Below are 103,437 nucleotides of genomic sequence, written 5' to 3'. Positions count from 1 at the left end.
TCTTGTGCCCCTCGCTGTCCCACAGGTGCACGCCACGGGCCTCGGTGATGATGCGCGGGCCGTTCTCGGCCAGCTGCTTGTAGTCACTGAACGGCGCCAGATGGTGGGCCTGGCTCAGGGCCTGCCAGTGTGCGGTTTTCGAGTTGTTCATGTCGCCTCCTTCGATCCGGGACATCACAGGTACCAGCGGTATTCACGCGGGCTGATGTCGTGCATGAAGGCCAGGTGATCCTGGCGTTTGTTCTCGCAATAGACCATAACGAACTCGCTGCCGAGGCCAGCCGCGACGCGCTCGCTGGCTTGCATGCGGCGCACGGCGTCGAGCATGTCCTTGGGGAAATCGACGCCGCTGCTGCGGTCATCGTTGAGCGGTGCGATGGGCTCGACCCTGGCGTCGAGCCCCTGCTCGATACTGGTCAGCAGCGCCGCCAGGACCAGATAGGGATTGGCGTCGGCACCAGGCAGACGGAATTCCAGGCGCAGGTTGCGGGTGTCCGACTCGGGGATGCGCACGCAGGCGTCGCGGTCCTCGAAACCCCAGCTGGCCTGGCTCGCCGAGTTCACCTGGGCGCCAAAACGGCGGTAGCTGTTGTGGTTCGGCGCGTAGATCGGCATCAGCTCCGGCAGCAGGCTCAGGCAGCCGGCCACGGCATGGCGCAGCGGACGCTGGTCGTCGCGCGCCAGCAGGTTGTCGCCCGCTTCGTCATACAGGCTGACATGCACATGCATGCCACTGCCGGGGTACTGCAGGTAGGGCTTGGCCATGAAGCTGGCGCGGTGGCCGTGCTGCAGGGCCACGCCCCGCGTGACCCGGCAGAACAGCGCGGACCAGTCGGCGGCCTGCATCGGGTCGGCGTTGTGGCTGAAGTTGATCTCGAACTGCCCCGGACCGATCTCGGCGGTGATCACCGTGGTGTCGATGCCCTGCAGGCGCGCGGTCTCGCTGATGTCGTCGAGCACCTCGGCGAAGCGCGACAGGCGCTCGATGTGCATGTTCGGCTGGTCGTCGGCGTCGCCACTGAGGTCATCACGCGGGTATTGCGGCAGGCCTTCCTTGAGCGCCTTGTCGAACAGGTAGAACTCCAGTTCGAACGCCACCACCGGACGGATGCCACGCGCCGCCAGGCGCTGCACCACCCGCGCCAGCACCTCGCGCGGCTCGAACTCGATGGGAGCGTCGGTGCCGTCGGAGCTGATCAGCATCTGCCCCAGCGGCTGGCGCTCCCAGGTCACCGGCTTGAGCGTGCCGGGAATCAGGCGGCGCGGCGCATCCGGGTCACCATCATGGAAGCAGTAGTCGCCGATCTCGTGGAGCCCGCCCTGGGCACCAAGCAGCACGCAGTTCTGCGGCAGCTTCAGGGCACTGCCGGCTGCGACCTTCTCCAGCATCTCGATGGGATAGCGCTTGCCGTAGAAGTGCCCGGGAATGTCCAGGCAGATCAGGTCGACGAAGCGCACCTCGGGGTGGGCCTGGCGAAATTGGCGGACTTCGTCGAGCAGCTCGACTCGGGTGGCGTTCATGATGGTCATTTCCGGTCAACGGGAAGGTTTCAGGTGTAGATCCACAGCACGCGCGCAGGCGTATCGCCCTGGTTGGCGTAACGCAAACGCGCGTAGCTCGGGACCTGGAAGGCATCGCCCGGGTACAGGGTGGCGCTCTCTTCGTCCTCGCCCAGCCACAGCGTCAGCTGGCCCTCGAGCACGTAGCCGGCCTGCTCCGAGCGGTCGCTCATCTGCCGCTCGCCACTGCTGGCGCCGGGCTCGAGCAGGCTGTCGACGACCATGAAGGCGCCCTGCAGGGTCGGTGATGCCATGATGTCGGTGATGCCGCCCGCCAGGTACAGGGTGCGACGCTCGTCCGGCCGGGTGACCCAGTCCAGTGCCTTGGGTTTGGGCAGGCTGTAGAAATAGGTCGTCGGCACATCGAGGGCTTCGCTGATCGCGGTCAGGTCTGCGACCGTCGGGCGCGACAGGCCGCGTTCGACCTGGGAAAGAAAGCCCACGGAACGCCCGATACGCTCGGCCAGCTCATTGAGGGTGACCTTCTTGTGCTTGCGCAGGTCGTGGATGAGAACCGCCAGCGCGGCCATCTCCAGGTTCTTGTCCATGTCAGGGCTGTCCATTTCAGAAGCTGTCTCTCAGTCGATACCAGGCCTTGCCGATGGCCTCGAGCGGCGCAGCCAGGCGTTCGCCAAAGGGAAAGTCGGGATTGCGCAGTTGCCGGTACAGCGCCAGCTCATCCTCGTTGCCGAGGATGGCGTCGCTCACCGCACGTGCCGCTGCCAGGGTCGGCAGCACGCCATGCCCGGAGAAGCCCTGCAGCCAGTAACGCCCGTTCTCCCCGCCGATGTCCGGCGTGCGCGCGCGGGTCACGTCGATATGGCCGCCCCAGGCGAAGTCGATGGCCACGCCTGACAGCTGCGGGAAGACACGCTCGAGAATGGGCCGGGTCGCCGCCGCCATGTCCTGCGGCAAGCCACCCAGGTAGGTGCAGCCACCGCCGAACAGCAGCCGGTGATCCGGCGTGCGGCGGAAGTAGTCGAGGACGAACTGATTGTCGGTGACGCAGGCATTGCGCGGCAGCAGCGCCTCGGCACGCTCCGCCCCCAGCGGCTCGGTAGCGATCTGGTAGGTGCCCACGGGCAGTATGCGTCGCGCCAGGCGCGGCTCCAGATGGTCGATGTAGGTGTTGCAGGCCAGCACCAGGTTGCTGGCCTGCACGCTGCCTTGCTCGGTGCGTACGCGGTAGCCTGCAGCATGCGCTTCCTGGCTCAGCGCACGACTCTGCTCGAAGATGCGACCGCCGGCCGCGACGAATGCCTCGGCCAGGCCAAGCGCCAGCTTGAGCGGATTGACGTGCCCGGCCTGCGGGTCGTAGAGCCCGGCACGGTAACGCTCGCTGGCCACCCACTCCGGCATCTGCTCGCGCGAGACGAACTGCAGGGTGCGGTGCCCCCACTTGCTCGCGGCCTCTTCCTGCCATTCGTGCAGCTGTGCCACGCGCCGGGGCAGCACGGCCGTCCACAGATGGCCACGGCGGTAGTCGCAGTCGAACGCATGGCGCTGCGGCAGCTCGCGCAGCTCGTTCGCCGCCCAGGCCATGCTGTCCCACAGACGCCGGGCACCCTCGATGCCAAGGGCCTTTTCCAGTGGCGGCATGTCGCACGACCAGCCCAGGATCGCCTGGCCGCCATTGCGCCCCGAGGCCGCCCAGGCCACGCGACTGGCTTCCAGCACGATGACCTGCAGGCCCGCCTCGGCCAGGCGCAGCGCCGTGTGCAGCCCACTGAAGCCCGCACCGACCACCAGCACATCGCACTGCACCTCACCTTGCAGGCGCGGATGATGGCTCAGCCGGTCCTTGCAGCTATGGGCGTAGTAACTGTCGACGTGCTCATGGGCGTGGCGGAACATAGACGACTCATGAAATTTAAAATAATTAATTTCATGAAAATCTATAGAGATAAATTCACAAAGGCAAGTCAGGCGACTTGTTGCTGCAGCTCCATCGCGCATTCGAGATGGGTGAAAAGCCCCTCCTCTATGGCCTGCGCCAGTACCCGGCGCAGGCACTCGCTACCGAGAAAGGCGTCTCGTGCTGCGGCCGAGCGCCACTGCCCTTCGACTTCCCAGGTCAGCGGGTCGCCACGCAGCGGCAAGACCCGCAGTCCCTGGCAGCCGGGAATGTCCCGGCCGATCTGATCTAGCCGGGCCAGGCACTGCCTCAACCGGACGGCGCGGTCGTGGCGAGCGCGAATGGTCATACGGTGAACGATGCTCATGGCAACCTCCTGGAATGGATCAATGCAGATCGGCAGCCTGTCGCTGCAGAACATGGGGCGCGGCTTGCGGATCGGCGAAAACCGCTTCGCCACCCGCTCGAGAATCGAGCCAGGCAGTGGCGAGCAACAAGAGTGTCAGTGGTGCGATCAGCCATTTGCTGGACATGTGGCGGGCTCCTTCGGACACGTGGGGCACCGCTTAGCGGGTGGCGTAGCTACTTCAAGCGTTCGCGCGACGCAGGGACACGGCGCGATGACTACAGAGATTAACCGCCAGGTCACGGCAGCGTTAGCCGGATACTGGCCGATCATTGCCTAAAACTGCACGATCCACCGCAACTCCACATCGCAGGCCAGGACTGGCGGCATTCCTGAAACACTCTGTTTCAGGGGGCGTTTGCCCATTACTGGCAAATATTTGCCTAATCCTGCAGGCGCCCATGACTTGCCTGAAAAACCTGGCTAGTCTTCGCAGACCTTCTGGAGGAGCGCCATGCAGTCACTCACCCATACCGCCACCAATCTCGACACTCCTCTTGCCGACCTCAGCCATGAAATGGCGCGCCTCGTCGAACGCTTCGTCCCGGAGGATGGCCTGCACCTCACCGCCATCCCTGGCCTCAAGCTGGCGCGAGCCACCACCCCGAGCCTGCCGATGCAGACGGTCTACGACCCCTGCCTGTGCATCATCGCGCAGGGGCGCAAGGAGATACGCCTGGGCGACGAGCTCTATGTCTACGATCCGCTGAACTACCTGGTGGCCTCGGTGGTGCTGCCGGTCACCGGCCGGGTGATCGAGGCCAGCCCGGAAGCCCCCTACCTGAGCCTGGCACTGGAGATCGACCCGGCGCTGATCAGCAGCCTGCTGACCGAGATGCCACCCATCCCGGCACCCGACGCGGCCTCGCAACGGGCGCTGTTTCTCGATCGCCTCGACCCGCGCCTGCTGGATGCGGTGATTCGCCTGCTGCGCCTGCTGGAGACCCCACGCGACATCGCCATGCTGGCCCCGCTGGCCCTGCGTGAGATTTTCTACCGCATGCTGCTCAGCCCACAGGGGCATCGCTTGCATGAGGTGGTGGTGGCCGACAGCCAGAGCCAGCGCATTTCGCGCGCCATCGAGTGGTTGCGCAAGAACTTCGATCAGCCGCTGCGCATCGAGGAGCTGGCCCGCGAGGTCAACCTCAGCCCCTCGACCCTGCACCATCGCTTCAAGGCCGTCACGGCCTTCAGCCCGCTGCAGTACCAGAAGCAGCTGCGTCTGCAGGAGGCACGCCGGCTGATGCTCTGCGACAACCTGGAAGCGGCGGCGGCCAGCTATCGCGTGGGCTACGAGAGCCCCTCGCAGTTCAGCCGCGAGTACAGCCGCCTGTTCGGCGACCCGCCACAGCGCGACATCGCACGCCTGCGCCAGGCGGCGCAGAACCAGGTCGCGTCCTGATCAGAGGCCCATCTGCTTGGCGATGATCTCGTTCATGATCTCTCGCGTGCCACCGCCGATGGAAAGGATGCGATTGTCGCGATACAGCCGTTCGACCAGCGATTCACGCATGTAGCCCATGCCGCCGAGGATCTGTACCGCATCGTAGGTCAGGCGATCGGCAATATCGGTGGCGAAGTTCTTGGCCATGGAGATTTCCTTGACCACGCTCCTGCCCGCCGCCATCTGCGCCGCCTGGCGGTAGGTGAACTCGCGGGAGACCTCCAGCTGGGTGGCCATCTCGGCCAGGCGATGCTTGAGCACCTGGAACTTGCCCACCGGCTTGCCGAACGCCTGGCGCTCGCGGGCCCACTTCATCGATTCGTCCAGGGCCAGTTGCGCCGTCATGTTGGCCATGATCGCCAGGCTCAGGCGCTCGCTCTGGAAGTTGGCCATGATGCAGGCGAAACCGGCGTTCTCGACGCCAATCAGGTTGTCCACCGGCACCTTGCAGTCGTCGAAGAACAGCTCGGCGGTATCCGACGCCCACCAGCCCATCTTCTTCAGCTTGCGCCCCACGCTGAACCCCGGCGTACCCTTTTCCACCAGCAGCAGGCTGACACCGCCGAAACCTTCGCCACCGGTGCGCACCGCCACCGTGTAGTAGTCGGCACGCACGCCACTGGTGATGAAGGTCTTGCTGCCGTTGATGCGGTAGTGGTCGCCTTCGCGCACGGCACGGGTCTTCAGGTTGGCCACATCGGAACCACCGGACGGTTCGGTGACCGCGAGCGCCATGATCTTCTCGCCGGCCAGCACCTGTGGCACCACGCGCTCGCGAATGGCCGGCCTGGCCCATTTGACTACCGGCGGCAAGCCGATATCCAGGGAGCCGAGCCCCGCCACCAGGCCACCCGAGCCACAGCGCATCAGTTCTTCGCTGGCGGCGACTTTGGCGAACACGTCACCTTCGTGGCTGCCGCCGTACTGCTCCGGATAGCCGATGCCGAGAATGCCTGCCGCCCCTGCCTTGAGGTACAGCTCGCGGGGAAACTCCTCGGCCTCTTCCCAGTCGTCGATGTGCGGAAGGATCTCGCGCTCGACGAAACGCCGAACGGAGTCGCGAACCAGTTGGTGGGATTCATCGAAATACGACTGAGGGGCGGCCATGCGGGTACTCCCGTTATTGTTTTGGCCACCCTAACCTAGCGCTTGCTTGGTTTTCAAGCGAGCGTTTCATTTCTGCTCGCGCAGCGCGCGCCTGATCCGTACCTGCATGGCATAGGCTGGCGCCTCGACAGCCTCGAAATCACGGGTGTAGCGCTGGGCGAATCCGCGGCTGCCCCACTCGCGATACTGTCGTACGTGCCAGAGTTCGTGCGCCCAGAGGGCAGCATCCTGGCCGGCGGCATCAGCGCTGCGAAACACCACTACATCGATCAGGGTCACGGCCTGCACGTCCGGGTTGCGCAGCATGACGCTGGCAGCGTCCATCGCGTCGGTGCTGCCCACGCGAAAGCGCACCTCGTCGAGCAATGCGTCATCGTAGAACGGCGCAAGCTGCGCGCGAATCATCAGGGGTATCGGCTCGGTGCCTGCACTCAGGGCCGCCTGGCGTGACTGCTGCAGCCAGGCTTCTAGGTGTGTGGCGGCCAGGTTCAGGCCATCTTCACGCACGCGGGCCGGATTGGGCACACACAGACAGCTCTGCCCCAGGCAAACCGGGATCTGGCCGAGCGCGCACTGCGCGCTGGCCGCAACCGGCACCCCGAGCAGGAGCGCCAGCGCGACACAGTGCAGGACATCGCGGCCCATGGGCAGCGCGCAGCGTGGGTGCGAAGGGTCAGAGCGTGATCGGACGTCGGCCGGCCAGTGCGTGCGCCAGCGTGCCGCCGTCGACCAGCTCCAGCTCGCCCCCCAATGGCATGCCATGGGCGATGCGCGAAGCGACCAGGCCCTTGCCGGTAAGGATCTGCGCGATGTAGTGCGCCGTGGCCTCGCCTTCCACGGTCGGGTTGGTAGCGAGGATGACCTCGCTGAAGGCACCGGCGTCGATCCGCTCCAGCAGCTCGGGAATACCGATGGCTTCCGGCCCCAGGCCATCGAGCGGCGACAGGTGCCCCTTGAGCACGAAGTAGCGCCCGCGATAGCCGGTGTGTTCGACGGCGTAGACATCCATTGGGCCTTCCACCACACACAGCAGGCTGTCGTCGCGACGCTCGTCGGCGCACAGGTGGCAGATGTCGTCCTCGCTCAGGCTGCGGCAACGCTTGCAGTGCCCCACCCCTTCCATCGCCGCATTGAGTGCCTGTGCCAGGCGCTGGCCGCCACTGCGATCACGCTCGAGCAACTGCAGCGCCATGCGTTGCGCAGTCTTCTGCCCCACACCAGGCAGGATGCGCAGGGAGTCGATCAGCTGGCGAATCAGAGGACTGAAGCTCATGGTGTTCCTACAGGTTGATAGCCCGGATGCGCTCCGGGGAAACGGGCCAGGCAACAGGCCCGGATGGCCTCAGGCCAGGCACTGAGGCCAGCTACCACCCTGCGCGCACGAGCGTCATGTCAGGCGTGGTGATCAGACGACGCGCGGGGCAAGGCGCAGGTGGGCGAGGAAGCGCCGCATGCTGGAGCGCATGCGAGTTCCGCGTCCGCCTGCAACGCCGCCATGTGCGTCGGCTGGACGGCACGAGGCCGGTCAGAAAGGCATCTTGAAGCCTGGCGGGAGCTGCATGCCGGCCGTCATGCCGGACATCTTCTCCTGGCTGTTCTGCTCGACCTTGCGCACCGCATCGTTGACGGCCGCGGCGATGAGGTCCTCGAGCACTTCCTTGTCTTCCTGCATCAGGCTGTCATCCAGGGTGATGCGCTTGACGTCATGGCGACCGGTCATCACCACGCTGACCAGGCCGGCACCGGACTGGCCGGTGACCTCGGCATTGGCCAGCTCTTCCTGCATCTTCTGCATCTTTTCCTGCATCTGCTGGGCCTGCTTCATCAGGCCTGCCATGCCACCTTTCATCATGTCGGTATCCTCGGGTGTTCGTGTTAACGGGAGGTGTCGAGTGGTTCGATACTGTCGTCGCGCACCTTGGCGGCGAACTGCTGGATCATCTGCTGCACCAGTGGATCGGCCTGTATCGAGGCCTCGGCACTGCGCTGGCGCTCGGCACGGCGACGGGCCGCCGCCTGGGCCGGTGTCTCTTGCTCGGGCTTGCACAGCTCGATACGCAACTTGATGCTGCGTCCCTGCTGCTGATTCAAGGCATCGTTGAGACGCCGCTGCTGGGTCGGATTGAACAACGCACTGTGCGCCGGGTCCAGGTGCAGCAGCCAGTCATCGCCGTTGGCCTCGATCAGCGTACAGTTGGCCGCGATGCTGCCGGTCATGCCGCCCAGACCCAGTTGCGGGAACAGGGACAGCCACTCGGCGGCCAGGCCCGTGGCGGGTTTGGCCGCGGGCAAAGGCTCTTCGACCTGCGGCGCCGCGGCTTCGCTCTGACCGAAATCGTAGTCGAGCGTTTCGGCGTCCATCTCGACGTAGTCGTAGTCACCGGGCGGCGGTTCATCGTCGCCAGCGTCAGCGTCGGCCTCTGCCTGCACGATCGCATTGGCGACCGGGACCACGACCTCGGCCTCCAGCGGCGCCACGACAGGCGCCGACGGCGCTGCCACGACTTCGGGCTGGGCAACGGCAACAGCTTCTGGCGCCTTGGCGGTGTCCCAGGGCAGATCGACGACGGCGGCAGGCGCGACGGGTGCTTCTGGCTCTGGCTCTGGCTCTGGCTCTGGCTCTGGCTCTGGCTCTGGCGGCAGGCTGGCGGCGGCTTCGGGCGTGTCAACGACCGCTACCGGCGCATCCGCAACCGGCACGTCCGCAACCGGCACGTCCGCAACCGGCGCAGCTTCACTCACGGCCGGCACAACGCTCGTGTCCGGTGCCACGGCAGCAGGCTCGGCGGCCACCGGCATGGCAGGCGCAGGCGCTACCGGGGCAGCGGCAGGCGCCGGGGCAGAAACGACAGGAGCCGGCATAGCGGTGCCGGCCACTGGGTTCGTCCGGGAATCAGCAGTGGCCTGGCTGATCCCCAACGGCTTTAGCGTGACCCTGGGAGCATCGTCGGCTCCCGCAGGGCGGAAGGCCAGCATGCGCAGCAGGACCATCTCGAAACCACCGCGCGGCTCAGGCGCCAGGGGTAGATCGCGACGGCCGATCAAGCCCATCTGGTAGTAGAACTGCACATCCTCGGCAGGCAAGGCCTGGGCCAGCTGCAGCACGCGCTCGCGGTCACCCTGACCGTTGTCCACCGCGTCCGGCAGCGCCTGGGCGATGGCCACGCGGTGCAGCACGTTGAGCATCTCCGCCAGCACGCCATTCCAGTCCGGGCCCTGCTCCGCCAGATGGCGCACGGCTTCGATCAGTGCGCGCGCATCGCCTTCGATCAGCGCGTGCAGCACGCCATAGACCTGGCCGTGATCCAGCGTGCCGAGCATGGCACGCACATCGGCGGCCAGCACCTTGCCTTCACCGAAGGCGATGGCCTGGTCAGTCAGGCTCATGGCATCGCGCATCGAACCATCGGCGGCGCGCCCCAGCAGCCACAGGGCGTCGTCTTCGAACGGCACGTTCTCGGCGCTGAGGACATGGCTCAGGTGCTCGACCACCCGCTCCGGCGGCATGTTCTTCAGGGAGAACTGCAGGCAGCGCGACAGCACGGTGACCGGCAGCTTCTGCGGGTCGGTGGTGGCGAGCAGGAACTTGACGTGAGGTGGCGGCTCTTCCAGGGTCTTCAACAAGGCGTTGAACGAGCTGGTGGAGAGCATGTGCACTTCGTCGATCAGGTAGACCTTGAAGCGCCCACGGGTCGGCGAATACTGCACGTTGTCGAGCAGCTCGCGGGTGTCCTCGACCTTGGTACGACTGGCGGCGTCTACTTCGATCAGGTCGACGAAGCGCCCCTCGTCGATCTCCCGGCACACCGAGCAGGTCCCGCAGGGCGTGGAGCTGATGCCGGTCTCGCAGTTCAGGCACTTGGCGATGATCCGCGCAATGGTGGTCTTGCCCACCCCACGGGTACCGGTGAACAGGTAGGCGTGGTGCAGGCGCTGGCTGTCCAGGGCATTGATCAGGGCTTTGAGCACATGGGTCTGGCCGACCATTTCGCGGAACGAGCGCGGACGCCATTTACGTGCAAGAACCTGATAACTCATGGAAAACCGTCATGTGAGGAAAGCAAAAGTGGGCTAATCCTAGCGGAGCGACCGGCAAATTGCATCCGCCAACCGAGCCACTGAAAAGGCCCCTTGTCGAGTTGCGAAACAGTACTGTTCATTTATTGCGCAATACAGTATGATTCGCGCCGTTCGTACCAAGCTGCAAGTCATCCAGGCCCTCGCGCCTCCCCGCTGGTTTCCCGGTTCAACGTCTAGCGCATTCCTGCGCAGCCGCCCTCCCCGATCCCACCTGCTGACTGATCAGGCCGACTCGCCACTCACGTTAACTGGCGCAGTTCCTCCGCCTGCCTCCGACGTACTGACCACGCCGAAGAACCGTAACAATGGAACTTTATCGTGCTAATACAGCTCCGATCGGTTGACTGCTATGGCCGCTTTTCGGCCAACCCCATGGAGCGACACCACGCGCAACGAAGCGCACATGCTTTAAAGGAAACACTTAGAAAAATGCATACTCAACATCAGATTCAGAAAGCCATCAGCACGCTGACCCACGCCTTCGCCCCGTTCGACTGCCGTATCCAGGCAGCGCGCAAAGGCAGCTTCAGCTTTACCCTGGTCGACAAAACCGGCATTGCCCAGTACAGCCAGCGCCTGTACCCGGGCCAGTACGGCGACGACTCGCTGCAACAGGTGATCGAGCGCACCCGCCAGTCGCTCATCGCCTGAACCTATCGCTCATCCTGAGGTCCAAACTGGCCAATCTCAGGATGGAGTAGGTCATGGAATTCACCAACCAGCAACTCGTCGATCACCTGTTCACCCCGCTGCGTGCCAACTTCAGCTCCCCACGGCCGGACGGCAGCGTCATCCTCGCCCTGCTCGACGAGAGCGACAGTACCGTCTACAGCCGCGTGCTGGCCAAGCCACAGCTCGACGACCAGAACGCCTTCGCCCAGAGCCTGGAAGACATCCGCCTCGAACTGGCCGTACGCGCTGGCAACATTCCTGCCGAACTGCGCAAGACGCTCAAGGAACAGGACAGCGTACTGAGCTATCGCACGGCCTGAAGCAGAGCGCCGTCAACAGAGCGCCCGATGCCATTGGCATCGGGCGTTTTCGTTCATGGCGCAACGATCGCCGCATGCCGCACGAATGCGCATGGACGGCGACGAAAACGGCGGTGACGAGCAGGCGGCAGCCCTGGCGGCGATGCACATGCAAGCCAAGGAAAAGATGATCGAGATGGGGAATCGCAGATTGGAGGCGAGCCCTGCCAGCCACACCCCGGCACACGATGTTCCCGCTGTGGCTGCTCCCTTCCGGGCCTGACCAGGTTCACAGGTAATCGTTGCGAGGGGACCGACAGGACCCACCATCACGCAGCCCGTCATTGCGACGGGCCGCGCCATTGTAACGACTAAACGCAAAGTTACAACCGGTTCAAACACTTAGATGCGTTGCAGCACCCTCTCACACGCGAAAACGCCCCACCAGCTGCGCCAGACCGTGGGACAGCTCGGACAGGTGCTGGCTGGCCCGCGTGCTCTGCTCGGAGGTCTGCGCCGCCTCGTTGGAGAGGTCACGAATGTCGCTGATGTTGCGGGCGATCTCCTCGGTCACGCTGCTCTGCTCCTCGCAAGCCGTGGCGATCTGCGCGGCCATGTCGTTGATGCGCTGCACCGACTCACCAGTGACGTTCAACGCCTGGTCGACGCCGGCAGCCTGATCGACGCTCTGCCGTGCCCGTTCGCTCCCCGTATGGGTCGCCTTGACCGCGTTCTGCACCCCGACCTGCAGACGCTCGATCATGCCCTGAATGTCCTTGGTGGACTCCTGAGTACGCGCCGCCAATGCCCTGACCTCGTCGGCCACCACCGCGAAGCCCCGCCCCTGCTCTCCGGCACGTGCCGCCTCGATGGCGGCGTTGAGCGCCAGCAGGTTGGTTTGCTCGGCGATGCCCTTGATCACGGCCAGCACCGCGCCGATGTTGGCGGCTTCCTGCTCCAGGGTCTGGATGGTCGAGGAGGCGCTCTCCACTTCCTGCGCCAGCTGACGGATCGAGGCGATGGTCGCCCCCACCACCTCGGCTCCTTCGCGTGACTGTTGCTCGGCACTGCGCGCTGCATCCGCCGCATTCTGCGCATTGCGCGCCACCTCATGCACGGCCGTGCTCATTTCCGTCGCGGCGGTGCTGACCTGGTCGACCGCCGCATGTTCACTGCTGATCAACTGGTCATTGGCCGCCGCCAGACCGGCAAGGTTCTTCGCCGAGTCGGCCACCTCGTCGGTGACCCGCCCCACTTCCTTGATCAACGGCTGCAGCTTGTCGAGGAAGCGGTTGAAGGCATGGCTGAGCTGGCCCAGCTCGTCCCTGGACAACACGTCGAGGCGCACGCGCAGGTCGCCATCGCCATCGGCGATCTGCTCGATGCGATGCAACAGGCTGTGCAGGGGACGGGTCACCAGCAACGGGAAGCCGATGACCAGCAGCAGGCAGACGGCCAACCCCACGGCAATGACGATGCCCTGCTGCCAGGCCAGTTCTTCACCACGGGCGATCGCCGCAGTGCCCACGGCGTTGGCGGAGCTGTCCTCCAGTTCGCCGAGCTTGTTGATGGCGCCACGCATCACCTCGAACTGCGCCTCGCTGTCACCGAAGCTGAGGTGGCTGGCCTCCTCGGGGTTGCTGGCGGCCAGCTGCAATACTTTCAGGGAGGTGGCTTTCCACAGTTCGAAGCCGCGATCGAACTCGGCGACCAGCGCCATCGCTTCGCCGCCGGGCTGCATGTCCGCGAACTTGTGCACGCGGTCATAGGCCTGCTGCAGGTTCTCGGTGTGCGCGGCGCGCAGTTCCTCGAGATGGCTCCCCGAATCCTCGTCGAGCATGCTGCGCTCGGCGATGAACGCCTGGTAGAGATCCCGGTCGGCATTGAGCAACAGGCTGATGCCTGGCAGGAAACGGTTGGTCAGGGTCGTCGAGGAATCGGCCACCTGCGTGATGCCACGCATGCCGAGCACGCCCATGGCCACCAACAGGGCCGCCAGAAGGAGAATGGGCAGGGCAATTTTCCAGCGAAAACCAAGGTCAGTGAAGGCACGCAGCATGATTGCACTCCAGTATCAATCAGGTAAGAGCAAGCATAGTCGAGGCTGGCAAAATTGATTCGTCAGCCTTCCTGGCCGTGAGCCTAGGCACGAAGGCTTAACACTTCGTTAAGCCCGATCAGGGTGCGTAATGCGGTTGCACAGGCTTGGCTCCCCTCTCCCATTTATGGGAGAGGGGCTGGGGGAGAGGGCTGAAAATGCCGCAAAGCTGCCAGTGCCCCCTCTCCGAACGCGGCCCGCCCTAACCCTCTCCCCAACGGGGCGAGGGGACTCGCGTCCGACCACCTTTTATGTGGACAGCATTCCGACCAGGGTCCCGGCTTTTTTATCCGCCACCCGGAACCACCCGCCCCGCTGCGACACTAAGCCCTATCGGAAGTGTCTGCCACGGCACTCCCGGGCTGTACCTTTTGTGCTAGCTTTCCCTCGTTTTCGGCTGCCCGGGCACGACCCAGCGCACCGAACCTCTCACCTGCAAACGGAGTTACATCATGGCAATCACCAAAGACCAACTGATCAGCGACCTGGCCGAGGCCGTTTCCCTGCCGAAAGCCACTGTCCGCACCCTGATCGATCAGCTGGGCGAAATTGTCGGCGACGCGCTGGAAAACGACGGTGAGATCACCCTTCCTGGCATCGGCAAACTGAAGGTGAGCGAGCGCCCGGCCCGCACCGGCCGCAACCCGCAGACCGGCAAGAGCATCGAGATCGCGGCCAAGAAAGTGGTCAAGCTGGTACCTGCCAAGGCGCTGAGCGATGCGCTGAACTGATTGTCTGCCGGCCCGGACGTAATGCCGGGCCGGCCTGTTTCAGCTTACTGCAGCACATGCAACTCGGTGACGACGTAGCGGCTCCCCCGCTGCTCCACCTGAAAGCTCACCTTCTCCCCGCCTGAAACGCCTTCCAGCAATTTCGGCTCGCCCACCTCGAACACCATGGTCATCGGCGGCATGCCGACGCTGGCGATGGGGCCGTGACGCAGGGTGATCTTCTGCGCTGCAAGATCCACCTTGCGCACCTCGCCCTGGCTCAGCGGCGCGGGTTCGGCAGCCTGCAGCGGCAGGCTGAACAGGGTGGCCAGGGCCGTGATCATCAATGTGCTCTTCATACGTGCATTCCTCCAGCAGGTCATTCGGCCAGCACCTGGATGCGGCCAGTCATGCCGGCCTGGTAGTGGCCGGCGATCAGGCAGGCGAAGTCGAACTCGCCTGCACGGTTGAACGTCCAGATCATCTCGCCGGTCTGCCCGGGCGCGACATGCGCCATGTAGGGCTCGTCGTGCTCCATGCCGGGAAACCTGGCCATCATCGCGGCATGCTGATCCAGCTCGGCCCGGGTGCCGATGACGAACTCATGCAGCAACTGACCGTCGTTGTGATGAACGAAACGGATGGTCTCGCCCTGCCTGACCTGCAGGCGATCCGGTGTGAAACGCATCTGGTCGCCCATGCGGATGTCGATGCTGCGGTCGACCTGTGCAGCGCTGCCAGCGATGCCCCAGGGCTTTTGCTCCATCGGCATCGCCGCGGCATCGTGAGTGCCATGGGCTTCGCCGTGGGCAAGTGCCAACGGGCTATTCAGGACGCCACCCAGCGTCAGGGTCAGGGCAAGAAGCGATAGGGTTTTCATTCAGGATGTTCCTCGATTGGTCTGCTGATCGGGCCGCGCGTGGCAGCCCGGCGTGTTTTCAATGCCCGGCATGGCCACCGGGTTTGCGTACCTGCACGTCCACCGGCGCCTCGACCGGCCGCTCGAGCGGCATCGACTGGCCGCCGCCGTCATGCGTGCGGCTCGGCTCGGCCAGGGCGCCTGTCCACTCGTAGGCCTGCGAACCAGGCGGATGCCTGAACCAGCCCGGATTGCGGTAATCACCAGCGGCCTGTTCCTTGCGCACCTTGAGCAAGGTGAACATGCCGCCCATCTCCACCGAGCCGAAGGGCCCGTCACCGGTCATCATCGGCACGGTGTTGTCCGGCAGCGGCATCGGCATCTCCGCCATGTCGGCCATGCCGCGCTCGCCCATCACCATGTAGTCGGGCACCAGCCTGGCGATCTTGCCGGTCATGTCGCGGTGATCGACGCCAACCAGCGTCGGCACGTCGTGGCCCATGGCATTCATGGTGTGGTGGCTCTTGTGGCAATGCAGTGCCCAGTCGCCCTCCTCGTTGGCGATGAACTCCACCTGGCGCATCTGCCCCACCGCCACGTCGGCGGTCACTTCCGGCCAGCGCGAAGCCAGTGGCGTCGGCCCGCCGTCGGTGCCGGTCACCTCGAATTCGTGGCCGTGCAGATGGATCGGGTGGTTGGTCATGGTCAGGTTGCCGACACGCAGGCGCACCCGCTCGCCCTGACGCGCCACTATCGGATCGATGCCGGGAAACACGCGACTGTTGAAGGTCCACAGGTTGAAGTCGAGCATCTGCATGATCTTCGGCGTGTAGGCGCCGGGCTCGATGTCGTAGGCGTTGAGCAGGAAGCAATAGTCGCGGTCCACCTCACTGATCAGCGGATGGTGCTCCCTGGGATGGGTGACCCAGACCCCCATCATGCCCATGGCCATCTGCACCATCTCATCGGCATGCGGGTGGTACATGAAGGTGCCGGGCCGGCGCGCGACGAACTCGTAGACGTACGTCTTGCCCACCGGGATCGCCGGCTGGGTCAGGCCCGAAACGCCGTCCATGCCGTTGGGCAGGCGCTGGCCATGCCAATGGATGCTGGTGTGCTCGGGCAGCTTGTTGGTGACGAAGATGCGTACCCGGTCGCCCTCCACCACCTCGATGGTCGGCCCCGGTGACTGGCCGTTGTAGCCCCACAGGTGAGCCTTGTAGCCGGGCGCCAGCTCGCGCACCACCGGTTCGGCGACCAGGTGGAACTCCTTGACGCCGTTGTTCATGCGCCACGGCAGCGTCCAGCCGTTGAGCGTCACCACCGGGTTGTAGGGGCGCCCGCTGTCCGGCTGCAAGGGCGGCTGGGTATCGGCGCTGGCCTGCAGCACCGGCTCGGGCAACGCGGCCAGGGACACCCGGCTGACCGCCGAGGTGGCGACCGCCGCACCGATGGCACTGGCGCCGAGAAAGAAATCACGTCGTGAAACCATGTCAGGAGATCCTTGTTCAGTGGCCGCCAGCGGCCGGCTCGGCACTGGCGACTGGCGCCGCGGCGAGCGAGGGATTGGGTGTGCCCAGCAGGGCCATGTCGAGGTCGACGCGGGCCAGCCAGAAATCGCGCTGCGCCTGCAGATAGCCATCCACCGCCTGCACCTGGCGACGGGCGTCGGCAAGCAGCTCGAAGGTGCTGATGAACATGCCGTTGTAGCGCAGCAGGTTTTCCTCGGCCATGCGCTGGCGCAGCGGCAGGACCTCGACGCGATAGTGGCGCGCCAGTTCGAAGGCGTTGCGATAGACCTGGTAGGCCTCGCGCACCTGCGAACGGGCATTGATCGCCGTCTCGGCAGCCCGGTTGAGCGCCTGGCGATACTGCGCTTCGGCCCTCGCCACCTTGGCGCCACTCCAGTCGAACAGCGGCAGTTCGACGCTGATCTCGTAACCGCGCTGGGTCGGTTCCTCGTTGGAGCGGTTGTTGACCACGCCCAGCTCCAGCACGTTGACGAAGCGCGTGGTGCGCGTCAGCCCAAGGTTCTGCGCCAGCCGTTCGACGTCCAGGCGCATCGCCTGAATGTCCTGGCGCTGGCTCATGGCCAGACGCTCCACCTCCGGCAGCTCATCCGCCGCATCCGGCAACGGCGGCAAGCGCTCGGGCAGGCGGTAGGCAATCTGCTCGCCCCACAGCCCGAGCAGCCGGGTCAGCCGCTCGCGGCTGGCTACCCGCGCCTGTTCGGCACGCAGTACGGCGATCCCCGCCTCGGCATAGAAACCCTGCTGCTCGGCCTGCTGCAACTTGCTGAAGTTGCCGACCGCCGCCAGCCGCCTGGCCAGTTCGGCGCCAGCTTCGGCGGCCCCCAGTACCTGCCGCGCGTAGACCAGCCCCTCCTCCGCCGCGACCGCCTGGTACCAGGCCTTGCGCGTCTCGCTGGCCAGCTCGACCACCGCCAGGCTGGTGCGGCGCTGCAACTGCTCGAAGCGCCTGCCTTCGAGACGCGAGGTCATCGGCAAGGCGATCAACCGCGCCAGGTTCAGATGCAGACCGCGCTCGTATTCCACCTCGCGGCCTTTCTCCAGGCGCCCGTAGGAGAAACCGGGATTGGGCAGGCGCCCGGCCTGTACCCGCTCGGCTTCGCCAATGCCCAGCTCGTCGAATGCAGCCTGCAGGCCGCGATTGTTGAGCAGGGCCAACTGCACCGCCGCGTCGAGGTCCAACGGCGCGGCCAGCAGTTCACCGACGCGCGCCTTGATCTGGCTGCGCCCGGCGTCGTCGCGCGCCCAGAGCACCTGCTTGTCCAGCTGACGTTCGGCGCCTTGCTGCACCGCGTCGAATCCGCCGTCCTCGCTGAAGCTGGCGCAACCGGCCAGCAGCGACAGGGCACAGAGCAGCGCCAGAGGTTTAATGATGGTCATGACCACCTCCCGTAGCAGGCTCGGCAGATGACTCGGCCGGCTGCGCCCAACCCTCCATGCTGTAGGTACGCCAGCCGCCGATACGACCGACCTGGTCGTTGGCCTCGCGCCAGTCCTGCAAGGGTTCGTCGGTGTGCGTGCGGTAGTCGCTCAACGGCGACTGGTAGGCCTGTGCCGGCACTGCGGCAGCGGCATCCAGCGGGTCGGGCTGGACGGCCAGCAGCACGCCGGGCAGCGCCAGGGCACAGGCACCCAGCGACCATCCGGCAATCGGATGAAACTTCATGATGTGTTCTCGCGTAGGGCGGCCAACCGGCCGCATGAGCTACAAGCACCGGTCTACGGCGCTAACCTCGGGGGCTCAGGCGAGAAAAGGACGCGGGGGGCGTTCAGGCGTGTCGGCGACGCCGATGACGAGGCGATCGGGCCAGGCCATGGGCGGCTCGGCGCTTCGCGCGATGCTGTGATTCAGGAACGGCTCGCCGGGCGCGGCGACACCGACGCAGAAGGCGCACAGGGTGCAGACACCGCCATCAGCGGCGGGCGCGGCATTCTGCTGCAGGTCAGACGCATCGGCCGTGACCATGCCATGAGCCATGCCGGACACGCCATGCTCCGTCATGCTCATCGACATGACGCTGCTGCGGTGAACCTGCTGGCAAAGTTGCATGCCGAGCGCCGCCATGGCCTGTGTCGGCAAGGCCAACATCAGCATCCAGATCAGGGCGGTACGCAGGGTCTTGCGCATAGAGGTCGTGCAGCCGGTTCAGCAAGCGATGTTCGGATTATCCTCACGCCGGGCGCTTTGTCCAGCGCTATAGGGTCAAATGCCCGGCGTACAGGCCATAGCCGGCCACCACGGCGGTCAGCAGCACCGCGCTGAAGATCAGCCACTCATGGGGCCGGAACAAGGCCTGGCCCAGTTCGCGCTTGGCCCGCCGGAACAGCAGCACGCCCGGCGCGTAGAGCAGCGCCGACAGCAGCAGGTACTTCACCCCGCCGGCATACAGCAACCAGGCGGCATACAGAATCGCCAGCAGACCGACCAGCAGATCCTTGCGCCGTACTGCGGCTTGCGCCCCGTAGGTCTCGCCACGCACCACCAGCAGCAGCGCATAGACCGACGACCACAGATAGGGCACCAGGATCATCGACGAGGCTAGGTAGATCAGCGACAGGTAGGTGCCCTGAGCGAACAGGATGATCAGCAGGAACAACTGGATCATCGCGTTGGTCAGCCAGAGTGCGTTGGCAGGTACCTTGTTGGCGCTCTCCCGGCGCAGGAAGGCCGGCATGGTACCGTCCTTCGCCGCGACGAAGAGGATCTCCGCACAGAGCAGCGCCCAGGACAGCAATGCACCGAGCAGCGAGACGGCCAGGCCGACGCTGATCAGCACCGCGCCCCAGCGCCCCACCACATGCTCCAGCACCCCGGCCATCGACGGGTTCTGCAACGCGGCCAGCTCGGGCTGGCTCATCACCCCCAGCGACAGCAGGTTGACCAGCATCAGCAACGCCAGCACCCCGAGAAAGCCGATCACCGTGGCCGTGCCGACATCCCTGCGCCGTTCGGCACGCGAGGAATACACGCTGGCCCCCTCGATACCGATGAACACGAACACGGTGACCAGCATCATGTTGCGCACCTGCTCCAGCACGCTACCGAACTGCGGGTTGCTGCGCCCCCAGATATCCCGCGTGAAGACGTCGCGATCGAACGCCAGGCCGACGATGACGATGAACAGCAGGATCGGCACCAGCTTGGCCACGGTGGTGACCAGGTTGATCAGCGCAGCCTCCCTGATCCCGCGCAGCACCAGGGCATGCACGCACCACAGCAACACCGAGGCGCAGCCGATGGCCAGGGGCGTATTGCCCTCGCCGAAGGCCGGGAAGAAATAGCCCAGCGTCGAGAACAGCAGCACGAAGTAACCGACGTTGCCCAGCCAGGCGCTGATCCAGTAGCCCCAGGCCGAGGAGAACCCCATGTAATCGCCCAGACCGGCTTTGGCATAGACGTATACGCCACCGTCCAGCTCCGGCTTGCGATTGGCCAGGCCCTGGAACACGAACGCGAGCGCCAGCATGCCCACCGCCGTGATTCCCCAGCCGATCAGCACCGCACCGACATCCGCCCGGGCGGCGATGTTCTGCGGCAGCGAGAAGATCCCGCCACCCACCATCGAGCCCACCACCAGCGCGGTGAGCGCACCCAGGCTCAGTTTTCGACTTCCGTCCGACATGGCGGTCCCTCTGCGAGCTACCGCCAAACTCTAGCAGGCCGTTGAAAAACGTAGGCGAGGCAGCCAGTGCAAGACGGAAACAGGCGAAAAAGCGGAGTTTACGAGCTGTAAATGAGCATTTTGAGCCTGTTTTTAACGCTGCAATGGCAACGCAGGTAGTTTTTCAACAGTCTGCTAGACCAGAGCGGTGAACCTACCAGCATACTTCCCCGCTCAGCCCAGCATCGTCACGTGATGCGGGTGGCTGGCCACGCGATCGAGCCAGGCACGCACCGCCGGGAAGGCTTCGAGGCTGAAGCCGCCTTCGTCCGCGACATGGGTATAGGCATAGAGCGCGATATCGGCGATGGAGTAGTGCTCACCGACCAGGTAGGGCGTGCGTTCGAGCTGCCTCTCCATGACCTTGAGCGCCTTGTAGCCGAGCTTCAGGCAGCGCGCGTGCTCCTCGCGCCGTTCCTCGGGCATCCCCTGGTAGAGCTGGATGAAGCGCGCCACCGCGACATAAGGCTCATGGCTGTACTGCTCGAAGAACTGCCACTGCAGCACCTGAGTACGCAGGCGCGGCTCGCTGGGCAGAAACTCGCTGCTGTCGGCAAGGAAGTTGAGAATGGCATTGGACTCCCACAGGCAGGTGCCGTCGTCCAGCTCCAGCACCGGAATCTTGCCGTTGGGGTTCTTCGCCAGGAAGGCTTCGCTCTGCGTCTCGCCCTTGAGGATATCGATGGGAATCCACTGGTACGGCTTGCCCAGCAGATGCAGCATCAGCTTGACCTTGTAGCAGTTGCCCGAACGGTAGTCGCCATAGACCTTGAACATCGCGTTGCCCTCCCTATCAATCCTCGCGGCAAGCTCGCCGCCAATCACCCTGCCTGCCGGAGCTGCCGTGTCCGGAGCACTCGCGGCTCACGCCGCGCCTGCAGGCAAACAACCCTCACGCACCCTGCGCACCACGGATCACCGCAGCCAACCGGCGCAAGCCCTCGCCCAGGCGCTCCGGCGCCACATGGCTGAAGTTCAGTCGCAGATGCCCGGGGTTGGCGTCCGGGTCGATGAAGAACGGCTCGCCCGGCATGAAGGCGACATTCTGCGCCAACGCCGCATCGAGCAGCGTACGGGTATCGAGCGGCTGCTTCAGGGTCAGCCAGAAGAACAGGCCGCCCTGCGGAACCTCCCACTCGGCGAGATCGCCGAAATGCTCCAGCAGCGCACCCTGCATGGCGTCGCGACGGATACGGTAGAAGTCGCGCAGCTCGGCCAGGTGACCACGGTACTGCTCGCTGCCCAGCCACTGCAGCGCCTGCCACTGACCGATGCGGTTGGTGTGCAGATCGGCCGACTGCTTCAGGCGCAGCAGGTGCGGGTACAGGTCCCTGGTGGCGATCAGATAGCCCACACGCAGGCCCGGCAGCAGCGTCTTGGACACAGTACCGGTGTAGATCCAGCTGGCTTTGCGCAGGCGGCTGACGATGGGCGTGGCGCTCCCGGCATCGAACACCAGCTCACGGTATGGCTCGTCCTCGATCAGGGTCACGCCGAATTCGTCGAGCAGCGCCGCCACGGCCTCGCGCTTGGCTTCGCTGTAGCGCGTGGCGGACGGATTCTGGAACGTCGGGATCAGGTAGGCGAAAGCCGGCTTGTGCTGTTCCAGGCGCTGACGCAACACGGCCAGCTCGGGGCCGTCGGCCTCCTGCGGCACGCTGATGCAGTCGGCACCGAACAGCTGGAACGCCTGCAGCGCCGCCAGGTAGGTCGGCGCCTCGAGCAGCACTTCGGTGCCCGGATCGATGAACAGCTTGGCGGCCAGGTCCAGCGTCTGCTGCGAGCCACTGACGATCAGCACCTGGCTGGCATCGCACGGCACCCCCAGGGCACGCGCCTCGGCAGCGATGGCTTCGCGCAGCGCCGGCTCGCCTTCGCTCATGCCGTACTGGCCCATGCTCGCCGGCATCTCGGCCCAGTCCACCTTCGGCAGCATCGGTTCGGCCGGCAGGCCACCGGCGAAGGACATCACCTCCGGACGCTGCGCCGCGGCAAGAATTTCACGGATCAGGGAGCTTTTCAGGCGGGCGATGCGTTCGGAGAAGGCCATGGTGTGTCCTGGGGTGCCAAAGTCGTTTAATTAAGTCAAACTGCTTGACCGAAACTACGCCGCCACCCAGAGATACGTCAATATGACTGACCTAAAAAATTTCTCCGAGAAATTTTTAACGTCGCCCGGCGACAGCCCCCAGGGTGGCCTCAATGGTGCGCAGGTCATGCGCAATTCCGCCGCCCAGCAGGCCGCCATGGAGGCCTTCTTCTTCGGCTATCAGGCCTTCACCGCCAAGCCCGACGAGATGCTGGCCAAGCGCGGGCTGTCGCGCGTGCACCACCGCATCCTGTTCTTCATCGCCAAGTACCCGGGCCTGAACATGACCGAACTACTCGGTTACCTGGGCGTCAGCAAGCAGGCATTGAACATGCCGCTGCGCCAGTTGATGGAGATGCACCTGGTGCAGAGCGAGGCGGCAGCGGACGACAAGCGCAAGCGCCTGCTGGTGTTCACGCCGGAAGGCGCCAAGCTGGAACAGGCCCTGCGCCGGGAACAGGCCCGCCTGCTGCAGCGCGCGTTCGCCGAAGTGGGCGAAGACGCCGTGCAGGGCTGGCTCCAGGTCAACCTGGCCCTGGCCTCCAGCCACAGCAACTAGTCCGGGCCATGGCCCATGCAGCTGGCCTTCTGCAACCATCCATCGCCGATTTGACGCAGCGATTGCGTCATGGCCGCCTCCTCTGCGAACATATGCGAATCATTATCAACTCAACTTAGATCTCGCGAGGGGCGTGTGTCGGTTCAGGACTCCAGCAATCAGCAGTTGGTCGGCCTGCTCTACCGCGATCACCGCGACTGGCTGTTCGGCTGGCTGCGCAAGAGCCTGAACTGCGCGCAACGCGCGGAAGACCTGAGCCAGGACACCTTCGTCCGCCTGCTGGGGCGCACCGAGCTGCACAGCCCACGCGAACCCCGCGCCCTGCTCACCACCATCGCCAAAGGTCTGCTGGTCGACCAGTTCCGGCGCAGTGCCCTGGAGCGCGCCTACCTGGATGAACTGGCGCTGGCCCCCGAGGCCGTGCAACCCAGCCCGGAAGAACAGGCGCTGGCCCTGGAGCAACTGGCGGAGATCGATCGCCTGCTCGGTCAGCTGTCGAGCAAGGCGCGCGCGGCATTCCTCTACAACCGCCTGGACGGTCTCGGCCATGCCGAGATCGCCGAGCGCCTGGGGGTCTCCCCTTCCCGCGTACGCCAGTACCTCGCCCAGGGCCTTCGCCAGTGCTATGTCGCGCTGTATGGGGCACCGCAATGAGCCAGGTTTCGGCTCGCGCCCTGGATGAGGCGATCGCCTGGCAGCTGTGTCTGGGTTCGGGCAATGCCAGCGAGCAACAGCACCTCGAGTTCGCCAGGTGGCTGGCCGCCCATCCCGAGCACGGCCTGGTCTGGCGCCGCCTCGGCGGGATCGATCAGCAACTCGCGGCGGCCAACACGCCCCTGGCGCGCCGTGCGCTGCTGCAAGGCGGCATCAACCGCCGACGCAGCTTGCGTCGCCTGGGCGGTGGCACCCTCGGCCTGCTGCTTGCCACCGGCGTCGCCCTGACCCTGCTGGCCCAACAGCGCCCGCTGGACGACTACCTGGCCGACTATCACACCGCCAGCGGCGAGCAGCGCGACCTGTTGCTCGCCGACCGCAGCCAGGTGCGCCTCAACAGCCGCAGTGCGCTGGACGTGGAGTTTGATGCCAAAGAGCGTCGCCTGCGCCTGCGCAGTGGCGAGATCCTGATCCAGACGGCCAAGGGTGATACGCGCCCGTTCATCGTCGAGACCGAGCAGGGCCGCCTGCACGCGCTGGGCACGCGCTTCCTGGTGCGCCGCGAAGGTGCGGCGACCGAGCTGATCGTCCTGCAGTCGGCCGTCGCCGCCAGGCCGCAGGCGGCCACCCAGGAACGCATCATCCACAGCGGCGAGCAGGTGCGCATGGACCGCCACCACCTGAGCGACAGCTCGCCCGCGCCGGTCGGCGCCGACGCCTGGAGCCGCGGCATGCTGGTGGCGGACAACCTGCCGCTGCAACAGCTGATCGACCAGCTGGGCGAATACCGCAGCGGCTACCTGGGCCTCGATCCGAGCCTGAGCGGCCTGCGCATCAGCGGCAGCTTCCCGCTGCACGACAGCGACAAGGCACTGGCCGCCATCGCCCTCAGCCTGCCCGTGCAAACCGAGCGACTGGGCCCCTGGTGGACTCGCGTGGTGCCCCGGGAAAAATAGTTTTCCCTCCCCCCTGTCACTTTTTCGTTCTGCTTCGGCAAGAAGGCATTGAGATACATTAACTCTTAGGAGACGTTCGCAATGTCCTTCCGCCCTGCTCCGTTCCGCCACACACTGCTGGCCCTGACCGTCGCCTGCGCCGGCCATGCCGGCCTGGCCCACGCCGAAGCCTATCAGTTGCCGGCAGGCCCACTGGCGCCGACGCTCAATCAGATCGCCAGCCAGGCCGGCGTGACCCTGAGCATCGACCCGGCCCTGACCGAGGGCAAACGTTCGGCGCCGGTCAGCGGCGACTACGAAGCCATCGACGCGCTGAACCAGGCGCTGCGCGGCACCGGCCTGCAGCTGCAGGGACGCGGCGGCGCCTACAGCCTGGCCCCCGCAGCGGAAGCGGCGATGGCCCTGCCGGACGTGACCGTCACCGCCAGCGAGCAGGCGGCCGAGCACGCCCTGGGCCCGACCCGCGGCTACCTGGCCAATCGCACGGCCACCGGCACCAAGACCGATACGCCAATGCTGGAAACCCCACGCTCGATCTCCGTGGCCACCCGCGCGCAGATGCAGGATCGCAAGGTGCAGAACCTCGACGATGCCGTGCGCTACATGCCCGGCGTGATCGCCAGCAGCTACGGCAGCGACAGCCGCGCCGACTGGATGAAGATCCGCGGCTTCGAACCGATCCAGATGCTCGATGGCCTGCCGCTGCCCAAGGGCAGCTACACCATGGCCAAGCTGGAAACCTGGAACCTGGAGCGCGTCGCCGTGCTGCGCGGGCCGGCCTCATCGGTCTATGGCCAGACCCCGCCCGGTGGCCTGGTCGATGCCGTCAGCCGCCGGCCGCAGGCCGAGAGCAGCCATGAGGTGCAGGTGCAGATCGGCAACTACCAGCACAAGCAGATCAGCTTCGACAGCACCGGCAAGATCGACGACGACGGTCGTTTCCTCTACCGCTTCAGCGGTGTCGGCCGTGACAGCGGCACGACCGTCGAGCATATCGACGATCAGCGCTTCAACCTGGCGCCGAGCCTGACCTGGAACATCGCCGACGAAACCAGGCTGACCCTGCTCGGCCAGTTCAACCGCGACGATACCGGTGGCACCAGCCAGTTCCTGCCGTTGCAGGGCACCAAGCTCGATACGCCGGCTGGCAAGGTCGACTACAACAAGAACCTCGGCGACCCCGACTGGGAGTTCTACGACAAGACCTTCTATGCCCTGGGCTATGCCTTCGAGCACCGTCTCGACGACATCTGGCAGTTCCGCCAGAACCTGCGCTACAGCAAGCTCGAACTGGACAACCAGATCATCACCGCAGGTGGCTGGTCCGGTGCGGTCAGCGACGACGGCAGCGTCAGCCGCGGGGCCAACGTGTACGACGAGAACATCAGCCATTTCGCCGTGGACAACAACTTCCAGGCCGACTTCAGCACCGGCGCGCTGGATCACACCCTGCTGCTCGGCCTGGATTACCTGCGGGTGAACACCGACTACCGCTGGCTCTACGGCAGCGCGCCGAGCAGCAACATCATCACCCCGATCTACGGCCGAGACTTCAGTGGCGTCACCTACGGCGCCTTACAGGACTACAACCAGAAGCGCCGCAACACCGGCCTCTACCTGCAGGATCAGATCGCCCTGGACGCCTGGCGCCTGACCCTCGGAGGGCGCTGGGACCGACTGGAAACCGACTCGGTGTTCCACAACGCCAGCGACGCCAAAGACAGCCGCCGCGACAGCCAGTTCAGCGGCAACGCGGCGCTCAGCTACGTCTTCGACAGCGGCTTCACCCCGTACCTCTCCTATGCCGAGTCCTTCCAGGCCGAAGCGGGCGGCAGTGGTGGCGAAGCGTTCAAGCCCAGCACCGGCAAGCAGTACGAACTGGGGGTCAAGTACCAGCCACCCGGCAGCGACCTGCTGCTGACCGCTGCGGTCTATGACCTGAAACGGCAGAACATCGTCACCACCAACGTCGCCGGGGCTACCGAGCCGGTCAGTGAAGTCCAGGTACGCGGCCTGGAACTGGAGGCCACCGGTAACGTCACGGAAAACCTCAGCCTGACCGCGTCCTACACCTACACCAACAGCAAGATGACCGAGGTGGGCGACTCGCGTGACAAGAACCGCGCGCTGCCACTGATCCCCGAGCATCAGGCGTCCGTCTGGGCCGACTACGACTGGCATCAGGGCGCGCTGGCAGGCTTCGGGGTGGGCTTCGGCGCTCGCTTCGTCGGCTCCACAGACAACATCGCGGTCGGCAGCATGGGCTTCGTGCGCGACGCCTCCGACGGCCACAGCAGCGCCTACACTGTCTACGATGCCGTCGTACGCTACGACCTGGGCCAGCTCGATAGCAGCCTGCGCGGCGCCAGCCTGTCGCTCAATGCCAGCAACCTGTTCGACAAGGAGTACCTGGCCACCTGCGACGGCTTCTACTGCTATGCCGGCGACCCGCGCCGGGTCACTGCCAGCCTCGACTACAAGTGGTAGGCAGGCAGCACACCGGGGTCGCCCAGCGGGCGGCTCCGGCCCTATGCAACACCCTCAGTCAACCTGCTCCGGCAACTCGGCCGCCGCACTGAAGAACACCCGCATCAGCGCCACTCCGGCACCGAGCAGGGGCAGCACGGCCAGCAGCGCCAGTATCACGCTGGCCAGCATCACCCCGCCGGCGATGTCGAGCCAGGCCATCACCTTCAGCGCCGGATAGGGGCATGCCACCTTCAGCAGGCGAATCCCCAGCCAGGCGGTGCAAGCCCCCGTCAGCGCCAGCAGCAGCATGTAGCCCAGCGTCGGCCAATCCAGGGCGGTGAACAGCTGCTCGCCGAATGCGCGGTCCGCCAGTTCCAGCGACACCGTCACCAGCAGCAGGCTCCAGATCGGAGCCGCCAGCTGCCGGGCGGCGAAGCGTGCCTCGGCGAACGCCTTGAAGCGCAGCAGCAGGTAGCAGCCAAGCAGCACCAGCATCAGGCTCAACCAGCCGATGTAGCTCTGCAGCCGCTGCGCCTCGCGCTCATCCAGCCATGCGCCGGCCAGGGTCAGGCCGACCACCAGGGCATTGGCCAGCACCGCCACCAGCGCCAGCCAGCCAAGCACGCGCAGTTGGCGGGCGCTCCAGCCCGGCAGTGGCGGAACCACACGACGGTCGAGCAATTCCACCTGCGGTGCGCTGTAGGGATTGTCCGGCTGCATCACCCTGCCCCTGTTCGACGATGGCTGCAGGCTAACCAGCCAGGTCCCGCTTGAACAGACTGTACGGTTCAACCCAGGCGTGGCTGTATCGCGACTTCATGCCGGCAGCGCAATAGGCTTTGCCAGTCACCGGAGAACAACAATGACGCCCGAACTCCTGCTCGCCTTCATCACCTTCGCCTTCGTCACCTCGGTGACGCCGGGGCCCAACAACATGATGCTGCTGGCCTCGGGCGTGAACTTCGGCTTGCGCCGCAGCATTCCGCACATGCTCGGTATCAGCCTGGGTTTCATGCTCCTGGTGACGGCGACAGGGCTGGGCCTTGGCCAGCTGTTCGAGCGCGTGCCCGTGCTGCACGAGGTGCTGCGCTATGTCGGCGCCGCCTACCTGCTCTACCTGGCCTGGAAGATCGCCCAGGCCGGCGCGCCGCAGAGCCGCGAGAACCCGACCGCGAAGCCCTTCACCTTCCTCCAGGCTGCCGCCTTTCAGTGGGTCAACCCCAAGGCGTGGATCATGGCCATCGGTGCTATCACTACCTATACGCCGCAGGACGGTTTCTTCAGCAACGTGCTGCTGATCGCGGCGCTGTTCGCCCTCGTCAACTGCCCCAGCGTGGGCCTGTGGACGGTGGCTGGCAGCCTGCTGCGCAACTGGCTGGACAATCCGCGCCTGCTGCGCGCGTTCAACATCGGCATGGCCCTGCTGCTGGTCGCCTCGCTGTATCCCATCCTCGTCGACACTGGAATGTTCTGATGCAAGATGTCGCCCCTACCCGCCTGCGCCCGCTGGCGGACACCTCCACGTCGGCCGTGGTCGCCGGCTTCATCGCCATGCTCACCGGCTACACCAGCTCCCTGGTGCTGATGTTCCAGGCCGGCCAGGCGGCAGGCCTGAGCGCTGGCCAGATATCCTCGTGGATCTGGGCCCTGTCGATCGGCATGGCGCTGTGCTGCATCGTCCTCTCGCTGCGCTACCGCGCGCCGGTGATGATCGCCTGGTCCACCCCGGGCGCCGCGCTGCTGATCACCAGCCTGCCGCAGGTGTCCTACGGCGAAGCCATCGGCGCCTACATCCTCGCTTCGGGCCTGATCCTGCTGATCGGACTGACTGGCACCTTCGATCGCCTGATGCGCCGCATCCCTGCCTCCATCGCCGCCGCCCTGCTGGCCGGGGTGCTGTTCAAGATCGGCCTGGAAATCTGCGTGGCAGCCGAGCAGCAGCCGACCCTGGTGGTCGCCATGCTGCTCGCCTACCTGTTCGGCAAACGCCTGTGGCCGCGCTACGCGGTACTCGCCGCGCTGATCGTCGGCAGCCTGCTGGCCGGCCTCTTCGGCCTGCTCGATTTCAGCGGTTTCGAACTGCAGCTGGCCACGCCGCAATGGACCACGCCGAGCTTCTCCCTGGCTGCGGCGATCAGCATCGGCATCCCGCTGTTCATCGTCGCCATGGCCTCGCAGAACCTGCCGGGCATGGCCGTGCTGCGCGCCAATGGCTACGACGTACCCGCCTCGCCGCTGCTGACCAGCACCGGCCTGGTGTCGATCCTGATGGCGCCGTTCGGCAGTCACGGCATCCACATGGCCGCCATCAGTGCCGCCATCTGCGCCGGCCCGGAGGCCCACGAAGACCCGCACAAGCGCTACACGGCGGCGGTCTGGTGCGGTGTGTTCTACGCCATCGCCGGCCTCTTCGGCGCAACGCTGGCCTCGCTCTTCGCCGCCCTGCCGGCCGCGCTGATCCTGTCCATCGCCGCGCTGGCGCTGTTCGCCTCGATCATCGGCGGCCTGACCCAGGCCATGAGCGAGCCGAACGAGCGTGAAGCGGCGCTGATCACCTTCCTGGTCACCGCCTCGGGCATGACCCTGGCGGGCGTCGGCTCGGCATTCTGGGGCATTGTCGCCGGCCTGCTGACCCTGGCGATCCTCAACGCCGGCAAACGCTGAGCGGGTTCAGAGGGGCTCCTGCGGAGCCTCTCGCTTTGCTGCGGCTACGCCCCGTCGCCCTGAGCCACCGGCTCGACCAGCTCAGCGCCGTGTACGCGGTTGACCCACAGGCCGAACAGCGCCGCCGTGACGAACATGATCAGGCTGTAGATCGCCGCCGGAATGGCCATGGTCGGGTTGTTCAGCAACGCCGGGCTCAGCGCCAGCGCGATGGCCAGGGTGCCGTTGTGGATACCGATCTCCATGGCGATGGCGATGGCCTGGCGCAGATCGAGCTTGAGCAGGCGCGGCACGCAGTAGCCCACCGCCATGCTCAGCAGGTTGAAGGCCAGCGCCGCACCACCCACCGCCGGCGCGTACTCGACGAAGGTGCGCCAGTCCTTGGCCACCGCCAGCAGGATGATCAGCAGCAGGAACAGCGCCGAAACGATCTTCACCGGTTTCTGCATGCGCTCGGCGAAGTGCGGGAAGCGGCTGCGCAGCCACATGCCGATGGCAACCGGGCCGAGGACGATGGCGAACACCTGCACCACTTTGGCGAACTGCAGCGGAATGGCCTGGTCGGCGGACATGAAGTGCGCCAGCGACAGGTTGACGATCAGCGGCATGGTCAGGATGGCGACCACCGAATTGACGGCGGTCAGGGTGATGTTCAACGCCACGTCGCCATGGGCCAGGTGGCTGTAGAGGTTGGCCGTGGTACCGCCCGGCGAGGCCGCCAGCAGCATCAGGCCGACGGCCAGCGCCGGCGCCAGGCCGAACAGCTTGGCCAGGAAGAAGCAGGCCAGCGGCAGCAGGAGCAACTGGCAGGCCAGGCCGATCAGCACCGGCCGGGGAAACTTGGCCACGCGGGCGAAGTCGGCCAGGCTCAACGACAGGCCCAGGCCGAGCATGATGATGCCCAGCGCGGCGGGAAGGAAAAGCGTCAGCAAGGGATCGGCGGTCATTATTGTTATCGCTCCTGTTCAACCTGGCAGGATTCTGCGCAGTCAGGACCACCGCTGACAGTGGCCCTGCGTGCCAAGATTCGCCCGTGATCGCCTCCCGCGCGGGTGCGATCAGATCGCCGTGGCGCCACCGTCGACGGCCAGGGCCTGGCCGGTGGTGAAGCCGGCGTGATCGCTGCACAGGTACAGCACAGCCGCGGCGATTTCTTCCACCTTGCCGATGCGCCCGACCGGATGCATGGCGGCGGCGAACTCGGCCTTGCGCGGGTCGGCCTCGTAGGCGCGGCGGAACATGTCGGTGTCGATCACGGCGGGGCATACCGCATTGACGCGCACCTTCTTCTTCGCGTATTCCACTGCCGCCGACTTGGTCAGGCCGATCACCGCGTGTTTGGACGCCGCATAGATGCTCATCTTCGGCGCCGCCCCCAGGCCCGCCACCGACGCCGTGTTGACGATGGCGCCGCCACCCTGGGCCAGCAGGAGCGGTATCTGGTGCTTCATGCACAGCCACACGCCCTTGACGTTGACGCCCATGATCGCGTCGAACTCGGCCTCGTTGCCGTCGGCCAGCTTGCCCTGCTCGATCTCGATACCGGCATTGTTGAAGGCATAGTCCAGGCGGCCGTACTGGCTCAGGGTCGCCTCCATCAGGGCCTTCACCTCGGCATCGCGGGTAACGTCGCAGCGCACGAAGCAGGCGTCACCACCGGCGGCACGAATCAGCTCGGCGGTGCCTTCACCGCCAGCCACGTCGACATCGGAAACCACCACCTTGAGCCCTTCGGCAGCGAATGCCTGGGCGGTGGCGCGGCCTATGCCGGCCGCAGCGCCGGTGACCAGGGCGACCTGGCCGGAGAACGTCATGCTCATGTCTGCTTCCTCGCAACGATTCTTGTTGAATTGGCGAGGAGTCTAGCCAGACGGCTGGGCGCAGAGCAGCACTATCAGGCTCTGGAGTGACAGGTCATGCAGGGCGCTGATGGCGTGGCGCCCTGGGTCGGCGCGCGGCTCAGCCCTGCAGTTCGGCGACCACGGCGGCCAGCGCCTGCGCCGGGTCGGCGGCCTGGCTGATCGGACGACCGATCACCAGGTAGTCGGAGCCGGCATCCAGCGCCTGGCGCGGGGTCAGAATGCGCTTCTGGTCGTCGGCACTGCTGCCGGCCGGACGAATGCCGGGCGTCACCAGTTGCAGACGCGGCTGTTCGAGCTTGAGCGCCGGCGCCTCCTGCGCCGAGCAGACCAGGCCATCGAGCCCCGCTTCGGCAGCCAGGCCGGCCAGACGCAGCACCTGCGCCTGCGGCGCTACGTCCAGGCCGATACCGGCCAGGTCCTGCTGCTCCATGCTGGTCAGCACGGTCACGCCGATCAGCAGCGGCTTGGCGCCAGCCAGCTTGTCCAGTTCATTGCGGCAGGCCGCCATCATGCGCAGGCCGCCGGAGCAATGCACGTTGACCATCCACACGCCCATCTCCGCCGCCGCCTTGACCGCCATCGCCGTGGTGTTGGGAATGTCGTGGAATTTCAGGTCGAGAAACAGCTCGAAGCCCTTGGCCTGCAGCGCCTCGACCACTTGCGGGCCGCTGCGGGTGAACAGCTCCTTGCCGACCTTTACCCGGCACAGCGCCGGATCGAGCTGGTCGGCCAGCGCCAGGGCGGCGTCACGGCTGGGGAAGTCGAGGGCGACGATGATGGGGGTTTGGCAGGCAGGCATGGGACGGCTCTCGGGCTGAGTCAAAAACGCCGCGCATTGTAGCGCAAAGCGACCGGGCGCTGGAGCAGCACGCGACCCGGCGCCACCGCAGAACGCGCTCGCCTGCCGCAGGCCGCAGAGGGGGCGCGGCCGACGGCATGCAATCAGGCGATCAGCCGCTCTCGCAGGCGCCCGAGCATGCCCATCAGGCTGCCGACCTTTTCCTGCTCACGCTCGTCACGCGGCACCTCGGCCAGGCGGCTGACCACCTGCTGCGGCTGCGCGCGCCAGATCGCCGCCTGTTCGGCGGCAGCCTTGAGGCCCTTGTCGAACAGGCCACGGCGAATCGGCTTGGGCAGGTAGCGAAAGATCTGCGCCTCGTTGACCAGGCGCAGCAGGGCCTGGGTGTCCTGAAACGGCGTGACCACCAGGCTGAGCAAGCGCGGGTGGGCCTGAGCCAGGGTCTTGAGCAGCGGCGCGGTGTCTTCGCCGGCAAGCTTGAGGTCGCTGACCAGGATGTCCACGCGCTCGTTGTTCAGTTGCAGCATCGCCTCGGCGAGGTTGCGTGCACGCAGCAGGCGATGCCCCCCGGCCACGCAGAACTCACCGACCACGGCGAGGGTGTCGGGCTCGTCGTCCAGCAACAGCAGCGAGAGCGGTGCGCTGAGCTGTTCGTGGGTAGTGGCAAGCAGCGGCTGGGCCTGGCGCACGGCCAGCTCGGCGGCCTGGCGCAGGGTGAAGGCCATTTCCTGCTGATCCCAGGGCTTGGTCAGGTAGCGGAAAATGCCGCCGTTGTTCAGCGCCTCCACCGCCGCATCCAGATCGGAGTAGCCGGTCAGCAGGATGCGCAGGGTGTCCGGTGCGATCTCGCGCGCCTCGGCGAGCAGCTGCGCCCCGCTCATCTGTGGCATGCGCTGATCGCTGACCAGCACATGGATGTGCTCGTCGCGCAGGCGTTGCAGGGCGCGCAGCGGGTCGCTCTCGGTCAGCACCTCGTAGTGACGCCGGAACTGCAGGGCGAGGCTGCGCAGAATGCGCTCTTCATCGTCGACGAACAGTATGCGAACGGGTGCGGACATCAGGCGCTCCTTTTCATGGCGACGGTGACGGGCAGTGGCAGGCTGATCAGGAAACGCGTGCCGCGTCCCGGTTCGGAGGCGACACGGATCTGGCCGCCGTGGTCCTGGATGATCTTGTAACTGATGGACAGGCCCAGGCCGGTGCCCTGCCCCACGGGCTTGGTGGTGAAGAAGGGGTCGAAGATCTTCGCCAGGACCTCGGCCGGCATGCCGCTGCCGTTGTCCTGCAACGAGACGTGAACACCCTGCTCGTCCGCCCAGCTGCGAATCTGGATGCGCCCGACCCCGTCGATGGCCTGCGCCGCGTTGGTCAGCAGGTTGAGCAGGACCTGGTTGATCTGCGAGGGCGCGCAGGCAACGCGGGGCAACTCGCCGAGCTGCTGCACCACCTCGGCCTTGTCCTTGATGTGGTTGCGGGCGATCAGCAGCGCACTGCGGATGCAGTCGTTGAGGTCGACCTCTTCGCTCATGGCCCGGTCCAGGCGGGCGAAGTCCTTCAGGCCGACCACCAGTTCGGCGATCTGCTCCAGGCCATACAGGGTGTCCCCGTAGAGCTGCTGCAGGTCCTCGGCGAGCAGCTCCGGGGCCGCCTGCCGGCGCGCCTGTTCGGCAGCCTGCAAGGCCTCGCCCAGACGCGCTTCGTCGCAGCCGGGATCGTTCAGGCACTGGCCCAGATGAGCCTGGGCCGCGGCCAGATCGAACAGCGGCGCGCTGAGCTCACGCAGCAGCTGCACGTTGTTCTTCACATAGCCCAGCGGGGTATTCAGCTCGTGGGCGACACCCGCCACCATCTGCCCCAGCGAGGCCATCTTCTCCGACTGCAGCAGCTGCGCCTGGGACTCCTTGAGGTCCACCAGCGCCTGGCGCAGCACGCGATTGCGCTGCGCGACCCGTGCCTCCATGGCCTTGAGCAGGTCGAGCACGGTACCCAGGCCGCAGTAGTGGCCATGGCCATCGATGAGGATGAAGTCCTCGGTGATCGGGTACTGCAACTGCGCCGTGACCTGCTTGGCCGCCTCTTCCAGGCCGGCCTCGAGCGAGACGATCAGCGGCGCGGGATTCATCACCTCGCCCACCGGGTGGCGCCCGCGCAGGTCGCGGCCGAAGCGCTGCATGAAGATGTCCTGCAAGGTGGCGCGGCTGACCAGCCCCAATGGCAGTCCCTGGTCATCGACCACCGGCAGGGAAAGGAAGGCGCGGTGCTCGGCCGCCAGGAACAGGTCGGCCACCTCATTGATGCTCATCGACGCAGCGAGTGGTTCGACCGCTCGCATCAGCGATTGCAGCGCTCTGGCTTGGGTCACGAACAGCCTCCCCCAGCTGTTTGAAAGTCGCCATTCAAACAGCGCCAAGTTGCCATCATGTGACAGAGATCACGATCGCCTCCGTGCTTCAGGCGCAGCCGAGCGCCGTCGGGGCGCCCGCCTGACAACAGACAGCCGAGCGCGTATGGTGAAGGTCCATCCCCCGAGAGGAACCGTCCATGCCCTGGTACGCCTGGCTCATCCTGGTTATCGCCCTGGGCTCCATCGTCGGCAGCCTGCTGATGCTGCGCGACACGGCGAAGAAACTGCCGTTGACCGAGGAGCAGCTCAAGCGCATTCACGAGCGCAATGCCGAACAGGACGCCAAGGACAATCGCGAACGCTGAAGCGGCGACTCATCGACCTGCCGCGACAGACAGGAACGGGGACGCCGAACGGCTCGCCCACTCCTGCTAGACTGCGCCCCTCGTTCACGAGGAGGCGCCATGCCCCTGCACCTGCGCTTGCTGATTCCAGCCTTCACCCTGGCGCTGGGTTTCGCGACGGGTTTCATCCAGCCGATCGGCCTGCTGCTCGGCGCGCTGTTCAGTACTGCCGTGCTGCTCGGTCATCGATCACTGCCAAACGGACCGTGGGTCATCCTGGCCCTGCTCAGCGGCATTGCCCTGGCCGCGCACCTGTTGCCGGGCTTCAGCGCATGGCCGCTATGGGAGCCCCGCCAGCTGAGCCCTGACGCGGCACCTTACGCGCTGCGCCTGTCCTGGGACAAACTGCTGGTGGGCATGACGCTGCTGGCCTGGTGGCTGGGGCAACCCGGCAAGCCGGCGCTCTCCTGCACGCGCGCCGGGCTGGTCTGCATCCTCACGCTGCTCGCCGTGCCGCCGCTGGCCATTGCCCTGGGCCTGGTCGCCTGGCAGCCGAAATGGCCAGATGGGCTCTGGCTGTGGCTGGCGGTCAATCTAGGCGTTGCGGTGGTGGCCGAGGAACTGCTGTTCCGTGGTGTACTGCAGCCCGCCCTGACCCAGCGCCTGGGCACATGGCCGGGCCTGCTGCTCACCGCCGCCCTGTTCGGCGCGGCTCATCTGCCGTTCAGCGCGCTATTCGCCCTGCTGGCTGCCGTGGCCGGTCTCGGCTACGGCCTGGCGTTCCACTACAGCGGGCGCCTGAGCCTGGCGATCGCTCTGCACGCCGCGGTCAATCTTCTGCACGTGCTGCTGCTGAGCTACCCACTACGACTGGCATGACGGCGATGCGATACGGCGAGAAGATCCGCTCGAGCTCGCCCTTGGCCCGCAGTCGCTCGAGCAAGGCGGCGAACGCCTCGGGGCTGATCGGCGAGCCGGCACGGACCATGGCGTGATGGTGGTAGACCTGATCGATGCGCTCTGAAATCAGCAGCGCGCGGGCATGCTCGCGGTTGCGCTTGATGAAGTCGTAGAGGTTCGAACGGGTGACCAGCGCAATGTCGGCACGGCCGCGCAGGACCATCAGCAGGTTGCTGTCATGGGAATGGCCGAGGTTGGCGTTGTAGGTCCGGGTCAGGAATTCAGGGTCGCTGTTGAAGTCGGCAAAGCCGTAGTGGTAACCACGGTAGAGGGCCAGGCGCTTGCCCTGCAGCTGATCGAAGTACTCCTGGCCACGCAGCTCCTCGTCCCGCGCAACGAACAGCTCGGCATCTTCCAGCCCCATGTCGACGGCCGTGGCATCGATGTCCTGCCAGCCCCAGCTGGGATTCTCGAAGATCGCCATGTCGATGCGCCCGCGCTGCAGATCGCCGAAGCGCCGCACGATGGCCGTGGGCAGCATGGTGAAGTGATAGTCGCTCTGCTCCTGATTGAGGGCTTCGAGCAGCTGCGGTAGCAGCCCGGTCGACTCACGCGCATTGGATTTGTCGACATAGGGAGGGAAATGCGCACCGCCGACCTTGACGGTCTCGGCTGCGGAAACTGCACCGACGAGCAACAGCGAGACAGCACTCAGCCATCCGTGAATCCAGCGCCGCGAATGCCGCATGTCGACTCCCCAAAAAATCCTTCTTCTAGTTGTGGTGCAGCCTACCCGAGTCTTTGCTGACCAACCAGATAGTTTTTTCAGTCCGCTACTACTTTGCCAGCCAATGTCAGACGATAGCGTCGAAGTAGCGCAGGAAGCTCACCATTTTCTTGTAACTCACTCAGCATTCCGGCCACCTGATCGGGTGTCAGCACCCCGCCAGGACGCAGCAACACCTGATGGCGATACTGCTGGTCGACACGCTCGGAAACCAGCAGTTCGGGCACCAGCTGCGGGTTCCGGTCGAGGAACATCTGCAGGTACGACCAGGTCACCACCGCCACATCCACCCGACGCGCCAGCAGCATCCGCAGGTTGCTGTCATGAGAATAGGTCATAAGCGCATCGAACGTATGCGCGAGGTACTCGGGATCCGCCTCGAAACCCGCGAAGCCATAGTGATAGCCACTGTACAGGGCCAGACGCTTGCCCTTCAGGTCGTCGAAATACGCCTGGCCACGCCCTGGTTCGGCCGCCGCGACGTAGACCTCGGCATCGTCTATGGAAAGGTTCAGCTCCAGATGCGGCGTCGCGTCCCAGCCCCAGAGGCTCGACTCGAAGAAGATCAGGTCGAAGCGCCCGCCCTGCAGGTCGCGATAGCGGCGGGTCGCCGACGTCGGCACGAGCACGAAATGGTATTGCCGCTGCAATGCATTGAGCGCATGCAGCAGATCCGGAACCAGCCCCTGCGGATGCGGCGACTCGGGTTTGTCCAGATAGGGAGGGAAGTGGTAGCCGCCGACACGCACCTCCTGCGCCGCGATGGCCGTCGGCACATTCAGCAGCGTGAGGTAGGTAAGCAGACAAGCAACTAGCGCACGCAAACTCGACCTCTCGTCACGTAATACAGGGTGCGATACGCCTCGGAACCCGCCAACGGTCGTCATCGACCCTAGCTTAGTTCAATTTGCTCAAGCTTCCTTGCAGACCAATGACAAGGCCTCTTCGGCCAGCTGATCGAGGGTCATGGGGCCCTGGGAGCGGAACCAGGTGGTGGTCCAGCTCAACGCGCCGGTAAGGAAGCGCCGCTGGATGAACGGGTCGCCGTTGAAATAGCCCGCATCACGCGCCTCGCCCAGCACCTCCAGCCAGATCTGCTCGTAGGTGTCACGCAGCGCCAGCACCTGTGCCTGCCCTGCCTCGGAAAGCGAACGCCATTCGTAGACCAGCACCGCCATCGCCTCGCCGGTACCGCCCATGATCGATTGCAGCTCGCAGCGAATCAGCGCCAGCAGGCGCTCGCGAGTGCCTTGCGCCTGCGCCAGCGCCGCACGCATCAGCGCGGTGTTGTAGACGATGGTCTCCTCCATCACCGAGCGCAGGATCTCGTCCTTGCTCTTAAAGTGATGAAAGATGCTGCCCGACTGGATGCCGATGGCGGCGGCCAGGTCACGCACCGTCGTGCGTTCGTAGCCCTTGCTGCGAAACAGATGGGCGGCCATCTGCAGCAGCTTGCCGCGTGCGCTGTCCGGGTCGGTAATCCGGCCTGTCTCGACCAGTTCCTGCATTACCGCCTGGGCCCTGTGTTCTTCCACGCTGACTGATCCCCCTCACTGCCCTGCCCGGCAATTGTTCTGATGAATTCTCGATGCTGCCGGCAAGTACTTGTCTTGCATGATGAAATGTATGCGCCGAACACCTACCAAGCAAGCGCTTGGGCGCATTTTTGGCCGTTTTGCCCTCTCCCGGCGCTTTTCAACCAAGCGCTTGCTTGGTAATGTCGACGCATCCCTTCAATGTGTCACGGGCCATCACAATGACTAAAACCGTACGCATCGGCTGCGCCTCCGCATTCTGGGGCGACACCTCCACCGCCGCCGCCCAGCTGGTTCGCGGGGCCGAGCTGGACTATCTGGTGTTCGACTACCTGGCCGAGATCACCATGTCGATCATGGCCGGCGCACGGATGAAGAAGCCCGACGAGGGCTACGCCCGCGACTTCGTCGAAGTGCTCACGCCCCTGCTGGGCAAACTGGCGCACAAGCGCATCCGCGTCATCAGCAACGCCGGCGGGGTCAACCCGATGGCTTGTGCCGCGGCCCTGAAGGCGGCCTGCGAGCAGGCCGGCGTGCAACTGAAGATCGCCGTGCTGCATGGCGACAACCTGCAGCCCAAGCTTGGCGAACTGGTCAAGGCCGGTACCCGCGAGATGTTCAGCGACGCGCCGCTGCCGCCCTTCTGTGTATCGGTCAACGCCTACCTGGGCGCACCGGGCATCGTCGCCGCGCTCGAACGCGGTGCCGATATCGTCATCACCGGCCGCGTGGTCGACAGCGCCGTGGTCAGCGCCGCCCTGGTGCACGAATTCGGCTGGGCCTGGGACGACTATGACAGGCTGGCCCAGGCCGCCCTGGCCGGGCACATCATCGAATGCGGCGCGCAGTGCACCGGCGGCAACTTCACCGACTGGCGCGACGTGCCGGACTACGAACACATCGGCTTCCCCATCGTCGAGGTCGCGGACGATGGCCATTTCGTCGTGACCAAGCCGGAAGGTTCCGGCGGCCTGGTCACGCCTTTCACCGTCGGCGAGCAGATGCTCTACGAGATTGGCGACCCGCGCGCCTATCTGCTGCCGGACGTGGTCTGCGACTTCAGCCAGGTGCAGCTGAGCCAGGTCGGCCCTGACCGAGTGCAGCTGCAGGGGGCCCGCGGCCTGCCTCCCGGCGACCGCTACAAGGTCAGCGCCACCCACCCGGACGGCTTCCGCTGCACCGCCAGTTTCCTGCTCGCCGGCATCGATGCCGTGGCCAAGGCCGAACGGGTCAGCCAGGCGATCATCCGCAAGACCGAAGAGCTGTTCGCCGAGCGCGACTGGGGCCCGTACCAGGAGGTCAGCATCGAGCTGCTCGGCAGTGAAGCCACCTACGGCGCCCACGCCCATCGCCGCTACAGCCGCGAAGTGGTGGTGAAGATCGCCGCGCGTCACGCCAGGAAGGAAGCACTGCTACTGTTCTCCCGCGAAATCGCCCAGGCCGCCACCGGCATGGCCCCCGGCCTGACCGGCATCGTCGGCGGACGACCGACCGTGTACCCGGTGATCCGCCTGTTCAGCTTCCTCGTGGACAAGAGCGCCTGCACCCTGGAGGTGGAGATCGACGGCGAGCGCCAGCCGGTCGGCCTGCCGCAGGTGGCGGCCTTCGACCCGGCCCAGGTGCCCGCCCCCGCAGCCCTGCCCATCCCCATGGACGACGCCGACAGCGCCGTACCGCTGGTGCGCCTGGCCGTGGCGCGCTCCGGCGACAAGGGCAACCACAGCAACATCGGCGTGATGGCGAGAAAGCCCGAGTACCTGCCGTGGATCGCCGCTGCGCTGACACCCGAGGCGGTGGCTCAGTGGATGGCCCACACTCTGGATGCCGAGCAGGGACGCGTGAGCCGCTGGTACCTGCCGGGCAGCCACAGCCTCAACTTCCTGCTGGAGAACGCGCTGGGCGGTGGTGGCGTTGCCAGCCTGCGCATCGACCCGCAGGGCAAGGCGTTCGCCCAGCAGCTGCTGGAATTCCCGGTGCCGGTGCCCAGGGCGCTGGCCGAAGCGCTGTAGGTGCCAATCGTAGGGTGGATGACGCGTCATCCACCGGCTTCGGGTGGGAAACGCTACGCGGCTTCCACCTTCGATGTTGTAGGAGCGGTCGGGCGACGTATCGCTTCAGCCGCGATCTAGACTGGGCAAGAGCATCGCGGCTGACGCCGCTCTTACGGAACCGAGAAGGACAACAAGAACAATGAGCTACGACTCCGTATTCCGATCCGGCCTTTTCGCAGGCCAGACCATCCTGGTCACCGGTGGTGGCAGCGGCATCGGCCGCTGCGTGGCCCACGAACTGGCCCATCTCGGCGCGCACGTGGTGCTGGTCGGGCGCAAGCAGGACAAGCTGGAAAACACCGCGGGCGAGATCATCGAGGATGGCGGCAGCGCCAGCTGGCATGTCTGTGACATCCGCGACGAAGACAGCGTGAAGGCCATGGTCGCCACGCTGATCGAACAGCGCGGGCGCATTCACCAGCTGGTCAACAATGCCGGTGGGCAGTTCCCGGCGCCGCTGATCGGCATCAACCAGAAAGGCTTCGAGACCGTGGTGCGCACCAACCTGGTGGGCGGCTTCCTGGTGGCCAGGGAAGTCTTCCTGCAGAGCATGAGCAAGCACGGCGGCGGCATCGTCAACATGCTCGCCGACATGTGGGGCGGCATGCCCGGCATGGGCCACTCGGGCGCGGCGCGGGCCGGCATGGAGAACTTCACCAAGACCGCCGCCTACGAGTGGGGCCACGCCGGCGTACGGGTCAACGCCGTGGCACCCGGCTGGATCGCCTCCAGCGGCATGGACACCTACCCCGAATCGATGAAGAACATGATCCGCAACCTCAAGGATCACGTACCGCTGCAGCGCATCGGCAGCGAGTCCGAGGTGGCCGCGGCCATCGTGTTCCTGCTCAGCCCCGGCGCCAACTTCATCAGCGGCAATACCATCCGCATCGATGGCGCCGCCAGCCAGGGCACCCGCGCCTGGACACTGGGCAAGGCGACGAACAGCGAATCGTATAACGGTTTCCACCGAGCCTACGTGCCCGACGTACTGAAAGACCAGGAGTAAGGCGATGCCCGTGATCCAATCGGAAATCGACGTACATGGCGACGCCTTCGCGCAGAACCGCGAGGCCATGCTGGCGGCCATCGCCAGCTTCCGCGACGTGGAACAGAAGGTGCTCGACAAGGCCCAGGAGGCCAAGGCCAAGTTCGACAAGCGCGGCCAGCTGCTGCCCCGCGAGCGCATCAGCCTGCTGCTCGACCTCGGTGCGCCGTTCCTCGAACTGGCCTCGCTGGCCGGCTACAAGCTGCACGACGACAAGGACGGCAGCCAGGCCGGTGGCGGGCTGATCGCCGGCATCGGCTACATCGCCGGGGTGCGCTGCCTGGTGATCGCCAACAACAGCGCGATCAAGGGCGGCACCATCTCCCCCACAGGCCTGAAGAAATCCCTGCGCCTGCAGCAGATCGCGGTCGAGAACAAGCTGCCGGTGGTGACCCTGGCCGAGAGCGGTGGCGCCAACCTCAACTACGCCGCCGACATCTTCGTCGAAGGCGCACGCGGCTTCGCCAACCAGGCGCGCATGTCCGCCATGGGCCTGCCGCAGATCACCGTGGTGCACGGTTCCAGCACCGCCGGCGGGGCCTACCAGCCTGGGCTGTCGGACTACGTCGTGGTGGTGCGTGGCAAGGCCAAGATGTTCCTCGCCGGCCCGCCACTGCTCAAGGCCGCCACCGGCGAGATCGCCAGCGACGAACAACTCGGCGGCGCCGAGATGCATGCCCAGGTCGCCGGTACCGCCGAGTACCTGGCCGAGAACGACGCCGATGGCGTGCGCCTGGCCCGCGAGATCCTCGCCATGCTGCCGTGGAACCAGCAACTGCCTGCACGCCCGGCGAAAACCTGGCGCGAGCCGCTGTACCCGGCCGAGGAGCTGCTCGGCCTGGTGCCGGCCGACGCCAAGAAGCCCTATGACGTGCGCGAAATCATCGCGCGCATCGCCGATGGCTCGGCGTTCCTCGACTTCAAGAACGAATTCGACAGCCAGACCGTCTGCGGCCACCTGCAGATCGAAGGCCAGGCCTGCGGTTTCATCGGCAACAACGGCCCGATCACCCCGCAGGGTGCGGCCAAGGCGGCGCAGTTCATCCAGCTGTGCGAGCAGAGCAATACCCCGATCCTGTTCTTCCACAACACCACCGGCTTCATGGTCGGTACCGAGTCGGAACAGCACGGCGTGATCAAGCATGGCTCGAAGATGATCCAGGCGGTGGCCAACGCCACGGTGCCCAAGCTCACCATCGTCGTCGGCGGCTCCTACGGCGCCGGCAACTACGCCATGTGCGGACGTGGCCTCGACCCGCGCTTCATCTTCGCCTGGCCCAACAGCCGCACCGCGGTGATGGGCGGCGCCCAGGCCGGCAAGGTGCTGCGCATCGTCACCGAGGAGAAACACGCCAAGGAAGGCAAGGAGGCCGATCCGAAGATGCTCGACATGCTGGAAACCGTTACCGCGCAGAAGCTCGACAGCCAGTCCACCGCGCTGTACGGCACCGCCAGCCTGTGGGACGACGGCCTGATCGACCCGCGCGATACGCGCAAGCTGCTGGGCCTGTTGCTGGATATCTGCGCCGAAGCGAGCCTGCGTCCGTTGAAGACGAACAGCTTCGGCGTCGCCAGATTCTGAAAAACCCAGGGCGGGTGCCCCCCGCCAGCCCCATTCGATACGGAGCACAACAACAATGATCTTCACCCAGGAACACGAAGAACTCCGCCGCACCGTCCGCAACTTCGTCGACAGGGAAATCAACCCGCATGTCGATGAATGGGAGAAGGAAGGTCGCTTCCCCATCCACGACATCTTCAGGAAAGCCGGCGAACTGGGTCTGCTGGGCATCTCCAAGCCGGAGCAGTTCGGCGGCATGGGCCTGGACTACAGCTACTCGATCGTCGCCGCCGAGGAGTTCGGCACCATCCATTGCGGCGGTATTCCCATGTCCATCGGCGTGCAGACCGACATGTGCACGCCCGCCCTGGCCCGCTTCGGCTCCGACGCGTTGCGCGACGAGTTCCTGCGCCCGGCCATCAGCGGCGAGATGGTCGGCTGTATCGGGGTTTCCGAAGTCGGTGCCGGCTCCGACGTGGCCGGTCTGAAGACTAGCGCACGCAAGGACGGCGACGACTACGTGATCAACGGCAGCAAGATGTGGATCACCAACTCGCCATCGGCGGACTTCATCTGCCTGCTGGCCAACACCAGCGACGACAAGCCGCACGTCAACAAGTCGCTGATCGTGGTGCCGATGGAGACGCCGGGGATCAGCGTCAGCCCGCACCTGGACAAGCTCGGCATGCGCAGCTCGGAAACCGCCCAGGTGTTCTTCGACAACGTGCGCGTGCCGCAGCGCTACCGCATCGGTCACGAAGGCGCCGGCTTCATGATGCAGATGCTGCAGTTCCAGGAGGAACGCCTGTTCGGCGCGGCCAACATGATCAAGGGCCTGGAGCACTGCGTCGACAGCACCATCGACTACTGCAAGCAGCGCCACACCTTCGGCCAACCGCTGATCGACAACCAGGTCATCCACTTCCGCATGGCCGAGTTGCAGACCGAGATCGAAGCCCTGCGTGCCCTGGTCTACCAGGCCACCGAGCAGTACGTGAAGGGGCGTGACGTCACCCGCCTGGCATCGATGGCCAAGCTCAAGGCCGGTCGCCTGGGCCGCGAGGTATCCGACGCCTGCCTGCAGTACTGGGGCGGCATGGGCTTCATGTGGGACAACCCGGTGTCGCGCGCCTACCGCGACGTGCGCCTGGTCAGCATCGGCGGCGGTGCCGACGAAATCATGCTCGGCATCATCTGCAAGCTGATGGGCATCCTGCCCGGGAAGAAGAAAGCCTGAACGCAGGGTGGATCACGCCTTATCGATCCACCCTGACGGTGGACGTAAGAAGCGACGTCCACCCACGCGCCGAAACGCCATTGCCGTGCGGCGGGTTCCACCCGCCCTACACCGAGGTATGCGATGAACGACCTGCCCCACTGCGAAACCCTGCTGCTGAACCTCGAGAACGGCGTGCTGCACGTCACCCTGAATCGTCCGGACAGCCGCAACGCCATGAGCCTGGCCATGGTCGGCGAGCTGCGCGCCATCCTGGAAGCCGTGCGCCATGAGCCGGAGGTACGCGCCCTCGTCCTGCGTGGCGCGGACGGCCACTTCTGCGCCGGAGGCGACATCAAGGACATGGCTGGCGCCCGCGCCAGAGGCGGCGACGCCTACCGCGAGCTGAACCGCGCCTTCGGTGCGCTGCTGGAAGAAGCCCAGGCCGCACCGCAGGTGCTGGTGGCCGTACTGGAAGGCGCCGTGCTCGGCGGCGGTTTCGGCCTGGCCTGCGTGTCCGACGTGGCCATCGCCGCCAGCGACGCCAGATTCGGCCTGCCTGAGACCACGCTGGGCATCCTGCCGGCGCAGATCGCCCCGTTCGTGATGCACCGCATCGGCCTGACCCAGGCCCGCCGCCTGGCGCTGACGGCCGCCCGTGTGGACGGCGCCGAGGCGCTGCGCCTGGGCCTGGTGCATCACTGCGAGGCCGACGCGGCTGCGCTGCAACAGCGCCTGCAGGACACCCTGGCACAGATCCGCCAGTGCGCGCCGCAGGCCAACGCCCAGACCAAGGCGCTGCTGCTGGCCAGCGAACGCGAGGCGCTCGGCCCACTGCTCGACCGCGCGGCCGAACAGTTCGCCGCCGCCGTCACGGGCGCCGAGGGCGTCGAAGGCACCATGGCCTTCGTGCAGAAACGCAAGCCGAAATGGGCGCAATGATGGCTTGGACGGCCTGACACCGCCGTCCTTTCGGAGCAACCGCAGGGTGGCTGTCGTTTTTCACATCCGCCCGCGCACGTACCACACACGGTGGATCGAGACAGCGCGATCCACCCTACGAACATCGTGGCCCGGATGAAATCCGCGGATCGCCGCACAGGAGCACGAAGATGCCCGCATTCAACAAGATCCTGATCGCCAACCGTGGCGAGATCGCCTGCCGGGTGATGCGCACCGCCCTCGAGCTCGGTTACCGCACCGTTGCGGTCTACTCCGAAGCCGATGCCGACGCCCGCCATGTGCAGCTGGCCGATGAGGCGGTGTGCATTGGCCCCGCCCAGGTGAGCCAGTCCTACCTGCGTATCGATGCCATCATCGAGGCGGCGCGCCGGACCGGCGCCGACGCCATCCACCCCGGCTACGGCTTCCTCTCCGAGAACGCCGATTTCGCGCGTGCCTGTACAGATGCCGGCATCGTATTCATCGGCCCGAGCGTGGAAGCCATCCACCTGATGGGCAGCAAGCGCCTGTCGAAGATCGCCATGCTGGAAGCCGGCGTGCCGTGCATTCCGGGCTACGAAGGTGCCGCCCAGGACGACGACACCCTGGCCAGCGAAGCGGAGCGCATCGGCTATCCGCTGATGATCAAGGCCAGTGCCGGTGGCGGCGGTCGCGGCATGCGCCTGGTGCAGGCATCCGCTGAACTGCTGGCGCAGATTCGCACGGCCCGCTCGGAGGCGCAGAACGCCTTCGGCTCCGGCGAGCTGATCCTCGAACGCGCGGTGATCCGCCCGCGCCACGTCGAGATCCAGGTGTTCGGCGACACCCACGGCAATATCGTCTACCTCGGCGAACGCGACTGCTCGGTGCAGCGCCGCCACCAGAAAGTGGTCGAGGAAGCGCCCTGCCCGGTGATGACGCCCGAGCTGCGCCGTGCCATGGGTGAAGCCGCGGTGAAGGCGGCGGCCTCAGTCAGCTACGTCGGAGCCGGTACGGTAGAGTTCCTGCTCGACGCCAGTGGCGAGTTCTTCTTCCTGGAAATGAACACCCGGCTGCAGGTGGAGCACCCGGTCACCGAACTGATCAGCGGACAGGACCTGGTGGCCTGGCAGATTCGCACCGCTGCCGGCCAGCCACTGCCGCTGCGCCAGGAGGAAATCCGCCTGCAGGGTCACGCCATCGAAGTGCGCCTGTATGCCGAGGATGCCGCCGCCGGCTTCCTGCCACAAACCGGCCAGGTTCTGCGCTGGGAGCCGGAACTGCTGCCGGGTGTGCGCATCGACCACGGCCTGCTCGAAGGCCAGGCCGTCACGCCCTTCTACGACCCGATGCTGGCCAAGGTCATCGCCTACGGCGAGACCCGCGACGACGCCCGGCGCAAGCTGGTGCGCGCGGTGGAGCGCTGCGTGCTCCTCGGCGTCAACGGCAACCAGCGCTTTCTCGCCAACCTGCTCGAACACCCGCAGTTCGCTGCCGGCAACGCCACGACGGCGTTCATCGCCGAACACTTCGAGAACGACCCCAGCCTGCAGCCACACAGCGCCAGCCTGGCCGAGCTGGCCATCGCCGCCGCCCTGCTCTACCAGGCTTCAGCAGGCGCGCGCGCACATCAGCCGGGGCTGTCCGGCTGGCGCAACGCGGGCGGTGCACCCTGGCGCTGCGTGCTCAAGCAGGGCGAGCACAAGCACGCCGTCGAGCTGGAGGTGGTCGCCGGCGGCCCTCAGGCACAACTTCGCGTGAGCCGGGGTGACGAGCAGCTGTGCCTGCGCCTGCTGGCCAGCGACGGACGCTGGCTGACCCTGGAGCTGGACGGCGTGCGCCGCCGCCAGGCTTATCACCACGAAGGCGAGCGCCTGTGGCTGTATGGCGAGCGGGGCAACCTGGAACTGCTGGACGTCACCCACGAACCGGCCGGGGGGCAGAATGCCGCCAGCAGCGGTGCGGTGAAGGCGCCGATGGACGGCGCCATCGTCGACGTCCTGACCAGCGAGGGCGCCAGCGTCAGCAAGGGCCAGCTGCTGCTGGTGCTGGAAGCCATGAAGATGGAGCACCCGCTCAAGGCGGGTGTCGATGGCATCGTCCGGCGGATCGGCGTCAGCCAGGGCGACCAGGTCAAGAGCCGTCAACTGCTGGTGGAAATCGAAGCTTCAGAAACCTGATGCGGGGTGAATGGCACTGCATCCATCCGCCCCGACACCGCCCGGGTGGGTGAACGGAACGTCATCCGCCCTACGACAACAACGAGCCCCGGAGCACTCTCATGTCACTTTCTGCCAAGACCCTGTTCATCACCGGCGCCAGCCGTGGTATCGGCCGTGAAATCGCGCTCAAGGCCGCCGCCGAGGGCGCCAATATCGTCATCGCGGCCAAGAGCGCCGAACCGCATCCCAAGCTGGAGGGCACCATCTTCAGCGTCGCCGCCGAAGTCGAGGCCGCTGGCGGCAAGGCGCTGCCCCTGCAACTGGACGTACGCGACGAACAGGCCGTGGCAGCCGCCATGGCCCGCGCAGCCGAGCATTTCGGCGGCATCGACGCACTGGTCAACAACGCCGGCGCGATCAAGCTGGTGGGGGTGGAGCGGCTCGAACCCAAGCGCTTCGACCTGATGTACCAGATCAACACCCGCGCCGTGATGGTCTGCAGCCAGGCCGCCCTGCCCTATCTGAAACAGAGCGCCGGCGGGCATATCCTCAACCTGTCGCCGCCACTCAACCTCGACGCCAAGTGGTTCGCCCAGCATGGTCCCTACACCGTCACCAAGTACGGCATGAGCATGCTGACCCTGGGCATGAGCGAGGAATTCAAGAAGTACGGCATCAGCGTCAACTCGCTGTGGCCGAAGACCATGATCGCCACCGCCGCCATCGAGTTCGAGCTGGGCAGCCGCGACGCCTTCAAGCGTGCGCGCACCCCGGCGATCATGGCCGACGCGGCCCGTGCGATCCTCGCAAGCGAGGGCCGCAGCATCAGCGGACGCCTGCTGATCGACGAGGACATCCTGCGCGAACAGGGCCAGAGCGATTTCGAACAGTATCGCTTCGACCCCGCAGGCGGCAGCCTGATACCCGACCTGTTCGTCGACTGAACACTGCGGCCCTTCGTAGCCCGGATGCAATCCGGGGATTGGCTCTCGGGTCGTCCCGGATTGCATCCGGGCTACGGCTGCACGCGGGCCCATGGCGGAGCGGACCTGCTCTGCCACCCGGGCGTGCCCTGGAGAGCGACGCCTATTTGCCGATCTGCCCTCGTCCGCATGCGCCAGGGCCATGGCTGCGCCCGGCCGGGCCAACTAGAGTCAGGCCTCGCGTCCCACGACTGACACCCCAAGTGCGAGCCCCATGAGCCAAACCGATCTGATTTCGCCCATTCGCTTCCTGGCCCACCTGCCGCAGCACCTGCCACGCGTGCCGCGCATGCTGCGCGGCCTCTACTACGCAGGCATCCGCAACCGCGAGAAGCCGCTGTCGCTGGCCTGGGCGCTGCAACGCGCCGCCCGGCATCACCCCGAACGCCCGGCGCTGATGGACGAGCAACGCCAGATCAACTACCGCGATTTCAATGCCTGGGCCAACCGCCTGGCCTGGGCATTCAAGCGCGAAGGTGTCAGGCATGGCGACGTGATCGCGGTGATGCTGGAAAACCGCCTGGAGCTGCTGGCGATCCTCGCCGCCCTGAGCAAGCTCGGCGCTGTCGGCGCACTGATCAACACCACCCAACGCGGCAAGGTCCTGGCGCACAGTTTCAATCTGGTCGAACCCCGCCTCCTGGTGATCGGCGACGAGCTGCTCGGAGCCTTCGAGGAAATCGCCGAGCACCTGCACGACCCGCATGCTCGCCGCTACTGGGTAGCCGATCAGGACTGCCTGGTCGATGCGGGACGGCCGCCGAGCGGCTGGGCCAATCTCATGCAGCTGAGCAGCGGCCAGGCGCAGGACAACCCACCGGACAGCCTGCGCGTCCGCATGAAGGATGCCTGCTTCCTGATCTACACCTCCGGCACCACCGGCCTGCCCAAGGCCTCGATCATGAGCCATGGCAAGTGGATCAAGGCATACGGCGGCTTCGGCCACTCCGGCCTGACCCTCAACACGCACGACGTGCTCTACCTCACCCTGCCCTGCTACCACAACAACGCAGTCACCGTATGCTGGAGCGCGGCACTGGCCGGCGGTGCCGCCATTGCCCTGCGGCGCCGTTTCTCTGCCAGCGCCTTCTGGAGCGACGTGGCGCGCTACCGGGCCACCTGCTTCGGCTACATCGGCGAGCTGTGCCGCTATCTGCTCAACCAGCCCGTGCACCCAGCGGAGCAGGACAACAGCCTGCGCTGCATGATCGGCAACGGCCTGCGTCCGTCGATCTGGGCCGAGTTCAAGCAACGCTTCGGCGTCCGGCAGATCACCGAGTTCTATGCCTCCAGCGAAGGCAACATCGGCTTCACCAACGTGTTCAACTTCGACAATACCGTCGGCTACACACCCGCCACCTACGCCATCGTGCGCTACGACCTGGAGAACGACTGCGTCCTGCGCGACGCGAAGGGCTTCCTGCACAAGGCCGACAAGGGTGAAGCGGGCCTGCTGATCAGCGAGATCAGCGCCAAGTGGCCCTTCGACGGCTATACCGACCCGGCCAAGAGCGAGTCGGTGATCCTGCGCAATGTGTTCAAGAAAGGCGACGCCTGGTTCAACACCGGCGACCTGATGCGCGATATCGGCTGCAAACACGCGCAGTTCGTCGACCGCCTCGGCGACACCTTCCGCTGGAAAGGCGAGAACGTCTCCACCACCGAGGTGGAGAACGTGCTCGGCGCCTTCCCCGGCGTGGAAGACGCGGTGGTCTACGGCGTGGAGATTCCCGCCACCAACGGCCGCTGCGGCATGGCTGCACTGCGCCTGACGCCCGGTAGCGATATCGATGGCGCAGCGCTGGCGACCTACCTCGACGCGGAGCTGCCGGCCTACGCCGCGCCCCTGTTCATCCGCCTGCTCGGCGAAGTGGAGACCACCGGCACCTTCAAGTACAAGAAAACCGATCTCAAGCAGGCCGCTTACGACCCGGCCCGGAGCGACGACCCACTCTACGTGCGCCTGCCCGACACTGCGTATTTCCAGCGCCTGGACAGCACGCTGCACGCGGCCATTGTGCGCCAGGACTATCGTTTCTGAAAGCGCAACGCCCAGATCAGCTCGTCCCTGGGCGCGAGGGCTCAGGTGAGTGACTGCCAGCTCTGCAAGTGTTCCCGATCCAATCGCAGCCAATGCACGGCATCGCTCAATTGTTCGGCTGGCAACCAGATATCGCCACTGCGAATCAGCATCTGTCGGGGTAGCGCCAGTAGCGCCTGCATCGTGATCAGTTCTGCAACCTGAGCGGCGCTAGCAACATGCAGTCCTGTCTCATCGAACGCCTGCAGACATGGCGACTGTTCCAGCGGCTGATCGGAATGACGCAACGTGTGTTCATGGGTGTCCAACACCAGCAGATACCAAGCCACACCATCCTCGCCAGCAACACGACGGGTTAGCGCCAGGTAGCGACCATCCGTCGACCAGATCAGCGACGGTGCCAGGTCAGCTAGGGCACAACCGGAAGCGGTCAACACACAAGCGCCCCCTGGAGCCTGTGCATCGACTTCCACCTCGGCGCCGTCCAGCCCGAACAGCCAAGCGGCGTCCCGCCCATCTGGCGCAGGGAGCACGTAATCCCCCAGGGCACTGGCGGGCACCGGTCCCGACTGCACACGCCAGTTGGGTATCGGACGCAACGACCAAGGATCTACCGCCACCCGTACGGACCGATACTGCAAGCGCCCCTGGGCGACAAAGGCATCAGCCTGATCCGCCGCAGGTGCCTGCGCCTCCAGACGCGGCAGGCCGCCAGCGCCGACTGCGGCTTGCCGTCCGGTGATCTGCTGCAGAGTGATGACACCCTCCTGGAACGTATCCAACCCGGCGATCAAGAACGCTTGCTCGAGGAAGATCAGGCGTCGGGCCAGAACATCCGCCACGGCCAGTCGGTGCACGACGGCAGGCGCCTCGGCGAAAGCGGTCAATGCCAGGTATCGCCCGCAGTCGGACGTGAGCTGGTCGAGACACCAAAGCCCCGGTAACTGCCAGTCTCCGATCATGCAGTTGAAGGCATGGCGGCGGCCATCGCGGCTCTTGCGCAGCAGCTTCAGGCAGGGCTGTACGCCACCCTGCATTGCCGGTAACAACAACGAAACGCGCTCCGTCTGGTCTCCATCCAGCTCGATGCACAGCTTCAACGGGCAGGCAGCGGTCGATGGCCGGTCAGTGCTCGGCCGCAGCCAGGCATCGTAAACGAGACGCGCGCCCTCCAGTCGGCTGGGCGCACGCCACTCGATCTGCGGTTCATCGTCGAGCGACTGCCAAGGCACATCCAGAGGGCGCCAGGCGCTCGCTTGCCATAGCCATGTGGCGATTTCTTCAACCGGCTGGCTTTCGGCGCGCGCCCGACAGACCAGGGCCTCGCCGTCATCGCGCCACAGTACCGACGCCCCCTGCTCAAGCAACAACCCGCTGGGTTGATCATCCAACCACAGGCTATAGCCGGGCTCCACGCCGACCGGCTCGCCACGCAGCATGTGGCCACCTTGCGGCGACGTGAAGATCAGATGGCCGCTGGCATCGATTTCTCCCCGACAGTGCGCCTCCTGCACCGCAGGGTTGACGATGGAAGACGAAGCGCGCGGCACCAACGAATCGTCAACGACGTCTTGGGCAATCACGCGAGGGGACCACCGATCGGTGCTCGTCCGCAGTTCCTTGGCCACCCGAGCATCTACGGCCCAGGCGAAACCATCAGCTGACGTCGCCAGCCAGGCAGTGCTGTGCTGCGGGCAGTAGCTTGTCCGGGGAGCAACCGCCAATGCTGGCCGCGTGCCCTGAAAGCGCAGATCGAGGTTGTGCTGGACCCTGGGGTTTCCGAGATCCAGAAAATTCACCCACAGCAGCAGATGTACGCAGCCAAAGAGCAGGATGAATAACCCGACAAAGAACCCCAACCAGCCGGAAACCTCCCCCCAGAGCTGAAAGCCGAAAGCGATCAACAGCAGGAGCAGGGGCTCGGGCAGATGCCTGGCGATCCTCGGATATCCCGCGAGGGCGATGATTGCCATGGCAAAGAGCAGTGACACGATAAGCCATAGCACGCTCCACCAAGGCAGGAAAACACCCGCGAGAATGGGCGTGATGAACGCCAGCAAGGCGAGCACCACTCTGTCCTGAGAGGGGCAATCGAACTCATCGGCCATGACGGACATTCGGCACTCCTTGCCAGTGATTCAGAGGCCGGCGATGGTAACAGCATGCTGCCCGTACGGACTTGAGCCAGCCCGCAATCCATCCTGATCGTAGCGAGCGAGATAAGCGGCGATTACCAGCCGCCTACCGCTTGAACTCGAACTGCACCTCGGCGCCTTCGATCGAATCCCAGTAATCGTCCTCGCGCTCATTGCTGATCAGTCGGCCGCTGATCTGGAATGGGCTCTGCAGCTCGGGCTTTTCGCCGAACAATGGCGGCAGCAGCGGTGCAAGATCCTCGCGGGTTTCGCCTTCCAGGGCCTGCGCGAACAGTTCCTGCGGCACGCTCAGGTCCAGTGCCGGCGTCGATTCGGAGGTGGCTCGGGGCGCCTTGCCGACCTCGGCCTTGGGTTTCGCGGCAGGCTGCGGCTCGGCACGGGCGGGCGTGGCCTCGACCGCCTCGGCCGCTGGCTGCGCGTCGACAGGCGCTGTGCTGGCCACCTCGACTGCCGGCGCCTCGACGGCAGACTCTGCCACCAGCGGAACGGATTCCGGCCGTTGCGCGACGGGGTCTGCCGCACGCTCGCAGGCGCTCAGCAAACCCAGGCACAACAGCAACAGAATGGACTTACGCATCATGGGACAACGGCAACTCGGTGAATGAGACAACCATGCTCCTCCGACCGGGCATGGCTGGCAAGCCGACTTACATGACCTTTACCTGACATCAGTCTTGCGGCGGTTGCGTGGCCAGATGCGTCAGTTCGGCCTCGATATCCAGCTGCGGGTAGTCGGCCTGCAACTGTTCGTACAGCTGCTGGGCCCTGTCCTTCTCCCCCGCTCGACGCAGCTCGAGCAGGCGCAGCAAGGCCTCGCGCGGCTCGCTCTGAACGACCAGCTCGGCCAGCGGTTCGCTTGCAGCGGTGCTGGCCATGGGGGCATCGGCCAACGCCGCCGGGGCGACCGGGGCGGCCTGGCGTGCCATGGCCTCGCTCTTCATGCGCTCTCGCGGCTCGGCCATACGCGCCACCGACTCGTTCTCCGCCGCACGCTTGGCGGCCATCTGCGCCGGCGGCGCCGGGCTCATCACCACGCTCGGCGGCACGCTGTCGAAGGCCTCCGGCGTCTGCTCCAGCGTGCGCCAGGTCAGGCTGACGCCGATACCCAGGCAGGCCACACCGGCCAGCGCCACCGACCAGCGCTGCCGACCGCTGCCGAACAGCCACTGGTGCAGGCGCTGCCCCCATCCGGCCTCGGCCGCAGCCGCGCCCTTGGCGTCGCGCGCGGCCGCGCTGGCCGCCATCAGGATGCGTGCATCCAGCTCGGCCGTGGGCTCGCCACTGCCGTGGGCACGGAAGTGCGCCAGCAGCGCCTGTTCGTGCTCCAGAGGTTCTCGTTCATCTGTCATGCGGACAACTCCTCGGTGGCCAGCAGCCGGCGCAACTTCTGCAGGGCGTAGCGCAGACGGCTCTTGACCGTCTCGGCCGGCGTGCGGGTCAACTCGGCAATCTCGTTCAGTTCCAGGTCGCCATGGGCGCGCAGCAGGAACACTTCGCGCTGCTCCTCCGGCAAGTCGGCCAGCGCCGCCTGCAGCCGCTCGCTGTCACGCGTCAGCCCCCAGTGCTGCTCCGGCCCCGGCTGCGGGTCGACCTGGGCATGCTGGCCCTCATCGTAGGGCTCGTGCCCGGTCTGCTGCCGCCCGCTCTTGCGCCAGTGGTCGATCAGGCGATTACGCGCGATCTGATACAGCCAGGTCTTGAACAGCACGGCCTCGCGCTGCTCGCTCTGGCTGCGCACCAGGCTCATCCAGGTTTCCTGGAACACTTCCTCGGCCAGAGCATGATCGCCGCACAGTCCGAGCAGGAAGCGAAACAGGCCTAGCCGATGGCGCTGGTACAACGCGTTGAAAGCCGCGGCATCGCCGCGGCGGTAACGCCGCAACAAGGCGGCGTCGTCATCCGTGAGAGGTGCGTTCACTGCAGGGCTCGTGTCTGGGTCGAGCCGGAAGTTTGCAGGCTCTGGGCGATTTCGGCCAGCTGAATGAACTCGCCACGCAGACCAAAGCGATCCTCGCCCTTGGCCGAGCGGGCCAGCTCGATACTGCGCGCCAGGTCGAAGTCCCCGGTGTAGCGACCACCCTTGAGCTGCTGGGCGAACGCCGCCACCGCCGCAGCAAAGCGCAGGTCTTCGCTGGCAGTGGCGATCGGCTGCGCCTGCGCGCGCAGGATGGGACGCTCCAGCAAGCGGCTCGTCGACGTGCCAGGAGCCTTGTAGCGGATGCGCAACCAGGCCAGCTCACCCGCGCCGCTCTCCGGCTGCGTGCGCGGCTGGTAGCGCAACGGCTCCAACCAGCCCTTGGCGCCGGTCGGAACGATCTCGTACAGCGCGGTGACGCTGTTCCCGGCGCCGATCTCGCCCGCGTCGACCTTGTCGTTGCTGAAGTCCTCGCGCTTGAGCGCACGGTTCTCGTAACCCAGCAGGCGATACTCGCTGACCTGCGCCGGGTTGAACTCCAGCTGCAGCTTCACGTCGCCTGCCACCGTCACCAGGGTGGAACCCAGCTGGTCGACCAGCACCTTGCGTGCTTCACGCAGGTTGTCGATATAGGCGTAGTTGCCGTTGCCGGCATCCGCCAGTTGCTCCATCAGGTGCTCGTTGTAGTTGTCCACGCCAAAGCCCAGGGTCGTCAGGGATACCCCGGTCTTGCGCTTGTCCGCAGCCAGTTGCTTGAGGCTGTCGAAATCACTGATGCCGACGTTGAAGTCACCATCGGTGGCCAGCAGGATACGGTTGATGCCATCCTTCATCAGGTGTTTCTGCGCCTGCTGGTAGGCCAGTTGGATACCCGACTCCCCCGCCGTCGAGCCGCCGGCCGTCAGCTGCTCGATGGCGCCACGAATGGCCGCCTTGTCGCTGCCCGGCGTGGAGTCCAGCACCACCTGGCTGGCACCGGCATAGGTCACCAGCGACACGCGGTCTTGCGGGCGCAACTGGTCGACCAGCAACTTCAGGGTGCCCTGCACCATCGGCAGGCCCTCCCGGCGGTGCATCGAGCCGGAGACATCGACGAGGAACACCAGGTTGGCCGGCGGCATCTCCTCGACGCGGCGATCAGACGCCTTGATGGCAATACGCAGCAGGCGGGTCTCCGGGTTCCAGGGTGTCACCGCCAGCTCGGTGCTGATGCCGAACGACGCATCGCCCTGGGGCAACGGGTAGGCATAGGGGAAATAGTTGACCAGTTCCTCCAGGCGCACCGCATCCTGCGGCGGCAACTGCCCGCCGTTGAGGAAGCGTCGCACGTTGGCATAGCTGCCGGTGTCGACATCGATGCTGAAGGTGGACACCGGCGTCTCGCTGACGGCGAAGACCGGGTTGTCGGCGTAGGCCTGGTACTGCTCGCGCGACTCGTCGCGATAGCCTGGCGGCAGGACATCGGCAAGAGGTGCAGGCGCATGGGCGAGCTGCGCCATGCGCTTCTGGCTCGGCTCGGCGAGCATCTCCAGCGCGGCTGCCGGCTTGGCCGCGCGCTCACGCAGGACCGGTGCGGCTTCGGCTTTGCTGGCCTGCGCCTCGGGCTCCGGCCCGGAAGCACTGCACGCTGCCAATGCCAGCAAGGCACCAGCCGAGAACCCGACGGCAAGCGGGCGAACGAACGACGAACGATGGGGGGACATGTGGCACCTCCTGGGCAATGGCACGAGACCTTCGCTCAGGTAGACGCAGCCCCCTCCCGGGACGGGTTAACGCCCGCCGATATTTTCACAGTTCCCAGGCGCTGCCGGCTTCCTGGCACAACTGCGTGGCCAGCATGCCCAGCGTCATCAACGCCCGCTCCGCCTCGCGATTCCACGGGATGCCGCAGTTGAGGCGCACGCAATGGTTGAACTGCTCGGTGTTGCTGAAGATCAGCCCCGGCGCGATCGAGATGCCCTGCTGCAGCGCCCGCACATGCAAGTCCTTGGTGTTGACCCGCGCCGGCAGGCTGACCCAGAGAATGAAGCCGCCCTTGGGCCGGGTCATCTGCGTCCCTGCCGGGAAATACTGCTGCACCGCCAGCTGGAAGGCGCTGAGGTTCTTGCGATACTCCTGGCGGATATGCCGCAGGTGGCGGTCATATCCCCCGTTCTCCAGATAAGCCGCCACCGCCATCTGCGTGACGCTGCAGGCCGAGTGCGTGGTAAAGGTCTGCAGGCGCTGAATCTCGTCCTGATACTTGCCGGCGACGATCCAGCCGATGCGTACCCCGGGCGACAGCGTCTTGGAGAAGCTCGAGCAGTAGATCACCCGGCTCTCGCGGTCGTGCGACTTGAGCGCCTTGGTCGGCCCCTGCTCGAACATCAGCTCGCCGTAGATGTCGTCCTCGACGATCTGGAAATCGTAGTCCCCGGCCAGGCGCAACAGCTGGCGCTGGCGTTCCTCGGGGATGGTGCCCCCCAGCGGATTGGACAGCCGTGCGGTCAGCACCAGCGCCTTGATCGGCCACTGGTTGGCCGCCAGCTGCAAGGCCTCGAGGCTGATGCCGGTCGTCGGGTCACAGGGAATCTCGATGACCTTGAGCCCGAGCAGGTCGGCCAGCTGCAGCAAGCCATAGTAGGTCGGCGACTCGACGGCGATCAGGTCGCCCGGCTTGGTCAGCACGCGCAGGCTCATCTGCAGGGCGTCGACGCAACCATGGGTGATCACCACCTCCGACGGATCGACCACCACACCCGCATCGCGCATGCGGATCGCCACCTGGCGGCGCAGCGGCTCGAAGCCGGGGCTGAACATGTAGCTGAACGCGCGTGGACTGTGAAAGCGGGTGACCTTGGCCAGTTGCTGGTGCAGCGCCCGAACCGGCAGGTAATCGACGTGCGGCACCGCTGCGCCGAGCGGGAACACCCCCTCGCGCCGCGACTCGGTCAGCACCTGGTTGATGATGCTGGCACGGGTGACCAGCCCAGGCCGCTCCACCTTGGCGATATCCGGCGTCGGCGCCGTCAGCGCGGGCGTCTGGTGCACGTAGAAGCCTGACTGGGGGCGCGCCCGGATCAACCCCTGGTCCTCGAGGTTGGCATAGGCCTGCAGCACAGTGGCGTGGCTGACATTGAGCTGTGCGCTCATCTTGCGCACGGAAGGCACCCGCTCCCCCGGCTGATAGACGCCACGACGGATGTCCTCGGCCAACTGCTGGGCGATGCGCTGATAGAGCAACAGATTGGTCATGGATCATCCTCCGGGTCACTGAACCGTAACAGTAACCGATTGCTACACAATTGTACCGGCACAGATTAGAACAGTTTCCTTCATACAGCACCCACTGGGTATCTGTGTCTCGCCAGCAGCGCCAGAGCTCCGGATGACAGGCAACAAAAAACCCCGGCCAGTGCCGGGGTTCTGGGTAACGCCTGGGTCAGCGCTCGGCGCCGAGCCTGCCGCGCTCGTCGGAGAAGACGATCTCCACCCGGCGATTCTGCGCCCGCCCGCGAGCCGAGGCATTCTCGGCCACAGGGAAGTCGACACCATAGCCCGCGACCTGGATGCGCTTGGCGTCGATACCGAGGTCGACGAGCAGATCGGCCACCGCCTGCGCACGTGCGCGGGACAGCGCCAGGTTCTCCGCCGCATCGCCGGTGTTGTCGGTATAGCCTTCGATGCGTACACGCCGCTGCGGGTTGATCTGCAGGAACTGCACGAGCTTGAGCACCGTGCGGTTGGCCGCAGGCTGCAGATCCGCACGGCCGGCATCGAACAGCATGTCGCCGAGCGTCATCACCAGACCACGCTCGGTCTCGCTGGTGGCCAGACTGACCATCTGCTCCTCCAGCCAGCCATTGTGCTGCTGCACACTCAGCAGCTTGGCTTCACGCAGGGTCAGCTGCAGGCGCTGACGCTCCAGCTCGAGCTTGGCCGCGCGCTCCTGATTGAGGTTGATGTCGCTGTGCTGCCGGGCGATCTCGGCATAGCGCTGGCTGAGGTAGGCGTAGTGACGCACGTCCGCGGCGCTGCCCCAGTAACTCGACAGACGCTCGGCACGTGCCAGCGACTCACCGGCGCGGATCACGTCCTTGGGTGCTGCCCGCAGGACACCGGGGTCTTCCTTGACGGACTGGAAGCTCAGGCGCGCCTGCTCCAGCGTCTCTTCGTTCGCCGTCTGGTTCAACGCACAGCCACTCAGCAGCGCAGCCCCCAGCAACAGACCACCCAGATTGCCGAAAGCCCTCATCACATGGCCCCCAGCTGCTGGCGCAGTCGATTGATACGCTGATTGATTTCCAGCAACTGCTCATGCCCCTTGGCATTGATATGTTCGGCTTCGGCCAGGCGTGCATCCAGCTCGGCCTGCTCGGCCAGCAGACGCGCGGCCTTGTTCTCGCCGTCCTGCAGCGCGGCCTGGGCCTGGGCGAACTTTTCTTCGGCCAGGCGCAAGGAGGCCGATTGCTCACCGTCCACGCCCAATGTCCGGGCCTGGGTCAACGCCTGTTCGGTCAGGCGCAGTTGCTCGGTGGGAGCAGGATCGCTGGCGCAGGCGGTCAGGCCCAGCACCATGAGCAAGGGAAAGGTTCGTTTGATCACGCAAGTTTCCTACTGAGTAACGTCGCCAACCGGGTCGGGCTGCATCTGCTGCGCCTTCCACAACTCCATGTTGTGTTGCAGGAACTGCTCGGGCAGCCCGGCGGCGACCAATTCTGTCATCTTCCGCGCCAGCTGTCCGCGCAACCACGGCTCGTTGCAGGCCGAGTTGTGCGACAGGGTGAGGTACAGGCCCTCACTGGAGATCGGTGGGTCCAGCACCTCGAGGTCATCGTCCACGCCCAGGGTCTCGGCCAGCGCCAGCCCGGGATAACGCTCGTAGAGCACATAATCGGTGCGCCCGAGCAGCAGCTTCTGAAACGCCTGGGTCAGGCTGGAAACACCTTCCAGGGTCAGGTTTTCCTTGGCGAAGCTATCGAACTGCTGGCCGAAGCTGTTGCCCACCAGGGTATCGCCGGTATGCCCCTCCAGGTCGATCCAGCTGCCATAGGCGAACCCTTCGTCCTTGCGCACCCAGACCACGCTGGGCGTGAAGAAGAACGCCGGATGCACGTAATCCATGTTCTCCAGACGCGGCAGCGTGATGAATGCGCCGGCGAGCAGGTCGACACGCCCGGTGCGCACCTCGTCCTGCGCCCGCGACCAGGGGCCGGTGTAGATCACGTCGACCACCACGCCCAGCTCCTTGGCCAGGTGCTTGAGCAGGTCGGCATTGGCCCCGATCAACTGCTGCGGGTTCTGCGGGTCGCGCCACAGGTAAGGGGGGTATTCCGGGTTACCGGTCGCCACCAGGCGCTCGCACTTGCCCGCAGCCAGGCCGGTAAGCGGCATCAGGACCAAGGCGCACCACAGCAACAGCGACTTAAACGGACAACGCTTAGGCATCGGCTACTCTCGGTTCATGCGTTGATCGGCAGGATGACGAAGCATCCCGGAAACCTTCAGTGTTCATGCTAGCTTAATGGCGCCGCCATAATAATTCGCGATAAGGACGCGCCATGAAAAAACTGCTGCTCTTGCTACTGGTGCTGCTGTCAGCCAGCGCTGCCATCCTCTACGCCTTCCCCTCGACCCAGTTGGCGGGGTTGCGCCTGATCGAGCAGTATCGCGCCGGGCTCAGCCATGAACGACTGCGTGTCGGCGATCTTAACATCCATTACTACCGGGGAGGACCGGACACGGCCGAAACCCTGGTTTTGATCCATGGCTTCGCCGCAGACAAGGACAACTGGCTGCGCTTCTCCCGCGACCTGACCCACGACTATCAGGTGATCGCGCTGGACCTGCCAGGCTTCGGCGACAGCGATCATCCCGCCGGCAGCTACGACGTCGGCACCCAGGCCGAGCGCCTGGCCGGCATTCTCGACGCGCTGGGAATCGAGCGCGCCCATGTCCTGGGCAACTCCATGGGCGGGCACATTGCCGCTCTCTACGCCGCACGCTATCCGCAGCGTGTCAGCTCGCTGGCGCTGTTCGACAACGCCGGGGTCGAAGCGCCCCACAAGAGCGAACTGTTTCAGTTGCTGGAGCGCGGCGCCGACAACCCGCTGGTGGTGCGCAGCCAGGAGGACTTCCAGCGCCTGCTGCAATTCGTCTTCGTCGAGCCCCCTTACCTGCCGGAGTCGCTCAAGCAGTACATGGCCGAACAGAGCATGGCCAACGCGGGCCACTACGACCAGGTGTTCCAGCAACTGGTCGAACGCTACATTCCCCTCGAGCCGGAACTGCCCAAGATCGAGGCCCCGACCCTGCTCCTCTGGGGCAAGCAGGATCGCGTGCTGGACGTGTCGAGCATCGACGTCATGCAACCCCTGCTGCGCAGGTCCAGCGTGGCGATCATGGACAACGTCGGCCACGCCCCGATGCTCGAACGCCCCGAGGAAAGCGCCCTGCTCTACCGGCGCTTCCTCGACAGCCTGCAGCAGCCTTGAATCCAGGCAATAAAAAACCCGCTCATCAGAGCGGGTTTTTCGTAGCGGGAAAGCAGGTCAGACCAGCTTTTCCAGCTCCGGTACGGCTTCGAACAGGTCAGCGACCAGGCCGTAGTCAGCCACCTGGAAGATCGGCGCTTCTTCGTCCTTGTTGATCGCCACGATCACCTTGGAGTCCTTCATGCCGGCCAGGTGCTGGATCGCGCCGGAGATACCGACGGCGATGTACAGCTGCGGCGCGACGATCTTGCCGGTCTGACCGACCTGCATGTCGTTCGGTACGAAGCCGGCGTCGACAGCGGCGCGCGAAGCACCGACGGCAGCGCCCAGCTTGTCGGCCAGGGCGTACAGGTGCTTGAAGTTGTCGCCATTGCCCATGCCGCGGCCGCCGGATACGACGATCTTGGCAGCGGTCAGTTCCGGACGGTCGGACTTGGCCAGCTCTTCGCCGACGAAGGCGGACTTGCCGGCATCGGCCGGGCCGGATACCGCTTCAACGGCAGCGGAACCACCTTCGGCGGCAACGGCGTCGAAACCGGTGGAGCGCACGGTGATCACCTTGATGGCAGCCGAGGACTGCACAGTAGCGATGGCGTTGCCGGCGTAGATCGGACGCTTGAAGGTGTCGGCGCTCTCGACCGCGATGATCTCGGAGATCTGGTCGACATCCAGCGCAGCGGCGACGCGCGGCAGGATGTTCTTGCCGTTGCTGGTAGCGGCAGCCAGGATGTGGCTGTAGCCCTTGCCCAGCTCGGCAACCAGCGGCGCGACGTTTTCCGGCAACTGGTTGGCATAGGCGGCGTTGTCGGCCAGCAGAACCTTGGACACGCCAGCGACTTTGGCAGCGGCTTCGGCAGCGGCGCCAGCATTGGCACCGGCTACCAGCACGTGAATGTCGCCACCGATCTTCTGCGCTGCAGCGACGGTGTTCAGGGTAGCGGCAGCCAGGGCGGCATTGGTGTGTTCAGCGATAACCAGGATAGTCATTTAGATTACCTTCGCCTCGTTCTTCAGTTTCTCGACCAGTTCAGCAACGGACTTGACCTTGATGCCAGCGCTGCGAGCAGCCGGTGCTTCGACTTTCAGGGTCTTGACGGTGGAGGCAGTGGAAACGCCCAGCGCGTCCGGAGTCAGGGTCTCCAGCGGCTTCTTCTTGGCCTTCATGATGTTCGGCAGCGACGCATAACGCGGCTCGTTCAGACGCAGGTCGGTGGTGACGATCGCCGGCAGGTTCAGCGCAACGGTCTGCAGACCGCCATCGATCTCACGGGTCACGTTGACCTTGTCGCCAGCCACTTCGACCTTGGAGGCGAAGGTGCCCTGGCCGAAGCCAGTCAGCGCACCGAGCATCTGGCCGGTCTGGTTGTTGTCGCTGTCGATGGCCTGCTTGCCCATGATCACCAGCTGCGGCTGCTCCTTGTCGACCACGGCCTTGAGCAGCTTGGCCACGGCCAGGGAGTTCAGCTCGTCATTGGACTCGACCAGGACGGCACGATCGGCGCCGAGAGCCAGCGCGGTACGCAGTTGCTCCTGGGCAGTGGCCGGGCCGATGGTGACGACGACGATTTCGCTCGCCACGCCCTTCTCCTTCAGGCGGACGGCTTCTTCCACGGCGATCTCGCAGAAGGGGTTCATGGACATCTTGACGTTGGCGAGGTCGACGCCGCTGTTGTCCGCCTTGACGCGAACCTTGACGTTGTAGTCAACCACTCGTTTGACAGCTACAAGAACCTTCATGGATTCCTCGTTACTCTCCGGTGAATAAGAATCTCGCCAAGGCGAGCCTGGTCAGCGATACAAATTGGCAGGAGCCAACCTTTTAGCCCAGACGGCGAGCGCAAAACCGCCCGTATCTTGACCCCGCGGCCTGGCTCGGTCAATACAGCGAACCGGCCGGTCATCCGCGATGTAGTAGGATTCTAACAGGCCTACAGAAAATTCAAACAAACGTTTGTATTGGCCCACTGGAAGGGTGTAGATATAATGGCCGCGCCGCACTCAGGGATCGAGCTGCGCCCTCCAACATAAAACATCGAAGAGCCTTGAGTAGGAGATAGCCTGTGGAACGCGAATTTATGGAATTCGACGTCGTCATCGTCGGCGCCGGCCCGTCCGGCCTGTCAGCCGCCTGCCGACTGAAGCAGAAAGCCGCTGAAGCGGGCCAGGAGATCAGCGTCTGCGTGGTCGAGAAAGGCTCCGAAGTCGGTGCGCACATCCTCTCCGGTGCCGTATTCGAGCCACGCGCCCTGAACGAGCTGTTCCCTGACTGGAAAGAGCTGGGCGCCCCGCTGAACACCCCGGTCAAGCGCGATGACATCTATCTGCTGCGCGATGCCGACAAGGCTACCCGAATTCCTGACTTCTTTGTGCCAAAAACCATGCACAACGAAGGCAACTACATCATTTCCCTGGGCAACCTGTGCCGCTGGCTGGCGCAACAGGCTGAGAACCTCGGCGTCGAGATCTATCCCGGCTTCGCCGCCCAGGAAGCGCTGATCGACGAGAACGGCGTGGTACGCGGCATCGTCACCGGCGATCTGGGCGTGGACCGCGAAGGCAATCCCAAGGAAGGCTACTACACCCCCGGCATGGAGCTGCGCGCCAAGTACACCCTGTTCGCCGAAGGCTGCCGTGGCCACATCGGCAAGCAGCTGATCAAGAAGTACAACCTGGACAGCGAAGCCGACGCTCAGCACTACGGCATCGGCATCAAGGAAATCTGGGACATCGATCCGGCCAAGCACGAGCAAGGCCTGGTGGTGCATACCGCAGGCTGGCCGATGGACATCATGGGCACCGAGAACACCGGCGGCTCCTTCCTCTATCACCTGGAAAACAACCAGGTGGTGGTCGGCCTGATCATCGACCTGTCCTACGCCAACCCGCACCTGTCCCCGTTCGACGAGTTCCAGCGCTACAAGCACCATCCGGTGATCGCCAAGTACCTGGAAGGCGGCAAGCGCGTCGCCTACGGCGCCCGCGCCATCTGCAAGGGCGGCATCAACTCGCTGCCGAAGATGGTCTTCCCCGGCGGCGCGCTGATCGGCTGCGACCTCGGCACCCTGAACTTCGCCAAGATCAAGGGCAGCCACACGGCGATGAAGTCAGGCATGCTCGCCGCCGACGCGATCGCCGAAGCACTGGCCGCCGGCCGCGAGGGTGGCGACGAGCTGACCAACTATGTCGACGGTTTCAAGGCCAGCTGGCTGTACGACGAGCTGTTCCGCAGCCGCAACTTCGGTGCCGCCATCCACAAGTACGGCGCCATCATCGGCGGCGGTATCAACTGGCTGGACCAGAACATCTTCGGCGGCAACGCGCCCTTCACGCTGCACGACAACAAGCCGGACTACGCCTGCCTGAAGCCGGCCGCCGAATGCGCGAAGATCGCCTACCCGAAACCGGACGGCAAGCTGAGCTTCGACAAGCTGAGCTCGGTGTTCCTCTCCAACACCAACCATGAAGAAGAACAGCCCTGCCACCTCAAGCTGGCCGACGCGAGCATCCCGCTGGCGAAGAACCTGCCGCTGTACGACGAACCGGCGCAGCGTTACTGCCCGGCTGGCGTATACGAGGTGGTGACTCAGGAAGACGGCGAGAAGAAGTTCCAGATCAACGCGCAGAACTGCGTGCACTGCAAGACCTGCGACATCAAGGACCCGGCCCAGAACATCACCTGGGTGGCGCCGGAAGGCACTGGCGGCCCGAATTACCCCAACATGTAATTCGCCTCGGCATGAAAAAGGCTCCCTCGGGAGCCTTTTTCATTGCGCCATGCTGACGCGGGAGGGGGGGTTTAGCCGCGAAGGCGACGTTGCGAGCTCGGCCACCAAAGCGCCTTCCACAGACCCGCTCAGTCCTGGTAGATCATCTTGCGGCTCATGCCGCCATCGATGACGAACTCCTGGCCGGTGATGAAGCCCGCCGCATCCGAGAGCAGCCAGGCGACCTGCGCCGCAACATCCTCGACCGTCCCGACCCGCCCGACCGGATGCTGGGCATGATCGAACACCGACAGCGGTTCCAGGCGCTGCTGTGACGGATCACGCGCATCGATCCAGCCAGGGCTGACGCAATTGACCCGGACGTCCGGGCCGAGGCTGATGGCCAGCGCATGAGTCAGCGCCAGCAGACCACCCTTGCTCGCCGCATAGGCCTCGCAATCGGCTTCGGACTGGCTGGCCCGGGTCGAGGCAATGTTGACGATGGCACCGCGATGTCCTCGCAGATAGGGCGCGCAATGCTTGGCCAGCAACATCGGCCCGGTCAGGTTCACCGCCAGCATGCGATTCCAACGCTTCAGGTCGAGCGACTCCAGCGCCGGCGTATGCGGCTCGGCGATAGCGGCACTGCACACCAGGGCATCGAGGCGACCGAACTGCCCCAGCACCTCGGCAACACCGAGGCTCACCTGATCTTCCTTGGCCACGTCCATGGCCACGAACCAGGCGTTGTCACCCAGCGCACGCGCGACCCTGGAACCCCGCTCCCGATCGATATCGGCGAGCACCACCTGCCAACCCTCGGTGATCAGCCAGGCGCTGATACCCAGGCCAATGCCACGCGCAGCACCAGTGACCAGCGCGACACGCCCGTTGTTGGGCGTATCGTCGTTACCCCACTCCAGCATGCTCAGAGTGCAGCCAGGCCGCGTGCAAGATCAGCTTTCAGGTCCTGCAGCTCTTCCAGGCCCACGGCAAGGCGGATCAGGCTGTCGCGGATACCGGCATTGGCGCGCTCCTGCGGCGTCAGGCGCCCATGGGACGTGGTCGCCGGGTGCGCGATGGTGGTCTTGGTGTCGCCCAGGTTGGTGGTGATGGACACCACCCGCGTGGCGTCGATCACCTTCCAGGCCGCGTCGCGACCGCCCTTGACCTCGAAGCTGACCACCGCACCGAAGGCGCTCTGCTGCCGCTTCGCCAGTTCGTGCTGCGGATGGCTGGGCAGGCCGGCGTAGTAGACGCGCTCGACCTGCGGCTGCTGCTCCAGCCACAGGGCCAGCTGCAGGGCGCTCTCGCTCTGCGCGCGCATGCGGATGCGCAGGGTTTCCAGGCCCTTGATGAACAGCCAGGCATTGAACGGGCTCAGGGTCGGGCCGGCGGTGCGCAGGAAACCCACCACTTCCTTCATCTGCTCGCTGCGCCCGGCCACCACGCCACCCATGCCGCGGCCCTGGCCGTCGATGTACTTGGTCGCCGAGTGCATGACGATATCGGCGCCCAGCTTCAGCGGCTGCTGCAGGGCCGGCGTGCAGAAGCAGTTGTCCACCGCCAGCAGGGCACCTTGCGCATGAGCGATTTCGGCCAGCGCCGCGATATCCACCAGCTCGGCCAGCGGGTTGGACGGCGACTCGACGAACAGCAGTTTGGTAGTGGGCCTGAACGCCGCCCGCCAGGCGTCCAGGTCGGCCAGCGGCACATAGTCCACCTCGACGCCGAAACGCTTGAGGTACTTCTCGAACAGGCTGATGGTGGAGCCGAACACGCTGCGCGATACCAGCACGTGGTCACCGCCACTGCACAGGCTCATGACGATGGAGAGGATCGCCGACATGCCCGACGCCGTCGCGACCGCCTGCTCGGCGCCCTCCAGCGCGGCAATGCGCTCCTCGAAGGTGCGCACGGTGGGGTTGGTGTAGCGCGAGTACACGTTGCCCGGCACTTCGCCGGCGAAACGCGCAGCCGCATCGGCGGCCGTGCGGAACACGTAACTGGAGGTGAGGAACAGCGCCTCGCCGTGCTCGCCCTCTGGCGAGCGGCGCTGACCGGCACGCACCGCCAGGGTGTCGAAGCCTGCGTCGTCGAGATCGCTATCGAGTCGCCCAGCATCCCATTCCAGTGTCATCTTTCTACCTCACGAATAAGTAGCCCGGATGCAATCCGGGAACTTCAGTGTGACATTCCCCCGGATTGCATCCGGGCTACGACCGAGGGCAGGCATCCCCTGCCCCGTGCATCAGTTGTTGTGCAGATCGATGATCGCGCTGACAGCCTGCGACTTGGCCTTGCTGGCGTCGTTGCGCGCCTGCTCGATGCGATTCAGGTAGGCCTCGTCGACATCGCCGGTCACGTACTTGCCATCGAATACCGCGCAGTCGAAGTTGTCGATCTTGATCTTCTTGCTGCCGCTGACCGCCTCGATCAGGTCCTGCAGGTCCTGGTAGACCAGCCAGTCGGCGCCGATCAGCTCGCCCACCTGCTCGGTGGTGCGACCATGGGCGATCAGCTCATGGGCGCTGGGCATGTCGATACCGTAGACGTTCGGATAACGCACGGCTGGTGCGGCGGAGCAGAAGTAGACGTTCTTCGCCCCGGCTTCGCGTGCCATCTGGATGATCTGCTTGCAGGTGGTGCCACGCACGATGGAGTCGTCCACCAGCATCACGTTCTTGCCCCGGAACTCCAGCTCGATGGCATTGAGCTTCTGCCGTACGGACTTCTTGCGCGCCGCCTGGCCGGGCATGATGAAGGTGCGGCCGATGTAGCGGTTCTTGACGAAGCCTTCGCGGAACTTGACGCCCAGGTGGTTGGCCAGCTCCAGCGCGGCGGTACGGCTGGTGTCCGGGATCGGGATGACCACGTCGATATCGTGCTGCGGACGCTCGCGCAGGATCTTCTCGGCCAGCTTCTCGCCCATACGCAGACGCGCCTTGTACACCGAGATGCCGTCCATGATCGAATCCGGACGCGCCAGGTAGACGTGCTCGAAGATGCACGGCGCATAGCTCGGGTCCTTCGCGCACTGGCGGGTGAACAAACGGCCATCTTCGGTGATGTAGACCGCCTCGCCCGGGGCCAGATCACGGATCAGGGTGAAACCGAGCACGTCCAGCGCGACGCTCTCCGAGGCGATCATGTACTCGACGCCTTCGTCGGTGTGACGCTGACCGAAGACGATCGGACGAATGCCATTGGGGTCGCGGAAGCCGACGATGCCGTAGCCGGTGATCATCGCCACCACCGCGTAACCGCCGACGCAACGCTCGTGCACGTGGGTGACCGCGGCGAACACGTCTTCCTCGGTCGGCTGCAGCTTGCCGCGCTGCGCCAGCTCGTGAGCGAAGACGTTGAGCAGCACCTCCGAATCGGAGTTGGTGTTCACGTGGCGCAGGTCGGACTCGTAGATTTCCTTGGCCAGCTGCTCGACGTTGGTCAGGTTGCCGTTGTGCGCCAGGGTGATGCCGTACGGCGAGTTGACGTAGAACGGCTGCGCTTCGGCCGAGCTGGAGCTGCCAGCGGTCGGGTAGCGCACGTGACCGATGCCCATGTCGCCCACCAGGCGCTGCATGTGGCGCTGCTGGAACACATCACGCACCAGGCCGTTGTCCTTGCGCAGGAACAGGCGACCATCATGGCTGGTCACGATGCCGGCAGCGTCCTGGCCGCGATGCTGAAGGACGGTAAGCGCGTCATACAGCGCCTGATTGACGTTCGACTTGCCGACGATACCGACGATGCCACACATGTGCCACGACCCCTGCTAGATAGTTCAGGCTAATTCAGCGACCAGCGCAGCGGTTGCTCCGCACTGGCCACTCTTTTAAAGCAGATCGGCTGGGTGAGCCGCTCCACCGGAAAACCACTGACCGGACCACCCCAGAATGAGGTTCTTCGACCAGTCGGCGACCATCAGAAAATGCGGCACCAGTTGTGACTGCTGCCACCATTCGTCCTGCTCCACCGGTGCCAGGCTGACCAGCCCCACCAGCAGCACCACCAGCAGGCCACCCCGTGCGGCGCCGAATACCATGCCGAGAAAACGGTCGGTACCGGACAGGCCAGTCACGCGAATCAGCTCACCGATGAGGAAGTTGACCAGAGCGCCGACCAGCAAGGTGGCGATGAAGAGAATGGCACAGGCCGCTATCACCCGTGCAGAAGGCGTATCGATAAATTCGACGAGATGCTGGGCCAGCGCGCCACCGAACATCCAGGCGACGATGCCCGCGATGATCCAGGTCAGCAGCGACAGGGCTTCCTTGACGAAGCCGCGCTTCAGGCTGATCAAACTCGATATGGCGATGACGGCGATGATCGCCCAATCGACCCAGGTGAATACCACGGTGCGGCCTACCAGCGGAAAAGGCGGAACATTTTACCAGAGCCCGGCGCATCGGGTAACCGGGCGATGAAAAGTCCCGCCTTCCAGGCCATGTGAAAACGTAGCGAGCGCAGGTCAGGCAAGGCAAATAACGACGTCGCGCTCGGCTTCACGGGCTGCAAATGCGCATTGCGAGCCGTTCCTTGACGCAGCATGGCCGAGCGCTGGAGTTTTCACACAGTCGGCTTCAACCGGCCTCTGGCTGAAAACGCACGACGAAACCGCTGAGCTTGTGCTGGCGATTGAGCTGGTCACGCAGGCGCTCGGCCTCGGCACGCTCGATCAGCGGACCGACGAAGACCCGATTCATTCCCTCGAAGGTGCGGATGTACGCGTTGTAGCCCTGGCTGCGCAGGGTCTTCTGCAAGGTTTCCGCACCGCTGCGGCTGGAGAGACTGGCCAGCTGCACCGACCAGCTGATCGGCAGGCTGTTGGCATCCAGGCGAGCGTCCGGCTTGGCCGGCGCCGTGGTCGCCACTGGCGCGGGTTTGCTCGGCTCCGGCTTGCTCGGCTCGACGACAGGCTTCGGCTGCTCCTGCACCTCGACCACCTGCGGCGCCTCGTCCTCGACCGGAATGGGCTCCTGCGGCAACACCTCGGGCTCGACCACCTCGGCCGGCTGCACGATGATCTCGGCAGTCGCCGGTGCTTGCGGCATATCCGGAGCGTCGACCACGACGCGGCGCATCTCGTCCTCGCGCGACAGCAGCATCGGCAGGAAAATCACCGCCAGTGCCACCAGCACCAGAGCACCGACCATGCGCTGCTTGAGCCCCTTGTCCAGCATTGCCATCCCCCAATCCCCTTATCAAGCCGGGCGGGCCAGCCAATCCAGGGCCTCGGCCACGCAGAAAAACGATCCGAACAACAGAATCTCGTCACCCTCGGCCGCCCGCTCGCACTGCGCGTCCAGTGCGGCATGCACATCCGGGTGCAGCGTCACCACAGCCCCCAGCCCTTGCAGGTGGTCCGCGAGGGCCTGCGCCGGACGCGAACGTGGCGTGGCGAGTGGCGCCACGGCCCACTCGTCGACCTGACCGAGCAGCGGCGCGACGACCCCAGGCAGATCCTTGTCCGCCAGCAGACCGAACACGGCCCGACGCTTGCCGCTCACCGGGCGACTCTGCAGACGCTGCGCCAGATAATCGGCGGCATGGGGATTATGCCCAACATCGAGCAACAGTGTGAGTGCCTTGCCATGCCAATCCACCTGGCGACGATCCAGACGCCCGGTCACCCGGGTCGCCCGCAGGGCCCGGCGGATCGCCTCGGCGGACCAGGGCAGCGGCAGCAGCGCGTAGGCCTGCAAGGCCAGCGCGGCGTTTTCCATCGGCAGATCGAGCAGCGGCAGCTGTTCAAGCCGCAGCACCCTGCCCTGCGTATCGAGACCGTACCAGGACCAGTCCTGCTCATCGACGCTCAGGTCATAATCACGCCCTCGCAGGTAAAGCGGCGTGTCCAGGTTCAGCGCCTGGTTGAGCAAGGGCTGTGGCGGATCGAGGTCCGCGCACAGCGCCGGCTTGCCGGCGCGCATGATCCCGGCCTTCTCGAACGCCACCGACTCGCGCGTGTCGCCCAGCCAGTCGGCGTGATCCAGGCCGATGCTGGTGATCAGCGCCAGGTCGGCATCGACGAGATTGACCGCATCCAGACGCCCGCCGAGCCCGACCTCGAGCACCACGGCATCCAGCCCGGCGCGCTCGAACAGCCAGAAGGCCGCCAGCGTGCCCATTTCGAAGTAGGTCAGGGAGATTTCACCGCGCGCCGCCTCGACCGCCGCAAAGGCCTCGCAGAGCTCCGCGTCGCTCGCCTCGCGCCCCTGCAGGACGACACGTTCGTTGTAGTGCAGCAGGTGCGGCGAACTGTAGACGCCGACGCGCTGCCCCTGCTCGGCGAGCAGGCTGGCGAGAAAGGCACAGGTAGAGCCCTTGCCGTTGGTGCCGGTCACGGTGATCACCAGCGGCGCGGGCTTGCCCAGGCCGAGCCGCCGCGCCACCTCGCGCGAGCGATCCAGGCCCATGTCGATGGCCGAGGGATGCAGTTGCTCGAGGTAGGCGAGCCACTCGCCCAGGCTACGTTCGATCATGCAGTGGCCGGCAGCGCAACCGGAGAAGGACGGTTCATCAGTTGTGCCAGCAGGCGAGCCAGACGCGGACGCAGCTCGTTGCGCGAAATGATCATGTCGATGGCGCCATGCTCCAGCAGGAACTCGCTGCGCTGGAAGCCTTCAGGCAGCTTCTCGCGCACGGTCTGCTCGATCACGCGCGGCCCGGCGAAGCCGATCAATGCCTTGGGCTCGGCCACGATCACGTCGCCGAGCATGGCCAGGCTGGCGGAGACGCCGCCGTAGACCGGATCGGTCAGTACCGAGATGAACGGCAGGCCTTCTTCACGCAGGCGCGCCAGCGCAGCGGAGGTCTTGGCCATCTGCATCAGCGAGATCAGCGCCTCCTGCATGCGTGCGCCACCGGAAGCGGAGAAGCACACCAGCGGGCAACGGTTCTCCAGGGCGTAGTTGGCCGCCTGCACGAAGCGCTCGCCGACGATGGCGCCCATGGAGCCGCCCATGAAGGAAAATTCGAACGCGCAGACGGCGATCGGCATGCCTTCGAGCGTACCGCTCATGGAAATCAGCGCATCCTTCTCACCGGTCTGCTTCTGTGCGGCGGACAGGCGATCCTTGTACTTCTTGCTGTCGCGGAATTTCAGGCGATCGACCGGTTCCAGATCGGCGCCCAGCTCTTCGCGACCATCGGCATCGAGGAACAGGTCGATACGCGCACGCGCGCCGATGCGCATGTGGTGGTTGCACTTGGGGCAGACGTCCAGGGTCTTTTCCAGCTCGGGACGATAGAGCACGGCATCGCAGGACGGACACTTGTGCCACAGGCCCTCGGGCACAGAGCTCTTCTTCACCTCGGAACGCATGATCGAGGGGATGAGTTTGTCTACCAACCAGTTGCTCATGCTGTCATTTCTCCATAACCGTTGGTTCGGATGGACGCCTCATCATGAAGCACCCACCTCCAGCAATTCTTTTCTGCCGCATCGATGGCGCGCACAAACGGGCCACCGCGGCGTGACAGGCTAATTGACGGCCCCGCCGCAGTCGCCGTCACATTGCGCGTCAACGACTGCCCGCACGAACGCGCGAATCTTGCTTGCATCCTTTATGCCTTTGCTCGCCTCCACCCCGCCACTGACGTCGACGGCATAAGGCCTGACCTGACGAATCGCGCTGGCGACATTGCTCGCGTCGAGGCCACCGGCCAGAATGATGGGCCGGCTCACGCCCTGCGGCACCAGAGACCAGTCGAACGCCGCACCGGTACCCCCGGGCACGCCCTCGACGAAGGTATCGAGCAGGATGCCCCGCGCACCGGCATAGGGCGCCATCATCGCAGCGACATCCTCCCCCGCACGCACCCGCAGCGCCTTGATGTAAGGACGAGCGAAACCCTCGCAGTCGGCCGGCGACTCGTCGCCATGAAACTGCAGCAGATCCAGGGGAACCTGCGCCAACAGGACCTGCAACTGCTCACGCGGCATGTTCACGAACAATCCGACGCTGGTCACGAACGGTGGCAAGGCCTGCACGATCGCCACCGCCTGCTCGACACTGACCGCGCGCGGGCTCCTGGCGTAGAACACCAGGCCGATGGCATCCGCACCGGCCTCGACGGCTGCCAGCGCATCCTCAACCCGGGTAATGCCGCAAATCTTGCTGCGCACGCGCATCGACTTCACACCTCTTGATCAGCGAACGCCGGATGTTAGCAAAGGCCTAGTCCGCCCGCACATCCGCCAGCCCGGAGAGAAAGTGCGGCCCCAGGTAGCGCGACGGCAATTCGAACTCTTCGGGGTACTCCACCTGAATCAGATAGAGCCCGTAAGGATGTGCCGTCACCCCACCACTGCGCCGCTCCGCTCGCTCCAGCACCTCGCTCACCCAGCCTGTCGGACGCTCTCCGGCGCCAATGGTCATCAGCACTCCGGCGATATTGCGCACCATGTGATGGAGGAAGGCATTGGCCCGAACGTCCAGCACGATGAAGCGGCCATGCTCGATGACTTCCAGGTGATGCACGGTCTTGATCGGCGACTTGGCCTGGCACCGGGTAGCACGGAACGCGCTGAAATCATGGGTACCGACCAAGGCACGGGCCGCTTCACGCATACGCGCCACATCCAGCGGACGGTGATTCCAGGTCACCTCCTCGGCCATGTGCGCCGGGCGGATCGGGTCATTGTAGATGACATAGCGATAACGCCGCGCCATGGCGCTGAAGCGCGCATGGAAATGCGCCGGCATCACCTTCGCCCAGGTCACGCTGATGTCCTTGGGCAGGTTCATGTTGGCGCCCATGATCCACGCGTGCAGCGACCGCTCGACAGTGGTGTCGAAATGCACCACCTGGCCACTGGCATGCACCGATGCATCGGTGCGCCCGGCACAGTGAATGTTCACCGGCGCACCGCCGGCAACCTTGGACAGAGCATTTTCCAGGCACCCCTGAATGGAGGCGACCTGGCCGCTCTGGCGCTGGAAACCGCGGTAACGTGCGCCCTTGTATTCGAGGCCCAGGGCGATTCTGGAAAAGCCAGCGGCCGCCATTTCGGCGGCCGCTACAGGTACTGCTTCAGACATGGATTCGATCAAACCAGCTTGGCAATCATCTCGCGAGCTTCCTGCTGCTGGGCGTCGCTGCCTTCGGCAACCACTTCGTCGAGAATGTCACGCGCACCCTCGGTGTCGCCCATGTCGATGTAGGCGCGCGCCAGGTCCAGCTTGGTCGCGGTCTCATCGGTGCCGGAAAGGAAGTCGAAGTCATCGTCACCCTCCAGCTCGCTGGCGATACCGTCGGCTGGCGCCAGCGGCGCGTCCTGCGGCTCGTCGAGATCGGTGGAGAGCTGGTCCAGCTCGGCCGTGACTTCATCCAGCTGCGCCGCGAAGCTGTCGGCTTCCACCGCAGGCTGGGCCGGGGTCTCGTCGTCGAGCGACAGATCGAAATCCGCCGGCAGGTCGAGATCGGCAGCAGGCGCTTCGTCCGGCAGATCGAGGCCGAGGTCGGCCAGATCATCGGCCGGCTGAGCAGCCGGAGCATCGTCGTCCAGACTCAGCAGGAACTCGTCGGCATCGTCCGCAACCGCCGTCGACGGCTCATCCAGATCCAGGCTGAAGTCGGACAGATCATCGGCAGACTGCGACAGCTCAACCTTGTCGTCGTCCAGGGACAGGTCGAAGCTCAGATCATCGTCGCTGGCCGCTGCCGGAGCAGCCGGCTCGTCGACCAGGCCGAAATCCAGGTCGTCATCCAGCGACAGCGGCGCTTCTTCCGCCTTGGCAGACTGCACGTCGCCACCCAGGTCGGACTCGAGATCATCGAGGCTCAGGTCAAAGGCATCGTCGAGGTCGTCAGCGGCTGCAGCAGCCGACTCGTTGCGCGGCTCGTCCAGACCGAGATCATCGAGGCTGAACTCGCCGATGTCGTCCGAGGACGCCACGGCAGCCGCCGCGCCAGCGCCGGCAAAGGCAGCGATGGCAGGATACTTGGCCTTGAGCTGCTCGGCTTCGGCGTTCACGCCACCGAACTCGCGTAGTTCGTTGTCCTGGCGGGCGAAACCTTCGCGATCGCCCAGCTCGGCATAGACTTCCATCAGTTTCAGACGCAGGTCGCTGCGGTGCGGCTCGTCATTGATCGCGTTCTGCAGCAGCTCGGCAGCCTGGTTGAAACGACCATAGGCGATGTAGATGTCCGCCTCACCCAGGGCATCGCCGGTCTGCGCGGAAACGCGCTCCTCGGCGCCAGCCGGTGCAGCGGCGGCGGCAGGCTCGTCCTCGAGGCCGGCGAAGGTATCTTCGGGCATGTCGAGTTCAGGAGCGAAGCCCTGGTCTTCGGCCAGTTCGTCACCCAGCTCGTCATGCTGCTCCGCTTCTTTCATCGCATTGCGGCGCGACAGAGCCATCAGGCCGACCAGCAACAGCAGCAGTGCACCACCGCCCGCCAGGCCCAGGGTCATCGGATTGCTCATCAGATCATCGATGAAGCTCTGCGGAGCAGGTGCGGGAGCCGGAACCGGCGCAGCAGGCTTGCTCTCCTCGACCGGCTGAACCGGAGCGACTGGTTCAACGGCAGCAGCCGGCTCACTGGCCGGCTGTTCGGTGGCGGCGGCGCCGTCTTCGACGGGCGCCTCCGGCTCTTCGGAATAGTTGTAGTCAGTCGCCGCCTCTTCAGGCGGCGAGACCGGAGGCGTCGCCGCCTCCGAGGCCGGCGGCACCGCTTCGGGTTCCGCAGCGGGCGCCTCCACTTCCGGAGTCACCTCGGGTGTTTCAGGCGTTGGCGCTGCGGCCGGAGTAGCAGCCATATCGGCCTGCATCTTGGCCAGCTGGTTGTCCTTGAGTTCAATCAGGCGCTGCAGCTTGTCCAGCTGACTCTGCAGATCGCCAACCCGGCTCTGCAGCTCGGCATTCTCACGACGCGTCGAGTCGAGGCTTTCCTGCGTCACCGCCAGCTTGTCGGCCAGGGCCTTGCTGTCGGCCGAACCGGTGTCACTGCCACGCGTGGACTTGCCCGCATCGGCGGCGACCAGCTTCAGGCTGTCCCCGGTCTTCGCCGTGGACGGTGCGGCACCAGCCTCGGCACGGCGGGTGGCATCCAGCTGCCGCGACGCGACAGCACGGCCTTCACGCCAGGCAGCGTTCTGCTCGGCAACCTGGGCGACCGCTTCGGCGTTGCTGCGACGGCGAATCTGCTGCTCATCCGGCAGGCGCAGCACCTGACCGCTCTTCATGCGGTTGATGTTGCCGCCGATGAAGGCATCGGGATTCAGATCCTGAATGGCCAGCATGGTCTGATTGACCGAGCCACCGTCGACGCGCTGGGCGATTTCCCAGAGGGTGTCGTTGGCCGTGGTCTTGTATTCGTTGCCGCTGATGGCGCGCGAAGCGGGCGCCGGGGCAGTCGGACGCGGCGCGGCGGCCGGCTTGCTGCTGGCAGTGGGCGTTGCTGCCGGGCGCGGCGCCGGGGCTGCTGCCGGCAACTTGGGCGCGGCCGCTACGGTCGTCTGCGGGGAGTACAGCGGCGGGTCCAGCAGCAGCGTGTATTCACGCAGCAGTCGACCGTTCGGCCAGAGCACTTCCACCAGGAAGTTGAGATAGGGCTCGCGCACCACCTTGCTGGAGGTGACACGAATCACGCTCTTGCCGTTCGGCTTCAGCACAGGGGTGAACTTCAGATCGGTCAGGAAGTACTGACGATCGACACCCGCCTTCACGAAGTCTTCGGGAGAAGCGAGGCTGGGAATGACTTCGTTGGAGGCCAGATCACGGACCTCCAGCAATTCGATTTCCGCTACCAACGGCTGATTCAACGAGGATTGCAGGGTAACTTCACCCAACCCCAGCGCATGCGCCATACCGGAAGACAGCGCAGAAGCCGCTGCGATTGCCAGCACTAGTTTGCGAACCCGAACCATAGCGTTATCCCTTGTTTTATCTTTTTCTCGGCTTGCGAGAAGGTCTTGGTAATTGCTGCCTGCCTCCGCTCCAGGAGCGGCTCCCCATTCAGCAATCAACTCAGCCAGTATTGCCAAGCTAGAAAGATTCTTCAAATTTCTAGGTAAGTATCTTTTACAGATAGTGTTTTATCAATAACTCGGCTATTTGCACAGCATTCAGGGCGGCGCCTTTTCTCACATTATCAGACGCAATCCACAAATTGAGTTGCCGTGGATCGCTCACACCACGACGAACGCGCCCAACATAGACCAGATCCTGGCCGACCGCGTCACCCACCGCCGTCGGATAATCGCCCACCTCGACCAGCTCGATTCCCTCGGCCGTTTCCAGCAGACGCTGCACCGCCGCGATATCGACATCCACGTCACTCTGCATGGCCAGCGCCAGGCTGTCACCGAAGAATACCGGCACCAGAGCGCAGGTCGCCCCCACCGCCAGCCCAGGCGAACCCGACAGTTGCTGCAGCTCGGCGGCCAGACGCTTCTCCAGTTCGGCATGCCCCTGCTCGTCCACCGCACCGACCTGCGCCAGCACATTGAAGGCGACCTGGCGATCCACCGCCTGGGTTTCCAGCGGGCGGGCATTGAGCAGCTCGGCCGTCTGCCGCGCCAGCTCCTGCACGCCACTGCGACCCAGCGTGGAAATCGACAGCATGGCATTCAGCTGCACCTGGCGTGGCTGCAACAGCGGCTTCAGCGCTGCCAGCACCACCGCGCAGGCAGTCGCCGAAGGCGTCGGCACGCTGACCTGCCACGGTGCAGTCAGCCCTGGGGTTGCGCCCTCGCCCAGCTCGGGCAGGACGCACGGCGCCAGATCCAGCGGCAAGGCGGCACTGAGATCGATCAGCGAACAGCCGGCAGCACGCACGGCCTCGTGAAAAGCCCGCGTCACCTCCACGCCCGCGGCAAAGAATGCCAGCTGGACCTGCGTGAAATCGAACGTCTCGAGCGACCTGACCCGCAGCTGACGCCCGCGGAAGGAGAGGCTCTGCCCGGCGGACTCGCTACTGGCCAGGAGATGCAGGTCCTTGACCGGGAAGTCGCGCTCCTCGAGCAGCTCGACCAGCGCCTCACCGACATGACCGGTGGCGCCGACCAGGGCGATATTGATGGTTTTGCTCATGCTTCGATCTGCCGCACAAAAGGAGCGGCACTGTAACCGCGCCCTTCTTGCCACCGCAACTGCAAGCCCGGAAACGACGAAGCCCCGCTACCGAGGTAGCGGGGCTTCGTCTGCATCACGCGTCTGCGGTACGCCTCAGCGCTCCAGCAGGATTCGCAGCATGCGCCGCAGCGGCTCGGCCGCGCCCCACAGCAGCTGGTCACCCACGGTGAAGGCGCCCAGGTACTGCGAGCCCATGTTGAGCTTGCGCAGGCGGCCGACCGGTACGCTCAGGGTGCCGGTCACGGCAGTCGGGCCGAGGTCGCGGATGGAATCTTCACGATGGTTCGGCACCAGCTTGACCCAGGGGTTGTGCTGACTGATCAGGCCTTCGATGTCGGCCATCGGCACATCCTTGTTCAGCTTGATGGTCAGCGCCTGGCTGTGGCAACGCATGGCGCCGATGCGCACGCAGATGCCGTCGACCGGGATCGGGCTCTTGAAGCGGCCGAGGATCTTGTTGGTCTCGGCCTGCGCCTTCCACTCTTCACGGCTCTGGCCGTTAGGCAGTTCCTTGTCGATGTAGGGGATCAGACTGCCAGCCAGCGGCATGCCGAAGTTGTCGACCGGGAAGTCTTCGCCACGCATGGCCTCGGCGACCTTGCGGTCGATGTCGAGGATGGCGCTGGCCGGGTCGGCCAGGTCGTCCGCGACAGCGCCGTTGATCGCACCCATCTGCTTGATCAGCTCACGCATGTTCTGCGCACCGGCACCGGAGGCGGCCTGATAGGTCATGGCGCTCATCCACTCGACCAGGCCGGCTTCATACAGGCCACCGAGCGCCATCAGCATCAGGCTGACGGTGCAGTTGCCGCCGATGTAGTTCTTGCTGCCGGCATCCAGCGCCTGGTCGATCACCTTGCGGTTGACCGGGTCGAGCACGATCACCGCGCTGTCGTCCATGCGCAGGCTGGAAGCGGCATCGATCCAGTAACCCTGCCAGCCGGCTTCACGCAGCTTGGGGAAGACTTCGTTGGTGTAGTCACCGCCCTGGCAGGTCAGGATCACATCCAGGCCTTTCAGGTCGTCAATGTTGTAGGCGTCCTTCAGCGGCGCAATGTCCTTGCCAATCGCCGGCCCTTGGCCGCCAACGTTGGAAGTGGTGAAGAACACCGGCTCGATCAGGTCGAAATCCCGCTCCTCCAGCATGCGCTGCATGAGCACGGAACCGACCATGCCACGCCAACCGATCAGACCTACACGTTTCATAACGACTACACCTATATAAACAGCCCGCCGGAACCACCCCGGCGGGGCTGGAAAGATTACAGACTACGCAGCGCTTCGACTACTGCATCACCCATCGCGGAGGTACCGACCTTGGTCTTGCCCTCGGACCAGATGTCACCGGTACGCAGGCCCTGATCCAGCACCAGGCTCACGGCTTTCTCGATGGCATCGGCGGCGGCGACCTGGCCGAAGCTGTAACGCAGCATCATGGACACCGAGAGAATGGTGGCCAGCGGGTTGGCGATGCCCTGGCCGGCAATGTCCGGCGCGGAGCCGTGGCACGGCTCGTACATGCCCTTGTTGTCGGCATCCAGCGAGGCCGACGGCAGCATGCCGATGGAACCGGTGAGCATCGACGCCTCGTCAGACAAAATGTCACCAAACATGTTGTCGGTGACCATCACGTCGAATTGCTTGGGCGCACGCACCAGTTGCATGGCAGCGTTGTCGACGTACATGTGGCTCAGTTCGACGTCCGGGTAGTCCTTGGCCACTTCCTCGACCACGGCGCGCCACAGCTGGCTGGACGCCAGCACGTTGGCCTTGTCCACCGAGCACAGCTTCTTGCCACGGACACGGGCCATGTCGAAGCCGACCTTGGCGATACGGCGGATCTCGCTCTCGCTGTACGGCAGGGTGTCGTAGGCCATGCGCTCGCCGTTCTCCAGCACCTTGCTCTCGCGCGGCTGGCCGAAGTAGATGCCGCCGGTCAGCTCACGCACGATGAGAATGTCCAGGCCGGCGACGATTTCCGGCTTGAGGCTGGAGGCCTCGGCCAGTTGCGGGTACAGCAGCGCCGGGCGCAGGTTGCCGAACAGGCCCAGCTGCGAACGGATCTTCAGCAGGCCACGCTCCGGACGGATGGCCGGGTCGATGCTGTCCCACTTCGGGCCGCCGACGGCGCCGAGCAGAATCGCATCGGCCGCGCGCGCGCGCGCCAGGGTCTCGTCGGCCAGCGGCACGCCGTAACGGTCGATGGCCGCACCACCGAGGTCATCGAAGCTCAGCTCGAAGCCCAGGCTGTACTTGTCGTTGGCCAGGTTCAGCACCTTGACCGCCTCGGCCATGATTTCCGGACCGATGCCGTCGCCAGGGAGAACCAGAATCTGTTTCATAAGAAGATTTCCTTCGGAAATAGCCACAAGCTTCAAGCTGCAAGCCACAAGCGCAAGCCGCTTTCACGAGCAGCCTGCAGCTTGCGCCTTGCAGCTCCTGTTATTTGATCGCGCCGAACAGCCAGGGACTGCCCTGCTGGTAGCCGACCTCGAAGGCCTTGATCGCGTCCTGATCCTGCAGGGTCAGGCCGATGTCGTCCAGGCCGTTGAGCAGGCAATGCTTGCGGAAGGCATCGACCTCGAAGCTGTACTGCACGCCATCGGGACGGGTCACGGTCTGCGCCTCGAGGTCGACAGTCAACTGGTAACCCTCGGTGGCCTCGGCCTGCTCGAACAGCGCATCGACCTCTGCATCCTTGAGGATGATCGGCAGCAGGCCGTTCTTGAAGCTGTTGTTGAAGAAGATGTCGGCGAAGCTCGGTGCGATCACCGTGCGGAAACCGTACTCGTCCAGCGCCCAGGGCGCGTGTTCACGCGAAGAGCCGCAACCGAAGTTCTCGCGCGCCAGCAGCACGCTGGCCCCCTGGTAACGCGGGAAGTTGAGCACGAACTCCTGGTTGACCGGGCGCTTGGAGTTGTCCTGGTTCGGCTGGCCGATATCCAGGTAGCGCCACTCGTCGAACAGGTTCGGACCGAAACCGGTGCGTTTGATCGACTTCAGGAACTGCTTGGGAATGATCTGATCGGTGTCGACGTTGGCCCGATCGAGCGGGCAGACCAGGCCGGTGTGTTGGGTAAAGGCTTTCATCTTCTAGCTCCTCAGGCCTGGATCAGTTCACGAACGTCGATGAAGCGACCGGTCACCGCCGCAGCGGCAGCCATGGCCGGGCTCACCAGGTGGGTACGACCACCCGCGCCCTGGCGGCCTTCGAAGTTGCGGTTGGAGGTGGACGCGCAATGCTCGCCACTGCCCAGCTTGTCCGGGTTCATCGCCAGGCACATGGAGCAGCCCGGCTCACGCCATTCGAAACCGGCCTCGATGAAGATCTTGTCCAGCCCCTCGGCCTCGGCCTGCGCCTTGACCAGACCGGAGCCCGGCACCACCAGCGCCTGCTTGACGGTCGCCGCGACCTTGCGCCCCTTGGCCACCTCGGCGGCGGCACGCAGGTCTTCGATGCGCGAGTTGGTGCAGGAGCCGATGAACACGCGGTCGAGCTGGATCGCGGTGATCGGCTGGTTGGCAGCCAGGCCCATGTACTTCAGCGCACGGGTGATCGAGTCCTTCTTCACCGGGTCGGCCTCGACAGCCGGGTCCGGCACGTTCTGGTCGACGGCCAGGACCATTTCCGGCGAGGTGCCCCAGCTGACCTGCGGCTTGATCTCGGAGGCGGCAAGCTCGACCACGGTGTCGAACACCGCATCGGCGTCGGAGACCAGGTTCTGCCACTGCGCCACGGCCTTGTCCCAGTCGCTGCCCTTGGGCGCGAACGGGCGATCCTTGACGTAGGCGATGGTCTTCTCGTCCACCGCCACCAGGCCGACACGGGCACCGGCCTCGATGGACATGTTGCAGATGGTCATGCGCCCTTCCAGCGACAGATCGCGGATGGCGCTGCCGGCGAATTCCAGGGCATGGCCATTGCCACCGGCGGTGCCGATCTTGCCGATCACGGCCAGCACGATGTCCTTGGCAGTGACGCCGAACGGCAGCTTGCCCTCGACGCGCACCTGCATGTTCTTCATCTTCTTGGCCACCAGGCACTGGGTGGCGAGCACGTGCTCGACCTCGGAGGTGCCGATACCGTGCGCCAGCGCGCCGAAGGCGCCATGGGTGGAGGTGTGCGAGTCGCCGCAGACCACGGTCATGCCCGGCAGGGTGGCGCCCTGCTCCGGACCGACCACGTGGACGATGCCCTGGCGCACGTCGTTCATCTTGAACTCGAGGATGCCGAAGTCATCGCAGTTCTCGTCCAGGGTCTGTACCTGGATGCGCGACACTTCGTCGGCGATGGCGTCGAGGCCGCCCTGGCGCTCGGCCCGGGTGGTCGGCACGTTGTGATCCGGGGTGGCGATGTTGGCGTCGATGCGCCACGGCTTGCGCCCGGCCAGACGCAGCCCCTCGAAAGCCTGTGGCGACGTCACTTCGTGAAGGATGTGACGATCGATGTAGATCAGCGAGGAACCGTCATCGCGACGTTTCACTTCGTGCATTTCCCAGAGCTTGTCGTAGAGCGTCTTGCCGGCCATCAGCGTTACCTCATCAGCGTGTTTCTATGCCTGGGCGAAAAGGCCCTTTGGCTTATGGGGTGAAATGCTATGATCGCGGCACGAATAACTCAAATTCATATTTTTCATCCAGGAGATTCCCCAAAGGAATCTGTCCACGCCGCACGCTGCAAGCGACAAGCCGCAAGCAATACCGCGCGACTCGACCTGCCGCTTGCAGCCTGCCGCTAGGAGCTGCCGTTATGGATCTGGCCAACCTCAACGCCTTCATCGCCATTGCCGAAACCGGCAGCTTTTCCGAAGCCGGCGAGCGCCTGCACCTGACCCAGCCTGCGGTCAGCAAACGCATCGCCGGGCTGGAACAACAGCTGGGCGTGCGCCTGTTCGATCGCCTGGGTCGCGAGATCGGCCTGACCCAGGCCGGTCGCGCCCTGCTGCCACGCGCGTACCAGATCCTCAATGTGCTGGACGACACCCGCCGCGCCCTGACCAACCTGTCGGGCGAAGTCAGCGGTCGCCTGACCCTGGCCACCAGTCACCACATCGGCCTGCACCGCCTCCCTGCCCTGCTGCGCGCCTTCACCCGCGCGCACCCGCAGGTCGCGCTGGACATCCAGTTCCTCGACTCGGAAGTGGCCTATGAAGAAGTGCTGCATGGCCGCGCCGAGCTGGCGGTGATCACCCTCGCCCCGGAAACCCGCGAACCCATCCGCGCCGTGGCCGTCTGGGACGACCCGCTCGACTTCGTCGCCGCGCCCGAGCACCCGCTGGCACGCAGCCAGGCCGTCAGCCTGGCGGACGTCGCGCAGCACCCTGCCGTATTCCCCGGCGGCAACACCTTCACCCACCACATCGTCCAGCGCCTGTTCGAAGCGCAGGGGCTGACGCCCAACATCGCCATGAGCACCAACTACCTGGAAACCATCAAGATGATGGTCTCCATCGGCCTGGCCTGGAGCGTGCTGCCGCGCACCATGCTCGACGACCAGGTCGCTCGCCTGCCGCTGCCCGGCATCCAGCTCACGCGGCAGCTGGGCTACATCCTGCATACCGAGCGCACGCTGTCGAACGCGGCCAGGGCCTTCATGGCGCTGCTCGACAGTCAGCGCGACGACCTTGCGTAGGCGGCCAACCTACGACTAACGTGGCGATAGACCACTACGCAGGAAGCCAAATGCCTTCGACGCCCGCCATGCTTCTCACGCTCACCAGAGGAGGGTTCGGCCATGGCCAGATCGACTGACCAGACACCGCCCCTGCCGCACATTCCGGCGATGGACCCCGTCGAATTCGAGCAGGCCTGGCAGGATGCGCAACGCTTGCTGGCCGCGCTGAACGGCGCCCACCTCGGCACCTGGTACTGGGACATTCGCAGCGGCCAGGTGAACTGGTCGCGTGGCGCACAGGCCCTGTTCGGCCTGGACCCCAACCGCCCGGTCACCCGCGAGCTGCGCTACATCGAGCTGATCCCCGAGGAGGAGCGCGCCGAGGTCCTGGCGACCTTCCACAACATCCTCAAGGGCGAGCCGATCAGCAAGGCCCTGCGCCACCGCATACGCTGGCCCGATGGCAGCCTGCACTGGCTGGAGATCACCGGCAGCCTGCAACACGAGGCCGATGGCCGCCCGCGCATGTTCGGCGTGATCCGCGACATCAGCGCCCAGCAGGAACGCGCGGAAGCGCTGCGCGCCTCGGAAGAACGCTTCGCCAGCCTGTTCCGCCTGAGTCCCGACATCATGATGCTGGTGCGCTACGACGACAGCGAGATCGTCGAGGTCAACCAGCACTTCACCCAGGCCTTTGGCTGGGGCGCGAGCGAGGTGCTCGGCCGCCCCACCGCCGACCTGAATATCTGGGTGCATCACGCACAGCGCGACCACCTGCGCCAGCAGGCCCCTGTCAGCCAGGACCCCGTGATCCAGGAAGTGCAGCTGCGTACCCGAAGCGGCGAGATCCTCGACGGCATCCTCTCGAGCCAGTACATCGAACTGCAGGGCGAGCGCCTGATGCTCTGCACCTTCCTCGACACCAGCGAACGCAAGCGCGCGGAGAACGCCCTGCGCGCCAGCGAGGAAAAATTCGCCAAGGCCTTCATGCACACGCCGGACGCAGTCGCCATCACCGAGCGCGCGACCGGCCGCTTCATCGAAGTCAATCGCAGTTTCGAGCAGCAGTTCGGCTGGAGCAGCGTCGAGGCGGTGGGCCGTACCTCGCTGGAGCTGGGTGTCTGGGCCGACCCCAATGACCGCCAGCGGATGCTCGAGGCGCTCGAGGCCGGCAGCCTGAACAACGTCGAGGTACGCCTGTTCAGCCGCGACGGCAGCGTCAGCATCAACCTGCTGTTCGGCGGCGTCATCGAACTGGACGGTGTCGAATGCCTGGTGCTCACCGTGCGCAACATCACCAGGCAGCGCGCCCAGGAGCAGGCGCTGCAGGAGAGCAAGCAGCGCCTGAAACTGGCGCTGGAATCCGCCGATCTGGGCACCTGGGACTGGCACATCCCCAGCAGCCGCCTGTTCGCCAGTGCCAGGGCCGCGGAGCTGCAGGGCTTGTCGGCAACACCGTTCGAAGGCGCCTTCCTGGACTTCTTCCGCCAGGTACCGATGGCCGACCGGCACAGCCTGCGGCAGAGCTACCAGCAACTGGTCGAGGAAGGCCGCAACCACTACCAGGTCACCTACCGGGTACAACTGAAAGATGGCGGCCTGCGTTTCCTGGAGAGCACGGCCAAGCTGCAGCTCGACGAGCAAGGGCAGCCGCTGCGCATGGTCGGCACACTGGTGGACATCAGCGAACGGGTCGTGCACGAGCAGCGCGTCAGGGCCTCGGAGGAGAAGTTCGCCAAAGCCTTCCACTCCAGCCCGGATGCCATCACCATCACCGAGCGCGACAGCGGCCGCTACATCGAGGTCAACGAAGGCTTCTCGCGCATCACCGGCTACCAGAACGCGGAAGTGATCGGCCGCACCTCGCACGACCTGAACATCTGGGCCTATCCCGATGAACGTGCGCGGATGATCGAGCACCTGACCCAGCATGGCCATGTCCTGCACATGGAAATGCATGGCCGCCACCGCGACGGCGAAGTGCGCCTGGTCGACGTGTCCGTGCAGACCATCGAACTCAACGGCGTGACCTGCCTACTGCTCACCGCCCGCGACATCAGCGAGCTCAAGCAGGCCCAGGCGCAGGTCCAGCACCTGGCGTATCACGACGCACTGACCAACCTGCCCAATCGCGCCCTGCTGATGGACCGCCTGACCCAGCAGATTTCCCTGCTCAAGCGCCACGATCTGCGCGGTGCCCTGCTGTTTCTCGACCTCGACCACTTCAAGCACATCAACGACTCGCTCGGCCACCCGGTGGGCGACGCCGTGCTGCGCCTGGTCACTGCGCGCCTGGAAGCCAGCGTGCGCCTGGAAGACACCGTGGCGCGGCTCGGCGGCGACGAATTCGTGGTGCTGCTCTCGGGCCTGGAAGGGAAACGCTCCGAGGTGACCCGCCAGGTGCGCCAGGTCGCGGAAAAGCTGCGGCAACTGCTGGCGGAGCCGATGCTGCTGGACGGCCATCGCCTGCAGGTGACCCCGAGCATCGGCGTCGCCCTGATTCCCGACCACGGCAACACCCCGGCGGACCTGCTCAAGCGCGCCGACATCGCCCTCTACCGCGCCAAGGACTCCGGGCGCAACGCCATCCAGCTCTTTCGCTCCACCATGCAGGAAGCCGCCAGCGCCCGCCTGCGCCTGGAGAACGATTTGCGCCTGGCCCTGGCGCGCGGGGAGTTCGAGCTGCACTTCCAGCCCCAGGTCGACGCCCGCGACGGCAAGGTGGTCGGCGCCGAGGCCCTGCTGCGCTGGCAGCATCCGCAGCTGGGCCCGCAGTCACCGGCGCAGTTCATCCAGGTTCTGGAAGAGAGCGGCCTGATCATCGAGGTCGGCAGCTGGGTGCTCGCCGAAGCCTGCCACTTCTGCTCCCAGCTGCTGGTCGACGGGCTGATCGACAGCGAGCGCTTCAGCCTGTGCGTCAACATCAGCCCGCGCCAGTTCCGCCAGCACGAGTTCGTCGAGCGGGTCGCCAAGAGCCTGAAGGACAGCCGGCTGCCGAACGCCATGCTCAAGCTGGAGGTGACCGAGGGCATCGTCATCCAGAACATCGACGATACCGTGGGCAAGATGCTGCGGCTGAAGAAGCACGGCGTCAGCTTCGCCATGGACGACTTCGGCACCGGCTACAGCTCGCTGACCTACCTCAAGCGCCTGCCGGTGGACATGCTGAAGATCGACCAGTCGTTCGTGCGCGACGCCACCAGCGACCCCAACGATGCCGAGATCATCCGCGCCATCATCGCCATGGCCCGCAGCCTGGACCTGGAACTGATCGCCGAGGGCGTCGAACAGCAGGAACAGCTGGACTTCCTCCAGGCCCTGGGCTGCCACCTCTATCAGGGCTACCTGTTCAGCAAGCCGCTGCCCCAGGACGCCTTTCGTCAGCTCTTGCAGGCACAGGGTCACTGACCCCTGAAACGCAGAAGGCGCCCAGTGGGCGCCTTCCTTTCGCAGCATGAACGGGGATCAGCTTTCCAGTGCCGGGCGCTGGTTGCCGATCGGGATGCGCTTGGCCTTGGCCTCTTCCGGCACGATGCGCTCCAGCTCGACGTTGAGCAGGCCGTTGACCAGATTGGCGCCCTTGACCTCGATATGGTCGGCCAGGCGGAACGACAGCTTGAATGCGCGCTGGGCGATGCCCTGGTGCAGGTAGCTGACGCTTTCCGCGCTGCGATCACGCTTGTTGCCGACCACGGTCAGCACGCCACGCTCGACCTGCAGTTCCAGGTCGTCCTCCTCGAAACCGGCAGCCGCGACCACGATGCGGTAGTGGTCCTCGCCGTGCTTCTCGACGTTGTAGGGAGGGTAGGAGCTGCCAGCGTCGTTGCTACGCAGGGCAGATTCGAAAAGATCGTTGAAACGGTCGAAACCGACGGACTGGCGGAACAGGGGGGCCAGGGACAGTACGTTGCTCATGAGTATTCTCCTGATGATTCAGCAAGTGTCATAGCGCGGGACCCGACTTCGGCATCCCGCAGTCACTTATCTGAGGCCACCCGGAAAAATTTCAAGGCTTTCCCTGTCAAGCCATGTTCGCATCCACAGCTGCAGCCCCGAGCAGGCGGTCGATGCGCTCGCAGTCCTGCTCGCGGCGGACCTCGGCGAACAGCGCGACGGCCTCGGGGTAGGTGCGGGTCAGCATCGCCAGCCACTGCTTCAGGCGCCCCGGCGCGTAACGCGGCGCCAGCTTGCGCCGGGCCTGCTGCCAGAAATCCAGCAGCAGCGGCTGCAGTTCGGCCCAGCCCATTTCCTGCGGCTCCTCACCAGCCCTGAGCGCCGCGATCTGCCGCGCCAGGCCCGGCCGCGAGACCAGTCCGCGGCCCAGCATGATGTCGTCCACCCCACTGATCTCGCGGCAGCGCCGCCAGTCATCCAGGGTCCACACCTCGCCGTTGGCGAACACCGGAACGCCGACCACCTCCTGCACCCGCGCCACCCACTCCCAGTGCGCCGGCGGCTTGTAGCCCTCGACCTTGGTCCGCGCATGCACCACGATCTGGCTCGCCCCACCTTCGGCCAGCGCCCGCGCGCAATCGAGCGCACCTTCCTTGCCCTCGAACCCCAGGCGCATCTTGGCCGTGACCGGAATCTCGGCCGGCACCGTGCGCCGCACCTCACGGACGATGGCATGCAGCAGCTCCGGCTCCTTGAGCAGCACCGCCCCACCCCGCGACTTGTTCACGGTCTTGGCCGGGCAACCGAAGTTGAGGTCGATCACCGGCGCGCCCAGGGTGCAGGCGAATGCCGCGTTATCGGCCAGGCACTGAGGATCGGAGCCGAGAAACTGCACGCGCATCGGCGTGCCGGCCCGGGTGCGCGCACCGCCGAACAGCTCGGGGGCCAGCTTGTGGTAGGTGGCGGCCGGCAGCAGCCGTTCGCTGACGCGAATGAACTCGGTGACGCACCAGTCGATGCCGCCGATGCGGGTCAGTACGTCGCGCAGGATCTCGTCGACCAGCCCCTCCATGGGTGCCAGGGCGATTTGCATGAGGTTGTCCGGGGAAAATGGGGCGCACAGTTTAAGGGGTCGCGCGCCGTGCGCAAGATGGGCGACACTGATCGCATGGATAGCCACACGGAGCTGCCGCCATGCGTCATACCGCACTCGTTCTGCTCGGCCTGCTGTGCCTGGGGGCCCATGCCAGCGACACCCTGCCACGCGGCGTCGAACATCGCCCCCCTGCCCCTGCCGTCGGTGCGCCGGCCCGCCTGATCTTCAGTCGCGACAACAACGCACCGAACGCCTGCAATGTGGAGCTGTACGTCAATCAGCAGGTGGTGGCGAAGCTCGGCCCGGACAAGCGCACCAGCCTGGACCTGCCCAGCGGCGAACTGAGCATCGCCGTGGCCATGTCGCCCGATGGCTACTGCGGCGGCCGCGGCCCTGGAGCGGCCCAGTCGATAGTGCTGGGCCCGGGTGAAACCCGGCATTTCGCCATCGTGGTGAAATCGGAGCAGGTGTTTCTCGCCCCGCTGTTCAACTGAGGGCGAGTCACAGCTCCAGCGGATAAGGCTGCAACAGCGCCTGGCCATAGCCCTCGACGAACTCCACCGGCATGCGCTTGGGGCGGCCACTGGACAGCTCGATGCAGACGAAGGTGGTCTTGGCCCGCAGCAGTGTCGTACCGTCCTCGGGACGCAGCAGCTGGAAACGCCGATCCATCTTCAGGCGCTGATCGGATTCGACGATCCAGGTCGCCATCTGCAGACGCTGCCCCTCATAGGCACTGGCCAGGTAGTCGATCTCGTGCCGGACGACCGCCATGGCGCGGTCCAGGCGCCGATACTCCACCAGATCCAGCCCGAGGAACTGCGAGTGGCGCCAGGCACAGCGCTCCAGCCAACTGACGTACACCGCGTTGTTGGCATGTCCGAGCCCATCGATATCGTCAGCCGTGACATCGATATCGATCAGAAAGGGGCTGGGCAGGTCCCAGGTCATGGTCTTGTCTCCAGGCTTGCCGCAGAGGCTGCGGACGGGGATTGATGCCGAGCGCCGGTTCGCACGCCTGGCGACGCCATCAGCCGCGACTCGACGCCCGCATGATACGCCGCAACGCCGGTCCGTGCAGGGCCGAGCTTTCATCGCGTCATCTCAAAGCGCCATAATGCCGCGCAAGTGCCCGAGAGCCGAGAACGAGCAATTGACTGCCGCCCTGCGCCTACTGATGCTTCTGCTGCTGCCAGCCCTGTCCTGGGCGGGCAGCCTGCCGCTGCCGATCGGCCAGGCGCAGGTCCTGCCCGGCCCCTACCTGCAGTACTGGAAGGACCCGAGCGGCAGCGCCGACTTCACCGACGTGCGCAACCTGCCCGACTCGGCCTGGCAGGAGGTCGGCCGGCGCGACGCCAGCTTCGGTTACGGCGGCAGCGCCTACTGGCTGCGACTGGACGTTCACAACCCCCACCCGCGCTCGCTCGGCTGGGTGCTGCTGGTCGGCAACCCGCTGCTCGATCAGCTGGATGCCTACGGCCTGGACGGCACGCGTATCTACCGTGCCGGCGACCAGCGCCCGTTCGACTGGCGCTGGGTCGAGCATCGCCAGCTGCTGCTGCCGCTGCAGGTCGGCCCCGGCGAAAAGCGCCGCATCTGGCTGCGCATGCAGACTGCGGGCTCGGCCAACCTCAGCGCCAGCCTGATGACCCGCGACGCCTTCGACCACCAGGAACAGCGCAGCCTGCTGCTGCAGGGCCTGTTCTTCGGCGCACTGATCGCGATGTTCATCTACAACCTGAGCATCTTCGGCATCACCCGTGATCGCAACTACCTCTGGTACAGCCTGTTCGTCGCCAGTTTCGGCTTCTACCAATTCATCCAGCTGGGCTTCGCACTGCAGTGGCTCTGGCCCAATGCCCTGACCTGGCACCAGCTGAGCTTTCCGTTCGCCTCCGCGCTGGCCACGCTGTTCGGCATCCAGTTCACCTACGGCGTGCTGGAGCTGGACAAGGCGCCAAAGGCCTATCGCCGGACAACCAGCATCCTCAAGGCCTGCACCTGGCTGGTTCTGGGCATGGCCCTGTTCGGCCCCTACACCCCGGCCCTGATGGGCAGCTTCGTCATAGTGGCTGCCTGCGCGATAGCGGCCTTCGTGATCACCCTGCTGCGCTGGCGTGCCGGCTTTGCCGCGGCGCGCCTGTTCGCCCTGGGCTGGTTCGTGCTGATCAGCGCCAGCCTCGCCAGCATTCTGACCGGCACCGGCCTGCTGCCCTACTCCTTGCTCACCCTGCACATCCAGCAGATCGGCGGCCTGATCGAGATGACGGTATTCTCCGTCGCCCTCGCCGCACGCATTCGCCAGGCCCAGGAGGCCGAGCGCACAGCCCAGGCCAGGCTGATCGACCAGGAACGTCGCCTGCGCAACGAACAGGCCAAGCACCTGGAGCTGCAGACGAAGATCAGCGAGAGCCTGGATCAGCATGTGCAGGAGCGCACCGCCACCCTTCAGGACACCCTGCAGCAGCTCTCGAGGGCCAACCTGCGCCTGGCCGAACAGAATCGCCGCGACGGCCTCACCGGCCTGTTCAATCGCCAGACCCTGAACGAGGAACTGGTGCGCGCCTACGCCCGCGCCGAGCGCAGCCGGCAATCGATCGCCGTGCTGATGCTGGATCTGGATCACTTCAAGCAGGTCAATGACCGTTATGGCCATCTCGCCGGCGATGCCTGCCTGCGTCATGCAGCCGAGCGCTTCCAGCAGCGCCTGCGCAGCAGCGACCTGCTGGCCCGTTTCGGCGGCGAGGAGTTCGTCGCCCTGCTCGACAACACCGACCTGACGGGCGCCCTGGACCTGGCCGAGCAGTTGCGCGAGGACCTGGCCCAGCACCCCTGCCCCTACCAGCAGCAGGACATCCCGCTGAGCCTGAGCATCGGCCTCTACGCCGGCGTGCCCAGCGAACCGGGCTGCGCCGAACACTGGCTGGACCTGGCCGACCGCGCGCTGTATCGCGCCAAGGCAGCCGGGCGCAATCGCGTGGTCAGCTACGACGCCACGGCCTTCAGCGACGCCTGACGCACCTCGCCGAGCAGGTCGAGCACGGCCCGCACGATCGCCGGATCCCCCAGCAGCCGCTGGTGCCCACCCGCCGGCAGGCGCAGCAGCTGACTGTCGAACCAGGCCTGGTGGATCAACTCGGCCTCGCTGACCGGCACCATGGCATCGTCCTCGGCGTGCACGACCAGTCCCGGAACGTTCAGCTGGTAGCGCTGCACGTCGAGGTGCGCAGCGGGAATGCCTGCATGGGTTTCCACCTGCCGCACGAAATGCGCACGTGCCGCCGCAGGCAAGCCCATGAAATGGGCGAAGCCCCGCAGCACGCCGAGAATCCGGCTCGGCGCCGCGATGCTGACCAGCGCGTCGGTGCGCAGGCCCATCTGGATGGCCAGCAGCGCACTGGCCCCGCCCATCGAATGGCCGATGACCGCCTGCAACGGCGGCAGCTCGCTGGCCGCCTCGAGCAAGGCGCGGGCAAACAGCACGACATTCGCCTCACGCCCCGGTGAACGCCCATGGGCGGGCGCATCCAGCGCCACGACACCATAGCCGGCATCGACCAGGCCACGGATCAGCAGCGCGAACTGGGTCGGCCGCCCCTCCCAGCCATGCATCAGCAACACCGTTGGCCCACTGCCCCAGCGCAAGGCCGAGAGACCGAAACGCAGCGTGATGCGCTCGGCGCTGTTCAGCAACGGCAGCTCCCAGTCGCGCGGCGGCAGGTTGCGCGGTGTCATGAAACGTTCGCGCAGTCGGCTGGCGAGCAGTTGCGGGGCCACTCGCCCCAGAGCTGCATTGACGCCACGTACCCATGTCATCTGGTTCATCATCGTCTCCTCGAAAGCCGATCTCACAGCACCGCCGCTTTGGCGGCACGCAACAAGCGGTCGGACAGCTCACCGGCGCCCAATGCCCGGGCAAGCGCCAGACCACCCACCATCAGCGCCAGGTCAGCCAGCGCCGTATCCGCCTCCTCCGGCGTGGCGCTCATCTGCGCCACCATCTGCTCCACGTGCTCGACCAGGGCCAGACGGAAGCCGTCCGGCAGGCGTTCGATCTCCGCCAGCGTGCTGGGCAGCGGGCAGCGATCAGCGGGCTCATCGCGATGCCGACGCGACAGGTAGAAGGCTGCCAGCAGCGCCCTGCGCTCCCTGCCGCCCAGGCGCTGATCGACGCCAGCCAGGCGTTCCCTGCGCACACCAAGCAACTGCCTGAACGCCTCCAGCATCAGCGCATCCTTGCTGCTGAAATGTGCATAGAAGCCACCCACCGTGAGCCCCGCCGCCGCCATCACCTCGGCAACGGCCGGGTCGCCAGGGCCGCGCTCGGCAAGGACTCGCCCAGCGGCCGCGAGAATGCGCTTGCGGGTTTCGTGCTTGCGTTCGGTCATGGCTGCGGCTCCTTTATATGACGATCACAATATTACAGTCATCATCTTTTCTTGCAAGCAGCCGCGACGACCATCGGTCGTCTTCGCGGCAGCGACAGGAATGAGCAGGCAAACAAAAAGGGGCCACCTCGTGAGAGGCAGCCCCTGGGTTCCGCAAATGCGGCAAGAAAATGGCGTCCCCTAGGGGACTCGAACCCCTGTTACCGCCGTGAAAGGGCGGTGTCCTAGGCCACTAGACGAAGGGGACGAAACCTTCGAACGACAAGGCCAGCACGAGGCTGGCCTTGAGTGTGATTGGTGGAGCTAAACGGGATCGAACCGTTGACCTCTTGCATGCCATGCAAGCGCTCTCCCAGCTGAGCTATAGCCCCGAAACCTTGCGGTCGGCTCGCAACACCTGCGCGTTGCGACTGGAAAATGGCGTCCCCTAGGGGACTCGAACCCCTGTTACCGCCGTGAAAGGGCGGTGTCCTAGGCCACTAGACGAAGGGGACAAAACCTTCGAACGACAAGGCCAGCACCTGGCTGGCCTTGCGTGTGTTTGGTGGAGCTAAACGGGATCGAACCGTTGACCTCTTGCATGCCATGCAAGCGCTCTCCCAGCTGAGCTATAGCCCCGAAACCTTTCGGTCTGGCTGCAACGCCTGAGCGTTGCGGCTGGAAAAAGTGGCGTCCCCTAGGGGACTCGAACCCCTGTTACCGCCGTGAAAGGGCGGTGTCCTAGGCCACTAGACGAAGGGGACGCAAGACCCTGATCGTGAATCGACTCACATCGATTCTGGCACTCCCGAAGGAGTCGAGATTGGTGGAGCTAAACGGGATCGAACCGTTGACCTCTTGCATGCCATGCAAGCGCTCTCCCAGCTGAGCTATAGCCCCATCTCGAGGACGGGGCGCATGTTAAGAGCGCCCCGATTGCCTGTCAACAACATTTTTCCTTCCGGCCCAAAGTTTTTGCCACTAGAACAACTACTTAGAGCCCACACAGGGTAAAACCGAGCGTGGCAGGCGCTCTGGCGACGGTAGCGGAGTCCATCGCGGCCAACACCCCCACAGGCTCGCGCCACGACTCAGTTGATGGCCGCCAGCAGCTTCTCCCACTCCTTGGTCTCTTTCTTCGAGGTGCCACCGAGCAGCTCCAGGGCCTGGCGCAGGCGGAAGCGGGTCAGGTCCGGGCCGAGAATCTCCATGGCGTCGAGCACCGACACCGAGCTGGCCTGGCCGGTGATGGCGGCGAACATCAGCGGCATGGCATCGCGCAGCTTCAGCTCGAGGTGCTCGACCACGGCCTGGATGCAGCCGGTGATGCGCTCCTTCTCCCACTGCCGCAGCGACTCCAGCTTCCACAGGATCAGCTGCATCAGCTGGCGAACCTGGTCAGGCGACAGCTTCTTGTGCTCGAACAGCTTGGCGTCGAGGTTCAGGCCACCGGAGAAGAAGAAGCCGGCCAGCGGTGCGATCTGGCTGAAGGTTTCCACCCTGCCCTGCACGTGCGGCGCGATCTTCATCAGGTACTCGGGATTGAGCGCCCACTTCTGCACTTCGGCGGCGAAGGTTTCCACCGGCAGCTCACGCAGCCACTGGCCGTTGAGCCAGGACAGCTTCTCCAGGTCGAAGATCGGCCCGCCGAGCGACACCCGGTTGATGTCGAAATGTTCGATCATCTCGGCCAGGGAGAACTTCTCGCGCTCGTCCGGCATCGACCAGCCCATGCGCCCCAGGTAGTTGAGCATGGCCTGCGGCAGGTAGCCCATGCGCTCGTAGAAGGTGATGCTGGTGGGGTTCTTGCGCTTGGACAGCTTGCTCTTGTCCGGATTGCGCAGCAGCGGCATGTAGCACAGCGCCGGCTGCTCCCAGCCGAAGTATTCGTACAGCTTGATCAGCTTGGGCGCCGACGGCAGCCACTCCTCGCCACGCAGCACGTGGGTGATGCCCATCAGGTGGTCGTCGACCACGTTGGCCAGGAAGTAGGTCGGCAGGCCATCGGCCTTCATCAGCACCTGCATGTCCATGCGATCCCAGGGGATCTCGACATCGCCACGCAGCATGTCCGGCACCACGCAGACACCCTCGCCGGGCACCTTCATGCGCACCACGTGCGACTCGCCGGCGGCGATGCGCGCTTGCGCCTCGGCAGGCTGCAGATGCATGCAGTGGCCGTCGTAACGCGGGGTTTCCTTGTTGGCCATCTGCTGCGCACGCACTTCATCGAGGCGCTCGGCGGAACAGAAGCACGGGAAGGCATGGCCCTTGCTGACCAGCTCGTCGGAATATTTCTTGTAGATCTCGCCTCGCTCGCTCTGCCGGTACGGGCCGTGCGGACCACCGACGTCCGGGCCCTCGTCCCACTCGATACCCAGCCAGCGCAGTGCGTCGAAGATCTGCTGCTCGGACTCGCGGGTCGAACGCATCTGGTCGGTGTCTTCGATACGCAGGATGAACTGGCCACCGTGCTGGCGAGCGAAGCACAGGTTGAACAATGCGATGTAGGCGGTGCCGACATGGGGGTCGCCGGTCGGCGATGGCGCGATACGGGTACGAACGGTGGTCATGAATGCTCTCGGAAGGAAGACACGAGGTGTATTGATCAAGCGGGCGATGTTATCAGGCCTGCCGCCCCCGGCTCCAGCGACCCGCCACGGGTGATCGGCAAGCTGGCGATGAGGAAGTCGAGGAAGGTCTTGACCTTCATGGCCTGGAAGCGTCGTGACGGGTAGATGGCGTAGACCTCGCCCACCGGCAGGCGCGCCTCCGGCAGCAGCTCGACCAGGCGCCCGCTGCGCACCGCCTCCTCGCTGATCATGACCGGCAACCCGCAGATCCCGGCGCCCGCCAGTGCCGCCTCACGCGCGAAGGTGATGTTGTTGCAGGTCATCACCCGCTGGCAGGGCAGGTTCTCGCCCAGCAGCGGCCAGTAACGCGGCGCATCGTGCTGCAGGAGGATCGCCCGATGCCCCTCCAGCTCGGCCACGCTGCGCGGCACGCCGTGCGCGGCCAGATAGGACGGACTGGCGCACAGGCGCCGGCCACTCTCGAACAGTTTGCGCGCGATCAGGGTCGAGTCCTGCGGCTGCCCCACCTGGATGGCGATGTCCACGCCCTCCTCCAGCGGGTCGACCAGGCGCGAGGTCAGCTCTACCTCGGCGTTGATCTGCGGGTACTGGCGCATGAACTCCCCCAGCACTCGCCCGAGGAACAACTGACCGAACTCGATCGGCGTGGTGATGCGCAACAATCCGGACGGCTCACGCTGCAACTGCATGACGGCCTGCTCGGCCTCGGCGAAGTCGAGCATGATCTGCCGGCAGCGCTCGTAGTAGGCCTGCCCCACCTCGGTCAAACGCAGCTTGCGCGTGGTGCGATTGAGCAAGCGCACACCGAGGCGCTCCTCGAGCAAGGCGATGCGCCGGCTCACGGTGGACTTCTGCATGCCCAGGCTGGTCGCCGCCTGGGTGAAACTGTGGCACTCCACCACTCGGGTAAAGATCAGTGCGTCATCAAGCCCCATGATTGTTCCTCATAAGCAACAAAGCATGCCAAGTCTAGAGTCTACTAGCGCAAAGGGAACACTGTTAAATTCGCTTACATTTCTCCGCCGCTTCCCGAGCCTCACGCATGCCCGCCAAACTGCAACGCCGTCTTCTCGTCTTCGTGACCCTGCTGGTGCTGATCGCCGGCGCCCTGCTCATCCAGTGGCTGTTGATCGGCCGCTACCAGGAAAGCACCGACAACGCCTACGTGCAGGGTGAGATCACCCGCGTCTCCAGCCAGCTCAATGCGCGCATCGAAAAGGTGCTGGTGCGCGACAATCAGCATGTGGAAGCCGGCCAGTTGCTGGTCGAACTGGAGAACAGCGATTTCCGCCTGGCCCGCCAGCGCGCCCTCGCCGCCCTGGAGACCCACCAGGCCGAACGCGCCCAGGCACAGAGCAAGCTCGACCAGCAAGGCAGCCTGATCGCCGCCAGCCAGGCCGACGTCGCCGCCAGCCAGGCCACCCTGGAACGCGCGCAGATCGACCTTGGCCGCGCCCAGACGCTGCGCAAGCCGGGCTACGTCTCCGAAGAACGCGTGACCACGCTGGCCGCCGACAACCGCGTAGCCCGCTCGCAACTGGCCAAGGCCCAGGCGGACTTGCAGGCCCAGCGCCAGCAGGTGGCCAGCCTCGAAGCCGAACTCAAGCGCCTGGATGCCCTGATCCTTTCCGCCCAGGCCGATCTGGAACAGGCCGACCTCAACCTCTCGCGTACACAGATTCATGCGCCGATCAGCGGCATGGTCGGCCAGCGCTCGGCCCGCGAAGGCCAGGTGGTACAGAACGGCGCCTACCTGCTCTCGCTGGTACCCGATCAGGACATCTGGGTGCAGGCCAACTTCAAGGAAACCCAGATCGGCCGCATGCGTCCGGGGCAGAAGGCCGAGCTGCTGTTCGACAGCTATCCCGACACCCCCGTCGAGGGCCGCATCGACAGCCTGTTCGCCGCCTCCGGCGCCCAGTTCAGCCTGCTGCCGCCCGACAACGCCACCGGCAACTTCACCAAGGTGGTGCAGCGCATCCCGGTCAAACTGACCTTCTCCGCCGACAACCCGTTGCACGGCCTGATCCGCCCCGGCATGTCGGTGGAAGTCACCATCGACCTGCGCAGCGACGAACACCATGGCGGGTGATGCACTGATCCGCCCCACCGAGGAGCCCAGTCGCCGCGACTGGATCGCGGTGATGAGCGCGATGCTCGGCGCCTTCATGGCGGTGCTGGACATCCAGATCACCAACTCCTCGCTGAAGGACATCCAGGGCGCGCTGTCCGCCACCCTGGAGGAAGGCTCGTGGATCTCCACCTCCTACCTGGTGGCCGAGATCATCATGATCCCGCTGACGGCCTGGCTGGTGCAGCTGCTGTCGGCACGGCGCCTGGCCGTCTGGGTCTCGGTGGGCTTCCTGATCGCCTCGCTGCTCTGCTCCATGGCCTGGAGCCTGGAGAGCATGATCGTGTTCCGCGCACTGCAGGGCTTCACCGGTGGCGCACTGATCCCGCTGGCGTTCACCATGACGCTGATCAAGCTGCCCGAGCATCACCGCGCCAAGGGCATGGCGCTGTTCGCCATCACCGCCACCTTCGCGCCCTCCATCGGCCCCACGCTTGGCGGCTGGCTGACCGAGAACTGGGGCTGGGAATACATCTTCTACATCAACGTGCCGCCCGGCCTGATCATGATCGCCGGCCTGCTCTACGGTCTGGAGAAGAAGGCGCCGCACTGGGAACTGCTGAAGACCACGGACTACGCCGGCATCGTCACCCTGGGCATGGGCCTGGGCTGCCTGCAGGTGTTTCTCGAAGAAGGTCATCGCAAGGACTGGCTGGAGTCGCAGCTGATCGTCGGCCTCGGCAGCGTGGCGCTGGTCAGCCTGATCCTGTTCGTCATCCTGCAGATCTCACGCCCCAATCCGCTGATCAACCTCGGCGTCCTGCGCGAGCGCAATTTCGGCCTGGCGAGCATCTCCAGCGTCGGGCTTGGCGTGGGGCTGTACGGTTCGATCTACGTGCTACCGCTGTACCTGGCGCAGATCCAGGGCTACAACGCCATGCAGATCGGCGAAGTGATCATGTGGATGGGCGTGCCGCAGCTGTTCCTGATCCCGCTGGTGCCCAAGCTGATGAAGATCATCTCGCCGAAATGGCTGTGCGCCCTGGGCTTCGCCCTGTTCGGTGCGGCGAGCTTCTTTTCCGGTGTGCTCAACCCGGACTTCGCCGGCCCGCAGTTCAACCATATCCAGATCGTGCGCGCGCTTGGCCAGCCACTGGTGATGGTCACCGTCTCGCTGATCGCCACGGCCTACATCCTGCCGCAGGACGCCGGCTCGGCCTCGAGCCTGTTCAACATCCTGCGCAACCTCGGCGGCGCCATCGGCATCGCCCTGCTCGCCACCCTGCTCGACGCACGCGCCAAGGTCTACTTCGATTACCTGCGCGAATCCATCGTGCCGACCAACCCGCAGGTGGAACAGCGCCTGCAACTGCTGACGCAGACGCTGGGCAGCGAGCAGGCCGCGCTGGCCAGGCTGAGCCAGATCGTCCACGAACAGGCGACGATCATGGCCTACAACGACGCCTTCCACTTCATCGGCATTGCCCTAGCCGTGAGCATGCTGGCGATTCTGCTGACCCGAAAACTGCCGCAGAACATGGCAGGCGATGGCGCAGCGCATTGAGCCCCGCCCGTCGCAGGGTGGATGCCGCTTGTTGCATCTACCAGGCACGGTGGATCGATGAAGCGCGATCCACCCTACGCCACCCCCCCCGTAGGAGCGGCTTCAGCCGCGATCCCAGCCGTAGGGTGGACGACGCTCCATCCGTCCACCACCTGCGCACGCAACGGTGGATGAGAAGAGCGTCATCCACCCTACGCGACACGCAGAGGCGTAGCCCGGATGCAATCCGGGGGCGACCGCCCGAGATCAGACCTGCAACAGCCGATCCCGCAACTTCTGAATCTCGTCACGCAGCTGCGCCGCGGCCTCGAACTCCAGGTCGCGCGCCAGGGCGTACATCTTCTCTTCCAGCTGGCGAATGCGCTTGGTGATCTCGCTCGGCGAGCGCAGCTCGGCCTCGTAACGCGCGCTCTCCTCCGCCGCCTTGGCCATGCCCTTGCGCTTGTTGCTGCGCGCCCCCGGCACCACCGCGCCTTCGAGGATGTCCTTGACGTCCTTCTGCACGCCCCTGGGCACGATGCCGTTGGCCTCGTTGAAGGCGATCTGCTTGGCGCGACGTCGCTCGGTCTCGCCGATGGCGCGCTGCATCGAGCCCGTCATGTTGTCGGCATAGAGAATGGCCTTGCCGTTGAGGTTACGCGCCGCACGGCCGATGGTCTGGATTAGCGAGCGTTCGCTGCGCAGGAAGCCCTCCTTGTCCGCATCGAGAATCGCCACCAGCGACACCTCGGGCATGTCCAGGCCCTCACGCAGCAGGTTGATGCCCACCAGCACGTCGAAGGTGCCCAGGCGCAGGTCACGGATGATCTCCACCCGCTCCACCGTGTCGATGTCCGAGTGCAGGTAGCGCACCTTGACGTCGTGATCGCCCAGGTAGTCGGTCAGGTCTTCCGCCATGCGCTTGGTCAGGGTGGTGACCAGCACACGATCGCCCGTCGCCACACGCAGACGAATCTCCGACAGCAGGTCGTCGACCTGGGTACGCGCTGGCCGCACCTCGACCTCGGGGTCGACCAGCCCGGTCGGCCTCACCACCTGCTCCACCACGCGCCCGGCATGCTCGCCTTCATAGGGGCCGGGCGTCGCGGAAACGAAAATGGTCTGCGGGCAGGCCGACTCCCACTCCTCGAAGCGCATCGGCCGGTTGTCCAGCGCCGACGGCAGGCGGAAACCGTACTCCACCAGCGTTTCCTTGCGCGAGCGGTCACCCTTGTACATGGCGCCGACCTGCGGCACCGAGACGTGGGATTCGTCGATCACCAGCAGCGCCTCGTCCGGCAGGTAGTCGTACAGGGTCGGCGGCGGTGCACCCGCCGGGCGCCCCGACAGGTAGCGCGAGTAGTTCTCGATACCGTTGCAGTAGCCCAGCTCGAGGATCATCTCCAGGTCGAAGCGGGTGCGCTGCTCCAGGCGCTGCGCCTCGACCAGCTTGTTCGCGCCGCGCAGGTACTCCAGGCGCTGCTGCAGCTCGACCTTGATGTGCTCCACGGCCTCCAGCAGCGTTTCGCGCGGGGTGACGTAGTGGCTCTTGGGGTAGAAGGTGAAGCGCGGCAGCTTCTGGATCACCTCGCCGGTGAGCGGGTCGAAGGCACTGATGCTCTCCACCTCATCGTCGAACAGCTCGACGCGAATGGCCTCGAGATCCGATTCGGCCGGGAAGATGTCGATCACATCGCCACGCACCCGGAAGGTGGCGCGGGCAAAATCCATGTCGTTGCGCGTGTACTGCAGCTCGGCCAGCCGGCGCAACAGGGCGCGCTGGTCCATCTTGTCGCCCCGGTCGAGGTGCAGCACCATCTTCAGGTACTCCTCGGGGCTGCCCAGGCCGTAGATCGAGGACACGGTGCAGACCACGATGACGTCCTGGCGCTCGATAAGCGCCTTAGTCGCCGAAAGGCGCATCTGCTCGATATGGTCGTTGATCGAGGCGTCCTTCTCGATGAAGGTGTCCGACGACGGCACATAGGCTTCCGGCTGGTAGTAGTCGTAGTAGGAAACGAAGTACTCCACCGCATTGTTCGGGAAGAACGCCTTGAACTCGCCATAGAGCTGCGCCGCCAGCGTCTTGTTCGGCGCCAGGACCAGAGTCGGCCGCTGCACCTGGGCGATCACGTTGGCGATGGAGAAGGTCTTGCCCGAACCGGTCACCCCCAGCAGCGTCTGGTGCGACAGGCCGGCCTCCAGCCCCTCGACCATCTGCCGAATCGCCTCGGGCTGATCACCGGCAGGCTTGAAGCGGGTCACCAATTGAAAATCGGACATGCAGCACCTCGACAAATTTAGCTGTGACGCATCCCGTCGGACGGCGTCAAAAGCCATGAACTGTGGGGCGAGTTGGCAATAGCGCCAAGTAGAGTCGAATTACCTGGCAAAAGGCCTTAATTCAGGGCTTTGCGCTGTCGCCCCCTGGATTCAGGGTCGTTATACTAACGCCCCGTTTACGCGCTCCCTAGCGCTTTCGTTGGGGACGCCTGGCCACCCACCCCTCACTCGAGCTGCCGCACCCATCATGAGTCTCTTCTCCGCCGTCGAAATGGCTCCGCGCGATCCCATCCTGGGCCTCAACGAAGCATTCAACGCAGACACCCGCACCACCAAGGTCAACCTTGGCGTAGGCGTCTACTACAACGAGGAGGGGCGAATTCCGCTGCTGCGCGCCGTCGCAGAAGCCGAAAAGGCGCGCATCGAGGCCCACGCCCCGCGTGGCTACCTGCCGATCGAAGGCATCGCAGCCTACGACAAGGCCGTACAGGAACTGCTGTTCGGCAAGGGCGCAGCCCTGATCGAGGACGGCCGCGTCATCACCACCCAGGCCCTGGGCGGCACCGGCGCACTGAAGATCGGCGCCGACTTCCTCAAGCGTCTGCTGCCGGATGCCACTGTCGCCATCAGCGATCCGAGCTGGGAAAACCACCGCGCGCTGTTCGAGTCCGCCGGGTTCCCGGTGCAGAACTACCGCTACTACGATCCGTTCAGCAATGGCGTGAACCGTGGCGGCATGCTCGAAGACCTGCGCAACCTGCCGGCCCGCTCCATCGTCGTACTGCACGCCTGCTGCCACAACCCGACCGGCGTCGACCTGCAGCTGGAAGACTGGAAAGCCGTGCTGGACGTACTGCGCGAGCGCGAGCACGTACCCTTCCTCGATATCGCCTACCAGGGTTTCGGTGACGGCATCGAGCAGGACGCCGAGGCCGTGCGCCTGTTCGCCGAGTCGGGCCTGGAGTTCTTCGTCTCCAGCTCCTTCTCCAAGTCGTTCTCGCTGTATGGCGAGCGCGTCGGCGCCCTGTCGCTGGTCACCAGCAGCCGTGAGGAATCGACTCGCGTGCTGTCGCAGCTCAAGCGTGTGATCCGCACCAACTACTCCAACCCGCCGACCCACGGTGCCACCGTGGTCGCCAACGTGCTCAACAGCCCTGAACTGCGCGCCATGTGGGAAGCCGAACTGGGCGAAATGCGTGATCGCATCCGCAGCATGCGCCTGGCTATGGTCGAGCAGCTGGCGGCGCTGGGCGCCAAACGTGACTTCGGCTTCGTCGCCGAGCAGCGCGGCATGTTCTCCTACTCCGGCCTGACCGTGGAGCAGGTGGAACGCCTGAAGAACGAGTTCGGCATCTACGCCGTCGGCACCGGCCGCATCTGCGTCGCTGCGCTGAACCACGGCAACCTGGACAGCGTGACCCGCGCGATTCACGCCGTACTCTAAGCCTCGGCAGTAACCTGCAAAAACGCCGGCTTGCAAGCCGGCGTTTTTGTATGCACCACAGCCACATCCGCAGGAGCGGCTCCAGCCGCGATCGGCTGCCATCGCGGCTAAAGCCCCTCCCACGGAACCAGCGCGGCGCAGGCTACATCGCAGTGAAGCCGAAGCCAGAGCAAAGTGTTGACTTCCCCTTTTTAATCAGTAACATACGCACCGTTGTTCCGCGATAGCTCAGTCGGTAGAGCAAATGACTGTTAATCATTGGGTCCCTGGTTCGAGTCCAGGTCGCGGAGCCAAATTCAAAAGCCTCGGTTGATCCGGGGCTTTTTTGTGCCTGCCGGACTCTCACCAGGGACTGCGTCCCAGGTTATTCGCTTCACTCACCCCTTCGGGGCCGCGCTGAAGCGCGTTCAGCTTCGCTGTCGAGTCCAGGTCGCGGAGCCAAATTCAAAAGCCTCGGTTGATCCGGGGCTTTTTTGTGCCTGCCGGACTCTCACCAGGGACTACGTCCCAGGTTATTCGCTTCGCTCACCCCTTCGGGGCCGCGCTGAAGCGCGTTCAGTTGCGCTGTCGAGTCCAGGTCGCGGAGCCAAATTCAAGAGCCCAGCCTAGTGCTGGGTTTTTTATTGCCTGCAGACTCTCACCAGGGACTGCGTCCCAGGTTATTTGCTTCGCTCACCCCTTCGGGGCCGCGCTGAAGCGCGTTCAGCTTCGCTGTCGAGTCCAGGTCGCGGAGCCAAATTCAAGAACCCAGCCTAGCGCTGGGTTTTTTATTGCCTACCGGACTCTCACCAGGGACTGCGTCCCAGGTTATTCGCTTCGCTCACCCTCCGGGGCCGCGCTGAAGCGCGTTCTGAATCGCCCCTGATTTCTTAGACACCTCCAAGCCTCATAATGAGGCCCATCAGGAGGTGCCATGAGCAACCAGCGTTACCCCGAAGAATTCAAAATCGAAGCGGTCAAGCAAGTGACCGAGCGCGG

General features: G+C 65.3%; 92 protein-coding genes, 7 tRNA genes and 1 other RNA gene. 30 read left to right on the top strand and 70 right to left on the bottom strand.

The genetic code is table 11. From position 1 onward, the window contains the following. Positions 1–174: 174 nt before the first annotated feature. From EWH21_RS11015 to EWH21_RS10995, 5 genes are all read right to left on the bottom strand, one after another. Positions 175–1,521: a glutamine synthetase family protein gene (locus tag EWH21_RS11015; RefSeq protein WP_037054446.1), complete on the bottom strand. Its 1,347-nt coding sequence runs from the start codon at positions 1,519–1,521 to the stop codon at positions 175–177. Positions 1,522–1,550: 29 nt separating this feature from the next. Beyond that, positions 1,551–2,108 (bottom strand): XRE family transcriptional regulator, encoded by a 558-nt coding sequence (locus tag EWH21_RS11010; RefSeq protein WP_047591545.1) that lies wholly within the window; start codon positions 2,106–2,108, stop codon positions 1,551–1,553. Between the two features lie 16 nt (positions 2,109–2,124). Next, complete coding sequence (locus tag EWH21_RS11005) at positions 2,125–3,414, bottom strand: FAD-binding oxidoreductase (protein WP_277700511.1); 1,290 nt, start codon at positions 3,412–3,414, stop codon at positions 2,125–2,127. Between the two features lie 68 nt (positions 3,415–3,482). Further along, the gene (locus tag EWH21_RS11000) at positions 3,483–3,782 is read right to left on the bottom strand and encodes an antibiotic biosynthesis monooxygenase (RefSeq protein WP_037054253.1); all 300 of its coding nucleotides are present in this window, start codon (positions 3,780–3,782) and stop codon (positions 3,483–3,485) included. 19 nt (positions 3,783–3,801) lie between these two features. After that, positions 3,802–3,948 carry a hypothetical protein gene (locus EWH21_RS10995; RefSeq protein WP_167494402.1) on the bottom strand — a complete coding sequence of 49 codons (147 nt, stop codon included), beginning with the start codon at positions 3,946–3,948 and terminating at the stop codon, positions 3,802–3,804. 327 nt (positions 3,949–4,275) lie between these two features. On the opposite strand from EWH21_RS10995, the gene EWH21_RS10990 reads away from it, so the two are divergent. Further along, on the top strand, positions 4,276–5,223 hold the full coding sequence (locus EWH21_RS10990; protein WP_037054258.1) for an AraC family transcriptional regulator: 948 nt from the start codon (positions 4,276–4,278) through the stop codon (positions 5,221–5,223). Here EWH21_RS10990 and EWH21_RS10985 read toward each other — a convergent pair whose 3' ends face one another. From EWH21_RS10985 to dnaX, 5 genes are all read right to left on the bottom strand, one after another. After that, complete coding sequence (locus EWH21_RS10985) at positions 5,224–6,372, bottom strand: acyl-CoA dehydrogenase family protein (RefSeq protein ID WP_277700510.1); 1,149 nt, start codon at positions 6,370–6,372, stop codon at positions 5,224–5,226. It lies immediately after the preceding gene. Between the two features lie 66 nt (positions 6,373–6,438). Then, a complete protein-coding gene (locus tag EWH21_RS10980) occupies positions 6,439–7,017 on the bottom strand; it encodes a DUF4157 domain-containing protein (RefSeq protein ID WP_277700509.1) in 579 nt (192 codons plus the stop codon). A gap of 28 nt (positions 7,018–7,045) precedes the next feature. Beyond that, the gene (gene recR / locus EWH21_RS10975) at positions 7,046–7,645 is read right to left on the bottom strand and encodes a recombination mediator RecR (protein ID WP_037054265.1); all 600 of its coding nucleotides are present in this window, start codon (positions 7,643–7,645) and stop codon (positions 7,046–7,048) included. Between the two features lie 252 nt (positions 7,646–7,897). Next, positions 7,898–8,224 carry a YbaB/EbfC family nucleoid-associated protein gene (locus EWH21_RS10970; protein ID WP_003460931.1) on the bottom strand — a complete coding sequence of 109 codons (327 nt, stop codon included), beginning with the start codon at positions 8,222–8,224 and terminating at the stop codon, positions 7,898–7,900. 23 nt (positions 8,225–8,247) lie between these two features. Continuing rightward, positions 8,248–10,410: a DNA polymerase III subunit gamma/tau gene (gene dnaX, locus EWH21_RS10965; protein WP_277700508.1), complete on the bottom strand. Its 2,163-nt coding sequence runs from the start codon at positions 10,408–10,410 to the stop codon at positions 8,248–8,250. Between the two features lie 471 nt (positions 10,411–10,881). On the opposite strand from dnaX, the gene EWH21_RS10960 reads away from it, so the two are divergent. Both EWH21_RS10960 and EWH21_RS10955 read left to right on the top strand, forming a co-directional pair. Continuing rightward, on the top strand, positions 10,882–11,103 hold the full coding sequence (locus EWH21_RS10960) for a hypothetical protein (protein WP_037054270.1): 222 nt from the start codon (positions 10,882–10,884) through the stop codon (positions 11,101–11,103). A gap of 53 nt (positions 11,104–11,156) precedes the next feature. After that, positions 11,157–11,444: a DUF3509 domain-containing protein gene (locus tag EWH21_RS10955; RefSeq protein WP_037054273.1), complete on the top strand. Its 288-nt coding sequence runs from the start codon at positions 11,157–11,159 to the stop codon at positions 11,442–11,444. 201 nt (positions 11,445–11,645) lie between these two features. On the opposite strand, the gene ffs is transcribed toward EWH21_RS10955, so the two are convergent. Then, an RNA gene (ffs, locus tag EWH21_RS10950) (signal recognition particle sRNA small type) lies at positions 11,646–11,742 on the bottom strand. A gap of 105 nt (positions 11,743–11,847) precedes the next feature. Further along, complete coding sequence (locus tag EWH21_RS10945) at positions 11,848–13,482, bottom strand: methyl-accepting chemotaxis protein (protein WP_277700507.1); 1,635 nt, start codon at positions 13,480–13,482, stop codon at positions 11,848–11,850. 491 nt (positions 13,483–13,973) lie between these two features. Here EWH21_RS10945 and EWH21_RS10940 point away from each other — a divergent pair, with 491 nt between their 5' ends. After that, on the top strand, positions 13,974–14,252 hold the full coding sequence (locus EWH21_RS10940) for an HU family DNA-binding protein (RefSeq protein WP_037054278.1): 279 nt from the start codon (positions 13,974–13,976) through the stop codon (positions 14,250–14,252). Between the two features lie 44 nt (positions 14,253–14,296). Here the strand turns inward: EWH21_RS10940 and EWH21_RS10935 are convergent, their stop codons facing one another. The 9 genes from EWH21_RS10935 to EWH21_RS10895 all read right to left on the bottom strand — a co-directional run bounded on the left by EWH21_RS10935 (position 14,297) and on the right by EWH21_RS10895 (position 22,331). Beyond that, complete coding sequence (locus EWH21_RS10935; RefSeq protein WP_277700506.1) at positions 14,297–14,590, bottom strand: copper-binding protein; 294 nt, start codon at positions 14,588–14,590, stop codon at positions 14,297–14,299. A 20-nt stretch (positions 14,591–14,610) separates the two neighbouring features. Continuing rightward, positions 14,611–15,111: a cupredoxin family protein gene (locus EWH21_RS10930; RefSeq protein ID WP_277700505.1), complete on the bottom strand. Its 501-nt coding sequence runs from the start codon at positions 15,109–15,111 to the stop codon at positions 14,611–14,613. A gap of 58 nt (positions 15,112–15,169) precedes the next feature. Beyond that, entirely contained in the window at positions 15,170–16,582 is a 1,413-nt protein-coding gene (locus EWH21_RS10925; protein WP_277700504.1) for a copper oxidase, read from the bottom strand. A gap of 16 nt (positions 16,583–16,598) precedes the next feature. Then, the gene (locus EWH21_RS10920; protein WP_277700503.1) at positions 16,599–17,999 is read right to left on the bottom strand and encodes a TolC family protein; all 1,401 of its coding nucleotides are present in this window, start codon (positions 17,997–17,999) and stop codon (positions 16,599–16,601) included. Further along, on the bottom strand, positions 17,986–18,285 hold the full coding sequence (locus EWH21_RS10915; RefSeq protein ID WP_277700502.1) for a hypothetical protein: 300 nt from the start codon (positions 18,283–18,285) through the stop codon (positions 17,986–17,988). The genes EWH21_RS10920 and EWH21_RS10915 overlap by 14 nt, the downstream gene beginning before the upstream one ends. Positions 18,286–18,360: 75 nt before the next feature. Then, positions 18,361–18,747: a hypothetical protein gene (locus tag EWH21_RS10910; protein ID WP_277700501.1), complete on the bottom strand. Its 387-nt coding sequence runs from the start codon at positions 18,745–18,747 to the stop codon at positions 18,361–18,363. A 67-nt stretch (positions 18,748–18,814) separates the two neighbouring features. Next, positions 18,815–20,242: an arginine-ornithine antiporter gene (arcD, locus tag EWH21_RS10905; RefSeq protein WP_277700500.1), complete on the bottom strand. Its 1,428-nt coding sequence runs from the start codon at positions 20,240–20,242 to the stop codon at positions 18,815–18,817. A gap of 213 nt (positions 20,243–20,455) precedes the next feature. Then, positions 20,456–21,058: a glutathione S-transferase family protein gene (locus EWH21_RS10900; RefSeq protein WP_277700499.1), complete on the bottom strand. Its 603-nt coding sequence runs from the start codon at positions 21,056–21,058 to the stop codon at positions 20,456–20,458. Between the two features lie 115 nt (positions 21,059–21,173). Beyond that, positions 21,174–22,331 (bottom strand): PLP-dependent aminotransferase family protein, encoded by a 1,158-nt coding sequence (locus tag EWH21_RS10895; RefSeq protein ID WP_277700498.1) that lies wholly within the window; start codon positions 22,329–22,331, stop codon positions 21,174–21,176. A gap of 82 nt (positions 22,332–22,413) precedes the next feature. On the opposite strand from EWH21_RS10895, the gene EWH21_RS10890 reads away from it, so the two are divergent. From EWH21_RS10890 to EWH21_RS10875, 4 genes are all read left to right on the top strand, one after another. Next, positions 22,414–22,929, top strand: a complete 516-nt coding sequence (locus tag EWH21_RS10890) for a MarR family transcriptional regulator (protein WP_277700497.1) — start codon at positions 22,414–22,416, stop codon at positions 22,927–22,929. A gap of 135 nt (positions 22,930–23,064) precedes the next feature. Next, a complete protein-coding gene (locus tag EWH21_RS10885) occupies positions 23,065–23,583 on the top strand; it encodes an RNA polymerase sigma factor (RefSeq protein ID WP_047584268.1) in 519 nt (172 codons plus the stop codon). Next, positions 23,580–24,539, top strand: a complete 960-nt coding sequence (locus tag EWH21_RS10880; protein WP_277700496.1) for a FecR family protein — start codon at positions 23,580–23,582, stop codon at positions 24,537–24,539. Before EWH21_RS10885 ends, EWH21_RS10880 begins: the two co-directional genes overlap by 4 nt. Before the next feature lie 81 nt (positions 24,540–24,620). Then, positions 24,621–27,026, top strand: coding sequence for a TonB-dependent siderophore receptor (locus tag EWH21_RS10875; RefSeq protein WP_277700495.1), 2,406 nt, complete (start codon positions 24,621–24,623; stop codon positions 27,024–27,026). 54 nt (positions 27,027–27,080) lie between these two features. Here the strand turns inward: EWH21_RS10875 and EWH21_RS10870 are convergent, their stop codons facing one another. Continuing rightward, complete coding sequence (locus EWH21_RS10870) at positions 27,081–27,728, bottom strand: hypothetical protein (protein ID WP_277700494.1); 648 nt, start codon at positions 27,726–27,728, stop codon at positions 27,081–27,083. Positions 27,729–27,870: 142 nt separating this feature from the next. Here EWH21_RS10870 and EWH21_RS10865 point away from each other — a divergent pair, with 142 nt between their 5' ends. Further along, on the top strand, positions 27,871–28,482 hold the full coding sequence (locus EWH21_RS10865; protein ID WP_277700493.1) for a LysE family translocator: 612 nt from the start codon (positions 27,871–27,873) through the stop codon (positions 28,480–28,482). After that, positions 28,482–29,672 carry a benzoate/H(+) symporter BenE family transporter gene (locus EWH21_RS10860; RefSeq protein ID WP_037054316.1) on the top strand — a complete coding sequence of 397 codons (1,191 nt, stop codon included), beginning with the start codon at positions 28,482–28,484 and terminating at the stop codon, positions 29,670–29,672. The genes EWH21_RS10865 and EWH21_RS10860 overlap by 1 nt, the downstream gene beginning before the upstream one ends. A gap of 44 nt (positions 29,673–29,716) precedes the next feature. Here EWH21_RS10860 and EWH21_RS10855 read toward each other — a convergent pair whose 3' ends face one another. The 5 genes from EWH21_RS10855 to EWH21_RS10835 form a co-directional block, all read right to left on the bottom strand. Then, positions 29,717–30,619, bottom strand: a complete 903-nt coding sequence (locus tag EWH21_RS10855) for a bile acid:sodium symporter family protein (protein ID WP_037054318.1) — start codon at positions 30,617–30,619, stop codon at positions 29,717–29,719. Positions 30,620–30,730: 111 nt separating this feature from the next. Beyond that, the gene (locus EWH21_RS10850) at positions 30,731–31,492 is read right to left on the bottom strand and encodes an SDR family oxidoreductase (RefSeq protein WP_277700492.1); all 762 of its coding nucleotides are present in this window, start codon (positions 31,490–31,492) and stop codon (positions 30,731–30,733) included. A 139-nt stretch (positions 31,493–31,631) separates the two neighbouring features. Further along, entirely contained in the window at positions 31,632–32,333 is a 702-nt protein-coding gene (gene pyrF, locus EWH21_RS10845; protein WP_037054323.1) for an orotidine-5'-phosphate decarboxylase, read from the bottom strand. 143 nt (positions 32,334–32,476) lie between these two features. Further along, entirely contained in the window at positions 32,477–33,394 is a 918-nt protein-coding gene (locus tag EWH21_RS10840; RefSeq protein ID WP_152490105.1) for a response regulator, read from the bottom strand. Continuing rightward, positions 33,391–34,665, bottom strand: a complete 1,275-nt coding sequence (locus tag EWH21_RS10835) for an ATP-binding protein (protein WP_277700606.1) — start codon at positions 34,663–34,665, stop codon at positions 33,391–33,393. The genes EWH21_RS10840 and EWH21_RS10835 overlap by 4 nt, the downstream gene beginning before the upstream one ends. Before the next feature lie 209 nt (positions 34,666–34,874). Between EWH21_RS10835 and EWH21_RS10830 the strand changes: the two genes are divergently transcribed. Both EWH21_RS10830 and EWH21_RS10825 read left to right on the top strand, forming a co-directional pair. After that, on the top strand, positions 34,875–35,042 hold the full coding sequence (locus tag EWH21_RS10830; protein WP_080756935.1) for a DUF2897 family protein: 168 nt from the start codon (positions 34,875–34,877) through the stop codon (positions 35,040–35,042). A gap of 99 nt (positions 35,043–35,141) precedes the next feature. Next, positions 35,142–35,900: a CPBP family intramembrane glutamic endopeptidase gene (locus tag EWH21_RS10825; protein ID WP_277700491.1), complete on the top strand. Its 759-nt coding sequence runs from the start codon at positions 35,142–35,144 to the stop codon at positions 35,898–35,900. On the opposite strand, the gene EWH21_RS10820 is transcribed toward EWH21_RS10825, so the two are convergent. From EWH21_RS10820 to EWH21_RS10810, 3 genes are all read right to left on the bottom strand, one after another. After that, positions 35,851–36,669 (bottom strand): transporter substrate-binding domain-containing protein, encoded by an 819-nt coding sequence (locus tag EWH21_RS10820; RefSeq protein WP_037054332.1) that lies wholly within the window; start codon positions 36,667–36,669, stop codon positions 35,851–35,853. The genes EWH21_RS10825 and EWH21_RS10820 overlap by 50 nt on opposite strands. A 77-nt stretch (positions 36,670–36,746) precedes the next feature. Further along, complete coding sequence (locus tag EWH21_RS10815) at positions 36,747–37,532, bottom strand: transporter substrate-binding domain-containing protein (RefSeq protein WP_037054335.1); 786 nt, start codon at positions 37,530–37,532, stop codon at positions 36,747–36,749. An 87-nt stretch (positions 37,533–37,619) separates the two neighbouring features. Beyond that, complete coding sequence (locus EWH21_RS10810; RefSeq protein WP_037054339.1) at positions 37,620–38,243, bottom strand: TetR/AcrR family transcriptional regulator; 624 nt, start codon at positions 38,241–38,243, stop codon at positions 37,620–37,622. A gap of 221 nt (positions 38,244–38,464) precedes the next feature. Here EWH21_RS10810 and EWH21_RS10805 point away from each other — a divergent pair, with 221 nt between their 5' ends. The 8 genes from EWH21_RS10805 (at position 38,465) to EWH21_RS10770 (ending at position 50,226) form a co-directional block, all read left to right on the top strand. Continuing rightward, positions 38,465–40,252: an acyclic terpene utilization AtuA family protein gene (locus EWH21_RS10805; protein ID WP_277700490.1), complete on the top strand. Its 1,788-nt coding sequence runs from the start codon at positions 38,465–38,467 to the stop codon at positions 40,250–40,252. A gap of 181 nt (positions 40,253–40,433) precedes the next feature. Next, the gene (locus EWH21_RS10800) at positions 40,434–41,303 is read left to right on the top strand and encodes an SDR family oxidoreductase (RefSeq protein ID WP_277700489.1); all 870 of its coding nucleotides are present in this window, start codon (positions 40,434–40,436) and stop codon (positions 41,301–41,303) included. Between the two features lie 4 nt (positions 41,304–41,307). After that, positions 41,308–42,924: a geranyl-CoA carboxylase subunit beta gene (gene atuC / locus EWH21_RS10795; protein WP_277700488.1), complete on the top strand. Its 1,617-nt coding sequence runs from the start codon at positions 41,308–41,310 to the stop codon at positions 42,922–42,924. Between the two features lie 55 nt (positions 42,925–42,979). Then, positions 42,980–44,140, top strand: a complete 1,161-nt coding sequence (gene atuD, locus EWH21_RS10790; protein WP_277700487.1) for a citronellyl-CoA dehydrogenase — start codon at positions 42,980–42,982, stop codon at positions 44,138–44,140. A gap of 123 nt (positions 44,141–44,263) precedes the next feature. Beyond that, the gene (atuE, locus tag EWH21_RS10785) at positions 44,264–45,061 is read left to right on the top strand and encodes an isohexenylglutaconyl-CoA hydratase (RefSeq protein ID WP_277700486.1); all 798 of its coding nucleotides are present in this window, start codon (positions 44,264–44,266) and stop codon (positions 45,059–45,061) included. 170 nt (positions 45,062–45,231) lie between these two features. Then, positions 45,232–47,220 carry a geranyl-CoA carboxylase subunit apha gene (gene atuF / locus EWH21_RS10780; RefSeq protein ID WP_277700485.1) on the top strand — a complete coding sequence of 663 codons (1,989 nt, stop codon included), beginning with the start codon at positions 45,232–45,234 and terminating at the stop codon, positions 47,218–47,220. Positions 47,221–47,321: 101 nt separating this feature from the next. After that, positions 47,322–48,146: an NAD(P)-dependent oxidoreductase gene (locus tag EWH21_RS10775; protein ID WP_047591301.1), complete on the top strand. Its 825-nt coding sequence runs from the start codon at positions 47,322–47,324 to the stop codon at positions 48,144–48,146. A 253-nt stretch (positions 48,147–48,399) separates the two neighbouring features. After that, positions 48,400–50,226 carry a long-chain-acyl-CoA synthetase gene (locus tag EWH21_RS10770; RefSeq protein WP_277700484.1) on the top strand — a complete coding sequence of 609 codons (1,827 nt, stop codon included), beginning with the start codon at positions 48,400–48,402 and terminating at the stop codon, positions 50,224–50,226. Positions 50,227–50,267: 41 nt separating this feature from the next. On the opposite strand, the gene EWH21_RS10765 is transcribed toward EWH21_RS10770, so the two are convergent. The 9 genes from EWH21_RS10765 to EWH21_RS10725 form a co-directional block, all read right to left on the bottom strand. Beyond that, the gene (locus EWH21_RS10765; RefSeq protein ID WP_277700483.1) at positions 50,268–52,343 is read right to left on the bottom strand and encodes a hypothetical protein; all 2,076 of its coding nucleotides are present in this window, start codon (positions 52,341–52,343) and stop codon (positions 50,268–50,270) included. A 124-nt stretch (positions 52,344–52,467) separates the two neighbouring features. Then, a complete protein-coding gene (locus tag EWH21_RS10760; RefSeq protein ID WP_277700482.1) occupies positions 52,468–52,959 on the bottom strand; it encodes a hypothetical protein in 492 nt (163 codons plus the stop codon). A 91-nt stretch (positions 52,960–53,050) separates the two neighbouring features. Then, positions 53,051–53,731, bottom strand: a complete 681-nt coding sequence (locus EWH21_RS10755) for a hypothetical protein (protein WP_277700481.1) — start codon at positions 53,729–53,731, stop codon at positions 53,051–53,053. Next, positions 53,728–54,300, bottom strand: a complete 573-nt coding sequence (locus tag EWH21_RS10750; protein WP_047587763.1) for an RNA polymerase sigma factor — start codon at positions 54,298–54,300, stop codon at positions 53,728–53,730. The genes EWH21_RS10755 and EWH21_RS10750 overlap by 4 nt, the downstream gene beginning before the upstream one ends. After that, positions 54,297–56,000, bottom strand: coding sequence for a VWA domain-containing protein (locus tag EWH21_RS10745; protein ID WP_277700480.1), 1,704 nt, complete (start codon positions 55,998–56,000; stop codon positions 54,297–54,299). Before EWH21_RS10745 ends, EWH21_RS10750 begins: the two co-directional genes overlap by 4 nt. A gap of 85 nt (positions 56,001–56,085) precedes the next feature. Next, a complete protein-coding gene (locus EWH21_RS10740) occupies positions 56,086–57,531 on the bottom strand; it encodes a PLP-dependent aminotransferase family protein (protein ID WP_047587759.1) in 1,446 nt (481 codons plus the stop codon). Positions 57,532–57,718: 187 nt separating this feature from the next. After that, complete coding sequence (locus tag EWH21_RS10735; RefSeq protein ID WP_277700479.1) at positions 57,719–58,531, bottom strand: OmpA family protein; 813 nt, start codon at positions 58,529–58,531, stop codon at positions 57,719–57,721. Further along, positions 58,531–58,881, bottom strand: a complete 351-nt coding sequence (locus EWH21_RS10730; protein ID WP_179553994.1) for a DUF4398 domain-containing protein — start codon at positions 58,879–58,881, stop codon at positions 58,531–58,533. Before EWH21_RS10730 ends, EWH21_RS10735 begins: the two co-directional genes overlap by 1 nt. A 9-nt stretch (positions 58,882–58,890) precedes the next feature. Further along, positions 58,891–59,724, bottom strand: coding sequence for a transporter substrate-binding domain-containing protein (locus tag EWH21_RS10725; protein WP_277700478.1), 834 nt, complete (start codon positions 59,722–59,724; stop codon positions 58,891–58,893). Positions 59,725–59,837: 113 nt separating this feature from the next. On the opposite strand from EWH21_RS10725, the gene EWH21_RS10720 reads away from it, so the two are divergent. Beyond that, complete coding sequence (locus EWH21_RS10720) at positions 59,838–60,770, top strand: alpha/beta fold hydrolase (RefSeq protein WP_277700477.1); 933 nt, start codon at positions 59,838–59,840, stop codon at positions 60,768–60,770. Positions 60,771–60,827: 57 nt separating this feature from the next. Here the strand turns inward: EWH21_RS10720 and EWH21_RS10715 are convergent, their stop codons facing one another. Together EWH21_RS10715 and EWH21_RS10710 are read right to left on the bottom strand one after the other, a co-directional pair. Beyond that, the gene (locus EWH21_RS10715; RefSeq protein ID WP_152488516.1) at positions 60,828–61,757 is read right to left on the bottom strand and encodes an FAD-binding protein; all 930 of its coding nucleotides are present in this window, start codon (positions 61,755–61,757) and stop codon (positions 60,828–60,830) included. Further along, the gene (locus EWH21_RS10710) at positions 61,758–62,507 is read right to left on the bottom strand and encodes an electron transfer flavoprotein subunit beta/FixA family protein (protein WP_037054384.1); all 750 of its coding nucleotides are present in this window, start codon (positions 62,505–62,507) and stop codon (positions 61,758–61,760) included. Between the two features lie 323 nt (positions 62,508–62,830). On the opposite strand from EWH21_RS10710, the gene EWH21_RS10705 reads away from it, so the two are divergent. After that, entirely contained in the window at positions 62,831–64,495 is a 1,665-nt protein-coding gene (locus tag EWH21_RS10705; RefSeq protein WP_047587750.1) for an electron transfer flavoprotein-ubiquinone oxidoreductase, read from the top strand. A gap of 128 nt (positions 64,496–64,623) precedes the next feature. Here the strand turns inward: EWH21_RS10705 and EWH21_RS10700 are convergent, their stop codons facing one another. The 15 genes from EWH21_RS10700 to leuC all read right to left on the bottom strand — a co-directional run bounded on the left by EWH21_RS10700 (position 64,624) and on the right by leuC (position 82,082). Then, positions 64,624–65,400 carry an SDR family oxidoreductase gene (locus EWH21_RS10700; RefSeq protein WP_037054389.1) on the bottom strand — a complete coding sequence of 259 codons (777 nt, stop codon included), beginning with the start codon at positions 65,398–65,400 and terminating at the stop codon, positions 64,624–64,626. Positions 65,401–65,402: 2 nt separating this feature from the next. Beyond that, positions 65,403–66,614: an O-succinylhomoserine sulfhydrylase gene (locus EWH21_RS10695; RefSeq protein ID WP_277700476.1), complete on the bottom strand. Its 1,212-nt coding sequence runs from the start codon at positions 66,612–66,614 to the stop codon at positions 65,403–65,405. A 111-nt stretch (positions 66,615–66,725) separates the two neighbouring features. Beyond that, entirely contained in the window at positions 66,726–68,234 is a 1,509-nt protein-coding gene (purF, locus tag EWH21_RS10690; protein ID WP_277700475.1) for an amidophosphoribosyltransferase, read from the bottom strand. A gap of 75 nt (positions 68,235–68,309) precedes the next feature. Then, positions 68,310–68,831 carry a CvpA family protein gene (locus tag EWH21_RS10685; RefSeq protein ID WP_037054393.1) on the bottom strand — a complete coding sequence of 174 codons (522 nt, stop codon included), beginning with the start codon at positions 68,829–68,831 and terminating at the stop codon, positions 68,310–68,312. A 226-nt stretch (positions 68,832–69,057) separates the two neighbouring features. Next, entirely contained in the window at positions 69,058–69,663 is a 606-nt protein-coding gene (locus tag EWH21_RS10680) for an SPOR domain-containing protein (protein WP_134677815.1), read from the bottom strand. Between the two features lie 15 nt (positions 69,664–69,678). Further along, positions 69,679–70,956, bottom strand: coding sequence for a bifunctional tetrahydrofolate synthase/dihydrofolate synthase (gene folC / locus EWH21_RS10675; protein ID WP_277700474.1), 1,278 nt, complete (start codon positions 70,954–70,956; stop codon positions 69,679–69,681). Continuing rightward, the gene (gene accD / locus EWH21_RS10670) at positions 70,953–71,837 is read right to left on the bottom strand and encodes an acetyl-CoA carboxylase, carboxyltransferase subunit beta (protein WP_037054398.1); all 885 of its coding nucleotides are present in this window, start codon (positions 71,835–71,837) and stop codon (positions 70,953–70,955) included. Before accD ends, folC begins: the two co-directional genes overlap by 4 nt. A 120-nt stretch (positions 71,838–71,957) precedes the next feature. Then, a complete protein-coding gene (locus tag EWH21_RS10665) occupies positions 71,958–72,608 on the bottom strand; it encodes a phosphoribosylanthranilate isomerase (protein ID WP_277700473.1) in 651 nt (216 codons plus the stop codon). A 46-nt stretch (positions 72,609–72,654) separates the two neighbouring features. Further along, positions 72,655–73,518, bottom strand: a complete 864-nt coding sequence (gene truA / locus EWH21_RS10660) for a tRNA pseudouridine(38-40) synthase TruA (RefSeq protein WP_277700472.1) — start codon at positions 73,516–73,518, stop codon at positions 72,655–72,657. Between the two features lie 8 nt (positions 73,519–73,526). Beyond that, positions 73,527–76,346, bottom strand: coding sequence for a FimV/HubP family polar landmark protein (locus tag EWH21_RS10655; protein ID WP_277700471.1), 2,820 nt, complete (start codon positions 76,344–76,346; stop codon positions 73,527–73,529). Between the two features lie 154 nt (positions 76,347–76,500). Beyond that, on the bottom strand, positions 76,501–77,511 hold the full coding sequence (locus EWH21_RS10650) for an aspartate-semialdehyde dehydrogenase (protein ID WP_277700470.1): 1,011 nt from the start codon (positions 77,509–77,511) through the stop codon (positions 76,501–76,503). Positions 77,512–77,646: 135 nt separating this feature from the next. Continuing rightward, positions 77,647–78,759, bottom strand: a complete 1,113-nt coding sequence (gene asd, locus EWH21_RS10645) for an aspartate-semialdehyde dehydrogenase (RefSeq protein WP_150609276.1) — start codon at positions 78,757–78,759, stop codon at positions 77,647–77,649. Between the two features lie 56 nt (positions 78,760–78,815). Beyond that, positions 78,816–79,895: a 3-isopropylmalate dehydrogenase gene (gene leuB / locus EWH21_RS10640; RefSeq protein WP_047584383.1), complete on the bottom strand. Its 1,080-nt coding sequence runs from the start codon at positions 79,893–79,895 to the stop codon at positions 78,816–78,818. A gap of 100 nt (positions 79,896–79,995) precedes the next feature. Next, complete coding sequence (gene leuD / locus EWH21_RS10635; protein ID WP_277700469.1) at positions 79,996–80,643, bottom strand: 3-isopropylmalate dehydratase small subunit; 648 nt, start codon at positions 80,641–80,643, stop codon at positions 79,996–79,998. 11 nt (positions 80,644–80,654) lie between these two features. Further along, on the bottom strand, positions 80,655–82,082 hold the full coding sequence (leuC, locus tag EWH21_RS10630; RefSeq protein WP_047584379.1) for a 3-isopropylmalate dehydratase large subunit: 1,428 nt from the start codon (positions 82,080–82,082) through the stop codon (positions 80,655–80,657). A 221-nt stretch (positions 82,083–82,303) separates the two neighbouring features. Here leuC and EWH21_RS10625 point away from each other — a divergent pair, with 221 nt between their 5' ends. Both EWH21_RS10625 and EWH21_RS10620 read left to right on the top strand, forming a co-directional pair. Then, entirely contained in the window at positions 82,304–83,185 is an 882-nt protein-coding gene (locus EWH21_RS10625; RefSeq protein ID WP_037054419.1) for a LysR family transcriptional regulator, read from the top strand. 102 nt (positions 83,186–83,287) lie between these two features. After that, the gene (locus EWH21_RS10620; RefSeq protein WP_277700468.1) at positions 83,288–86,575 is read left to right on the top strand and encodes a PAS domain S-box protein; all 3,288 of its coding nucleotides are present in this window, start codon (positions 83,288–83,290) and stop codon (positions 86,573–86,575) included. Between the two features lie 57 nt (positions 86,576–86,632). On the opposite strand, the gene EWH21_RS10615 is transcribed toward EWH21_RS10620, so the two are convergent. Together EWH21_RS10615 and EWH21_RS10610 are read right to left on the bottom strand one after the other, a co-directional pair. Next, positions 86,633–87,082 (bottom strand): Hsp20 family protein, encoded by a 450-nt coding sequence (locus EWH21_RS10615; RefSeq protein WP_277700467.1) that lies wholly within the window; start codon positions 87,080–87,082, stop codon positions 86,633–86,635. Positions 87,083–87,188: 106 nt separating this feature from the next. Continuing rightward, positions 87,189–88,154 (bottom strand): tRNA-dihydrouridine synthase, encoded by a 966-nt coding sequence (locus EWH21_RS10610; RefSeq protein WP_277700466.1) that lies wholly within the window; start codon positions 88,152–88,154, stop codon positions 87,189–87,191. 101 nt (positions 88,155–88,255) lie between these two features. On the opposite strand from EWH21_RS10610, the gene EWH21_RS10605 reads away from it, so the two are divergent. Then, positions 88,256–88,651 carry a hypothetical protein gene (locus EWH21_RS10605; protein ID WP_277700465.1) on the top strand — a complete coding sequence of 132 codons (396 nt, stop codon included), beginning with the start codon at positions 88,256–88,258 and terminating at the stop codon, positions 88,649–88,651. Positions 88,652–88,658: 7 nt separating this feature from the next. On the opposite strand, the gene EWH21_RS10600 is transcribed toward EWH21_RS10605, so the two are convergent. Then, positions 88,659–89,108 carry a thioesterase family protein gene (locus EWH21_RS10600; protein WP_037054427.1) on the bottom strand — a complete coding sequence of 150 codons (450 nt, stop codon included), beginning with the start codon at positions 89,106–89,108 and terminating at the stop codon, positions 88,659–88,661. Positions 89,109–89,310: 202 nt separating this feature from the next. On the opposite strand from EWH21_RS10600, the gene EWH21_RS10595 reads away from it, so the two are divergent. After that, the gene (locus EWH21_RS10595) at positions 89,311–91,173 is read left to right on the top strand and encodes a diguanylate cyclase (protein ID WP_277700464.1); all 1,863 of its coding nucleotides are present in this window, start codon (positions 89,311–89,313) and stop codon (positions 91,171–91,173) included. Here EWH21_RS10595 and EWH21_RS10590 read toward each other — a convergent pair. From EWH21_RS10590 to EWH21_RS10545, 10 genes are all read right to left on the bottom strand, one after another. Further along, positions 91,143–91,982, bottom strand: a complete 840-nt coding sequence (locus EWH21_RS10590; RefSeq protein WP_037054430.1) for an alpha/beta fold hydrolase — start codon at positions 91,980–91,982, stop codon at positions 91,143–91,145. The two genes, EWH21_RS10595 and EWH21_RS10590, sit on opposite strands and share 31 nt — an antisense overlap. Before the next feature lie 23 nt (positions 91,983–92,005). Then, positions 92,006–92,545 carry a TetR/AcrR family transcriptional regulator gene (locus tag EWH21_RS10585; RefSeq protein ID WP_277700463.1) on the bottom strand — a complete coding sequence of 180 codons (540 nt, stop codon included), beginning with the start codon at positions 92,543–92,545 and terminating at the stop codon, positions 92,006–92,008. Positions 92,546–92,716: 171 nt separating this feature from the next. After that, a tRNA-Glu gene (locus EWH21_RS10580) sits at positions 92,717–92,792 on the bottom strand. Positions 92,793–92,840: 48 nt separating this feature from the next. Next, positions 92,841–92,916, bottom strand: a tRNA-Ala gene (locus EWH21_RS10575). A 47-nt stretch (positions 92,917–92,963) separates the two neighbouring features. Next, positions 92,964–93,039 (bottom strand) — tRNA-Glu (locus EWH21_RS10570). A gap of 48 nt (positions 93,040–93,087) precedes the next feature. Continuing rightward, positions 93,088–93,163, bottom strand: a tRNA-Ala gene (locus EWH21_RS10565). 49 nt (positions 93,164–93,212) lie between these two features. Continuing rightward, positions 93,213–93,288: transfer RNA gene (locus EWH21_RS10560), tRNA-Glu, on the bottom strand. 60 nt (positions 93,289–93,348) lie between these two features. Continuing rightward, positions 93,349–93,424 (bottom strand) — tRNA-Ala (locus EWH21_RS10555). Positions 93,425–93,615: 191 nt separating this feature from the next. Beyond that, positions 93,616–95,097 (bottom strand): glutamate--tRNA ligase, encoded by a 1,482-nt coding sequence (gene gltX, locus EWH21_RS10550; protein ID WP_277700462.1) that lies wholly within the window; start codon positions 95,095–95,097, stop codon positions 93,616–93,618. A 35-nt stretch (positions 95,098–95,132) separates the two neighbouring features. Next, complete coding sequence (locus EWH21_RS10545) at positions 95,133–96,053, bottom strand: LysR family transcriptional regulator (protein ID WP_037054083.1); 921 nt, start codon at positions 96,051–96,053, stop codon at positions 95,133–95,135. 107 nt (positions 96,054–96,160) lie between these two features. Here EWH21_RS10545 and EWH21_RS10540 point away from each other — a divergent pair, with 107 nt between their 5' ends. Further along, the gene (locus tag EWH21_RS10540) at positions 96,161–97,210 is read left to right on the top strand and encodes an HlyD family secretion protein (RefSeq protein WP_277700461.1); all 1,050 of its coding nucleotides are present in this window, start codon (positions 96,161–96,163) and stop codon (positions 97,208–97,210) included. A gap of 49 nt (positions 97,211–97,259) precedes the next feature. Next, a complete protein-coding gene (locus EWH21_RS10535) occupies positions 97,260–98,753 on the top strand; it encodes an MDR family MFS transporter (protein WP_277700605.1) in 1,494 nt (497 codons plus the stop codon). Positions 98,754–98,999: 246 nt separating this feature from the next. Here the strand turns inward: EWH21_RS10535 and uvrB are convergent, their stop codons facing one another. Next, the gene (uvrB, locus tag EWH21_RS10530) at positions 99,000–101,015 is read right to left on the bottom strand and encodes an excinuclease ABC subunit UvrB (protein WP_150609262.1); all 2,016 of its coding nucleotides are present in this window, start codon (positions 101,013–101,015) and stop codon (positions 99,000–99,002) included. Between the two features lie 247 nt (positions 101,016–101,262). Here uvrB and EWH21_RS10525 point away from each other — a divergent pair, with 247 nt between their 5' ends. Then, entirely contained in the window at positions 101,263–102,459 is a 1,197-nt protein-coding gene (locus EWH21_RS10525; protein WP_134677803.1) for an amino acid aminotransferase, read from the top strand. 217 nt (positions 102,460–102,676) lie between these two features. Further along, positions 102,677–102,752: transfer RNA gene (locus tag EWH21_RS10520), tRNA-Asn, on the top strand. Positions 102,753–103,437: the final 685 nt, after the last annotated feature.

This window comes from Pseudomonas sp. REST10 (genome assembly GCF_029542605.1).
Lineage (GTDB): Bacteria > Pseudomonadota > Gammaproteobacteria > Pseudomonadales > Pseudomonadaceae > Aquipseudomonas > Aquipseudomonas khazarica.
The sequence above is the reverse complement of the archived record's forward strand: the minus strand, read 5'-3'. Positions and strand labels throughout refer to the sequence as shown.

Bases quoted from the DNA above. Each gene is read 5' to 3' on its own strand.
- EWH21_RS11015 (WP_037054446.1), bottom strand. From the start codon at position 1,521: ATGAACGCCACCCGAGTCGAGCTGCTCGACGAAGTCCGCCAATTTCGC.
- EWH21_RS11010 (WP_047591545.1), bottom strand. From the start codon at position 2,108: ATGGACAAGAACCTGGAGATGGCCGCGCTGGCGGTTCTCATCCACGAC.
- EWH21_RS11005 (WP_277700511.1), bottom strand. From the start codon at position 3,414: ATGTTCCGCCACGCCCATGAGCACGTCGACAGTTACTACGCCCATAGC.
- EWH21_RS11000 (WP_037054253.1), bottom strand. From the start codon at position 3,782: ATGAGCATCGTTCACCGTATGACCATTCGCGCTCGCCACGACCGCGCC.
- EWH21_RS10995 (WP_167494402.1), bottom strand. From the start codon at position 3,948: ATGTCCAGCAAATGGCTGATCGCACCACTGACACTCTTGTTGCTCGCC.
- EWH21_RS10990 (WP_037054258.1), top strand. From the start codon at position 4,276: ATGCAGTCACTCACCCATACCGCCACCAATCTCGACACTCCTCTTGCC.
- EWH21_RS10985 (WP_277700510.1), bottom strand. From the start codon at position 6,372: ATGGCCGCCCCTCAGTCGTATTTCGATGAATCCCACCAACTGGTTCGC.
- EWH21_RS10980 (WP_277700509.1), bottom strand. From the start codon at position 7,017: ATGGGCCGCGATGTCCTGCACTGTGTCGCGCTGGCGCTCCTGCTCGGG.
- recR (WP_037054265.1), bottom strand. From the start codon at position 7,645: ATGAGCTTCAGTCCTCTGATTCGCCAGCTGATCGACTCCCTGCGCATC.
- EWH21_RS10970 (WP_003460931.1), bottom strand. From the start codon at position 8,224: ATGATGAAAGGTGGCATGGCAGGCCTGATGAAGCAGGCCCAGCAGATG.
- dnaX (WP_277700508.1), bottom strand. From the start codon at position 10,410: ATGAGTTATCAGGTTCTTGCACGTAAATGGCGTCCGCGCTCGTTCCGC.
- EWH21_RS10960 (WP_037054270.1), top strand. From the start codon at position 10,882: ATGCATACTCAACATCAGATTCAGAAAGCCATCAGCACGCTGACCCAC.
- EWH21_RS10955 (WP_037054273.1), top strand. From the start codon at position 11,157: ATGGAATTCACCAACCAGCAACTCGTCGATCACCTGTTCACCCCGCTG.
- EWH21_RS10945 (WP_277700507.1), bottom strand. From the start codon at position 13,482: ATGCTGCGTGCCTTCACTGACCTTGGTTTTCGCTGGAAAATTGCCCTG.
- EWH21_RS10940 (WP_037054278.1), top strand. From the start codon at position 13,974: ATGGCAATCACCAAAGACCAACTGATCAGCGACCTGGCCGAGGCCGTT.
- EWH21_RS10935 (WP_277700506.1), bottom strand. From the start codon at position 14,590: ATGAAGAGCACATTGATGATCACGGCCCTGGCCACCCTGTTCAGCCTG.
- EWH21_RS10930 (WP_277700505.1), bottom strand. From the start codon at position 15,111: ATGAAAACCCTATCGCTTCTTGCCCTGACCCTGACGCTGGGTGGCGTC.
- EWH21_RS10925 (WP_277700504.1), bottom strand. From the start codon at position 16,582: ATGGTTTCACGACGTGATTTCTTTCTCGGCGCCAGTGCCATCGGTGCG.
- EWH21_RS10920 (WP_277700503.1), bottom strand. From the start codon at position 17,999: ATGACCATCATTAAACCTCTGGCGCTGCTCTGTGCCCTGTCGCTGCTG.
- EWH21_RS10915 (WP_277700502.1), bottom strand. From the start codon at position 18,285: ATGAAGTTTCATCCGATTGCCGGATGGTCGCTGGGTGCCTGTGCCCTG.
- EWH21_RS10910 (WP_277700501.1), bottom strand. From the start codon at position 18,747: ATGCGCAAGACCCTGCGTACCGCCCTGATCTGGATGCTGATGTTGGCC.
- arcD (WP_277700500.1), bottom strand. From the start codon at position 20,242: ATGTCGGACGGAAGTCGAAAACTGAGCCTGGGTGCGCTCACCGCGCTG.
- EWH21_RS10900 (WP_277700499.1), bottom strand. From the start codon at position 21,058: ATGTTCAAGGTCTATGGCGACTACCGTTCGGGCAACTGCTACAAGGTC.
- EWH21_RS10895 (WP_277700498.1), bottom strand. From the start codon at position 22,331: ATGGCCTTCTCCGAACGCATCGCCCGCCTGAAAAGCTCCCTGATCCGT.
- EWH21_RS10890 (WP_277700497.1), top strand. From the start codon at position 22,414: ATGACTGACCTAAAAAATTTCTCCGAGAAATTTTTAACGTCGCCCGGC.
- EWH21_RS10880 (WP_277700496.1), top strand. From the start codon at position 23,580: ATGAGCCAGGTTTCGGCTCGCGCCCTGGATGAGGCGATCGCCTGGCAG.
- EWH21_RS10875 (WP_277700495.1), top strand. From the start codon at position 24,621: ATGTCCTTCCGCCCTGCTCCGTTCCGCCACACACTGCTGGCCCTGACC.
- EWH21_RS10870 (WP_277700494.1), bottom strand. From the start codon at position 27,728: ATGCAGCCGGACAATCCCTACAGCGCACCGCAGGTGGAATTGCTCGAC.
- EWH21_RS10865 (WP_277700493.1), top strand. From the start codon at position 27,871: ATGACGCCCGAACTCCTGCTCGCCTTCATCACCTTCGCCTTCGTCACC.
- EWH21_RS10860 (WP_037054316.1), top strand. From the start codon at position 28,482: ATGCAAGATGTCGCCCCTACCCGCCTGCGCCCGCTGGCGGACACCTCC.
- EWH21_RS10855 (WP_037054318.1), bottom strand. From the start codon at position 30,619: ATGACCGCCGATCCCTTGCTGACGCTTTTCCTTCCCGCCGCGCTGGGC.
- EWH21_RS10850 (WP_277700492.1), bottom strand. From the start codon at position 31,492: ATGAGCATGACGTTCTCCGGCCAGGTCGCCCTGGTCACCGGCGCTGCG.
- pyrF (WP_037054323.1), bottom strand. From the start codon at position 32,333: ATGCCTGCCTGCCAAACCCCCATCATCGTCGCCCTCGACTTCCCCAGC.
- EWH21_RS10835 (WP_277700606.1), bottom strand. From the start codon at position 34,665: ATGCGAGCGGTCGAACCACTCGCTGCGTCGATGAGCATCAATGAGGTG.
- EWH21_RS10830 (WP_080756935.1), top strand. From the start codon at position 34,875: ATGCCCTGGTACGCCTGGCTCATCCTGGTTATCGCCCTGGGCTCCATC.
- EWH21_RS10825 (WP_277700491.1), top strand. From the start codon at position 35,142: ATGCCCCTGCACCTGCGCTTGCTGATTCCAGCCTTCACCCTGGCGCTG.
- EWH21_RS10820 (WP_037054332.1), bottom strand. From the start codon at position 36,669: ATGCGGCATTCGCGGCGCTGGATTCACGGATGGCTGAGTGCTGTCTCG.
- EWH21_RS10805 (WP_277700490.1), top strand. From the start codon at position 38,465: ATGACTAAAACCGTACGCATCGGCTGCGCCTCCGCATTCTGGGGCGAC.
- EWH21_RS10800 (WP_277700489.1), top strand. From the start codon at position 40,434: ATGAGCTACGACTCCGTATTCCGATCCGGCCTTTTCGCAGGCCAGACC.
- atuC (WP_277700488.1), top strand. From the start codon at position 41,308: ATGCCCGTGATCCAATCGGAAATCGACGTACATGGCGACGCCTTCGCG.
- atuD (WP_277700487.1), top strand. From the start codon at position 42,980: ATGATCTTCACCCAGGAACACGAAGAACTCCGCCGCACCGTCCGCAAC.
- atuE (WP_277700486.1), top strand. From the start codon at position 44,264: ATGAACGACCTGCCCCACTGCGAAACCCTGCTGCTGAACCTCGAGAAC.
- atuF (WP_277700485.1), top strand. From the start codon at position 45,232: ATGCCCGCATTCAACAAGATCCTGATCGCCAACCGTGGCGAGATCGCC.
- EWH21_RS10775 (WP_047591301.1), top strand. From the start codon at position 47,322: ATGTCACTTTCTGCCAAGACCCTGTTCATCACCGGCGCCAGCCGTGGT.
- EWH21_RS10770 (WP_277700484.1), top strand. From the start codon at position 48,400: ATGAGCCAAACCGATCTGATTTCGCCCATTCGCTTCCTGGCCCACCTG.
- EWH21_RS10765 (WP_277700483.1), bottom strand. From the start codon at position 52,343: ATGTCCGTCATGGCCGATGAGTTCGATTGCCCCTCTCAGGACAGAGTG.
- EWH21_RS10760 (WP_277700482.1), bottom strand. From the start codon at position 52,959: ATGCGTAAGTCCATTCTGTTGCTGTTGTGCCTGGGTTTGCTGAGCGCC.
- EWH21_RS10755 (WP_277700481.1), bottom strand. From the start codon at position 53,731: ATGACAGATGAACGAGAACCTCTGGAGCACGAACAGGCGCTGCTGGCG.
- EWH21_RS10745 (WP_277700480.1), bottom strand. From the start codon at position 56,000: ATGTCCCCCCATCGTTCGTCGTTCGTTCGCCCGCTTGCCGTCGGGTTC.
- EWH21_RS10740 (WP_047587759.1), bottom strand. From the start codon at position 57,531: ATGACCAATCTGTTGCTCTATCAGCGCATCGCCCAGCAGTTGGCCGAG.
- EWH21_RS10735 (WP_277700479.1), bottom strand. From the start codon at position 58,531: ATGAGGGCTTTCGGCAATCTGGGTGGTCTGTTGCTGGGGGCTGCGCTG.
- EWH21_RS10725 (WP_277700478.1), bottom strand. From the start codon at position 59,724: ATGCCTAAGCGTTGTCCGTTTAAGTCGCTGTTGCTGTGGTGCGCCTTG.
- EWH21_RS10720 (WP_277700477.1), top strand. From the start codon at position 59,838: ATGAAAAAACTGCTGCTCTTGCTACTGGTGCTGCTGTCAGCCAGCGCT.
- EWH21_RS10715 (WP_152488516.1), bottom strand. From the start codon at position 61,757: ATGACTATCCTGGTTATCGCTGAACACACCAATGCCGCCCTGGCTGCC.
- EWH21_RS10710 (WP_037054384.1), bottom strand. From the start codon at position 62,507: ATGAAGGTTCTTGTAGCTGTCAAACGAGTGGTTGACTACAACGTCAAG.
- EWH21_RS10700 (WP_037054389.1), bottom strand. From the start codon at position 65,400: ATGCTGGAGTGGGGTAACGACGATACGCCCAACAACGGGCGTGTCGCG.
- EWH21_RS10695 (WP_277700476.1), bottom strand. From the start codon at position 66,614: ATGACACTGGAATGGGATGCTGGGCGACTCGATAGCGATCTCGACGAC.
- purF (WP_277700475.1), bottom strand. From the start codon at position 68,234: ATGTGTGGCATCGTCGGTATCGTCGGCAAGTCGAACGTCAATCAGGCG.
- EWH21_RS10680 (WP_134677815.1), bottom strand. From the start codon at position 69,663: ATGGCAATGCTGGACAAGGGGCTCAAGCAGCGCATGGTCGGTGCTCTG.
- folC (WP_277700474.1), bottom strand. From the start codon at position 70,956: ATGATCGAACGTAGCCTGGGCGAGTGGCTCGCCTACCTCGAGCAACTG.
- accD (WP_037054398.1), bottom strand. From the start codon at position 71,837: ATGAGCAACTGGTTGGTAGACAAACTCATCCCCTCGATCATGCGTTCC.
- EWH21_RS10665 (WP_277700473.1), bottom strand. From the start codon at position 72,608: ATGCGCGTGCGCAGCAAGATTTGCGGCATTACCCGGGTTGAGGATGCG.
- truA (WP_277700472.1), bottom strand. From the start codon at position 73,518: ATGTCTGAAGCAGTACCTGTAGCGGCCGCCGAAATGGCGGCCGCTGGC.
- EWH21_RS10655 (WP_277700471.1), bottom strand. From the start codon at position 76,346: ATGGTTCGGGTTCGCAAACTAGTGCTGGCAATCGCAGCGGCTTCTGCG.
- EWH21_RS10650 (WP_277700470.1), bottom strand. From the start codon at position 77,511: ATGAGCAAAACCATCAATATCGCCCTGGTCGGCGCCACCGGTCATGTC.
- asd (WP_150609276.1), bottom strand. From the start codon at position 78,759: ATGAAACGTGTAGGTCTGATCGGTTGGCGTGGCATGGTCGGTTCCGTG.
- leuB (WP_047584383.1), bottom strand. From the start codon at position 79,895: ATGAAACAGATTCTGGTTCTCCCTGGCGACGGCATCGGTCCGGAAATC.
- leuD (WP_277700469.1), bottom strand. From the start codon at position 80,643: ATGAAAGCCTTTACCCAACACACCGGCCTGGTCTGCCCGCTCGATCGG.
- leuC (WP_047584379.1), bottom strand. From the start codon at position 82,082: ATGGCCGGCAAGACGCTCTACGACAAGCTCTGGGAAATGCACGAAGTG.
- EWH21_RS10625 (WP_037054419.1), top strand. From the start codon at position 82,304: ATGGATCTGGCCAACCTCAACGCCTTCATCGCCATTGCCGAAACCGGC.
- EWH21_RS10620 (WP_277700468.1), top strand. From the start codon at position 83,288: ATGGCCAGATCGACTGACCAGACACCGCCCCTGCCGCACATTCCGGCG.
- EWH21_RS10615 (WP_277700467.1), bottom strand. From the start codon at position 87,082: ATGAGCAACGTACTGTCCCTGGCCCCCCTGTTCCGCCAGTCCGTCGGT.
- EWH21_RS10610 (WP_277700466.1), bottom strand. From the start codon at position 88,154: ATGCAAATCGCCCTGGCACCCATGGAGGGGCTGGTCGACGAGATCCTG.
- EWH21_RS10605 (WP_277700465.1), top strand. From the start codon at position 88,256: ATGCGTCATACCGCACTCGTTCTGCTCGGCCTGCTGTGCCTGGGGGCC.
- EWH21_RS10600 (WP_037054427.1), bottom strand. From the start codon at position 89,108: ATGACCTGGGACCTGCCCAGCCCCTTTCTGATCGATATCGATGTCACG.
- EWH21_RS10590 (WP_037054430.1), bottom strand. From the start codon at position 91,982: ATGAACCAGATGACATGGGTACGTGGCGTCAATGCAGCTCTGGGGCGA.
- EWH21_RS10585 (WP_277700463.1), bottom strand. From the start codon at position 92,545: ATGACCGAACGCAAGCACGAAACCCGCAAGCGCATTCTCGCGGCCGCT.
- gltX (WP_277700462.1), bottom strand. From the start codon at position 95,097: ATGACCACCGTTCGTACCCGTATCGCGCCATCGCCGACCGGCGACCCC.
- EWH21_RS10545 (WP_037054083.1), bottom strand. From the start codon at position 96,053: ATGGGGCTTGATGACGCACTGATCTTTACCCGAGTGGTGGAGTGCCAC.
- EWH21_RS10540 (WP_277700461.1), top strand. From the start codon at position 96,161: ATGCCCGCCAAACTGCAACGCCGTCTTCTCGTCTTCGTGACCCTGCTG.
- uvrB (WP_150609262.1), bottom strand. From the start codon at position 101,015: ATGTCCGATTTTCAATTGGTGACCCGCTTCAAGCCTGCCGGTGATCAG.
- EWH21_RS10525 (WP_134677803.1), top strand. From the start codon at position 101,263: ATGAGTCTCTTCTCCGCCGTCGAAATGGCTCCGCGCGATCCCATCCTG.